General features: G+C 57.2%; 102 protein-coding genes (1 of these 102 running past the window's edge). 82 read left to right on the top strand and 20 right to left on the bottom strand.

All coding sequences use genetic code 11. The annotated features are described in order from the left end of the window. Positions 1-1,050: the 5' portion of an MFS transporter gene (locus tag C4S63_RS01350; protein WP_103916476.1), read on the bottom strand. 495 nt of this gene lie to the left of the window's left edge; the window shows 1,050 of its 1,545 coding nt (coding positions 1-1,050); its start codon is at positions 1,048-1,050; the stop codon falls past the left edge of the window. 466 nt (positions 1,051-1,516) lie between these two features. Then, the gene (locus tag C4S63_RS01345) at positions 1,517-2,485 is read right to left on the bottom strand and encodes a triacylglycerol lipase (protein WP_348719406.1); all 969 of its coding nucleotides are present in this window, start codon (positions 2,483-2,485) and stop codon (positions 1,517-1,519) included. Between the two features lie 274 nt (positions 2,486-2,759). Between C4S63_RS01345 and C4S63_RS01340 the strand changes: the two genes are divergently transcribed. Then, positions 2,760-3,452, top strand: a complete 693-nt coding sequence (locus C4S63_RS01340) for a TetR/AcrR family transcriptional regulator (protein WP_063509991.1) — start codon at positions 2,760-2,762, stop codon at positions 3,450-3,452. A 23-nt stretch (positions 3,453-3,475) separates the two neighbouring features. Continuing rightward, a complete protein-coding gene (locus C4S63_RS01335; RefSeq protein ID WP_103916475.1) occupies positions 3,476-4,501 on the top strand; it encodes a lipase secretion chaperone in 1,026 nt (341 codons plus the stop codon). A 62-nt stretch (positions 4,502-4,563) separates the two neighbouring features. Here the strand turns inward: C4S63_RS01335 and C4S63_RS01330 are convergent, their stop codons facing one another. Then, a complete protein-coding gene (locus tag C4S63_RS01330; RefSeq protein WP_062816347.1) occupies positions 4,564-5,079 on the bottom strand; it encodes an outer membrane beta-barrel protein in 516 nt (171 codons plus the stop codon). A 106-nt stretch (positions 5,080-5,185) separates the two neighbouring features. Between C4S63_RS01330 and C4S63_RS01325 the strand changes: the two genes are divergently transcribed. Then, complete coding sequence (locus tag C4S63_RS01325) at positions 5,186-5,815, top strand: HAD family hydrolase (RefSeq protein WP_103916474.1); 630 nt, start codon at positions 5,186-5,188, stop codon at positions 5,813-5,815. Here C4S63_RS01325 and C4S63_RS01320 read toward each other — a convergent pair. Then, positions 5,766-7,142, bottom strand: coding sequence for a sodium:alanine symporter family protein (locus C4S63_RS01320; RefSeq protein ID WP_103916473.1), 1,377 nt, complete (start codon positions 7,140-7,142; stop codon positions 5,766-5,768). The two genes, C4S63_RS01325 and C4S63_RS01320, sit on opposite strands and share 50 nt — an antisense overlap. Before the next feature lie 107 nt (positions 7,143-7,249). Here C4S63_RS01320 and C4S63_RS01315 point away from each other — a divergent pair, with 107 nt between their 5' ends. The 10 genes from C4S63_RS01315 to C4S63_RS01265 all read left to right on the top strand — a co-directional run bounded on the left by C4S63_RS01315 (position 7,250) and on the right by C4S63_RS01265 (position 16,452). Continuing rightward, on the top strand, positions 7,250-8,152 hold the full coding sequence (locus C4S63_RS01315; RefSeq protein WP_103916472.1) for a TraB/GumN family protein: 903 nt from the start codon (positions 7,250-7,252) through the stop codon (positions 8,150-8,152). Positions 8,153-8,569: 417 nt separating this feature from the next. Next, complete coding sequence (zigA, locus tag C4S63_RS01305; protein ID WP_103916471.1) at positions 8,570-9,793, top strand: zinc metallochaperone GTPase ZigA; 1,224 nt, start codon at positions 8,570-8,572, stop codon at positions 9,791-9,793. Then, the gene (locus C4S63_RS01300; protein ID WP_234999904.1) at positions 9,790-10,419 is read left to right on the top strand and encodes a DUF1826 domain-containing protein; all 630 of its coding nucleotides are present in this window, start codon (positions 9,790-9,792) and stop codon (positions 10,417-10,419) included. The genes zigA and C4S63_RS01300 overlap by 4 nt, the downstream gene beginning before the upstream one ends. A 7-nt stretch (positions 10,420-10,426) precedes the next feature. After that, a complete protein-coding gene (locus C4S63_RS01295) occupies positions 10,427-10,885 on the top strand; it encodes a transcriptional repressor (protein ID WP_103916470.1) in 459 nt (152 codons plus the stop codon). 361 nt (positions 10,886-11,246) lie between these two features. Beyond that, on the top strand, positions 11,247-11,657 hold the full coding sequence (locus C4S63_RS01290) for a MerC domain-containing protein (RefSeq protein ID WP_160052662.1): 411 nt from the start codon (positions 11,247-11,249) through the stop codon (positions 11,655-11,657). Continuing rightward, positions 11,635-12,210: a DUF2796 domain-containing protein gene (locus tag C4S63_RS01285; RefSeq protein WP_103916468.1), complete on the top strand. Its 576-nt coding sequence runs from the start codon at positions 11,635-11,637 to the stop codon at positions 12,208-12,210. The genes C4S63_RS01290 and C4S63_RS01285 overlap by 23 nt, the downstream gene beginning before the upstream one ends. Before the next feature lie 2 nt (positions 12,211-12,212). Continuing rightward, positions 12,213-12,914, top strand: coding sequence for an ABC transporter ATP-binding protein (locus tag C4S63_RS01280; protein ID WP_231874191.1), 702 nt, complete (start codon positions 12,213-12,215; stop codon positions 12,912-12,914). Beyond that, positions 12,904-14,142, top strand: coding sequence for an ABC transporter permease (locus C4S63_RS01275; protein WP_200819491.1), 1,239 nt, complete (start codon positions 12,904-12,906; stop codon positions 14,140-14,142). The genes C4S63_RS01280 and C4S63_RS01275 overlap by 11 nt, the downstream gene beginning before the upstream one ends. A 1-nt stretch (position 14,143) precedes the next feature. Next, positions 14,144-14,677 carry a DUF3299 domain-containing protein gene (locus C4S63_RS01270; protein ID WP_062816356.1) on the top strand — a complete coding sequence of 178 codons (534 nt, stop codon included), beginning with the start codon at positions 14,144-14,146 and terminating at the stop codon, positions 14,675-14,677. A 185-nt stretch (positions 14,678-14,862) separates the two neighbouring features. Continuing rightward, entirely contained in the window at positions 14,863-16,452 is a 1,590-nt protein-coding gene (locus tag C4S63_RS01265) for an ABC-F family ATPase (RefSeq protein ID WP_103916467.1), read from the top strand. A 97-nt stretch (positions 16,453-16,549) separates the two neighbouring features. Here the strand turns inward: C4S63_RS01265 and C4S63_RS01260 are convergent, their stop codons facing one another. Continuing rightward, a complete protein-coding gene (locus tag C4S63_RS01260; protein WP_103916466.1) occupies positions 16,550-17,146 on the bottom strand; it encodes an N-acetyltransferase in 597 nt (198 codons plus the stop codon). A 194-nt stretch (positions 17,147-17,340) separates the two neighbouring features. Here C4S63_RS01260 and C4S63_RS01255 point away from each other — a divergent pair, with 194 nt between their 5' ends. The 7 genes from C4S63_RS01255 to C4S63_RS01225 all read left to right on the top strand — a co-directional run bounded on the left by C4S63_RS01255 (position 17,341) and on the right by C4S63_RS01225 (position 24,907). Continuing rightward, positions 17,341-18,219 carry a branched-chain amino acid ABC transporter permease gene (locus C4S63_RS01255; protein WP_062816359.1) on the top strand — a complete coding sequence of 293 codons (879 nt, stop codon included), beginning with the start codon at positions 17,341-17,343 and terminating at the stop codon, positions 18,217-18,219. Between the two features lie 3 nt (positions 18,220-18,222). Further along, positions 18,223-19,320 (top strand): branched-chain amino acid ABC transporter permease, encoded by a 1,098-nt coding sequence (locus C4S63_RS01250; RefSeq protein WP_062816360.1) that lies wholly within the window; start codon positions 18,223-18,225, stop codon positions 19,318-19,320. Continuing rightward, complete coding sequence (locus C4S63_RS01245; RefSeq protein ID WP_062816361.1) at positions 19,317-20,087, top strand: ABC transporter ATP-binding protein; 771 nt, start codon at positions 19,317-19,319, stop codon at positions 20,085-20,087. Before C4S63_RS01250 ends, C4S63_RS01245 begins: the two co-directional genes overlap by 4 nt. After that, positions 20,084-20,887 carry an ABC transporter ATP-binding protein gene (locus C4S63_RS01240; RefSeq protein ID WP_234999903.1) on the top strand — a complete coding sequence of 268 codons (804 nt, stop codon included), beginning with the start codon at positions 20,084-20,086 and terminating at the stop codon, positions 20,885-20,887. The genes C4S63_RS01245 and C4S63_RS01240 overlap by 4 nt, the downstream gene beginning before the upstream one ends. Further along, positions 20,887-22,701: a long-chain fatty acid--CoA ligase gene (locus tag C4S63_RS01235; RefSeq protein WP_103916465.1), complete on the top strand. Its 1,815-nt coding sequence runs from the start codon at positions 20,887-20,889 to the stop codon at positions 22,699-22,701. Before C4S63_RS01240 ends, C4S63_RS01235 begins: the two co-directional genes overlap by 1 nt. A 54-nt stretch (positions 22,702-22,755) precedes the next feature. Then, positions 22,756-23,949: an ABC transporter substrate-binding protein gene (locus C4S63_RS01230; protein WP_103916464.1), complete on the top strand. Its 1,194-nt coding sequence runs from the start codon at positions 22,756-22,758 to the stop codon at positions 23,947-23,949. Between the two features lie 109 nt (positions 23,950-24,058). Beyond that, entirely contained in the window at positions 24,059-24,907 is an 849-nt protein-coding gene (locus tag C4S63_RS01225) for an ion transporter (RefSeq protein WP_103916463.1), read from the top strand. Between the two features lie 126 nt (positions 24,908-25,033). Here the strand turns inward: C4S63_RS01225 and C4S63_RS01220 are convergent, their stop codons facing one another. Next, positions 25,034-25,732 carry a pirin family protein gene (locus C4S63_RS01220; protein ID WP_103916462.1) on the bottom strand — a complete coding sequence of 233 codons (699 nt, stop codon included), beginning with the start codon at positions 25,730-25,732 and terminating at the stop codon, positions 25,034-25,036. Positions 25,733-25,979: 247 nt separating this feature from the next. Between C4S63_RS01220 and C4S63_RS01215 the strand changes: the two genes are divergently transcribed. After that, on the top strand, positions 25,980-26,432 hold the full coding sequence (locus C4S63_RS01215) for an SRPBCC family protein (RefSeq protein WP_103916461.1): 453 nt from the start codon (positions 25,980-25,982) through the stop codon (positions 26,430-26,432). A gap of 106 nt (positions 26,433-26,538) precedes the next feature. After that, positions 26,539-26,961, top strand: coding sequence for a hypothetical protein (locus C4S63_RS01210; protein WP_062816370.1), 423 nt, complete (start codon positions 26,539-26,541; stop codon positions 26,959-26,961). Between the two features lie 80 nt (positions 26,962-27,041). Here the strand turns inward: C4S63_RS01210 and C4S63_RS01205 are convergent, their stop codons facing one another. Both C4S63_RS01205 and C4S63_RS01200 read right to left on the bottom strand, forming a co-directional pair. Continuing rightward, positions 27,042-28,088: a lipase secretion chaperone gene (locus tag C4S63_RS01205; protein WP_103916460.1), complete on the bottom strand. Its 1,047-nt coding sequence runs from the start codon at positions 28,086-28,088 to the stop codon at positions 27,042-27,044. Between the two features lie 3 nt (positions 28,089-28,091). Continuing rightward, the gene (locus tag C4S63_RS01200; protein WP_103916459.1) at positions 28,092-29,054 is read right to left on the bottom strand and encodes a triacylglycerol lipase; all 963 of its coding nucleotides are present in this window, start codon (positions 29,052-29,054) and stop codon (positions 28,092-28,094) included. 213 nt (positions 29,055-29,267) lie between these two features. On the opposite strand from C4S63_RS01200, the gene C4S63_RS01195 reads away from it, so the two are divergent. Further along, positions 29,268-30,302 carry an AraC family transcriptional regulator gene (locus C4S63_RS01195; protein ID WP_103916458.1) on the top strand — a complete coding sequence of 345 codons (1,035 nt, stop codon included), beginning with the start codon at positions 29,268-29,270 and terminating at the stop codon, positions 30,300-30,302. A gap of 105 nt (positions 30,303-30,407) precedes the next feature. Further along, positions 30,408-31,457, top strand: coding sequence for an NAD-dependent epimerase/dehydratase family protein (locus C4S63_RS01190; RefSeq protein ID WP_234999902.1), 1,050 nt, complete (start codon positions 30,408-30,410; stop codon positions 31,455-31,457). Between the two features lie 194 nt (positions 31,458-31,651). Here C4S63_RS01190 and C4S63_RS01185 read toward each other — a convergent pair whose 3' ends face one another. Together C4S63_RS01185 and C4S63_RS01180 are read right to left on the bottom strand one after the other, a co-directional pair. Further along, on the bottom strand, positions 31,652-32,851 hold the full coding sequence (locus tag C4S63_RS01185; RefSeq protein ID WP_062816375.1) for an acyl-CoA desaturase: 1,200 nt from the start codon (positions 32,849-32,851) through the stop codon (positions 31,652-31,654). A gap of 10 nt (positions 32,852-32,861) precedes the next feature. After that, the gene (locus C4S63_RS01180; RefSeq protein ID WP_103916457.1) at positions 32,862-33,980 is read right to left on the bottom strand and encodes a ferredoxin reductase; all 1,119 of its coding nucleotides are present in this window, start codon (positions 33,978-33,980) and stop codon (positions 32,862-32,864) included. Between the two features lie 459 nt (positions 33,981-34,439). On the opposite strand from C4S63_RS01180, the gene dbpA reads away from it, so the two are divergent. Then, on the top strand, positions 34,440-35,819 hold the full coding sequence (dbpA, locus tag C4S63_RS01175) for an ATP-dependent RNA helicase DbpA (protein ID WP_103916456.1): 1,380 nt from the start codon (positions 34,440-34,442) through the stop codon (positions 35,817-35,819). Between the two features lie 180 nt (positions 35,820-35,999). Here the strand turns inward: dbpA and C4S63_RS01170 are convergent, their stop codons facing one another. Then, positions 36,000-36,419: a CBS domain-containing protein gene (locus C4S63_RS01170; RefSeq protein ID WP_103916455.1), complete on the bottom strand. Its 420-nt coding sequence runs from the start codon at positions 36,417-36,419 to the stop codon at positions 36,000-36,002. A gap of 373 nt (positions 36,420-36,792) precedes the next feature. On the opposite strand from C4S63_RS01170, the gene C4S63_RS01165 reads away from it, so the two are divergent. Beyond that, positions 36,793-37,446 carry a glutathione S-transferase gene (locus C4S63_RS01165; protein ID WP_103916454.1) on the top strand — a complete coding sequence of 218 codons (654 nt, stop codon included), beginning with the start codon at positions 36,793-36,795 and terminating at the stop codon, positions 37,444-37,446. Positions 37,447-37,535: 89 nt separating this feature from the next. Here C4S63_RS01165 and C4S63_RS01160 read toward each other — a convergent pair whose 3' ends face one another. The 5 genes from C4S63_RS01160 to fadB all read right to left on the bottom strand — a co-directional run bounded on the left by C4S63_RS01160 (position 37,536) and on the right by fadB (position 44,376). Next, positions 37,536-38,219: a gamma-glutamyl-gamma-aminobutyrate hydrolase family protein gene (locus tag C4S63_RS01160; protein WP_103916453.1), complete on the bottom strand. Its 684-nt coding sequence runs from the start codon at positions 38,217-38,219 to the stop codon at positions 37,536-37,538. Further along, positions 38,198-39,172 carry an amidoligase family protein gene (locus C4S63_RS01155; protein ID WP_103916452.1) on the bottom strand — a complete coding sequence of 325 codons (975 nt, stop codon included), beginning with the start codon at positions 39,170-39,172 and terminating at the stop codon, positions 38,198-38,200. The genes C4S63_RS01160 and C4S63_RS01155 overlap by 22 nt, the downstream gene beginning before the upstream one ends. 760 nt (positions 39,173-39,932) lie before the next feature. Continuing rightward, entirely contained in the window at positions 39,933-40,667 is a 735-nt protein-coding gene (locus C4S63_RS01150; protein ID WP_103916451.1) for a hypothetical protein, read from the bottom strand. Positions 40,668-41,026: 359 nt separating this feature from the next. Beyond that, positions 41,027-42,202, bottom strand: coding sequence for an acetyl-CoA C-acyltransferase FadA (gene fadA, locus C4S63_RS01145; protein ID WP_063509695.1), 1,176 nt, complete (start codon positions 42,200-42,202; stop codon positions 41,027-41,029). A 26-nt stretch (positions 42,203-42,228) separates the two neighbouring features. Beyond that, positions 42,229-44,376 carry a fatty acid oxidation complex subunit alpha FadB gene (fadB, locus tag C4S63_RS01140; protein ID WP_062816386.1) on the bottom strand — a complete coding sequence of 716 codons (2,148 nt, stop codon included), beginning with the start codon at positions 44,374-44,376 and terminating at the stop codon, positions 42,229-42,231. A 439-nt stretch (positions 44,377-44,815) separates the two neighbouring features. Between fadB and recJ the strand changes: the two genes are divergently transcribed. The 7 genes from recJ (at position 44,816) to C4S63_RS01105 (ending at position 52,970) form a co-directional block, all read left to right on the top strand. Continuing rightward, positions 44,816-46,540: a single-stranded-DNA-specific exonuclease RecJ gene (gene recJ / locus C4S63_RS01135; RefSeq protein ID WP_103916450.1), complete on the top strand. Its 1,725-nt coding sequence runs from the start codon at positions 44,816-44,818 to the stop codon at positions 46,538-46,540. A 337-nt stretch (positions 46,541-46,877) separates the two neighbouring features. Further along, positions 46,878-47,162 (top strand): hypothetical protein, encoded by a 285-nt coding sequence (locus C4S63_RS01130; RefSeq protein WP_062816388.1) that lies wholly within the window; start codon positions 46,878-46,880, stop codon positions 47,160-47,162. A gap of 349 nt (positions 47,163-47,511) precedes the next feature. After that, positions 47,512-48,628 (top strand): peptide chain release factor 2 gene (gene prfB / locus C4S63_RS01125; RefSeq protein WP_103916449.1). Its coding sequence is split into 2 segments (ribosomal slippage): positions 47,512-47,583 and positions 47,585-48,628, totalling 1,116 coding nucleotides; the frame shifts between segments, so codons are not numbered across the junction. A 96-nt stretch (positions 48,629-48,724) separates the two neighbouring features. Next, entirely contained in the window at positions 48,725-50,227 is a 1,503-nt protein-coding gene (gene lysS, locus C4S63_RS01120) for a lysine--tRNA ligase (protein WP_062816389.1), read from the top strand. A 112-nt stretch (positions 50,228-50,339) separates the two neighbouring features. Further along, entirely contained in the window at positions 50,340-51,008 is a 669-nt protein-coding gene (locus C4S63_RS01115; RefSeq protein WP_062816390.1) for a TetR/AcrR family transcriptional regulator, read from the top strand. Beyond that, on the top strand, positions 51,001-51,693 hold the full coding sequence (ung, locus tag C4S63_RS01110; RefSeq protein WP_103916448.1) for a uracil-DNA glycosylase: 693 nt from the start codon (positions 51,001-51,003) through the stop codon (positions 51,691-51,693). The genes C4S63_RS01115 and ung overlap by 8 nt, the downstream gene beginning before the upstream one ends. A 167-nt stretch (positions 51,694-51,860) precedes the next feature. Further along, complete coding sequence (locus C4S63_RS01105) at positions 51,861-52,970, top strand: enoyl-CoA hydratase/isomerase family protein (RefSeq protein ID WP_234999901.1); 1,110 nt, start codon at positions 51,861-51,863, stop codon at positions 52,968-52,970. 636 nt (positions 52,971-53,606) lie between these two features. On the opposite strand, the gene C4S63_RS01100 is transcribed toward C4S63_RS01105, so the two are convergent. Further along, entirely contained in the window at positions 53,607-54,545 is a 939-nt protein-coding gene (locus tag C4S63_RS01100) for a folate-binding protein YgfZ (RefSeq protein ID WP_103916447.1), read from the bottom strand. Positions 54,546-54,759: 214 nt separating this feature from the next. Between C4S63_RS01100 and C4S63_RS01095 the strand changes: the two genes are divergently transcribed. Continuing rightward, the gene (locus tag C4S63_RS01095) at positions 54,760-55,017 is read left to right on the top strand and encodes a succinate dehydrogenase assembly factor 2 (RefSeq protein WP_063508145.1); all 258 of its coding nucleotides are present in this window, start codon (positions 54,760-54,762) and stop codon (positions 55,015-55,017) included. Beyond that, positions 54,983-55,378 (top strand): hypothetical protein, encoded by a 396-nt coding sequence (locus C4S63_RS01090; RefSeq protein WP_234999900.1) that lies wholly within the window; start codon positions 54,983-54,985, stop codon positions 55,376-55,378. Before C4S63_RS01095 ends, C4S63_RS01090 begins: the two co-directional genes overlap by 35 nt. A gap of 154 nt (positions 55,379-55,532) precedes the next feature. On the opposite strand, the gene nadB is transcribed toward C4S63_RS01090, so the two are convergent. Then, positions 55,533-57,149: an L-aspartate oxidase gene (nadB, locus tag C4S63_RS01085; RefSeq protein WP_103916446.1), complete on the bottom strand. Its 1,617-nt coding sequence runs from the start codon at positions 57,147-57,149 to the stop codon at positions 55,533-55,535. A 208-nt stretch (positions 57,150-57,357) separates the two neighbouring features. On the opposite strand from nadB, the gene rpoE reads away from it, so the two are divergent. From rpoE to pdxJ, 12 genes are all read left to right on the top strand, one after another. After that, a complete protein-coding gene (gene rpoE, locus C4S63_RS01080) occupies positions 57,358-57,942 on the top strand; it encodes an RNA polymerase sigma factor RpoE (protein WP_062816396.1) in 585 nt (194 codons plus the stop codon). Between the two features lie 4 nt (positions 57,943-57,946). Next, positions 57,947-58,513, top strand: a complete 567-nt coding sequence (locus C4S63_RS01075; RefSeq protein ID WP_063508147.1) for a sigma-E factor negative regulatory protein — start codon at positions 57,947-57,949, stop codon at positions 58,511-58,513. Between the two features lie 3 nt (positions 58,514-58,516). Beyond that, positions 58,517-59,482 carry a MucB/RseB C-terminal domain-containing protein gene (locus C4S63_RS01070; protein ID WP_103916445.1) on the top strand — a complete coding sequence of 322 codons (966 nt, stop codon included), beginning with the start codon at positions 58,517-58,519 and terminating at the stop codon, positions 59,480-59,482. Then, positions 59,482-59,958 (top strand): SoxR reducing system RseC family protein, encoded by a 477-nt coding sequence (locus C4S63_RS01065; RefSeq protein WP_103916444.1) that lies wholly within the window; start codon positions 59,482-59,484, stop codon positions 59,956-59,958. Before C4S63_RS01070 ends, C4S63_RS01065 begins: the two co-directional genes overlap by 1 nt. A gap of 12 nt (positions 59,959-59,970) precedes the next feature. Next, positions 59,971-61,419: a DegQ family serine endoprotease gene (locus tag C4S63_RS01060; RefSeq protein ID WP_103916443.1), complete on the top strand. Its 1,449-nt coding sequence runs from the start codon at positions 59,971-59,973 to the stop codon at positions 61,417-61,419. A 271-nt stretch (positions 61,420-61,690) separates the two neighbouring features. Further along, complete coding sequence (gene lepA / locus C4S63_RS01055; RefSeq protein ID WP_062816400.1) at positions 61,691-63,490, top strand: translation elongation factor 4; 1,800 nt, start codon at positions 61,691-61,693, stop codon at positions 63,488-63,490. Beyond that, complete coding sequence (gene lepB / locus C4S63_RS01050) at positions 63,490-64,281, top strand: signal peptidase I (protein WP_103916442.1); 792 nt, start codon at positions 63,490-63,492, stop codon at positions 64,279-64,281. The genes lepA and lepB overlap by 1 nt, the downstream gene beginning before the upstream one ends. Before the next feature lie 2 nt (positions 64,282-64,283). Then, positions 64,284-64,664, top strand: a complete 381-nt coding sequence (locus tag C4S63_RS01045) for a DUF4845 domain-containing protein (protein ID WP_231874197.1) — start codon at positions 64,284-64,286, stop codon at positions 64,662-64,664. Next, complete coding sequence (gene rnc, locus C4S63_RS01040; protein ID WP_063508150.1) at positions 64,661-65,347, top strand: ribonuclease III; 687 nt, start codon at positions 64,661-64,663, stop codon at positions 65,345-65,347. The genes C4S63_RS01045 and rnc overlap by 4 nt, the downstream gene beginning before the upstream one ends. After that, entirely contained in the window at positions 65,340-66,248 is a 909-nt protein-coding gene (gene era / locus C4S63_RS01035) for a GTPase Era (RefSeq protein ID WP_103916441.1), read from the top strand. The genes rnc and era overlap by 8 nt, the downstream gene beginning before the upstream one ends. Positions 66,249-66,410: 162 nt before the next feature. Next, positions 66,411-67,082: a DNA repair protein RecO gene (gene recO, locus C4S63_RS01030; RefSeq protein ID WP_103916440.1), complete on the top strand. Its 672-nt coding sequence runs from the start codon at positions 66,411-66,413 to the stop codon at positions 67,080-67,082. Between the two features lie 178 nt (positions 67,083-67,260). Further along, entirely contained in the window at positions 67,261-68,001 is a 741-nt protein-coding gene (gene pdxJ / locus C4S63_RS01025; RefSeq protein WP_103916439.1) for a pyridoxine 5'-phosphate synthase, read from the top strand. 324 nt (positions 68,002-68,325) lie between these two features. Here the strand turns inward: pdxJ and C4S63_RS01020 are convergent, their stop codons facing one another. Beyond that, positions 68,326-71,034, bottom strand: a complete 2,709-nt coding sequence (locus C4S63_RS01020; protein WP_103916438.1) for an ATP-binding protein — start codon at positions 71,032-71,034, stop codon at positions 68,326-68,328. A 334-nt stretch (positions 71,035-71,368) separates the two neighbouring features. Between C4S63_RS01020 and cysM the strand changes: the two genes are divergently transcribed. The 33 genes from cysM to C4S63_RS00855 all read left to right on the top strand — a co-directional run bounded on the left by cysM (position 71,369) and on the right by C4S63_RS00855 (position 110,498). Beyond that, positions 71,369-72,265 (top strand): cysteine synthase CysM, encoded by an 897-nt coding sequence (gene cysM, locus C4S63_RS01015; protein WP_103916714.1) that lies wholly within the window; start codon positions 71,369-71,371, stop codon positions 72,263-72,265. Positions 72,266-72,315: 50 nt separating this feature from the next. Beyond that, entirely contained in the window at positions 72,316-73,095 is a 780-nt protein-coding gene (locus C4S63_RS01010) for a 3'-5' exonuclease (RefSeq protein WP_103916437.1), read from the top strand. Positions 73,096-73,255: 160 nt separating this feature from the next. Further along, on the top strand, positions 73,256-74,596 hold the full coding sequence (gene rlmD / locus C4S63_RS01005) for a 23S rRNA (uracil(1939)-C(5))-methyltransferase RlmD (protein WP_062816409.1): 1,341 nt from the start codon (positions 73,256-73,258) through the stop codon (positions 74,594-74,596). Between the two features lie 84 nt (positions 74,597-74,680). Continuing rightward, complete coding sequence (relA, locus tag C4S63_RS01000) at positions 74,681-76,918, top strand: GTP diphosphokinase (protein WP_103916436.1); 2,238 nt, start codon at positions 74,681-74,683, stop codon at positions 76,916-76,918. A 152-nt stretch (positions 76,919-77,070) separates the two neighbouring features. Then, positions 77,071-77,862, top strand: a complete 792-nt coding sequence (gene mazG, locus C4S63_RS00995) for a nucleoside triphosphate pyrophosphohydrolase (protein ID WP_103916435.1) — start codon at positions 77,071-77,073, stop codon at positions 77,860-77,862. A 359-nt stretch (positions 77,863-78,221) separates the two neighbouring features. Beyond that, positions 78,222-79,364 (top strand): OprO/OprP family phosphate-selective porin, encoded by a 1,143-nt coding sequence (locus C4S63_RS00990; RefSeq protein ID WP_103916434.1) that lies wholly within the window; start codon positions 78,222-78,224, stop codon positions 79,362-79,364. A gap of 270 nt (positions 79,365-79,634) precedes the next feature. Beyond that, the gene (locus C4S63_RS00985) at positions 79,635-81,191 is read left to right on the top strand and encodes a cell wall metabolism sensor histidine kinase WalK (protein ID WP_103916433.1); all 1,557 of its coding nucleotides are present in this window, start codon (positions 79,635-79,637) and stop codon (positions 81,189-81,191) included. Further along, positions 81,188-81,862 (top strand): response regulator transcription factor, encoded by a 675-nt coding sequence (locus C4S63_RS00980; RefSeq protein ID WP_062816414.1) that lies wholly within the window; start codon positions 81,188-81,190, stop codon positions 81,860-81,862. Before C4S63_RS00985 ends, C4S63_RS00980 begins: the two co-directional genes overlap by 4 nt. An 80-nt stretch (positions 81,863-81,942) precedes the next feature. Continuing rightward, positions 81,943-82,461 (top strand): hypothetical protein, encoded by a 519-nt coding sequence (locus C4S63_RS00975; protein ID WP_103916432.1) that lies wholly within the window; start codon positions 81,943-81,945, stop codon positions 82,459-82,461. Between the two features lie 40 nt (positions 82,462-82,501). Continuing rightward, on the top strand, positions 82,502-83,158 hold the full coding sequence (locus C4S63_RS00970; RefSeq protein ID WP_353935706.1) for a transposase: 657 nt from the start codon (positions 82,502-82,504) through the stop codon (positions 83,156-83,158). Positions 83,159-83,807: 649 nt separating this feature from the next. Then, on the top strand, positions 83,808-86,057 hold the full coding sequence (locus C4S63_RS00965; protein WP_103916431.1) for a molybdopterin-dependent oxidoreductase: 2,250 nt from the start codon (positions 83,808-83,810) through the stop codon (positions 86,055-86,057). Between the two features lie 302 nt (positions 86,058-86,359). Continuing rightward, positions 86,360-86,803 (top strand): transposase, encoded by a 444-nt coding sequence (locus tag C4S63_RS17570; RefSeq protein WP_103916430.1) that lies wholly within the window; start codon positions 86,360-86,362, stop codon positions 86,801-86,803. Positions 86,804-87,094: 291 nt separating this feature from the next. Beyond that, entirely contained in the window at positions 87,095-87,619 is a 525-nt protein-coding gene (locus C4S63_RS00955) for a lipocalin family protein (protein ID WP_103916429.1), read from the top strand. 187 nt (positions 87,620-87,806) lie between these two features. Continuing rightward, a complete protein-coding gene (locus C4S63_RS00950) occupies positions 87,807-88,442 on the top strand; it encodes an SDR family oxidoreductase (protein ID WP_103916428.1) in 636 nt (211 codons plus the stop codon). A gap of 380 nt (positions 88,443-88,822) precedes the next feature. Continuing rightward, the gene (locus tag C4S63_RS00945; RefSeq protein WP_234999898.1) at positions 88,823-90,343 is read left to right on the top strand and encodes a capsule assembly Wzi family protein; all 1,521 of its coding nucleotides are present in this window, start codon (positions 88,823-88,825) and stop codon (positions 90,341-90,343) included. An 8-nt stretch (positions 90,344-90,351) separates the two neighbouring features. Then, entirely contained in the window at positions 90,352-91,491 is a 1,140-nt protein-coding gene (locus C4S63_RS00940) for a polysaccharide export protein (protein WP_103916427.1), read from the top strand. A 2-nt stretch (positions 91,492-91,493) separates the two neighbouring features. Beyond that, the gene (locus C4S63_RS00935) at positions 91,494-91,922 is read left to right on the top strand and encodes a protein tyrosine phosphatase (RefSeq protein ID WP_103916426.1); all 429 of its coding nucleotides are present in this window, start codon (positions 91,494-91,496) and stop codon (positions 91,920-91,922) included. Between the two features lie 17 nt (positions 91,923-91,939). After that, positions 91,940-94,150 (top strand): polysaccharide biosynthesis tyrosine autokinase, encoded by a 2,211-nt coding sequence (locus C4S63_RS00930; RefSeq protein WP_103916425.1) that lies wholly within the window; start codon positions 91,940-91,942, stop codon positions 94,148-94,150. Between the two features lie 67 nt (positions 94,151-94,217). Then, positions 94,218-95,492, top strand: coding sequence for a Vi polysaccharide biosynthesis UDP-N-acetylglucosamine C-6 dehydrogenase TviB (gene tviB / locus C4S63_RS00925; protein WP_103916424.1), 1,275 nt, complete (start codon positions 94,218-94,220; stop codon positions 95,490-95,492). 86 nt (positions 95,493-95,578) lie between these two features. Further along, positions 95,579-96,604, top strand: coding sequence for an NAD-dependent epimerase/dehydratase family protein (locus C4S63_RS00920; RefSeq protein ID WP_103916423.1), 1,026 nt, complete (start codon positions 95,579-95,581; stop codon positions 96,602-96,604). A gap of 69 nt (positions 96,605-96,673) precedes the next feature. Continuing rightward, entirely contained in the window at positions 96,674-97,999 is a 1,326-nt protein-coding gene (locus tag C4S63_RS00915) for a flippase (protein WP_103916422.1), read from the top strand. Between the two features lie 54 nt (positions 98,000-98,053). Further along, positions 98,054-98,953: a sulfotransferase domain-containing protein gene (locus C4S63_RS00910; RefSeq protein WP_103916421.1), complete on the top strand. Its 900-nt coding sequence runs from the start codon at positions 98,054-98,056 to the stop codon at positions 98,951-98,953. Positions 98,954-98,962: 9 nt separating this feature from the next. Next, a complete protein-coding gene (locus C4S63_RS00905) occupies positions 98,963-99,880 on the top strand; it encodes a glycosyltransferase family A protein (protein ID WP_103916420.1) in 918 nt (305 codons plus the stop codon). A gap of 8 nt (positions 99,881-99,888) precedes the next feature. After that, the gene (locus C4S63_RS00900; protein WP_103916419.1) at positions 99,889-100,524 is read left to right on the top strand and encodes a sulfotransferase family 2 domain-containing protein; all 636 of its coding nucleotides are present in this window, start codon (positions 99,889-99,891) and stop codon (positions 100,522-100,524) included. 15 nt (positions 100,525-100,539) lie between these two features. After that, a complete protein-coding gene (locus tag C4S63_RS00895; protein WP_103916418.1) occupies positions 100,540-101,604 on the top strand; it encodes a glycosyltransferase family 4 protein in 1,065 nt (354 codons plus the stop codon). Beyond that, the gene (locus C4S63_RS17250) at positions 101,601-102,749 is read left to right on the top strand and encodes a hypothetical protein (protein WP_146063338.1); all 1,149 of its coding nucleotides are present in this window, start codon (positions 101,601-101,603) and stop codon (positions 102,747-102,749) included. The genes C4S63_RS00895 and C4S63_RS17250 overlap by 4 nt, the downstream gene beginning before the upstream one ends. Before the next feature lie 2 nt (positions 102,750-102,751). Continuing rightward, positions 102,752-104,098 (top strand): phenylacetate--CoA ligase family protein, encoded by a 1,347-nt coding sequence (locus C4S63_RS00885; protein ID WP_103916416.1) that lies wholly within the window; start codon positions 102,752-102,754, stop codon positions 104,096-104,098. Continuing rightward, complete coding sequence (locus C4S63_RS00880) at positions 104,098-105,225, top strand: glycosyltransferase family 4 protein (RefSeq protein ID WP_103916415.1); 1,128 nt, start codon at positions 104,098-104,100, stop codon at positions 105,223-105,225. Before C4S63_RS00885 ends, C4S63_RS00880 begins: the two co-directional genes overlap by 1 nt. Next, positions 105,222-105,851, top strand: a complete 630-nt coding sequence (locus C4S63_RS00875; RefSeq protein WP_103916414.1) for a sugar transferase — start codon at positions 105,222-105,224, stop codon at positions 105,849-105,851. Before C4S63_RS00880 ends, C4S63_RS00875 begins: the two co-directional genes overlap by 4 nt. Next, entirely contained in the window at positions 105,848-106,480 is a 633-nt protein-coding gene (locus tag C4S63_RS00870) for an acetyltransferase (protein WP_103916413.1), read from the top strand. The genes C4S63_RS00875 and C4S63_RS00870 overlap by 4 nt, the downstream gene beginning before the upstream one ends. Positions 106,481-106,483: 3 nt before the next feature. Beyond that, entirely contained in the window at positions 106,484-107,656 is a 1,173-nt protein-coding gene (locus C4S63_RS00865) for a DegT/DnrJ/EryC1/StrS aminotransferase family protein (protein ID WP_103916412.1), read from the top strand. A 183-nt stretch (positions 107,657-107,839) separates the two neighbouring features. Continuing rightward, complete coding sequence (locus C4S63_RS00860) at positions 107,840-109,147, top strand: MATE family efflux transporter (RefSeq protein ID WP_160052659.1); 1,308 nt, start codon at positions 107,840-107,842, stop codon at positions 109,145-109,147. Positions 109,148-109,226: 79 nt separating this feature from the next. After that, positions 109,227-110,498: an O-antigen ligase gene (locus C4S63_RS00855; RefSeq protein WP_103916410.1), complete on the top strand. Its 1,272-nt coding sequence runs from the start codon at positions 109,227-109,229 to the stop codon at positions 110,496-110,498. A gap of 78 nt (positions 110,499-110,576) precedes the next feature. On the opposite strand, the gene C4S63_RS00850 is transcribed toward C4S63_RS00855, so the two are convergent. Then, a complete protein-coding gene (locus C4S63_RS00850) occupies positions 110,577-110,783 on the bottom strand; it encodes a hypothetical protein (protein WP_103916409.1) in 207 nt (68 codons plus the stop codon). Positions 110,784-111,227: 444 nt separating this feature from the next. Here C4S63_RS00850 and C4S63_RS00845 point away from each other — a divergent pair, with 444 nt between their 5' ends. After that, positions 111,228-113,186: a nucleoside-diphosphate sugar epimerase/dehydratase gene (locus C4S63_RS00845; RefSeq protein WP_234999897.1), complete on the top strand. Its 1,959-nt coding sequence runs from the start codon at positions 111,228-111,230 to the stop codon at positions 113,184-113,186. A gap of 294 nt (positions 113,187-113,480) precedes the next feature. Next, the gene (locus tag C4S63_RS00840) at positions 113,481-115,253 is read left to right on the top strand and encodes an SLC13 family permease (RefSeq protein ID WP_103916408.1); all 1,773 of its coding nucleotides are present in this window, start codon (positions 113,481-113,483) and stop codon (positions 115,251-115,253) included. Positions 115,254-115,343 lie beyond the last annotated feature (90 nt).

The following is a 115,343-nucleotide window of genomic DNA, read 5'->3' as shown; positions in this document are numbered from 1 at the left end:
CAGCAGCAGAATCAGCAAGCCGGCGGTTGCCGTCACCAGCCCGGCGCTGACCAGCTGCCAGTGGGGCAGATAACGGGTCAGTCGGGGGATCAGTAAGGACGCTGCGGTCTGCACCAGGGCCGGCGGCAGCATCACCAGTCCGGCCTCCAGTGGCGACAGGTCAAGGACTCCCTGCAGGTACTGGAATACCATCAGCCAGGCGCCGGACAAGGCCAGGATGGTGAGCATCATGGCCGCCACCGAGGTGCTGAAGGTGCGGATGGCAAACAGCGACAGATCAAACATGGGCTCGGCCAGCCGCCGCTGACGACGGACAAAAAGCACGCCGATCGCGAGGCCCAGCGCAATGGACAGCAGCGGTATCAGTGATACTCCGTTGCGGGCCATGTCTTTCAGACCGTAGATCACCGCCAGTACCATGGCCACCGACAGCAGGGCGCTGGTCCAGTCCTGGGCGCCGGCTTCCTCATCACGAAACTCCGGCAATAGCAGCGGTCCGCACACCAGCAGCAACAGCATCACCGGTACCCCCAGCAGGAACACCGAGCCCCACCAGAAGAACTCCAGCAGCGCACCACCCACCAGCGGGCCAATGGCGCTACCGACGATGAAACCGGTCATCCACACGGTAATTGCCACGGTGCGTTCCTGCTCCAGCTGAAACATGTTTCGCAGCAGCGACAGAGTCGAAGGCATCAGGGTGGCCCCGGCAATGCCGAGTAGCGCGCGGGTGGCAATCAGCATTTCCGCACTGGTGGCAAAGGCCGCCAGGGCTGACGCAACGCCAAAAGCGGTGGCGCCGGTCAGCAGCAGCCGACGACGACCAATGCGATCACCCAGTGTGCCCATGGTTACCAGAAAGCCGGCGATCATGAAGCCATAGATATCCAGGATCCACAGCAGCTCGGCGCTGGTGGGTTTCAGGTCGGCACTGAGGTGGGGGGCCGCCAGATGCAGCACGGTCATATCCAGTGCCAGTAATACGGTGGGTAGCATCAGCACCGTCAGTCCCAGCCACTCGCGACGGGTGGCGGCTTGGGGGGTGGGCATGGTGTCTTCCTCGCAACAGGGCGTATCAGGTTGTCGTTTCCGGTGCCTGCTTTTCGACAGGGGAGCGGTTAAAGAACCCTAAAGTCTCAACCTGACTTGAGGTCAAGCTGGCTGCGCAAAAAAACAGCCGACCAGTATCCTTCCTGGTTTTCGCAAAAGCCAGTGGCGGTTCCATGACAGTGTGATGCCTGCCCGGGAATAGCGGTGAGGATGACAGAACCTTGAATCTGAATGACCACCGATGCAGATCGCGTAGGGTGCACTGAGCCTAAGGCGAACTGCACCATCAAACGCCGGATCGGTGCAGTTCGCCCTAGGCTCAGTGCATCCTGTGTACTTGATATCGCATATGTCTGCAGACCCATCGCAGTATTTCTTCACTCTATCCGCGAAAAACCCAAGAAAAAGGGCGCCATAAAGGCGCCCCCAGAGAACAGCTCTCCCGCTGTGTTCTCGTATGCCGGATTCAGAGACCGCGGTTTTTCAGGCGGTTGGCATGTTGACGGAATACCGCGGTGGGATTGGTTTCGAAAGGGCTGACCAGACCGGCAATCTGATTCACCTCATCCAGATGGTTCATGCGATAGTCATCCCGGATCACCAGCCCCAGATGGCTGGAGCAGCTGGAAACCAGACCGTCGTTCTTCTCGCCAAGGTAAAGCAGAGCAAGCAGACCCATACCGGCATCGCTGATGTCCAGCACATTGGTCAGCGGCTTGGCGCCAGACCAGGAGTAGTAGCGTACGCCATTGTCAGCCACTTCCGGTGCATGGCCGCAGGCATCTTCCGGTAATCCCTCCGGGTAATGGCTGTTGAATTCCGTGCTGCCGGGTGTGGACAGGGAATAGAGAGCGGCCAGGGAATCCTGGTCGTAGCCCCCGCCGGAAATCAGATCCAGAAAACCGGTTGCTGCATTGACGATATTGCCAATCACATTCCCGGTCAGTGGCAGCGCTTCCTGCAAGCCGAGTAATACATCGGCCATGCGGGCCCCGGTGTGGGGGCCGGCAACGGCGGTGGCGGATGCCACATAGTCCGGATATACCGATGCCACATAACGCACCGTCGGGCCGCCATGGCTGTGACCGATCAGATTCACCTTGTCTGCGCCCGTGGCAGCCAGAATGGCTTCCACCTGACGGGCCAGCTGTTCGCCGCGCACTTCCGTACTGTTGGCGGCAGCGACCTGGGTGACATAGACCTTGGCGCCACTGCGGCGCAGTTCTTCGGGAATCCGGTACCAGTAGTTGTAGCCGGCGATGTCATCAAAGCCGAACAGCCCGTGGCTGAGCACGATGGGGTAACGGGTTTCGGTATAGGTGTCCTTGAACAGCCAATCGAACCAGCCGGCATGGGCAGGCAGACTGAGGGAGGACAACAGCAGACATAGAGGTAGGGTAAGTGCGCCCAGGGGCGCTCTTGAGGATCTCATCATTGGCATCACCTTGTTGTTTATTATTATCGGCGGTACTGCCAAGTCTTCGCCGAGCGCTCCCTGATCAGGAGTGAGACCACCATAAAGGAATCTCAATCATTAATTAACACCAATGTTAATACCTATTTGTTATAAAGGTGCAAAAATAATGGTTTAATTGTGCATAGGTCAGCAACAAGGTCCTGATTCCAGGCGTTTTAGCCACGGTCATGGCCGATGTCTGGCTAACCGGGCAAGCTGTAGTAAAGTAACACCGATATTAAGGGTGAGTTGTATGGAGCCTGCTTCAGGGCAGAAGAAACGGCGGGGAAGGCCTGCCGGAAAAACCGCGGATACCCGTGAGCGCATCGTTGATGCGGCCCGCGAAGTCTACGGTGAGCACGGCACCTACGGGACAACGGTGGCATTGATACTCAAGCAGGCGCAGGTGTCACGGCCCACCTTTTATAAATACTTTTCTTCCGCCGTGGATGTGATTGATGAGGTTGTTCGCCAATGCAACCAGGAAGTGGAGCAGTTATTTGTCAGGATTTTCGAGCAACCCCAGAAAGAGTTTTATGACTACCTGCCCATGGCCCTGAGCGGGTATCTGAACTGGGGCCGCTCACAGGGATTGCTCATGGAAGCGCGATTTCGGGAATTGCATGATCGTTCCTCCCCGGTTTCGCGATATCGTGACGAGCACAATCGACGCATTGCTTCCACCCTGCACAGCAGCATGGTCAGGCACGGCCGAACCCCGCCGGATGATCTGGCGTTAACCTCCCTGGTGCAGGGCATCGAACACCTCGGGTATCAATTTTGTATGCAGGCTGAGCATACCGAGATGCCCCGTTACATTGAGGTCATGGGGCGATTATGTATTGCCATGCTGGGTAACAGACACGACTGGCAAGAGATGATGGCATCACCTTTCTTCAGTCGCCTGCTGGGTCTGGTAGAGAATGAATCAGAGACAGGCTCCTAAAAACAACAATAAAGGAAGTGACCATGGAAAAACGCTACCTCTTTGGCGCACTGCTGCTGTTCTTGATGGCCGTATTATTGATCTGGGGTTTGCCGGGAGACCCCGAGAGCCACCGCACAGCGAAGCCGGCACGGGATACCGCCAGTACCTCCCTTTCTGATCCTGAAATCGCCGGCCTGACTGACACGGAAGGCTATGATCATTTCCGTCAGCGGGCGCAGAGCGTGGGGCCGACACCGGCGTCGCTCCAGGGGACCCGTGTTGATGGCCAACTGTTGGTTAACGCCAATGGAGACCTGGTTATCAATCCTGCTGTCCGTCAGGTGTTTGACTATTTCCTGACGGCTGTGGGTGAAGAGCCCCTGGAAGATATTCAGGCACGTCTTGCCGGGTATTTGTCAGAACAACTTCCTCCCCAGGCCGCACGCCAGGCCTGGACGATTTACCAGCAGTACATGGCCTTGCGGGAAGCCATGGAGCAATTGCCGGAGCACGATGGCAGTGTCGCAGCCATGCGTCAGGCCATCACGCAGCGACACGATATGCAGCAGGCGTATCTGGGACCGGAAGTGGCCGACGCTTTTTACGGGCTGGATATGACCTATGATCGCTACATGATTGAACAGCAGGCTGTGCGTGAGAATGACAATTTGACGGCGGTGGAACGGGACCAGCAACTGGCTGCCCTTGAACAGAATCTGCCCGCGGGCCTGCAACAGATGCTGAATGAAACCCGCGCTCCGATAAGGCTGCAACAGCGCACCCGGGAAATGCGCGAGCAGGGCGCCAGCGAAGCGGAGATTCGTGCATTACGGGAGCAGACTTTCGGGCCCCAGGCGGCAGAACGTTTCGAAGCCCTGGAGCAACAGCGTCAGGATTGGGAGCAGCGTTACCAGGCATATCGACAGGAGCGCCTGCAGCTGATCAACAGTGGATTGTCACACATGGACCAACAGGTGGCGCTGGCCCGGTTGCAGCAACGACTTTTCCAAGAGAAAGAACTCGCCCGGGTACAGGCTCTGGACCGGATCAACAGCGAAGACCGCTAATCCGGGGACGGTTCGGGGCTGACCTAAAGACGAGCCCGGTGGGCTCGTCTTTAGAGGCCTGGTCAGAAATGGTAACGCAAACCCGCGCCGATCATATCGACGCCGATATCATTATCGAAATGCACGAACTCGCCATACAGGTACAGTTTGTCGAGCAGGTCAACGGTGGCGCCAACCCCGCCAAAAGCGTCTGTGGATGAGTCGTCATCGTCTCCGCCCGCATTGCGGATATCGAAATCAGTGTCTGCCACCCCGGCCTTGCCATACAGACCGACCGGGCCCAGCTCAAGACTCAACAACCCAGCCAAGGTAAAGGCGCCGCCTTCGATGCGGGTACCGTTGTCAGCCTCCTGTTCCCCGAAATCGTAGTAGCCGATTTCTGCACCAATCAACTCGATGGGGCGCCAACCAAGAAACAGGGCGCCGGTGGTGTCATCGTCATCGAACTTCACATCGTCGACGTTTTCATCCACTGAGGCGTTATAGAGGCCGCCCCCGATATAAATCCCGCCGGCATTGGCGAGAGGTACCAATGTCAGCAGGGCCAGGCCGGTGAGTGCTTGTCCAAAGCGTTTCATAAGCATCACTCCCTAATCAATGTGACTGACAGTATTACCCAGATCCGATGTGGGGGGTAGCGCCCCTTGTTGCCGGCTTCACAGCCTGGCGGGGTACACTGGTTGAATGAAAACACCTGACACTGACACCCTGACATCGATACAGGGACTGATCTTCGATCTGGATGGCACCCTGGTGGATTCCAGGCTGGACTTTACCGCCATCCGCCACGAACTGGCCTGCCCGGAAGGGGTGGGGGTGCTGGAGTATATTGCATCGCTCCCGGAAGAGGACCGGTCCCCGGCGGAAAAAATCGTTCTCCAGCATGAGCGCCGGGGCGCCGAACGGGCCCAATGGATGCCCGGTGCCCGGGAATGCCTTGAGTATTGCGAGCGGGCCAATCTGCCCACGGCGATCCTGACCCGTAACGCCCGGGAGGTGGCAGATCTGACCCTGACGCGTCTTGGCATCCGGGTGGATATGATGCTGGCCCGTGAGGACTGCGCCCCCAAGCCAGTGCCCGACGGCTTGTTGCAGATTGCGGATGCCTGGGGGCTACCGCCTGCCAACCTGGTCTACGTGGGGGATTTCATTTATGACCTGCAGGCCGCCCGGCGGGCGGAGATGATCAGCTGTTTTTACGACCCTCAGGAAACTGGCAACTACCAGGCCGAGACGGACTGGCATCTTGCCGGCTTTGAACAGCTTACGGCGATGCTTGAGACGATTTCAGGTATTGCCGCGCCGCCCGATTGACTTTGGGAGCCAGTAGCAGCGCAGAGGTCATGGTGGGGATGGCCATCAGGGCATACATGGAGTCCACCAGGCTCACCACCAGTTTCAGCGATGCCACTGAGCCCAGCACCACCAGTACCAGATACCACCAGATGTAATAGTGCTGGTATTTTGCACCGATCAGAAAGCCCAGACATTTGCTGCCGTAATACCAGAAAGTGAAAACGGTACTCAGACTGAGCAGGGAAACCAGTACCGCGAGAATCACGGCGCCACCATGGGGGAACAGGTCCCCGAACGCGTTGGCAGTGAGGGTGACACCGTTACTTTCACCGCTTTGCCAGACGCCGCTGATGAGAATGACCAGAGCGGTGCAGGTACAGACAATCAGCGTATCAATCACCGGCCCTAACATGGCCACCATGCCCTCGCGGACGGGCTCCCTGGTCTGGGCGGCGCCATGGGCCATGGCTTCGGTACCGATACCGGCTTCATTGGAAAAGGCCGCCCGGCGGATGCCGGTAATAATGACGCTGCCCACCACGCCACCGGCCACGGCATTGCCACTGAACGCATCCTGGAAAATCATGGCAAAAGCCGCCGGGATGTCACTGGCATGGCTGATCAGCACCACAGCGGTAAGCAGCAGATAACCGACCACCATGGTCGGCACCAGCAAGCCGGTGACCCGTCCCAGCCGTGGCAGTTTCCCCAGCGCGACCATCATTACCAGCAGTGCCAGCACCAGGCCCAGCGACAGGTCGAAAGTGAAATGGGCATTGTCACTGGCCAGGCCCGCTGGAATCGCCAGGGTGTCGCGCAGCACCTGGACCAGTTGATTGATCTGGAAAATCGGCATGGTACCCAGCAGCCCGGCCACGGCGAAGAAGTACGCCATCGGCAGCCATTTTTTTCCCAGCCCCTCGCGCACCACATACATGGGGCCGCCTTGCCACTGGCCTTCACTGTCCTGGCCACGGAACATCACGGCCAGGGTGCAGGTATAGAACTTGGTGGCAATCCCGACCAGCGCACTGACCCACATCCAGAAGATGGCCCCGGGGCCGCCCATGGCAATGGCAATGGCCACGCCGGAGACATTACCCATGCCCAGCGTGCCGGAGAGGGCGGTGCTGAGAGCCTGGAAATGGGACAGTTGCCCGGGATCATCGCGGTCCGGTTTGCGCCAAAGCAAACGTACGCTCTGTGGCAGGTAGCGGTAGGGCAGCAAGCGGGAATAGAGCAGAAAAAAGAGGCCGCCACCCACCAGCAGGATCACCAGCGGTGGCCCCCAGAGAAAGCCGACCAGCTGGCCCATGACCGTTTCGAGTTGTTTGATCGTATCCATGGTCCGTAACCCTAGCATGGCGTTTATGGCGCGGTCAGGTCTGCAAAGGAGGCCGTCATCTTTCTTTTTCTCCGCAAGCTGACACACTGAAAGAAAAACAACGGGGCATGATGATGGGGTTATGGATTATTCGGCGGGTTGCTGTACTGGCGGTGTTGCTGTTTCTGGCACCCGGCCTCCAGGCGGATCCGGTCTGGGAAGTCAGCAAAGAGGGCAAGCGTATCTGGCTGGGGGCCACTGTGCATTTTCTGCGCCCGGCGGACCTGCCGCCACCAACGGCCATGCAGCAGGCCTACAAGGACGCGGACCAGCTGTATCTGGAATCGAATCTGGCTGAGTCTGCCACCCCGGCCTTTTCTCGGCGACTGACGCAGATGATGATGCAGCCAGATGGCCGCACCCTGAAAAAGGATCTATCCGATCCTGTCTGGGGGCAATTGCAGGACTATGCCGCCCAGGCCAACTTTCCGCTGGCCACTTACCAGAGCTTCAAGCCGGCCATGGTCGCCATGGCCATGACGGTCCATGAGTTGGGGCGTCAGGGCTTTGGCCGGGGTGTTGATGAATACTATTTCACCCGGGCGAGCGAGCAGGGCAAGTCAATGGGTTTTCTGGAATCCAGCGATACCCTGCTGTCATTCATGGCGCAACTGAATGAGGAGAGTGGCGACGCCCTGATCGAGTCTTCCCTGGAAGGTATCGAGCACATGGATGGTATGATGGAACAGGCGGTTAATGCCTGGCGGGAAGGCGATCTGGACGGCCTTTATATTCTGCTGGGTGCGGATGAAATGGAGAGCGAATATCCCGGTATCTACCGGAATCTGATCATCGATCGTAATCGCCAGTGGTATCCGAAAATCCAGCAGGCCATGACGGAAGGCACGCCGAGCCTGGTGCTGGTAGGCGCACTGCATCTAGGCGGGCCGGACAGCCTGCTGGTGATGTTCGAGGATGCGGGCTACAAGGTGGAGCCTTTCAACGCCGGTCCAGAGCAGGGGAGCCAGTAAGCTCGTTCAGAGCCCGGGCGAACCAGGTCCGGGTCTGTCGCCTGTGGGGCTTCTCCGTACAGAGCGATAAATTTCCGGGTCATGTAGTCATCGGGATTTTCCAGCGCCGCCAGGCGCTGGTGTATGAAGGCTTCTGTCAGAGCCAGTCCGCAAACCTCAGTAATGCAACGTCGTCATTCGCCATAGCTGGCAGGAATCGGGAGTGCCATGGGCGTGATTTCCGTTGCTGTGATTGCACCTGTCAATTGTTATGTTATAACATAACTTAAAAGGGAGGCCATCATGTCGGACGTGCTCAGTGAAAAGGCCCTGCTGGCCATGCCCGAGGCGGATTACATGAATGCAACCCAGCAGCCTGCTTAACCCGGCTGGAAGCCAACGAAAGACACTACGCCCATTCACGAACCGGATAATTCCATGACTACCCAGCCAGCTGCCCCCGCGCGCCAGCTACCCGTCACTGTACTGTCGGGCTTTCTCGGCGCCGGGAAAACCACCGTTCTTAACCATATCCTCAATAACCGTGCCGGGCTCCGTGTGGCCGTGATTGTCAATGACATGAGCGAGATCAATATCGACGCGGCGCTGGTCAGTAATGAGGTGTCCCTGAATCGCGCCGAAGAAAAGCTGGTGGAAATGAGCAACGGCTGCATCTGTTGCACGCTTCGCGAAGACCTGTTGCTGGAAGTGACCCGGCTGTCCCGGGAGGGGCGTTTTGATTATCTGGTGATTGAATCCACCGGTATTTCCGAACCGCTACCGGTGGCGGAAACCTTTACCTTCGAAGACGAAAACGGCGACAGCCTGTCTACGGTGGCTCGGCTGGATACCATGGTCACCGTGGTAGATGCGGTGAATTTTCTGCGTGATTACCGCAGTGCCCGCACCCTTCAGGAAGAGGGCGAAAGCCTGGGCGAGGACGACCAGCGCAATGTGGTGGATCTGCTGGTGGAGCAGGTGGAATTCTGCGATGTGCTGCTTATCAGCAAAACCGACCTGGTCAGTGAGGCCGATCTGGAAACCCTCACCGCCACCCTGCGGTTGCTCAATCCGGAGGCTCGCATCATACCCATCAGGCACGGCATGGTGCCGCTGGATGCGGTGCTGGACACCGGCCTGTTCGATTTTGAAAAAGCCCAGCAGGCGCCGGGCTGGCTCAAGGAAATGCGCGGTGAGCACCTGCCGGAAACCGAGGAATACGGTATCAGCAGCTTCAGTTATGAGGCCCGCCGTCCTTTCCATCCGCAGCGGTTCTGGGACTTTCTGCAACAGCCCTGGCCCTACGGAACGCTGTTGCGCTCCAAGGGGTTTTTCTGGTTGGCCAGCCGCCCGCAATTTGCCGGCAACTGGAGCCAGGCCGGTGAGATCGCCCACCACGGCCCTGCCGGCCTGTTCTGGAAAACCGTGCCGGACAAGCACTGGCCCACAGACCCGGACTATCGCGCCATGATCATGGAGAAATGGCAGGAGCCCTTTGGCGACATGCGCCAGGAGCTGGTTTTCATCGGCCACAATCTGCAGCCGGAGGCCACCCGGCAGGCCCTGGATGCCTGCCTGCTCACGGAAGAAGAAATGCTCGCGGGCAAGGAACTCTGGCAGCAACTGGAGGACCCGTTCCCGCAGTGGGAGATGGCAGGATGATCGAGGCAAGGACATTGCCTGCGGCCTATGCGGCCCCGGGTTTGAGCATGCGTGATGATGCCGCCGTTCTGACCGATGTGATGATGGACCCGGTACAGGTGGCCGTCTGGGACCGGCGCAGCCCGATTGACCCGCAGCGGGTAACGCTGGCCTGCAGCAGGAAAATGGCCATAAAAAGCTGGCTGGATGCCAGCGACCTGACCGGTTCCATTGCCCGGTCGTTGCCCGGCGAGGATTTCGCCCCATTGCGTGAGGACCTGGCGTTGCTGGCGGAGATGATGGCCTGTTTGTTCGGTACCACCGGCGTGGGCCTGCGCGTCACGGCCCTTGAGAAACCCATGTGCCCTCGCTTCCATGTGGACCGTATCCCGGTGCGCATGTTGTGCACCTATGGCGGCCCGGGTAGCCAGTGGTTGCCGGCACCTTCTGTGCCGGCCGGGCTGCTGGTGCCGGGCGTGGACCAGGAAGGGCGCTACGCCGCGGACAGCGTGCAGCAATTACAGGCCGGGCAGGTCGCCCTGTTCAAAGGCGACACCTGGCGGGATAATCCGGGCTCGGGTGTGGTCCACCGGTCTCCGCCCGTGTCTCCCGGTCAGCAACGCCTGCTGGTCACACTGGATATATAGGACTGTCATGAACCGCACCGACCGCATTCTCGCCAGCGCCGAACAGCATTGCCGCGAGCAGGGCGTGCGCATGACCCCCCAGCGGCGTCAGGTGATGACGTTGCTGCTGGCCCAATCTGGCCCGCAGAGTGCCTACCAGTTGCTGGACCAGTTCAAGGCGCAATATCAGGAAAACGCCCAGCCGCCCACCATCTACCGGGCGCTGGAGTTTCTGGTGCAGCAGGGGCTGGCCCACCGGCTCAGCTCCACCAACCAGTACCTGGCCTGCGATCACATCACCTGCCACCACGGTCACCAGGGCACCGTGTTCCTGCTCTGTGATGATTGCGGTGCGGTGCAGGAAACCCCCATGGCGGGGGCGGCCATCAGCGAGTTGCAGCAGAGTATCAAGAGCCTGGGATTCGTGACCCAGCAGAACCCCTTGCTGGAAGTGCATGGCCGTTGTGCGAACTGCAACGTGGGTTAAATACAGGTAACACGCGTTTATAAAACCCCTATGGCGATAGCGAGCGCACGATGGTTTGCAATCTCTGCCGTAGGAGCGTCGCTGGCGGCGCGATCAAAACCAGTTTCAAGTTCAAAGTTGCAACGCGGGAAAGTCCGGGGACATACGAGACTTTTGATTGCCGCGCTTCAAGGTTGATTTCGCGATACGAGCATCGCTTCCCACAGGTAAATACCTGACTCTGGAAAGCTCTCGGGCGATGTGGGAAGCGATGCTTGCCATCGCGAATATCACAATCAAGCGCGGGCGCCGAGCTTATCGTTATCTGCTGAGCTTTCTTCGCGTTGTAGCTTGCAGCTATTCTCAAAACCGGGAGACAACCATGTCACGTTTACGTCTGGACCAGGCGGCCATCGCCCTGTCCGGTTTGTGTATGATCCATTGTGTGGCCAGCGTAGCCGGGCTGTTTGCAATCGGTTTACTGTCCCTGTTTAGCGGCATGGGTGAACTGTTTCACCAGGCACTGCTGGTCATTATTGTGCCGGTCAGTGTAGTGGCAATGGTGGTGGGCTATCGTCACCACCGTCGGCGTTGGGTGTTGCTGCCCGGTCTGATGGCTCTGATCGGGTTGTGTCTGATTGCGGTGTTCGAATCGGCGTTCCATGGCACCCTGTGGGAACCCCTGCTCACCACTCTGGTCGGAATCTGTCTGGTGACTGCGCATATTGGCAATATTCGCGCCTGCAAGAAATGTGACTGCGAGGGGCATCATGAAGAGATTCGCACTGCGTGAAACGGTGGTTGGGCTGTCACTGCTGGCCAGCCTTCCGGCGCTTGCCGCGGGAGTGCACCAGCATGGCCTGCCGGAAGCGGCCGTGGTGGTGGAAGGCGAGAGTCTGACGGTCAGTTTCCGCGCACCCTTGATGGATATTCTCGGCACTGAGCAGCCCCCCGCGGATGCCGCTGCCCGGGTCCGTTATGAGGACCGTCTGAAACAGGTGAGTGAACCGTTACCGTCCGAGGCGGCGGAGTGTCGGCTCAACCATGCCACCCGCAGCACTGTTGCGTCGCTGTTTCCGGACGTGGATGCTCACGACCACGACCACGACCACGACCACGACCACGACCATGACCATGACCATGACCATGACCATGACCACGGCCATCATGTGGATGTGGAAGCGGAGTGGACCTTCCAGTGTCGGTCCCCGGGTGAGTTGACCCGGATTACCTTGCCGTTTCTGGACACCTTTTCCGGGCTGACCACGGAAGTGGTCCTGTTGTTGCCGCAAGGGCAGGGGGCCCTCCGCCTGGCGCCCGGCGACACCCGCATTCCCCTGGAGTAATCGTGGTACTGGAACTGGATAACCTGCGTTATCAGCACCCGGGGCAAGCCCGGCCTTTTATTCATATCGACCACTTTGCCCTGCAGCCCGGTGAGCGGGTACTGCTTCATGGTCCCAGTGGTTGTGGCAAAAGTACCCTGTTGTCGCTGGTCACCGGGATTCGCCCGGCCCGGCAGGGCCATATCCGGGTGGCCGGCAAACCGTTTTCCTCACTGTCACAGCGACGGCGGGATGCTTTCCGGGCGGACCATATTGGTGTCATCTTCCAGGCCTTCAACCTGTTGCCGTATCTGAGCGGGGTGGAGAACGTCTGCCTCAGTGCCGGCTTTTCCCGACGCCGTTGTGAGCGTGCAGGGGCCAGCAATCACCGCCAGCGCAGGGACGCCGCCCAGGACCTGCTCAACCGGCTGGGGCTGGATGCCGCCACCTCGGTACTACCGGCCTGGCAATTGTCGTTCGGGCAGCAACAACGGGTGGCCGCGGCCCGGGCCCTGTTCGGCAAGCCGGGTCTGATCATCGCGGACGAGCCCACGTCCGCGTTGGATACCGATAGCCGCGATACCCTGTTGACCCTGCTTTGCGAGCAATGCGAAGACGCGGGCAGTGCCTTGCTGATGGTCAGCCATGACAGTCAGGTGGCAGACCGTTTCCATCGCAGCGTGGCGTTTTCCGCACTGAACGGGGGAGGGCACCATGCTGCCTAGGATCATTCTTGCCTCGTTGCGTACCCGGAAAACCTCGGCAACACTGATTGTTGTGGCCATCGCGTTGAGTCTGGTGATGATCGTGGGCATCGAGCGTCTGCGTCACCAGGTGCGCGCCAACTTTGCCAGCACCGTGTCCGGTATCGATCTGATCGTCAGTGCCCGCGGCGGTCCCATGAATATCCTGCTGTACAGCGTGTTCCGGCTCAGCGATCCCACCGCCGGGATTCGCTGGCAAACCGTGCAGCATCTGGCGGATCATCCGGATGTGAAATGGTGGATTCCCATCGCCCTGGGGGATTCCCATCGTGGCTTTCCGGTGGTGGCCACCAACGACAGTTATCTGGCCCACTACCGCTATGGGCGGGACCGGGCCCTGTCGCTGGCAAGCGGCGAGTGGTTTGCCGGGGCGGATCAGGTGGTACTGGGCAGTGCCGTGGCCCAGCGTCTCGGTTACCGGCTCGGTGACGATATCGTGCTGGCCCACGGCGCCAGCGGCCCGGCCATTATCGAACACGACAACCACCCCTTTACTGTAGTGGGGGTGCTGGCAGCCACCGGCACGCCGGTGGATCAGAGTGTGCATATTTCCCTGGCCGGCATGGCCGCCATTCACAGCGGTGGCCAGTTTCGTTCCGGGTTGCCGCCGCTGCCGGGTCAGCGGGCCGATACCCCGGATTCCGTGAATGCGGTCATGCTGGGTCTGCAACGACGTACCGCCGTGCTCAGCCTGCAGCGGGAACTGTCCCGTTATAAGGCCGAGCCGCTCAGCGCCATCATTCCCGGTGTCCAGCTGCAGCGCCTGTGGCGCATGACAGCGGTGGGGGAAAATGCCCTGCGTGCCACGTCCCTGGCGGTTCTGTTGGTGGCGCTACTGGTGCTGGTGTCCACTATTCTGGCCGCCCTGGAAGGCCGCCGACACGAACTGGCGGTACTGCGTGCCGCCGGTGCCGGCCGGCTTGCTGTCTATGGCGTGATCGTAGGGGAAAGCCTGTTCCTCACTCTGATCGGCAGCCTGCTGGGTCTGACGCTGTTGTTTGTGGCACAGTGGGCGCTGGCTCCGCTGGCCCTGGCCGAATGGTCCCTGCGTCTGCCGGACAGCTTCCTGTCCCTGCGCGAATTGCCGACCCTGGCGGCCATCCTGCTGGCCGGTTCCCTGGCCGGCATGATTCCGGCGGAAAAGGCCTTCCGCAACAGTCTGGCCGATGGCCTGACCCCGAGGAACTGACATGCGTAGTCTGATTATCTGTCTCTGCCTGCTGGTCAGTCTGCCCGGCTGGGCAGCCCGTGAACTGGAATGGGATGACCTGGTGCCCGCCGATTACGACGTCAATCAGGTCTACGAACAGCTCTTCAACAAGATCTATGGAGATAAGCCACCGGAAGACGTGGACGATGGCGATGCCCGTGGCGAGCAGATGATGGAAGCCATCGACAAGGCCTGGCGCGAAGCGCCCCTGAAGTCGGAATTGGACAATACGGTTGTGCGTCTGCCCGGCTATGGCGTGCCGCTGGATGGTGATGAGGAATACGTACGTGAATTTCTGCTGGTGCCGTACTTCGGCGCCTGTATCCACACCCCGCCCCCGCCCCGCAACCAGATCGTTCTGGTGAAGATGAAAGGGCAGGGCGTGCCCCTGGATCTGGTCTTTGAAGCCCTGTGGTTGGAAGGCACCCTCAAGGTGTCCAGCCAGGATACCGAATACGGCACCGCCGGCTATGTGCTGGAAGGCGAATCCGCCGAAATGTTCAGCGGCTACTAGCACTGTTCCTCCTTCTTGATCTCCCCGTAGGGTGCAGTTCGCCTTAGGCTCAGTGCACCCTACACTCGTTTCCAGCCCTGTCCTGATGCCAGTCGCTGTGCGACAATGCGCGCGCCTCGCGCGCACTCTCGCCGCTGATATCTCTCATCAGCCGCGCTTTTCGCTTTTCCAACCGGATCAAAACATTGCTCACAACCGCCAACCTAACCATGCAGTTCGGTGCCAAGCCGCTGTTTGAGAACGTGTCCGTGAAATTCGGCAACGGCAACCGCTACGGCCTGATCGGCGCCAACGGCTGCGGCAAATCCACCCTGATGAAGATTCTCGGGGGAGATCTGGAGCCGTCCTCTGGCAATGTGTCCAAGGACCCGGACGAGCGCATCGGCAAGCTGCGCCAGGATCAGTTCGCCTACGAGAAATACTCGGTGGTGGACACCGTGATCATGGGCAACGAAGAGTTGTGGAAGATCAAGGAAGAGCGCGACGGCATCTACGCCAAGGCGGAAATGAGCGAGGAAGATGGCATTCGCGCCGGCGAGCTGGAGGCGGAATTCGCCGAGCTGGACGGCTACACCGCCGAATCCCGCGCCGGTGAGCTGCTGTTGGGCCTGGATATTCCGGTGGAGCAGCACTTCGGGCCCATGAGTGAGATTGCCCCCGGCTGGAAACTGCGCGTGCTGCTGGCCCAGGCCCTGTTTGCCGATCCGGACATCATGTTGCTGGACGAGCCTACCAACAACCTGGACATCAATACCATTCGCTGGCTGGAAGACGTGCTCAACCAGCGTCAGTGCACCATGATCATCATTTCCCACGATCGCCACTTCCTGAACAGTGTCTGCACCCATATGGCAGACCTGGATTACGGCGAAGTGCGCCTGTACCCGGGCAACTATGATGAATACATGACCGCGGCTACCCAGGCCCGTGAGCGCCTGCATGCGGACAATGCGAAAAAGAAACAGCAAATCGCCGAGTTGAAAACCTTTGTCAGCCGCTTCAGCGCCAACGCTTCCAAGTCCAAGCAGGCCACCAGCCGCGCCAAGCAGATCGACAAGATCAAGCTGGATGAGGTGAAACCCTCCAGTCGCCAGAACCCCTACATTATTTTCGAGCAGGACAAGAAGCTGTTCCGCAACGCGCTGGAAGTGAAGGGGCTGGCCAAATCCTTTGATGAGGCGCTGTTCTCCGGCCTCGACCTGCGCGTGGAAGTGGGCGAGCGCATCGCCATCATCGGTCCCAACGGCATTGGCAAATCCACCTTGCTGCGCTGTCTGGTGGGGGATCTGGCACCCACCGCCGGGGAAGTGAAATGGTCCGAGAACAGTGAACTGGGTTACTACGCCCAGGACCATGCCCACGACTTCGCCGACGATATGGACCTGTTCGCCTGGATGAACCAGTGGGGGCAGGAGAAGGACGACGAGCAGGTGATCCGTGGCACCCTGGGCCGCTTGCTGTTTTCCCAGAAAGATATCGGCAAGTCCGTGAAGGTGATCTCCGGGGGGGAGCAGGGGCGCATGCTGTTCGGCAAGATCATGCTGCAACGGCCCAACATCCTGCTGCTGGATGAGCCCACCAACCACATGGATATGGAGTGCATCGAGTCTCTGAATCTGGCGCTGGAAAATTACCCGGGTACCTTGCTGTTCGTCAGTCATGACCGGGAATTCGTGTCCTCCCTGGCCTCCCGGATTATCGAAATCACCCCCACCGGCATCGTCGACTTCCACGGCAGCTACGACGACTATCTGAAAAGTCAGGGCGTGGGCTGAGCCTGTCTTCCTCGCCGTAGGAGCTATGCTTGCATGGCGAACCCGCGACCCCTGTTCGCCATGCAAGCATAGCTCCTACGGACAGGGGGCGTGTTGGCTAGCGGTTTCCCCGCACCATCGCCCAATGCCGCACCTGCGTTCCCGGCATCGGCGCTTCATGCACCACCTCGAACCCGAACCGCCGGTACAGCGATACATTGTCCGGGTTATGGGTGTCCAGATAAGCGGGCAACCCTTCCCGGTCCAACCGCTCCAGCGTTGGCTCCAGCAGCCGTGTGGCCAAACCCCGGCCCTGATGCTGCGGATCAATCCCCAGTAATAACAGGTAGGCATGGGGCTTGCTCATCAGACCGTCGTGGACTTTCTGCATGGCGTCTCCAGCATCCAGTTGCCGTTTCACTGCCGCCGGCCCTTGACGCAACATGGGCAGAGCCCCAAAGCGCAGCATATCCATCACACTCCGATGCAGTGCGTCGGAGGGCAGCCACAGCGCAGCGCCGTCTACGGAACCCGGTGGGGTACAGATTTCTCCCCGGTGCTGAGCATGGCGAGCCAGAAACAGGAAGGTATGGCGGGACTGGGCCAGCCGGCGCGAGTCATCCGGAAAGAAATAGCAAAACAGAGGGTCCCGGTAAAAAGCCAGACTGAGGACTCGGGCGATGGCATCAATGCGAAGGGGATCATTTACATTCATGAGCGGGTGGGGTTTGCTAAACGGCAGCCAAGCATACCGGAAGCGGCGAAAAATACAGGTATAACGGATAGCCCTCCGGCCTGTTCTGATCCTGTTACATTTTACATACTGGTGAGAATGTCGGACTTCCGCTAGGCTCGGGAACACTTGAATAAAAAAGCAACAGAATAATAACCCCCCGGGAGAGAGGGACCATGGATATACTCCAGCTGCTGGTCGGCGGGATTGCCAATGGCTGCATTTACGGGCTGTTGGCGCTGGGTTTTGTACTGATTTACAAGGCATCCGAAGCGGTCAACTTCGCCCAGGGCGACATGATGATGCTGGGAGCCTTTCTCGGCGTTACCTTCATCAATGCCAGCTACGCGGACCTGCCTTTTCTGGTGGGCATCACCTTGGCCGCCCTGATCCTCGGCCTGTTCGGCTACCTCCTTGATCGTTTCGTGCTGCGAGCCATCTTTGGCCAACCGCAATTTGCCATGGTGATCCTGACCATCGCCCTCGGGTTTCTGATCCGCTTCGTGGCCGGGGTGATCTGGGGGCATGATCCCACCTCCCTGGAAACGCCCTTTATTGGCCGGGTCTGGACACTGGGGGAACTGATGATCCCGGTGGTGGACGCGGTGATCATCATTACCACCGTGGCGCTTACCTCCATTCTCTACTTCTTCTTTGCCCGTACCCGTCTTGGCGTGGCCATGCAGGCCAGTAGCCAGAACCAGATGGCGGCTTACTACATGGGCATTCCGGTGAAACGCATCAATGCCATTGTCTGGGCCCTGTCCGGGGTGGTGGCGGCCATTGCCGGGGTCATGTTTGCCGCCAAGGGGGCGGTGGAGCCTTCCGTGGGGCTGCTGTTCGGTATCAAGGCGTTTGCGGCGGCGGTGATCGGCGGCCTGGGCTCTTTGCCCGGGGCGCTGCTGGGCGGCCTGCTGGTGGGCATCGTGGAACCCTTCGCCGGTCGCTATCTGCCGTCCGGCGTCGGCCAGATTGCCCCCTATGTGTTGATGTTGCTGGTGCTGATCCTGCGCCCCGGCGGCCTGTTCGCGCAGATCAGCCAGAAGAAGGTGTAGGCCATGAGCAACCGATTCAAAAGCCGTTACGACGACGATATCAATCTGTTTGAAGGGCGCTGGCACCTGGCCCAGTACGCCATCCTGATGGCGCTATTGTTGGCCGCGCCCTGGCTGCTGGGCACCTACTATCTAGGTGAGCTCACTGCCGTGCTGGTGTGGTCCCTGGCGGGGCTGGGCCTGATGCTGATCAGTGGCCATACCGGCCAGGTCAGCCTGGGGCATGCGGCCTTCATGGCCATTGGGGCCTTTACCAATCTGGCGTTGATGCTGCGTGGCTGGCACTTTCTGCCTGCCTTGCTGGCCAGTGCAGTCACCTCCGGAGTGATCGGTGCGATCATCTCCCGGCCGATCCTGCGTATGAGCGGCATCTATCTGGCCATCGCCACTCTCGCACTGAGCATCATTATCGAGGACGTGGCGATTATGGCCGAGCCGATTACCGGTGGGGTGGCCGGGGTGTTTGCCCCGCCGATTGCCATGTTCGGCATGGAGATCGACCGGTATGCCACCCCGGAAGCCTTCTACTATCTCTGCCTGGCGGTACTGGTGCTGGTCACCCTGGGGTATCTGAACCTGCTGCGCAGTGCCTCGGGCCGCTCTTTCCTGGCCGTGCGTGACAGTGAAGTGTCCGCCCGGGCCCTGGGGGTCAATGTGGCCCGCGCCAAGACCCTGTCTTTCAGCCTGTCCTGCGCTATCACCGGCCTGGCCGGGGCGCTCTATGCCCACCTGGCCCAGGCGGTGAACTATGAAAGCTTCCTGGTACTGATCTCCATCACCTTGCTGTTGCAGATCGTGATCGGCGGACTGGGCTCGGTGCACGGGGCCTTCTTCGGCGCCATTGTGGTGGTGTTGCTGCCACAATTGATCGCCATCGCCAGTGATTACCTGGATAACACCGCCGGCATCCAGATTGCGGCCTACCCGGGCCTGGATACGGCCCTGTTCGCCCTGCTGATTCTGCTTATGGTGATTTACGAACCGCGTGGCCTCTACGGCGTCTGGTTCAAGGTGCGTACCTGGTTGCAGCTGTTCCCGCTGTATCGCAAGGGCATGTTCCGCCGTACCCGTACCTACCTGAAAACGGAGCGCCAACGATGAGTCTGTTACAGGTAAAGGATCTCTCCATTTCTTTCGGCGGGGTGAAAGCGGTGGACGGTGTCAGTTTCACCGTGGAGCCCGGCGAAGTGTTCACCCTGGTTGGCCCCAACGGGGCAGGGAAATCCACCATCTTCAATCTGATTAGCCGTCTTTATGAACCGGGCGGCGGGCAGATCCTCTTTGACGGGCAGGACATTACTTCCCTGCCGGCGCATAAGGTGGCCGGGCTGGGTATCGCCCGCACTTTCCAGAATATTGAATTGTTCGATCACTCCTCGGTACTGCAGAACCTGTTGATCGGCCGTCATTGCCGGCGCAATACCCGCTGGTTCGAGGAGCTGTTGTTCCTGCCCAAGGTGCGGCGCAGTGAACGGGAGCATCGGCTGCTGGTGGAAGAGGTGATTGATTTCCTCGACCTGGCTCCCTACCGGGACAAGCTGATCGCCGGCCTGCCCTATGGGGTGCGCAAGGTGGTGGAAATTGCCCGGGCCCTGTCCAGCCAGCCGAAACTGATCCTGCTGGATGAACCGGCTTCCGGCCTCAGCGTGGAAGAAACCCAGAACATGGCCTGGTGGATCGAGGACATGCAGAAAGATCTGGGCCTGACCGTACTGATGGTAGAGCACGACATGAGCCTGGTATCGCGGGTATCCAACCGGGTGCTGGCGGTGTCGGAAGGCCGGCCGTTGGCCATGGGCTCGGCCGCCGACGTACAGGCAGACCCCAAGGTGATCGAAGCCTATCTGGGCACGGAGGCAACCTCATGAGTGCAGTACAGAAAGACACCATGAATGATGCCCAGCCGCTGCTGCAGGTCAAAAATCTGGAAGCCTTCTACGGCCCGGTGATGGCCCTGCGCGGGGTATCCATCGATGTGTTCGAAGGCAAGGTGGTTGCCATCCTTGGGGCCAACGGCGCCGGCAAGACCACCCTGATGAAAACCATTTCCGGCGCCCTGGCGCCGCGCAAGGGCAGCATCAGCCTGGCTGGCGAAGCCATCGAGGGGCGCGAACCGGATGCCCTGGTCCGTCAGGGTATCGCCCACGTGCCGGAAGGGCGGGAAGTGTTTCCGTTTCTCACCGTGGAAGAGAATCTGGCCATGGGGGCTTACATCCGCCGCGACAAGGCGGGTATCCGCCAGGACATGGAAATGGTGTATGACTATTTCCCGATCCTGCTGGAGCGCCGCAACCAGCCCGCCGGCACCCTGTCTGGCGGTCAGCAGCAGATGCTGGCCATCGGTCGCGGGCTGATGTCGCGGCCGTCGCTGATGTTGCTGGATGAACCGTCCCTGGGGCTGTCGCCGCTGCTGGTGCAGGAAATCTTCGCCATCGTCCGTCGGCTGAATAAAGAGCAGGGCGTGACCCTGTTGCTGGTGGAGCAGAATGCCCAGGTGGCACTGAACACGGCGGACCATGGCTATGTGCTGGAAACCGGCCGCATCGTCATGGACGGCAGCGCCGAGGCGTTGCTCGCCAGCGACGACATTCGCGAATTCTATCTGGGCCAGTCGGCGGGGGATGACCGACCGGAAAAACGCTGGAAACGAAAGAAGACCTGGCGCTGATGATGACAACAACCAACAACGCACCAACCCGTCTCCACGGTTGCGACACCGTGGTCAAACTGTGGCGCCAGCAATGCCTGGAGCGGGGAGCGCAAATTGCGCACCGGGAAAAGGACCTGGGCATCTGGCAGAGCTACAGCTGGCAGGACTATTACGAAAAGGCCCGTGCCATCGGCGTAGCGCTGCTGTCTCTCGGCCTGGAGCGGGGCCAGCCGGTCTCCATTCTCAGTGAAGACAACAAGGAATGGCTCTACTGCGATCTGGGTATCGCCGGCGCGGGCGGCATCAGCAATGGCGTCTATACCACCGACAGCGCCGAGCAGCTGGCCTACCTGGTCAATGACAGTGGCTCCGCCTTCCTGTTCGTGGAAAACGATGAACAGCTGGACAAATACCTGACCGTACGCGACCAGGTGCCCACCCTGAAAAAAGTGATCGTGTTTGATCGCAAGGGGCTGCGGGATTTCAGTGATCCCATGGTCATGTTCCTGGATGAACTCTACGCCCTGGGCGAGGGCATTGCCGATGCCGAAGCCCGGTTCAGCGCCAGCATCGCCGAGAGTCAGCCGGATGACATCCGCATGCTGATCTACACCTCCGGCACCACCGGTGCCCCCAAGGGCGCCATGATCAGCCACCGCAATGTGCTGTTCCAGCTGGCGGCTGGTGAGCAGGTGCTGGAAGCCCATGAAGACGATGACCAGCTCTGCTTCCTTCCCCTTTGCCATATTCTGGAGCGGCTGGTATCGGTGGAAGTACCGATCTACAAGGGGTGTACCGTGAACTTTGCGGAGAGCCCGGAGACCGTGTTCGAGAACCTGCGCGAAGTGTCGCCCCATACCTTTGCCGCCGTACCGCGTCTGTGGGAAAAGATCTACAGCTCCATGATGACCCTGCGGGACGAAGCCACCGGTTTTGGCCGCTGGTGTTTTGACCGGGCCCTGGCCGCCGGCGATAGCTGGCACTGTGAGCGTAAACGGTCACCACTTTCCTGGCTGCATTACCAGTTCTGGAACCTGTTGGTGTTGCGCAATGTCCGGGACCTGATCGGTATGGCGCGCCTGCGTCGGGGCACCACCGGCGCGGCACCCATCTCCCCGGACCTGATTCGCTGGTTCCAGTCCCTGGGCGTGCCGCTTTATGAAGGCTATGGCATGACCGAAACCACCGGCGTGGTATCGCTCAACAGCAAGGACCGGGCCCGGGTGGGTTCCGTGGGCGAGCCGCTGCCCGAGACCGAGGTGCGCATTGCCGACAACGGTGAAGTGCTGGTACGCGGTGACCATGTGTTCGCCGGTTACTGGCGCAAGCCGGAAAAAACCGCGGAAGATATCCGCGATGGCTGGCTGCACACCGGCGATGTGGGGCGTCTGCAAGACGGCATGCTCACCATTACCGGTCGCCTGAAAGACATCATCATCACCGCCGGCGGCAAGAATATTACCCCGGCGGAAATTGAAAGCCGCATAAAGTTTTCTCCGTATATTTCCGATGCCGTGGTCATTGGCGACCAGCGCAAGTACCTCACCTGCCTGATCATGATTGATCAGGAAAACGTGGAGAAATATGCCCAGGATCGTCAGGTCCCGTTTTCCAACTTCGCCTCCCTGTGTCGTGCCAAGGAGGTGATCGACCTGATCGACAGCATCATTACGGATGTGAATAAACAGTTCGCCCAGGTGGAACAGATCAAGTATTTCCGCCTGATCGACGTGCTGCTCACCGCCGAGGATGAGGAGCTGACTGCCACCATGAAGCTGAAGCGTTCCTTCGTGGAGAAAAAACACAAGCACCTGATTGATTCCATGTACTGATTGCAATTACCTGAAGTCACGGCTTCAGGTATGAATTCGAGAGGAGAATGCATCATGAAGAAGCTTTGTCTGGCGGCTCTCGCCGCAGCCACCCTGATCGGGTGCAGTGATAACAAGGAAGAAGAGAGCGCCGCCGCCGAGTCGGTGCGTGGTGTCAGTGATACCGAAATCAAACTGGGCGGCATGCACGATCTGTCCGGGGTGTTTGCCGCGTTTTCCTCCCCGGCGGTGCAGGTGGCCAACGACATGTTTGCCGACGTGAATGCCGAGGGCGGGATTCATGGCCGTGAGATCCGCTATATCGTCGAGGATCATGCCTACCAGGTACCCAAGGCCACCCAGGCCACCAACAAGCTGATCAGCCGGGATGAAGTATTTGCCATGGTGATGAGTCTGGGCACGCCCCATAACCTGGCCGCGTTCCCGGTGATGGATCGCAATAACGTGCCCAGCATTCTTCCTCTGGCACTTTCACGTCAGATGGAAGAGGAGGGGGACTTCTCCCACCGTTTCGTCTTTGGCCCCAGTTACTATGAAGGGGTACTGAAAGGCGTCAACTGGATGACGGACGAGTACGGCATCGAGAAAATCTGTGTGATGTACATTCCCTCGGATTTCGGCGAGGAGGTGAACCAGGCCATTAACGACGCCGCGGCGGGCAAGGATTCCCTGACCCTGGCGGAAAGCACCTCCCACCGACCGGACGAGAGTGATTTCACCGGCACCCTGGCGCGCCTGAAGGATGCCGGTTGCCAGCTGGTCGCCGTGGCCCTGCCGGTGCGGCCGATCATTTCCGTGGTGGCCACCGCCAAGGAAATGGGCTGGGATGAGGTGAAGTTTGTGGTCTCCCAGGCCGGCTTCCATTCCGCCGTTGCCGCGGCCCCCGGGGGTGTCACCGAAGGGCTTTACGGTGTGTCTCCCTGGCAGGATATTGTCAGCCGCATGAAGGATGTACCGGAAGCTAAACAATGGGCGGAAGAGTACCAGGCGCAATACGGCTCTGTGCCCAGCGGCGGTGCCGTGCTCGGGCGTGTGGGTGCCATGGTGACCATCGAGGCACTGCGCAAGGCGGGCCCGGATCTGACCACCGATTCCTTCCTGGCGGCCATGGAGTCTCTGGATTTCAATGATCCGGTCACCGGGGTGGATATCAAGATGAGCGCCACCAATCATCGTGCCGGCAACGACATGATTCTCTCCAAAGTCATCGACGGTGTCTGGGAGCCGGTGGTGACCCTGGAAGACTGACCACCCGCTTTGCCGCAGGCGCTTTGCTCGCAAAGCGCCTGCGGCCCCTATCAATCCCCCCTCCCGTATCAGGTATACTCGCGCCTCCTGGATTATTTGGTGACTCTCCATGCAGGCCACTTCAACGTCCGTATCCCCCGGCTGGCGGCAACGACTGGCTGCTCTGCTGAATACCCCGCTTTTCGGACACACCATTACAGCTTTGATCCTTCTCAATGCCATTATTCTGGGCGTGGAAACCTCCGCGGTAGCCCAGGAGCGGGCAGGGCAGTGGCTAAACCTGCTTAACCAGGTGGTGCTGGCCGCGTTCGTGTTGGAAATCGTGCTCAAGCTGGTTGCCTTCGGGCCACGCTTCTTCCGCTCCGGCTGGAATGTGTTCGATTTTCTGATCGTTGCCATTTCTCTGGCTCCAACGTCCGGGCCCCTGGCGATTCTGCGCAGCCTGCGGATTTTGCGGGTATTGCGCCTGCTGTCATCGGTGAGGCGGTTGCGCATGCTGGTGGAGTCATTGATGCAGGCCCTGCCGGGGATCGGCTGGACGGCGGCATTATTGTTGATGATGTTCTACATCTTTGCGGTGATGGGTACCGAGCTGTTCGGTGAGGCGTTCCCGCAGTGGTTCGGCACGCTCGGCGCCAGCATCTACAGCCTGTTCCAGATCATGACTCTGGAAAGCTGGTCCATGGGCATTGCCCGTCCGGTGATGGAGGTCTACCCCTTTGCCTGGATCTTCTTCGTGCCCTTTATCCTGATCTCCAGCTTTATGGTGCTGAATCTGTTTATTGCCATCATCGTCAGCGCCACCCAGGAAGTGCACGAAAGCGAACAGCGCGCCGAACGGGATGCCAACAACCAGATCGCCCATGACGAACGTCAGGAAATGCTCGACCTGATGCGTGCCATGCATGAAAAGATTGCCGCGCTGGAAACCGCCCTACAGAGAAAGGCGGATCAATAATGCCGGCATGAAATGGCTGTAGGCGCTTGCAGGCAAGTTCCTACAGGAAAAGTGAAAGGCCCGGAAACGCTCCGGGCCTTTTTTGTGGAGGTAGTGTGTTGGAAGGTAGGCTGGATTGTCTCCTGGCTAGACAGTTTCCACCAGCACGATCTCGCTGTCCGCTTCTGCCACCACGGTCAGATGTGTCTCGTCACTGATGGCCAGGCCATCGCCGGTATCGGCCAACACCTCATTCACCCTGACCCGTCCCTTGGCGGGCACTAGATAGACCTTGCGACCCGCCTCCACCGGGTAGGTCACCGTCTGGCCCTCGCTCAGGTTGGCGGCCACGACACGGGCATCCGCCTGAATCGGCAGGGCATCGCCGTCATCCGGGTAGCCACTGGCGAGTATCTCGAAATGTCCCTCGCGGGATGCCTTCGGGAAGGGCTTGCTGCCCCAGGTGGGTGGCAAACCGGTGGCATTCGGAATGATCCAGATCTGAAAGATCCGGGTCTCCGTATCCTCCAGGTTTTGCTCGCTATGAGTAATCCCGGTACCGGCGGACATCACCTGCACATCGCCGGCTTCCGTGCGCCCACTGTTACCCAGGCTGTCCTGGTGGGTAATGGCACCCTTGCGCACATAGGTGATGATCTCCATCTCCCGGTGAAAGTGCGCCGGGAAGCCCGTGTGTGGTGCGATGGTGTCATCGTTCCATACCCGCAGGTCACCCCAGTGGACCCGTTTGGGATCGTGATAATTGGCGAAGGAAAAGTGGTGCCGGGTATCCAGCCAGCCGTGTCGGGCATGGCCCAGTTCATTGCGTGTGCGCAGCTCGATCATGACGTCCTCCTGTAACAGGCTCCATTGCCTGTCTGTCGATGGCGTCACTATATGATTAGAATGCCTGATTAAAAACGGGTTATTTTTGGGGAATACAATCAGCTTGGTTGATGTTTCGGACGCTTACCGGACGGCATTCCCGGCAAACGATGAACCGGCATCTTCCTGTCGAATGATGGCCGCCACATCCGATAAGAGGATGCCCCCTCCAAGAACGGAGGCATCACACCCAACAAGGAGAGCCATCATGTCCGCTAATACCGTCCGCTTGCACCGCGTCCTGCGCGCCACCCCGGATCGCGTCTACCGCGCCTTTCTGGATGCCGATGCCATGGTCAAATGGCTGCCGCCCCATGGCTTTACCGGCAAGGTCCATGAAATGGACGCCCGTGAAGGGGGCGGCTATCGCATGTCGTTCACCAACTTCTCCACCGGCAAAAGCCACTGCTTCAGCGTCCGCTACCTGGAACTCAAGCCCAACGAACGGATACGCCACACCGACCAGTTCGACGACCCCAACTTGCCCGGTGAAATGCCGGTCACCATTTCGCTGAAAAACGTGCTGTGCGGCACCGAGCTGACCATTACCCAGGAGGGCGTGCCCAAGGTGATACCGGTGGAGTGCTGTTATCAGGGCTGGCAGGAATCTCTGGAAATGCTGGCGCAACGGGTGACCCCGGAAATCCCGGACGAAGGGTGATCGAATCTTGTCCCGGTAAGGCCATGCCTGTTCACGCGCGGGGTAGGGGGATGGTGTAGAGTTGCCAGGGAATCTTTTACCAAAACGTCTCAACGTCGGAGTGACCATGTCCAACTCGCCACAACAATGGTTGCAGGCTTTCACCGGGGGCTTTATCGCCACTCTGCTGTTTCACCAAGGGGTGCTGGCGCTGTTCTGGCTGGGCGGTCTGGTCCCGGCGGCGCCCTGGAACATGACACCGGTGCCGCCCTTCGGTATTCCCCAGGTATTGTCGCTGGCATTCTGGGGCGGTGTCTGGGGTGTGCCAGTCTGGTGGTTGATCCGTCGCTGGCAGGGCATCCGGCACTGGCTCGGCGCGCTGATCATCGGCGCCATCGGCCCGACGCTGGTTGCCATGCTGCTGGTGTTTCCCCTGAAAGGGCTGGACGTGAACGCCGCCAAGGTGGTTGGCGGCCTGATTGTTAACGGTGCCTGGGGAGTGGGGCTCGCCGCCTGGATGTGGTTTGATCGGTCACGCGGCAACGCCTGACAATCCGCCGGCAGCATGCAAGTGAGTCTGCTGCCGGTATTGGCCGAGCGCCAAGCGTTGCGGGCCTTGCCGGGAGCCTGTTATGACCGGTCGGCGATGCGCTCCCGGGCTTTTACCCGGACCTCCTCCCGGGAAGAGAAATGCGCTTCCCGCAGTTGTTCTACCTGCTGCTGCCGATCAGAACGCGACAGGTTGGTATTGCCCAGCAGCGATTCGCGCTCCCTTAGCCACTGCGACATCCGTCGATCGAACTCTTCTCGCCGGCTATCCAGTTGCTCCAGGCGAGCGGCTGCGTCTGCGCCCACCCATTGCTCGCGAATCTTTCTGAGGGTTGCCTCGTCGCCACCGTCTTGGCGAAGCTGCGCGCTCCTGCGCTGCAGTTCCTGGTAACGGCTTATCTGGGCTATGTTGTTCTGCATGTCATGCGGGAGTGATGCGGTGAGCGCCTCAAGCTGTTTTGCCTTCTGCTGGCTTGTCAGGGTATCGTCGCTGACCACGGTAAGTCGGGCCAGGGCATAGTCCTCACTGACTTGCTGGCGGGCAAAGAAAGCCGTGCATACCTGGCGATCCAGATAGAGATGACAACTGTCTCGTACCCACTGTTGTTGCTCCCGAAGGGCACCCAGGTCCAGCGTGTCGGTGCTGACGCCACCTGCCTCGGAGCGCGAGGCCAGGTTCCTTTTCCACGCCATATAGCCTTCCAGAATCTGGCCGGCCTCCCGTGCGGCGGTGCCGGGTAGTTGACTGGCAAAATACGCTCGCAATCGTTGCTCAATGGTATCCAGGCTCTCTTCGCCCAGGGTGGAGAGGAAATAGTCCAAGACGTCTCGAAGTTGCGGTGTCACCGCCAGGCTGCCGTCGGGCGTCACCGCCAGCCCATCAGGAACCGTCGTTCCTTCCAGTGAGGCGGGAAGCGCTTCCAGGCCATTGCGGACAGTGACCGAGCGGCTGGCGGCGGGGGTAAGCAAGGGCGCCGTCAGTGGCAAGGGGGTGGGAGGCGTCACTTCGGCCTGCCGATGCATTGGCGATTCTGATTGTCTGCCTGCCCCGGAAAAAATAATCACCAGGGTGAACAAGACAAAAGTAACATGCACCGTAACCACGGACAGTTTCTCTGAGCGTTCCATGACTTACAGACCTGCGTTTTTCAGCCGGTTGGCATGGTGACGAAATACCACCACGGGATCGGTCTCAAACAGGTCGGTCAGGCCGAACAGCTGATTGACCTCGTCCAGGTGGTTCATCCGGTAATTATCGCGAATGACCTTGCCTAGGTGACTGCTGCAGCGGCCCACCAGACCGTCACTTTGTGGATCGTTGGTGCCGATAAAGGCGGAAGAGGCAATTTTTAATGGCAGATCCAGTGGATCCAGGGGATTGGTGAGCAGTCGCGTGCCGCTCCAGGAGTAATAGCGTACCCCGTCTACACTATAGCTGCCCTCGCCGCAGAAGGCGGTGGGCACCCCGGCCGGGTAGCGGGTATTGAAGTCTGCGGCACCCTCGGTGGAAATAGATTGAAACCCGGCCAGCGAATCCTGCGGGAGTGATTCGCCGGCGGCCAGGCCAATAATAGTGCCAACAGCATTCACGATCTCACCGGCCCCATTGCTGATTAAGGGGCCGGTCCCTTCCAGAGAGGAAACAAGCAGGTCAAATACCGGGGACCCCATTGTGGCCCCACCGACCGAGGTGGCTGAAGCGATACGGTCCGGCATGGCGGCTGCCACATAACGGATCGACTGATTACCGTGACTGTGGCCGATCAGATTCACTTTGTCTGCACCGGAGATAGCCAGAATCTCCTCTACCTGCTGCAGCAACTGTTCGCCACGGACTTCGGAGGAGGCAAAGGACGAAACCTGTGTCAGGTAGACTTCCGCGCCCCGTTCAGTCAGGTCACTGGTAATACCGTTCCAGTAGTCCAGCGGCCCAATGCTATCGAAACCGGACATACCATGGGCCAGTACGATGGGGTATCGGGTTTGGGCATAGCTGGAATTCACCGAAAACCCGCTCAGCCAACCCGCCAGAGCCGGGGAGCCCAGTCCCACCAGCAAGCCAGTAAAAAGAACTATTTTAAATATGCTGTTCATGTTTCACCTAATGCAATTCTGTTTATATTGCCGGTTTTTTTATGGCCAATCTTGTGAAAGGCTTATGATGGTGGCATTGCCGAAGTGGAGACATAGCGGAAAGGGACGTTGTTATAATCTTATTAAGACAGCGATTGTCAGACTGGGGATTTTTTTGAAAATTTCGCTCCCAAGGCCCATAACACTTAAAAAATAAGCGAGCTTCAAAGCATCATGGCAGTATCGGCAGGTTTTAAGGTTTCCATTGAAATTGTAAAAAAGGTGCTCGATCTTGGGCGGCAATATGGCGTGGACGTTGATGGACTCCTGAAGGAATACGATTTTCGTATTCAGCCGATAAAGGGAGATCCGGCTTACATGCCTGCTGAGGATGTGGAGTTTATGTTGTCTGTGGGGTTACGACAGATGTCAGACCCCTTGCCCGGTTTGACACTGGGAGTGGTATCGCAACAGCAATTGTTTGGTCTGGTTGCCTTTCTGGCACAAACGTCCAGTACCGTTGGTGCTTGTCTGGAAAAAATCATGCAGTTGGAGCCGCTGATCAGCAATACGGGCAAGACCCGCCTGGAATATTCACCGGGTGAGGCCCAGCTGATATGGCATTGTCATCTCCAGGACCCATTTGTTCGCACCCATGTCGGCAGTTTTATCCTGTTTACCTATACGCAGTTGATTAACACGGGAACGCAAGCCGGGCATCTGGTGCATGAAGTGCATATGGCCCACCCTGCGCCCAAGGACAGGGCGACCCTGGATGTCTATCGCAACGCCTTTAATTGCCCGGTGATTTTCAATGCCCGGAATTATCGGGTCCTGTTTCCCGCGACAGCCGTCGATCTTTCAGTCAACACGGCCGACCCCTTGCTCAATACGGTGCTGACTGAGCATGCGCAAAAGCTGCTTGAAGAGAGGGCCAAGCCCGCTTCATTTACCGATGAGGTCCGCCTGCATATTCAGAAACTGCTTCAGGACGGCAATGTGTCACGTGAAAACGTGGCTGCCATGCTGAATATCACCAGCCGAACCCTGCACCGGAAATTGCGTCAAGAGGGGACCAGCTATGGCGATCTGCTTTCCCGGTTACGGCTGGAGCGGTCCTGCGATTTGTTGCGACAAGGCGCTCAGTCTGTGCAGGCAATAGCCCGGGATGCGGGGTTTGATGAGGCACACTCTTTCACGCGCTGGTTCAGACAGATGACCGGCCTCTCTCCCAGCGAATATCGTCAGAAGGGCCCCGACCCCGAATAAGGATGCAGGGAGGGGCCGCGCGGCGAAATGGCACGAACAGCCCTAGTTGTCCGGTTGCCACATCGTGCTAGCGTAGGCGCTTCCTTTTATCGGCGGGAGCCAAGCATGCCCAGTAACACCCATACCGTGATGGTCACCGGCGCTTCCGGCTATATTGCCGGCTGGATTGTGAAATACCTGCTGGAGGCAGGCCATACGGTCCACGCCACCGTGCGTGATCCCAACAAGGCGAAAAGCGTGGATCACCTCAAGCGCATTGCCGATGCGGCGCCCGGTACCCTGAAACTGTTCAAGGCCGACCTGCTTGATGCAGAAAGCTTCGATGCACCCATGCAGGGCTGCGACATCCTCATGCATACCGCCTCGCCGTTCGTGCTGGATGGCTTCACCGATGCCTACGAGGCCCTGGTTCGCCCGGCGGTGGAAGGGACCCGCAATGTGCTCAACGCCGCCAACCGCTGCGAAACCCTCAAGCGAGTGGTGCTGACCAGCAGCGTGGCCTCCGTGTACGGGGATGCCACGGACATGAAAGGCAAAAGCGCCTTCACCGAAGCCGACTGGAACACCACCAGCAGCGTTGACCATAACCCGTACCAGTATTCCAAGGTAGCCGCCGAACGGGAGGCCTGGAAAATCCACGACGGTCAGTCTCAGTGGGACCTGGTAACCATCAACCCGGGCATGGTCTACGGGCCTTCCCTGACCAACGCCAGTAACTCTGCCAGCATTGGCACCCTGCTGGATATGGGCCGTGGCAAGCTGAAAACCGGTGTGCCGGCTTTGGAATACGGCATGGTGGACGTGCGCGAAGTGGCCCAGGCGCATTTGCTGGGGGCGTTCAAACCGGAAGCGGAGGGGCGCTACATTCTGGTCAGCCAGTCCGTGTCCATGCTCGACATCGCCGGCATGCTGCGCAAACAATTCGGCAAGCAGTATCCCTTCCCGATGATGAAGGTGCCCAAGCCGGTGGTATGGGCTGTCGGCCCGTTCATGGGCCCGGTCACCCGCAAGTTCATCAGCCGTAACGTGGGCTACCCCCTGCGCTTCGACAACAGCCGCAGCAAGGCACTGGGCGTTAGCTACCGCCCGGCCGCTGACACCCTGAAAGACCACTTCGAGCAGGTGCTGGAAGACGGGCTGGTACGGCGTCGGTAAACGTGGTGGCTTGCTGAAAACCTTCGCCTTGCGAGCAAGGCTCCAACGACTCGCCTTGACCGTTGGAGCTTTGCTTGCAAAGCGAGGGGCAAAGTCGGGAAAGCCTTTCCAGATCTCCCCAACCTTGATCCTGCCTCATCACCAAAACGCAGGGTGGATTAGCCGGAAGGCGTCAATCCACCCTGCGGTCGACATCAGGACTGACTGGCCTGCTCGCGGCGCGGCTCGTAGGGCTCGCCGCCACCGGGGAAGGCCAGGCGCAGGTTGTTCAGCCAGGTGGTGCCGAACTGGCGGAACAGGGAGGCGCTGTTGTAGGGGATGCCATAGCGATCCGCCAGCGCGCGAACCCGTGGCGCCACTTCCTGATAGCGGTTGCTGCACATGTCCGGGAACAGGTGGTGTTCGATCTGGTGTGACAGGTTACCGGACAGTATATGGAACAGCTTGCCACCCTCGATGTTGCAGGAACCCAGCATCTGGCGCAGATACCAGCGCCCACGGGTTTCGCCTTCCACCTGTTCCAGGGTGAAGTTGTGCGCCCCGGCCGGGAAGTGCCCGCAGAAGATAATGGTGAAGGCCCAGATATTGCGGATCAGGTTAGCCACCGCATTGGCGCCAGCCACTATCCCGAACACCAGCAGCGGCGAGAAGGGCACGTAGAAGGAAATCGGGATCGCCACCAGCGCCGCTGCCAGCGGCCAGGCGATGTAATCCTTGGCCACCTGCCGCCATACCTTGTAGCCAATCCGTTTTAACAACGGCGTGAAATCCTTGAGCTTGTTCTTGCCTTTCAGGTGGTCATCGATGGCTTGCTCATGGACGGCCACGCCTTCTTCGAACAACAGCATCAGCAGAATGAAATAGATCGGCTGCAACAGAAACGCCGGTTTCCACTTCTGCATGGGCGTTACCCGCATGATGCCGTAGCCCACATCCAGGTCCTTCTCCAGCACATTGGTCCAGGTGTGATGCACCACATTGTGGGAATGCATCCAGCGGTCCGAGGGGCTCATGGTGTCCCACTCCCAGGTGTTGGATTGAATCTCCGGGTCCTTCATCCAGTCCCACTGGGCGTGCAGCACGTTGTGGGCGATTTCCATGTTTTCCAGAATCTTGGCGATACCGAGCATGAACACGCCCAGCCCCAGGATAGTGAGCATCACCGGCCAGGCGGCCAGCGCATGGCCCCAGGCGGGGATGAAAAACAGTGACAGGTAAATGATGAAGCGGGCGCTGACCGCCATGGTGCGCTGGGTCTTGATAACCTTGAGGATATAGGCGCGGTCCCGGTCGCCGCGGGAATCAAACACCTCGTTGCGAATGGCTTCCAGCTCGTTTCCGAATTCTTCGATCTGCTCGTCGGTCAGGTCGACCGGGTATTGATGGGTTTTCATTATTGTTCCCTCACAAATCCAGTTCGCAATCGCCGGCGGCGGCGCAGATGCAGGTCTGTACAATGCTGCCTGCCTCGTTCAGTACCTCGCCGGTACGCAGGTCACGCACACAGCCGGACACCAGGGTGGTGTTGCAGGTATGGCAGATGCCCATGCGGCAGCCGTGGGGCGGGTTCATGCCGGCTTCCTCGGCCGCTTTCAGCAGCGGCGTGTCGCTGTCGCCGTCAGTTTCCACATCGCTCTGGGCGAAGCGCACCCGGCCCCCCACCGCATCGGCGGGCACCTCGGTAAAGGGGGCGCGGAACCGCTCCACATGCAACCGGCGGATACAACCCGCGTCTTCCATGCATTGCTCGATGGCTTCCAGCAGGGAAGGGGGGCCGCAGGCGTACACATCCCGTTCTTTCCAGTCCGGGCAGAGTGCATCCAGTTGGGCGGCGGAAAACCGGTTGCGGCTCGGGTCGTCGCCCTCGCGGCTATAAATCAGGTGCAGGTGATAGCGATCGTTGTAGCGATCCATCGCCTTCAGTTCCTTGCCCAGCACCACATCAAATTCATGGGGCGCATAGTGGATATGGTGGGTATCCGGCAGGCGCCCCTGGGCAATCAGGCTGTTGACCATGCTGAAAGCTGGCGTGATACCGCTGCCGGCGGTGATAAACAGCGGCTGGATCGGCTGGGCGTCAGGCAGGTAAAAGTCCCCCTGGGGCAAGCCGATGGGCAGGTAATCGCCCACCTTGATATTGCGCACGATGTGATGGGAAATGGTGCCCTTGTCGATGGCCTTCACGGTGATGGTGAAGCAGTCGTCCTCCCGCTCCGGCGGGGAGGAGATGGTGTAGGTGCGGGTGTAATGCTTGCCGTTGGCGGGAATCCCTACCCGCACATGCTGACCGGCACGGTGGCCCCGCCAGTTCAGGCCGGGGCGCAGGGTCAGGGTGCGGGCATCCTTGGTTTCATCCCATACCTTGACCACCCTGGCCTGCAGCTTGTGGGTGGTCCACAGCGGATTCACCAGCTCCAGATAATGGGAGGTGCGCAGGGGCCAGGCAAAGTAATCGGTGATGGTACTCAGACGAGACCAGATAGAGGGTGACGCACCTGGCTCGGGCTGGGCGGGTTGACGCATAACGGTTCCTCGTTCGTTGTCATTTTATGAGGTGTTGCTCGCCTGGCGGACCAGGCTGGCGACGGGCAGCAAGGGCGGCCCGCCATCGTCCGTTTTGTCTGTTCAGTTGTGGTAGCGCGTATCAGGGTCAATGTCAGTATCCGCCTGTGCAGGGCGAGCTGACCAACCTGCTTTACGCAATCCCAACGGAATGCCCGTCAAGGCATACAATCGGGGCAGCATAAATGTGCACACTTGTGCGTGAACAAGTGTTTACAAGACTAAAATGACAACGCCCGGCTTGTCCACCCTGTTTTTTTGATACGGCGACTACCCCGCGCCAAACACGTTGGCGCCTGGCTCACAAAGCGAGATGCCGAGCCTTCTGCCGCTAAAAACCAAACCCGCCATGAAATCCATCGCCCCCCGCCCAACAGTTGGTACACTGCACCCCTGATTTTCTGCCACCCGGGCCCTGACGTGACTGATTCCCTGTTTTCCTCCCTGCCACTGAGCAGCGACATGCTCGCCAACCTGGACACACTGGGCTATACGGCCATGACACCGGTACAGGCGGCCAGCCTGCCGCCCCTGCTGAAAGGCCGGGATGTGATTGCCCAGGCCAGCACCGGCAGCGGCAAAACGGCTGCCTTCGGCATCGCTCTGCTGCACCCACTCAACCTGCGCTACTACGGCTGCCAGGCCTTGGTGCTTTGCCCCACGCGGGAGCTGGCAGACCAGGTGGCTGCCGAGATTCGTCGTCTGGCCCGGGGTGCCGGCAACATCAAGGTGCTGACCCTCTGCGGCGGCCAGCCCATCGGCCCGCAAATCGGCTCCCTGGAGCATGGTGCCCAGGTGGTGGTGGGCACACCCGGGCGCATCCTCAAGCACCTGAGCAAAGGCACGCTCAGCCTCGACGGGCTCAACACCCTGGTGCTGGACGAAGCGGACCGCATGCTCGACATGGGCTTCTTCGATGATATTGCGGAAGTGATTCGCCAGACTCCGGCCCGTCGCCAGACCCTGCTGTTCTCCGCCACTTACCCGGCGGGCATCAAGCAGCTGGCAGAAACCTTCATGCGTGACCCGGAGCATGTGGAAGTGGCGGCCATGCACGACAACACCCGCATCGAGCAGCGTTTCTACGAAGTGGAGCCCATGCAACGCTACGAAGCCGTTGCCGACGCCATTGCCTGCTTCCGGCCCACCAGCTGCGTGGTGTTCTGTGTCACCAAGCAGCAGTGCCAGGATGTGGTCAGCCAGCTCTGCCGGCAGGGCCTGGCCGCCCGAGCCCTGAACAGCGACCTGGAGCAGCGCGAGCGGGATGAAGTGCTCACCCTGTTCGCCAACCGAAGTCTGTCTGTACTGGTCGCCACGGACGTGGCCGCAAGAGGGCTGGATATCGACAGCCTGGACATTGTCATCAACGCGGAACTGTCCCACGACCCGCAGACCCACATTCACCGGGTCGGCCGCACTGGCCGGGCGGGGGAGAAGGGCCTGGCCATCAACCTGGTGGCGCCCCGTGAAAGCCGCCGGGCCATGGCCATTGAAGAACTGCAGGGCGAAACACTCAACTGGCACCCGGTGTCCAGCCTGAAACCTCGCGCCGGCGAGCCCATGCTGCCGCCCACGGTAACCCTGTGCATCGGCGCTGGCCGCAAGGACAAGCTGCGGCCCGGCGATATTCTCGGCGCTCTCACCGGCGACGCGGGCATCCCCGGCAACCAGGTGGGCAAGATCACCGTCACCGACTACCAGGCCTACGTAGCCATCGAGCGCGATAGCGCCGACCTGGCACTGCAGCGATTAATGCGTGGCAAGATCAAGGGCAAGAATCGGCGGGTGAAGAAGCTTTAGTCCGCTGGTTATCTCCCTTTTCGTTGGAGCTATGCTTGCATGACGAATACGGCGGTGACCAACGGGCAAATCCTGCCAATTACCGAAATCGCCAAAGGCGGTAGCCGCCCGAGGGCTATGCACTAATCTAGTGCGAAGAAGGGTTGTCACGGCGCCCTAGAAAAGAGGAAAAAAGCCAGATTACCCAACTTTCCTGCTCAACTCCGCCAACTTCTGATCCAGCATAGTCAGAATATGCCGGCGGCTGATCACGCCGACCACCTTGTTGGTGCTATCCACCACCGGGTAGATCTTGGGCTTGGCGGCCAGCATCTGCTGGGCCAGCCCCAGCACCTCATCGTCCAGCGATACGGTCAGAACTTCGGTCTGCATCAGGTCTCTCACCGTGGCCACGCGCTGGTTGTGGTAGACCACCTGTAGTGCGGCCTGCAGGCATTCACGCTCGCTGATCCAGCCCACCAGGGTACCGGCCTTGTCGGTGACCGGGCTGCCAAGCATATCCAGTTTGATCAGCTTGCTGGACGCCTCCACCACCGGCATCTCCGGGTGGATCGCCGCAAAACGGGTACACATCAGGTCTTTGATCGAGACAGAATTCATGGGTTACCTCTCTTTGCTTGCCGGGAAACGACAACATTTCTGCCAGCGTTTTTGCTGACTGCTGCATTGGATTACTGCGGGAACCATGCCAACAATGGGGAGTGGGTTTTCCGGCTTCAGGGAAAGGGAGCTGCCGCTTACCCCTCCTGTTTATCAACAATAAGGATTTCTCCCGGAACATTGCGGCCAAAGAAGAGAACACCCAAAACATCGTGATCGATCCAGACTATCGGGACGGGGCGCCCCTTAAATAGTATTCTGCCCCAGTGCGCACCTGATGAGTTGCGTCCATCGACAACCATTTCGCGATGTGCAGAAATACCGGTCGCCCCGTTGCGGAATTACACCCCCGGTTCAGTTGTGAAGTATTCCTATGACGATCTCATTGGATTGTCTGTATTCCTTTCGTCGCTGCCCCTATGCCATGCGGGCCCGCCTGGCGGTGTTGTTCGCGGGTCTGCACGTTGAGCTGCGGGAAGTAACCCTGAAAAACAAGCCTGCGCAAATGCTGGCAATCAGCCCGAAAGGCACCGTGCCTGTGTTGCGGCTGGCGGATGGGGCTGTGATAGATGAAAGCCGGGACATCATGGTGTGGGCGCTTGAGCAGCAGGATCCACAAGGGCTGTTAGACGCAACGATCCTGGATCAGGCGAATGCGCTGATTGAGCAAAACGATAACGAGTTCAAGCACTGGCTGGACCGTTATAAATACGCCGACCGCCATGTTGACGTGACGCAGACCGAGTATCGGCAACGAGGAGAGGCCTTTCTTCAGGTTCTGGAGGCGTTGTTGGAGAGAAATGCTTACCTGCTCGGGGATGACCCAACCATCGCGGATATTGGTGTTATGCCGTTTGTCCGCCAATTCGCCCATGTCGATCGCGATGTGTTTGGCCAGCTGCCTTACCCGAATCTGCAGCGGTGGTTACAGCGCTGGTTGGAGCACCCACTTTTTATGCAAACCATGATCAAGCTACCGGTATGGCAGGAGGGCGATGATGTGGTGGTGTTTCCTTCCCGCACCTGAGCGATGTCTCTCTTGGGGAGCTGCCCCATGCGTCAATCCACTACCAGCGCGAGTGAAACCTCGCCCATTATTCACTCTGTATTTCCCTATCAAGGCTGGGTTAATCGATTGCGTGCATTGTCCACCAACCAGTGGAAGATCCTGAATTGTGACCGCAGGTAGATCATGTATTCAGGGTGCCACTGGACGCCGATGATGGGGGCATTGTCGGTGGGCTCAATGGCCTGGGTGATCTTGTCCAGATCCCAGCCTGTGCGGTGCAGGGCGTCGGCGGGCCGTTCCACGGCCTGATGGTGCAGGCTGTTGACGCGGAGCTTGGTCTTGCCGGTGATGTGGGCGAGTCTGGAATCGGGTTCGAGCCAGACCTGTTTTGTCGGCAGCAGCCCGGGGCGGTTGTAGGTCAGACGGCGAATATGGCGGATATCATTGTGAAGGGTGCCGCCGAGGACGGTGTTGATCAGTTGCGCACCGCGGCATATGCCAATCATGGGGATGCCGTGTTTCAGCGCGTACCGAATCCATTCGATTTCCAGTGTGTCTCGTTCAGGATCGAGCTTGACCCTGGCATCGACTTCACCACCGTAATGCTCCGGACTGATGTCGTTGCCGCCACCGATCACCAGTGCATCCGGCGGCGCCCCCTGCCACGGATGATCAACCGAAATGCGTTGAGGAACAGCACCGCACAGGCGTAATGCCAGCGCCGTACACCACCAGGCCGGCGCCCAGCGACGGTGGTTGCCGGTCACTCCTATGCGTGGTTTTCCATCCATCGGGCTATCCTTTTCACCCAGGCGCCGCGATCTACACCAAGCAGCGGTCTGTCTGCGGCCAGGAATTCGTCGCCCAGCTGATGGAGCGAGGCGTCGTCGTTGGCGAGTTGTTCAACCCGACACCAGCGTATCCAGGAGGACGCGAGGCTCCATTGCGGGTCGTCAATCTGGCAATTGGGCAATCGGTAATGAAAGGTCGGCCGTGATTTGATCTTCGCGTCATCGACAGTGTCGCGAACACGGTCGGCATCGATTTCGGCAAACAGGGGCAGCATGTCCAGTGCACGGTTGCGGCTGGGGTTATGCTCAAGATAATCGTCGATCAGGGTATTGATATCCGGGGCCTCTCGCGTCAGCAGGACCTTGATATAGGACTCTTCGAACAAGTCGATGTAAGGGCTGATCCGTCTTGCCAGGTTGACATCGTTGGCCTCGACCTGCCACCACTGGAGCAACACGAACGCGCGCAGGTAACGGTGAATGGTGGGCGCATCCAGTGCCGGAATTTCCGTATTGATATGCACGCCGTAGGCCGCAATCAATGATTCTTCGGTACCGTTTGCGCCGGCCTTGCGCAGCGCCTCGACCAGATCGTCAAGTATATGCAGTGATGTGACGGGCAGTGGCGGGCACACCACTTCGACGGGTACCAGGAGCTCTGCGGCCTTTGACAACGGATGCAGCAGCTCATCCACGGCCTTGCCCGCGTTGGCCGCCATAGTCTTGAGAAAATCCCAGTCGAGCTCGACATTGAAATCACCGTAATCGGTTTTTACACATACTTCCGCGGCGGTTTCGTCTGTCACTTTTCCATTGAGCGTATCGCACACCACGCGGGCGGTATCGCGGAATGCAATGCCGGAGAACTCAAGCTCGAAGCCCACAGTGCGGACTTTTCCTGCGGTATTTTTCAGTGCATTCAGTGATTCCAACCGGGAACTGTAAGCATCCATTAATGAGCGACCTCTCTGCTTGTCCAGGGTGACCTACCCTGGAGTTGGACCCACTGACTTGATGAATTTTGACAACATTACGCTGCCTGCGTAGCGGACAGCAACCAAGAACAACAGAACACCCACAGCTTGGCAGACCTGCTACGGATCTGTTGGTTGTTGGCTGATGTGTGGCTGTCCGCAAGGTCCGCACGCCGGGGTCATGGATTAGCAAAGAGCCAACCGCGTCCCGGGCGCGTTATCAACCTGTCTCACTGGCCGACACGTCGTACTCCCTCTGCATTTATAGCTAGACGAGCGACGTTTTCCTCCTTGTCTGCGGATTTTATGCTACTAAATCGTATGGGCGTCTGCGTGAAGTGGTGCGTGAGCTTATCCGTGAGTGCCAGTTGCGAGAGAAGGAAGGCGCTCGGGAAATGGCATTGATCCGCGCTATATTGCGAGCAGCGAAACGGAGCGGCACGCCCTGCGGGGCTGCTGAAGGACATCCAGAACGGATTGGGAAGGGATGAGGTATAAGCTCAGCCATGAAGCCAAAAGGGGGCTGGCTCGGATTGACTGGTGACGGGTTGAGGCATTTGGCGATATAAAGTTATGGGTGTCCTAGCTTGAAATTTTAATGTTGCCCTGGCTTGGTGTATTGGTTTGGGGCAGGTCTTAAATGTCACGTTTTTATGCACGAATTAAGGTCCTGCCCCCAGTGCTCAAAGGCTGTTGAAAACACAGGTTTGCCCGCCTTCGGGCTCATGCCTCGATGATGTTACCCGTTATTGATTTCCATTTTTTCAATCGAACAGTCCTCCGAGCCGATTGTCTGGTCCACATCTTCTTGCTTGAGAAACGGAATCTTTGGCTCGACAATTGATTTTTTAATAGGGAGGCTCTGTGGAAATGCCAGATTCATATATCGATATTCAACGCTAGAAAGCTGTTTGACCATGGCAAGGTCATCATCATATTTGTCTGCTACTGAGACATATAGTTGCTTTACATTTTCAGCAGATGGGGCCTTTGTTCCTTCCTTGAAAGATAACGTCCCGGTAAAACGGCCGATATAAGTAATAGTGTTTTCTTCAACCTCAAACGTTGAAGAATAGGGGAGGCGGTTGTAGGGGCCCGCAGTATGGAAAATTCCTGTGGCTACCTTCATGTGATAGCTTGAGAAAAAGTATTCACCCACTGGAGCTTTTACTAGATAGGCGCGTGCATAGGTTTTCTCGTGACTGCTACCATCACCGCACTGCTTAATAAAGTGAGGTTTCCCCATCTTTCGTGTGATGATCAGGGGTTGAGTGTTGGTGAGTTCTTGAGCAAAGAAGACCTTTATGTCCTGGTCCCAGGGGTGTCCCCCGACAGATCCCATCACATAACCAAACTTTCCATCATAATTTTCATCAACCTTTGGTGCTGTGGCTGCGATTTGCACGCAGGCGTTGAGTGAAAATGTGAGCGACACTATCAGTAAAGCTGTAATTGTATTGTTAATAGTAGGCATTGCTGATGCTTCCCTTCCTTGAGTGTGGGGTTTAAGAGCACTGGAAATTTAATCGGCTTCATCGTCCGTTTTTTGTGTCCCTGAGCCGACCGCGTATCCTACATGACATTGCTATTTCTTTTGATTGTCCGGTTCTTACTTTTCACTAAATTCGAGGTCAAATGTTGCCCCGTGCGCTCTGATGGGGCATCTGGCTGTTACAGTCCTGATGAGAATCGACATGTGCCACACAAAGAAAAACCCCGGCGGATAAGCCGGGGTTTTTTGTTTCCAATCCCGCCCTTGTGAGGCGAGCCCGGAAATTGGCTCCGGGCCTGAACACCGGAGCGCGTCCGGCGTCAGGCTTCGGGTATCAAGCGTTATACCCGCTCGATCACAGTAGCGATACCCTGACCCAGGCCGATACACATGGTGGCCAGGCCAAGCTTGCCGCCTTTCCATTCCAGTACGTTCAGCAGGGTGCCGGTGATACGGGCACCGGAGCAGCCCAGCGGGTGACCCAGGGCGATGGCGCCGCCGTTCAGGTTCACTTTCTGGTCGGCCACGTCCAGCAGCTTCAGGTCTTTCATGACGGGCAGGGACTGGGCGGCGAACGCTTCGTTCAGCTCCACGTAGTCGATGTCGTCGATGGTCAGGCCTGCACGAGCCAGTGCCTTCTGGGTGGCCGGTACGGGACCGTAACCCATGATGGCGGCGTCGCAGCCGGCAACGGCCATGGAGACGATCTTGGCGCGGGGCTTGAGGCCCATTTCTTCGGCCTTGGCGGCGCTCATGACCAGCATGGCGGAGGCACCGTCGGACAGGGCAGAGGAGGTGCCAGCAGTGACAGTCCCGTTGGCCGGGTCAAATACCGGACGCAGTTTCTGCATGTCTTCGATGCTGGCGCCGGGGCGGATCACTTCGTCGATCTCGCACAGGACCTTGTTACCGTCCTGGTCGTGACCTTCGATGGGAACGATCTCGTTCTTCCAGCGACCTTCCTGGGTGGCTTCCCAGGCCAGGCGGTGGGAGCGCACACCGAACTCGTCCTGCTGCTCACGGCTGATGCCGTGCATCTTGCCCAGCATTTCCGCGGTCAGGCCCATCATGTTGGAGGCCTTGGCGGTGACCTTGGAGATCTCCGGGTTGATGTCCACACCGTGATCCATGGCCACGTGACCCATGTGCTCCACACCACCGATGACGAACACGTCACCGTTGCCGGTCTGGATGGCCTGGGCGGCGGAGTGCAGGGCCTGCATGGAAGAGCCACACAGACGGTTCACGGTTTGCGCGGCGCTGGTGCGCGGCAGGCCGGCCAGCATGGCGATGTTACGGGCGATGTTCATGCCCTGTTCTTTGGTCTGGTTCACACAGCCCCAGATCACGTCTTCGGTCTGCTGGATGTCCCAGTTGGGGTTACGCTCCATGAGCGCTTCCACCAGCAGGGAAGACAGTTTTTCGGCACGCACGTGACGGAACTGGCCATTACGGCTCTTGCCCATGGGAGTACGGACCGCATCGACGATAACTACGTCATTGGGATTCAAGCTCATTTCTATAACTCCTGTCAGTCCGTGGCTTAGGCGAAGAAAGACTCGCCCTTGGCGGCCATGTCTTTGAGCATCTGCGGGGCTTCGTAGATGCCACCCAGGTGCGCGTACTTGTCACACAGCGCGACGAATTCTTTCACGCCGAGGCTGTCGATGTAGCGCAGCGGACCACCACGGAAGGGAGGGAAGCCGATGCCGTAGATCATGGCCATATCGGCCTCGGCAGCGGAACCTACAATGTTGTCTTCCAGGCAGCGAACGGTTTCGGTGCACATGGGAATCATCATGCGGGCGATGATTTCGTCCGCATCGAATTCCTGGGTGTCGGCGACGTGGGGCTTGATCAGTTCGTAGGTCTTTTCGTCGACCACTTTCTGCGTCTTGCCTTTCTTGTCCTGCTCGTACTTGTAGAAACCCACACCGTTCTTCTGGCCATAACGCTCGTTTTCGAACATCACGGTGGAGACGTCTTTGAAGTCGTACTGCATACGCTCGGGGAAGCCGTCGGCCATAACCTGGGCGGCGTGAACACCGGTGTCGATGCCGACCACGTCCATCAGGTAGGCGGGGCCCATGGGCCAGCCGAACTTCTGCATCACTTTATCCACGGCCTGGAAATCGGCACCGTCGCGCATCAGCATGCCGAAGCCGCCGAAGTAGGGGAACAGTACGCGGTTAACCAGGAAGCCGGGGCAGTCGTTGACCACGATGGGGGTTTTGCCCATTTTCTGGGCGTAGGCCACCAGGGTGCCGACGGTTTCGTCGGAGGTCTTCTCGCCACGGATCACTTCCACCAGCGGCATCATGTGTACCGGGTTGAAGAAGTGCATGCCGGCAAAGTTTTCCGGCTTCTTCAGGGCTTCGGCCAGCTTGGTGATGGAGATGGTGGAGGTGTTGGACGCCAGGATGGTGCCGTCTTCCACTTTCTCTTCGGTCTCGGCCAGAACGGACTGCTTGATCTTCTGGTTCTCGACCACCGCTTCCACGATCACGCCAACGTTGCCGAAGTCGCCATAGTTCAGGGTGGGGCGGATGTTGGACAGCACTTTGCCCATGCCGGCCGCATCCAGTTTGCCTTTGCTGACGCGCTTGGCGAGCAGCTTGGAGGCTTCGTTCATGCCCAGGTCCAGCGCCTTGTCGGCGATGTCCTTCATGATGATGGGGGTGCCTTTGAGGGCGGACTGGAAGGCAATACCGCCACCCATGATGCCGGCGCCCAGTACGGCGGCCTGCTCAAAGCCCTTGGCGGACTTGGCGGTTTTGCCGTTGACCTTCTTCACCTGCTGGTCAGCCAGGAACAGGCCGACCATGGCGGTGGCTTGCGGGGTCTTGGCGACTTTGGCGAAGCCTTTGGCTTCCACTTCCAGCGCTTTGTCGCGGGTCATGCCTGCGTGGGCCTGCATGGCTTTGACGGCCGCCACGGGAGCGGGGTAGTTCTTGCCAGCCTGACCCTGGACCATGGCCATGCAGGTCTGGAAGGCCATCATGTTTTCCATGGGCGGCAGCTTCAGGGGCTCGAGCTTTTCCTGACGCTTGGCGCGGAAGTCGATCTTGCCGGCCAGGCACTGCTTGACCAGGTCGATGGCAGCGTCGTTAACCTTGTCGTGGGCAACCACGGCATCGGCAACACCCACTTTCAGGGCCTTGTCAGCCTTGTGCTGGCCGCCGGCGGCGATCCACTCAACGGCGTTGTCCACGCCGATCACACGGGGCAGACGCACGGTGCCGCCGAAGCCCGGGAACAGGCCCAGCTTCACTTCCGGCAGTCCCACCTGGGCTTTTTCGCTCAGTACGCGGAAGTCTGCGGCCAGGCACATTTCCAGGCCGCCACCCAGGGCGATGCCGTTAACGGCAACCACTTTGGGGATATCCAGATCTTCAAAGGCGTTGAAGACCTGGTTGGATTTCAGACACCAGCCGGCAATTTCGTCTTCCGGCAGTTTGAACATGTCAGTGAATTCGGTGATGTCGGCGCCAACGATGAAAACCGACTTGCCGGAGGTCACGACCAGGCCTTTGATGTCGTTGTTGCCTTTAATGGCATCGACAGCCTTGCCGAGGTCTTCCACGGTTTCCTTATTGAACTTGTTAACGGACTCGCCCTGAAGGTCAAACTTCAGTTCGGCGATGCCGTCGTCAAGCAGTTGTACGCTTACGGCGTTGCCTTGATAGATCATAGCTTCTGCTCTCCAGTCCCAAAGTACGCGGCGAATCAGGCCGCTTTGGTATTGCCCGGCCCCCGAAAATGGGGGAGGCGGCGTCCTTCATATAAGCATTCATGTGAGTGTTTGCTTACATAAACAACGAAACTTGTAGGCCCGCAAGTATAGGGAAGGTGAATGACTTTTTTAGCCCCAATTTGTGACTAATTGGTCGTGGGCCCTCCGGGGCTGCTGCGGTTGGTGAAAATTTCATCACTTGCTCCCTGTGATAGTGCTGATAGGCGTGGCGGTTAGTGCCGTATTGCGGCAACCATGGCAGACTGCCCCTCCCAACATTTCCGTTGGAGCCTTGCTTGCAAGGCGAAGAGATATCCTCTGGCATATGGCCAGCTTGAAACCCTTCGCCTTGCAAGCAAGGCTCCAACGGTGGCGTGATTCTTTACCGAGCCCATTAATGCCCGTAGACAAGCTCAGCCTGCCCAACATCACCCGCCGACCGCAGCACACGCCGGACTGGCCGGATGTGCCGCCCTTGCTGGCGCGGATTCTGGCGGGGCGGGGCGTGGACGACCCGGCGCAGCTGGAGTTGGCGCTCAAGCGTTTGCCCCATCCGTCTGCCTTCACAGGATTGCGTGGGGCCGTGGAGCTGCTGTTACAAGGGCGATCCGACCACTGGCGTATCTGTATTGTCGGCGACTACGACGCGGATGGTGCCACCGCCACCACCCTGATGGTGCGAGGCCTTGAGTTGCTGGGCTTCCCGCGCCCGGATTTCCTGGTGCCGGACCGCTTCGAATACGGCTACGGCCTGTCGCCGGCCATCGTTGAGCTGGCCCAGCAGCAGTACCAGCCGGACCTGATTATCACCGTGGATAACGGCATCGCCAGCGTGGACGGCGTGGCCGCCGCCCGGGCCCGGGGCATCAAGGTGCTGATCACCGATCATCACCTGCCCGGCGATACCCTGCCGGACGCGGATGCCCTGGTGAACCCGCGCCTGCCGGGCTGCGAGGATTTCCCCGCCGCCAACCTGGCCGGGGTGGGCGTGGCCTTCTATTTATTGATGGACCTGCAGCGGGCCCTGCGCGATCAGGGTTTCACCCCCACGCAGCCGATCACCGATTTGCTGGATCTGGTGGCCCTGGGGACCGTGGCGGATGTGGTGTCCCTGGACGACGCCAACCGGGTGCTGGTGGAGCAGGGCCTGCGTCGTATCCGCGCCGGCAAGGGCTGCCCGGGTATCCGGGCCCTGTTGCAGGTGGCCGGGCGCGATCCGAGCCGGGCGCTGGCGGCGGACATGGGGTTTGCGGTGGGCCCGAGGCTGAATGCGGCGGGACGCCTGTCGGATATGACCCATGGCATTGCCTGTCTGCTGGCAGAGACCGAGGCGGAGGCGCTGGATATGGCCCAGGAGCTGGACACCATCAACCGCGAGCGCCGCTCCATCGAGCACGGCATGCGTGACGCGGCCATGGTCGAGGTGTCGCGGCTGAACCCGGAGAACCTGCCGGCAGGGATGTGTCTGTACGGCAAGGAGTGGCACGAAGGGGTGGTGGGGATTCTTGCCTCACGGGTGAAGGAAATCATTCACCGCCCGGTGATCGCCTTTGCGCCGGCCCAGCAGCCCGGCACCCTGAAAGGCTCCGGCCGTTCCATTCCCGGCTTGCACCTGCGCGATGCCCTGGATGCGGTGGCCACTGCTAACCCGGGACTGCTGAGCAAGTTCGGTGGCCACGCCATGGCGGCGGGGCTGTCCCTGGAGCGGGACAAACTGGATCAGTTCAAGGTGGCCTTCGAGAAGGCGGTCAGTGAGCTGTTGTCCCCCAGGGCCCTGGAAAAAGTGGTGGAGACCGACGGCGAGCTGGATGACCACGAGCTGTCCCTCAGCAACGCGGAACTGCTCAGCCACCGCTTCCCCTGGGGACAGGGTTTTCCGGCGCCGTGCTTCGATGGAGAATTTGAGGTGCTCAAGCACCGTATTGTCGGCGAGCGCCACCTGAAGCTGACCCTGGGCCTGCCCGGCGTCAACGGCATCATCGATGCCATCCACTTCAATGTGCCGGTGGAGGCCTTGCCCAGCCGTATCGCCCGGGTGCGCGGCGTCTACCGTCTGGAAGTCAACGAATTCCGCGGCCAGCGCAACCCGCAGCTGCTGTTCGAGCATCTGATTCCGCTGTAACGCTGCCAACCTCCCCGGAGCTATCCGGGCTACCCAAACTACCCGATTCACCGTTGGAGCCTTGCTCGCAAGGCGAAAGGGTCGAAGGCTAGCCTGGGCTCGCATTTCGCCTTGCGAGCAAGGCTCCAACGGGTGGGGATTGATCTGGCACACCCTGTCGCCCCGCAAAATTGTCGACAATGCTGTCGGCGGTGCCGGTTTTTGCTAGCATTGCGCTTCGCGCTCACCATCGGGCGCCTTTTTTACTGGGGTACGGCCCAAAAGGCCGTGCCGGCATTGACTGCGCGGGGTGGCTATCGTCCACCGCTGTGTTGTGTCCTTAACGGAGGGGACGAAGATGAAGACCATACACAAGCACCGCCTGAAGGTGGTGAACGAGGTGCAGGAGTTGCGCCTGCCCGAAGAAGGCAAGGTTCTGCGGGTGGATTATATCCCCCAGGAAGCCATTATTTTCATGTGGGTGGAAGTGGACGCGGACACCGTGATCGACACCCCCAAAGAAGTGCGTACCTTCAAGGTGTTCAACACCGGGTCCGGCATTCCCAATAATGCCCGTTATATCGGCACCACCATCAATCAAATGAAGCCGGATGCCTACCACGTCTACGAACTGAGAGACTGACATAGCGCGCCCGGGACATCGACAAAGCCGCTGTAGGAGTTCCTCTTGAGGGACGAATCCGAGCCCTGGCGAGGAAACAGGCGATGCGGGTGTCACCTGATCATTCTGGAGACCCCGGTTGCTCTGCTGCTCCGAACCGAATCCGGGGCAGACTCTGCGGGCGATTTCCACGCTGACGCGTGGTTCGTCCCTCAAGAGGAACTCCTACAGCGGCTTCGTTATAAACGTGCGGGCCGCGCTCTTGCGGTGAAGCGGGCGGTGCCGCCCCTCGTCAGCCAACCCGCAAACCGTTAGACTGCGCTGTTTTCCACGTATCCATTCTGCCAAGCACTAATTCTAGAGAGACGTAATGGAAGTCAATCCGCTGCGAACCCATCTTTCCGACCTGTCTGAGCGTGTCGAAGCGCTTAGGGGGTATCTTTGACTATGATCAGAAGAGTGAACGTCTGACCGAAGTCGAGCGCGAGCTCGAAAGCCCGGATGTCTGGAGCGATCCGGACTATGCCCGGGGGCTGGGCAAGGAACGGGCCCAGCTGGAGCTGGTCGTCAACACCATCAATGAGGCCTCCCAGGGGGTGGAAGACACCTCCGGGCTGCTGGAGCTGGTGGTGGAAGAGGGCGACGAAGACAGCCTGCCGGAAGTGGAAAGCGAGCTGGACCGGCTGGAGAAGATGGTGGCGGATCTGGAGTTCCGTCGCATGTTCTCCGGCCAGATGGATGCCTGTAACGCCTACCTGGATATCCAGGCCGGGTCCGGAGGTACCGAAGCCCAGGACTGGGGAGAGATGCTGCTGCGCATGTACCTGCGCTGGGGCGAGGCCCACGGTTTCAAGACCGAGCTGGTGGAAGCGTCCGCCGGCGATGTGGCCGGTATCAAGTCGGCCACCATCCGTTTTGAAGGCGAGTACGCCTATGGCTGGCTGCGCACCGAAACCGGCGTGCACCGGCTGGTGCGCAAGAGCCCGTTCGATTCCGGCGGTCGTCGCCATACCTCATTCAGCTCGGTGTTCGTGTCCCCGGAAGTGGACGACGATATCGACGTGAATATCGATGTGGGCAGCATGCGGGTGGACACCTACCGGGCCTCCGGTGCCGGGGGGCAGCACGTTAACCGGACCGATTCCGCGGTGCGCTTGACCTATGAATACACCGACGAGGGTGGCGAGAAGCACACCCTGGTAACCCAGTGTCAGAGCGGGCGCAGCCAGCACCAGAACAAGGACCAGGCCCTGAAAATGATGCAGGCCAAGGTCTATGAAGTGGAAATGCAGCGCCGCAATGCGGAAAAGCAGGCCCAGGAAAGCAACAAGTCGGACATCGGCTGGGGCAGCCAGATCCGTTCCTACGTGCTGGATGACGGTCGCATCAAGGACCTGCGTACGGGCGTGGAAAGCCACAACACCCAGCAGGTACTGGACGGCGCGCTGGACCCGTTTATTGAAGCGTCGCTGAAGGCTGGATTGTAAAAACTGACTGGTGAGGGTAGGCAGTTACCTGACTCTCAGTGGTTTAATGAGCAAAAAATGCCACTGCAATGGCATTAAAGAAATCAAGGTACCCCAATGTCCAACGACGAGCAGCAGACACAGATCGATTCTCAGGAAGGGGCGCATGAAGAGAATCGCCTGATCGCCGAGCGCCGGGCCAAACTGGCCGAACTCCGTGAGGCGGGCAATGCGTTCCCCAATCACTTCCGTCGCGACTTCCTGGCTGCCGACCTGCAGGCGCAGTATGGCGAGTTCAGCAAGGAAGAGCTGGCAGAGAAGAATATTCAGGTCGCTGTTGCTGGCCGCATGATGCTTGATCGCAAGGCGTTCAAGGTGCTGCAGGACATGTCCGGGCGCATCCAGATTTATGCCTCCAAGGACGTGCAGAAAGACACCAAACATTGGGACCTGGGCGATATCGTTGGTGTGAAAGGCACCCTGTGCAAATCGGGCAAGGGTGACCTGTATGTGATGATGGATGAGTACCTGCTGCTGACCAAGGCGTTGCGTCCGCTGCCGGAAAAGCACAAGGGCCTCACTGATACGGAAGCCCGTTACCGCCAGCGTTACGTGGACCTGATCGTCAACGAAGAGACCCGCAAGGCCTTCCAGATCCGCTCGAAAATGGTGGCGGGAATCCGCAACTTCCTGGTGGAAAAAGGCTTCGTGGAAGCGGAAACCCCCATGCTGCAGGTGATCCCCGGTGGCGCCACTGCGCGGCCCTTCATTACTCACCACAACAGCCTGGATATGGACATGTACCTGCGCATCGCGCCGGAACTGTACCTGAAGCGCCTGGTGGTGGGTGGTTTCGAGAAGGTGTTCGAAATCAACCGCAACTTCCGTAACGAAGGGCTTTCCACCCGGCACAACCCGGAATTCACCATGCTGGAGTTCTACCAGGCCTTTGGTGATTACCACGACCTGATGAACCTGACCGAAGAGATGCTGCGCAAGCTGGCCCAGGATGTACTGGGCACCACGGAGGTGAGTTATCAGGGGGATGTGTACGATTTTGGTAAACCTTTTACCCGGATAACGGTTTTCGATTCGATTTTGCATTTTAATCCTGAAATAGACCCGGCGAAGCTGGCGGACCTGGATGGGGCCCGCGCCATTGCCGAGTCACTGGGGATTCCACTGAAAGACAGCTATGGCCTGGGCAAGGTGCAGATCGAGATCTTCGAGAAGACGGTGGAGCACCGCCTGAAGGACCCGACCTTTATCACCGAATACCCCACCGAGGTGTCGCCGCTGGCCCGTCGCATGGATGACAATCCGTTTGTGACCGAGCGTTTCGAATTCTTTGTGGGTGGCCGTGAAATCGCCAACGGTTTCTCGGAGCTCAATGACGCGGAAGATCAGGCCGAGCGTTTCCGCCAGCAGGTGGCGGAAAAGGATGCCGGTGATGACGAAGCCATGTTCTACGACGAGGATTACGTGACCGCTCTGGAACATGGCCTGCCGCCGACAGCCGGTGAGGGTATTGGTATCGACCGACTGGTAATGTTGTTTACGGATTCACCGTCCATTCGGGACGTGATCTTGTTCCCGCACATGCGTCCCCAGGGGCGCTGAGGCTTGATTGGGGCACATTTTGTGCCCCGGCTTGCGGGTAGCGAGTGGGAGAGCGACACAACACATCCCCCCGGGGGGTAACGGGCTGAAACAACAAAGGCTGACTGTGTCCATGAGTAGTGCAATTCAATACCAAGGAAGAAAAGCGCGCCGTGCCGGCAGTGAACAACGTCGTCAGGCGATTCTTGAGGCCGCGCTGAACATTATTGTCAAAGAGGGCATTCGCGCAGTGCGCCACCGGGCGGTCGCCCGTGAGGCGGATGTGCCCCTGTCGGCAACCACTTACTACTTCAAAGATATCTCCGACCTGATTGCCGATACCTTTACCCTGTTTGCCGAGCGGGCATTAAAGGAAGTGATTGAACCGTTCAAGCAGCAGGCCTTTGCGCTGTTATCCCAATTTTCCCGTGACAGTCTTGCCGATGCCGATGAGCGCCAGCGTCTGATCGACATGATGGGCAAGATGATGGCGGCCTTCATTGTGGACGAGCTGAACACGCGGCGTGGCCATCTGGTGGCCGAGCAGGCGTTCATGCAGGAAGCCATCATGGACAGCCGCCTGCGTGAGCTGGCGGACCTGTACCTGCAGCAGCAGCTGGAGAGCCTGATCATCGCCACGGAACTGTTCGGCAGTGAGCACCCCCGCCTGGATGCGGAGTTGATTCTCATGGCCATGATCTCCATCGAGCAGCGCCTGCTGGTGCACCCGGAGAAGATCGAACAGAGCTTCGTTGAGGTGCGCATGTGTAACTTGCTGGACAAGTTGTTGCCCCATGGCTGAGAGCAGTGCCCAGAACGTGCAGCTGGAGCCCGGCTGGAAGCAGCATCTGGCCGGAGAGTTCGAACAGGATTACATGGTCCGGCTGCGGGCTTTCCTGGCGAGCGAAAAGCGGGCCGGAAAAACCGTGTTCCCGCCCGGCCCGGATATCTTCAACGCCTTCAACCTGACCCCCTTCGACAAGGTGAAGGTGGTGATCCTGGGGCAGGATCCTTACCACGGCCCGAACCAGGCCCATGGCCTGTGTTTTTCCGTGCAGCGTGGGGTCAAAACCCCGCCGTCGCTGGTCAATATCTACAAGGAAATCCATCGGGATCTGGGAATCGAGATACCGTCCCATGGCAACCTGACCCATTGGGCAGAGCAGGGCGTGCTGCTGCTCAATGCGGTGCTTACCGTGGAAGCCGGCCAGGCTGCCTCCCACCAGAAGCAGGGCTGGGAGCAGTTTACCGACCAGGCCATCGAGCATCTGAATCGTGAGCGTGAGGGGCTGGTGTTTCTGCTCTGGGGCAGTCATGCCCAGAAGAAGGGCAAGCTGATCGACCGCAATAAACACTGCGTGCTCACGGCCCCGCACCCGTCGCCGCTATCCGCCCACCGGGGCTTCCTCGGCTGCGGCCATTTTTCCCGTGCCAATCAGTACTTGTTGCAGCAGGGCAAGACGGCCATCGACTGGACGATCAGTTAATAGTGAACAGTTAACAGTGAATAGCTCGCGAGAGATTCTGTTGTTTCTCAGCCCAAGAGGCCGCGCCCAGAATGTTGGCGCGGCCTCTTGGCTGTGAACATCAGCGACGCTAGCCCGCGCGCTGTTAACTGTTCACTATTAACTATTCACTGCTTTATGGAGTTTTCGTGTCTGACTGCGTGTTGTTTTCCGAAATCGAAACCCGCTGCGGTCGAGTGATCGCCCGCGCTACCCTGAATGCCCCCAAGGCGCTCAATGCCCTGAGCCTGGAAATGATCCAGGCCCTGAGCCAGCAGATGGATCAGTGGGAGCAGCGTGATGATGTGGTAGCGATCTGGCTGGATGGGGCCGGAGGCAAGGCCTTCTGTGCCGGCGGTGACATCGTGCAGATGCACAAGTCCATGGTGAAACATGCCGGGGAAGGCAGAAACCCCTTTACCGAGCAGTATTTCGCCGAGGAATACGCCCTGGATTACCGCATCCACACCAGCCGGATTCCGGTGGTGGTGTTCGGTGATGGCATCGTCATGGGGGGCGGCATGGGGCTGCTGCAGGGCGCGGATTTCCGCCTGGTGACATCGCGCTCACGCATGGCCATGCCGGAAATCACCATCGGTCTGTTCCCGGATGTGGGCGGCAGCTGGTTCCTGAACCGGCTGCCGGGCCGGGCCGGGTTGTTCCTGGGCTTGACCGGCGTGCACATCAACGGTCGTGAAGCGGTGGAAATCGGCATGGCCGACCGCATGGTGGATGGCGATGCAGAGTCCCTGCTGGCGGCGTTGGCAGAGCAGGCATTTGCCGATGATGTCACCGACAACCGGGCCGTGCTGTATCGTCTGTTCAAGCAGCAGGCCGCTGACATGAGTGAGCTGAATCATCCACTGATTGATCACCTGCCGCAGATCAATCGCCTGTGCGATGGCGAGACCTTGCCAGTGGTGGTGGAGCAGTTGCTCGCCGCGAAGGATCGCGACAGCTGGCTGGACAAGGCGCTGGGTAACCTGGAGCGGGGCTGCCCGCAAACCGCACACCTGGTCTGGGAGCAGCTGGCCCGGTCCACCTATCTGTCCCTGGCCGATATTTTCCGCATGGAATGGTGTCTGGCAGTGCAGTGTTCCCTGCACGGCGACTTCCGCGAAGGGGTGCGCGCCCTGTTGATCGACAAGGATGGCAAACCGGCCTTCCGCCACCGCAGCGTCAACGATGTACCCCGGTCGTATATTGAGGGCTTCTTCCGGTGCCCGGCGCCGAAGCACCCGCTGGCAGAGCTGGATTGATCAGTTAACAGTTAATAGTGAACAGTTAACAGCGCGCGAAACGGGGTTTCCGGTTTTGCCCCGCAAGAGGCCGCGTCCAATGTTTGGGCACGGCTTTTTGCGTAAGGGGGGGCTCTCCGTAGGAGCGTCGCTGGCGGCGCGATCACTAGAGTCATGCCCGCATGTTTATGACGAAGCCACTGTAGGAGTTCCGCTTGAGGGACGAACCACGCGTCAGCGTGGAAATCATCCGCCGATCTACCCCTGATTCGGTCCGGAGCAGCAGAGCAATCGGGCTCTCCAGAGTGGCCATGTGACATCCACATCGCCTTTTTCCTCGCCAAGGCTCGGATTCGTCCCTCAATCGGAACTCCTGCATCGGCCTTGTCGATACCTGGTGATTGCGCCGCCAGCGACGCTCCTACGGAGAGGGCGGCAACCGCCGATTCAGGTTTTCGTAGGGTGCACTGAGCCTAAGGCGAACTGCACCGAGCCGGCGTTTGATGGTGCAGTTCGTAGGCTCAGTACACCCTACCGCCATGCCCGATTTCCTGCTTAACAACGTAAAAGGCCGCGCCCAATGCCTGGGCGCGGCCTCTTACGTTTGAAAGCCGCAACGATGCGAGCCCGCGTCGCTGTTAACTTTTAACTGAATTCTCACTCTTTCCACGGCAATGAGTAGGGCAGTGCTCCCAACTGGCTGTCCAGGGCCTGTTCATCCCGGAACAGCACGCCATCCGTATCCCGACGCAGAACCACCAACGCAGCACGGCCCTGTGGGGTGCGGGCAGCGCTGACCACTTCGCCGGCGGCTTTGCCGTTGCTGTCGCGCAGGGTTTCGCCCGGCAACAGGTCCACGTCCGCGGTGTAGTCGATCCGCTGCATACGCTGCTTGAGCTTGCCCTTGAAGTGCATGCGGGCGACGACTTCCTGGCCGGTGTAGCAGCCCTTCTTGAAGTTCACTCCGGCGGTGACGTCGTAATTGAGCACCTGGGGCAGAAACAGATCTTCCGAGCCCGGGTAAACCATGCCCTCACCGGCGTCGATGTCGGCCAGCTGCCAGCCATTGGCGCGGGTAAGCGCCCGGTCGCTGGCCAGGGTCTGCCAGACCGGCTCGGCGTTGTCCTGCGGCACGATCAGCAGGGCGTGGTCGGTGAAGGGGTAACGCAGCCACAGGCCCTGATCGGTCTCGGCGCTGTTGCCGTGATCAGGGACCGAGGCGGGGAGATGACCGGCCAGACCCAACACCACGAGATTCGGGTCCACGGTGAATTCCACCTTGGCGCGAAGCCGGTATTTCATCAGTGCCTTGATCACCGCCTCGCTCAGGCCGGCAGGACAGAGCAGCAGATAGTCGTCGCCGTCACGGACAATGCGTACGCTGACCAGGCCGCGTCCTTTCAGAGTCAGGTGCATACCGGTGCGGTGGCACTGTTGGTCCACTTCACGCAGGTCGCAGGACACCTGGCCCTGCAAATAGTGGCCCGCTTCCTCGCCGTGGGCGCGGATGACGGCAAGGTGGTCGCAATGGCTCAGATAGGGGGCTTGGGCGCTGTCGGTCAGGTCTTGGGTGGCGATAAAATCGGACCAGCTCATGGGGCTCCTGTGAAACGGACTGTCGCGAAGGGGCGAATAATGGTGCATATAGTCGCAATGTTGAAGATCGTAGGAGCCTTGCCAGCAAGGCCCCAACAACCCGTTAACAGCACACCATTCGAAATGAGGCTCGCACTTCACCACATCGGGAATGAGAAATCATCGGACATGATAGATAATGCAGGCTCAGTCTGGAAGATACGGCAAGCAATGCATGAGTGAAGACCTGAAACGCAAGTATCGTTGGCAGTGCCGCCGCGGCGCCTCGGAAGTGGAGGTGGTGCTGTACGGTTACCTGGATGATCATTTCGATAACGACTCGGCGGAGCATCAGGCCTGGTTCGCCAAGCTGCTCGCCTGCGAAGATGCCGACATGTTCGAGTGGTTTACCTATCGCAGTGAGCCGCAAGACCCGGCGCTGCGCGAGTATGTACGCCATGTCCTTGCCCTGGTCTCCGCGAAAAAAGCTTGAGCTGACCCCGTCCCGCTATCCCGCCCGGCTGAAGTGGCTGGCGGTGATTGGGGTGGTGCCGGCAATCCTGCTGACGCAAATGCCCTGGTGGGCGCTGGTGCTGCTATTGCTGGCGTTACCGCTGCTTGTGCGGGGCTGGCAGCCGCCGCAGCTGTCCCAGATGGAACTCCACGAACAGGGTCTCACCCTCATCGGCCGTCACTGGCAGGAACTGGAACAACCTCGCCGGGTACTGCGCGTCGGCCCCTGGATGGCCATCCAGACCCCGAAAGGCTGGTTGCACCTGTTCGACGACCAGGCCCCCCGGGCGCAGCTGCAGCCCTTTTATCAGTGGCTGTGGACGAACAGGAAACATAGTTGACAGTTGATAGTGGACAGTTGACAGCGGCGCGATACGGAATGAGTGAAATTTGAAACGCAAGAGACCGCGCCAAAACGGTGGGCGCGGCCTCTTGCGTTCTGAAACAGGAAACCTCAATCGCGGGTTTTAGCTGTCAACTGTCCACTATCAACTGTCAACTGATTGGCGGTGTCAACACCGTATCCACCACCTCGTCATTCGTGCCGGGATAATCGCGCATGAAATGCAGCCCCCGACTTTCCTTGCGTTGCATGGCGGAGCGGATGATGAGTTCGGCGATCACCACCAGGTTGCGCAGCTCCAGCAGGTCGTTGCTGATGTGATAGTTGCTGTAATACTCGGCGATTTCGTTTCTCAGCAGCTCGGCCCGGTGCAGGGCCCGCTCCAGGCGTTTTTCCGTGCGCACGATACCCACGTAATCCCACATGAAGCGGCGCAGTTCATCCCAGTTATGGCTGATCACCACGTCCTCGTCGGAATCGGTGACCTGGGATTCATCCCATTCCTTGTGCTCGCGGGGTTCCGGCACGTCGGCCAGGGTGGCGCCGATATGTTCGGCTGAGGCCTTGCCATAGACCAGACACTCCAGCAGGGAGTTGCTGGCCATGCGGTTGGCGCCGTGCAGGCCGGTGAAGCTGGTTTCGCCGATGGCGTAAAGACCGGGCACATCGGTCTGGCCGTTTTCGTTGATCATAACGCCGCCGCAGGTGTAGTGGGCGGCGGGCACCACCGGCATGGGGTCACGGGTGATATCCAGGCCCAGTTGCAGACACTTGGCGTAGACGGTGGGGAAGTGCTCGATAATGAAATCCGCCGGCTTGTGGCTGATATCCAGATACAGACAGTCCGCCCCCAGGCGCTTCATTTCATGGTCGATGGCGCGGGCCACCACGTCCCGGGGGGCCAGTTCTCCGCGTTCATCAAAGCGATGCATGAAGCGCTCACCGCTGGGCAACAGCAGGTGCCCACCTTCGCCGCGAATGGCCTCGGTGACCAGAAAACTTTTGGCCTTGGGGTGGTACAGGCAGGTGGGGTGGAACTGCATGAATTCCATGTTGGCCACCCGGCAGCCGGCCCGCCAGGCCATGGCGATGCCGTCGCCGGTGGCCACATCCGGATTGGACGTATACAGGTAGACCTTGGAGGCGCCGCCGGTGGCCAGCACCACGGCTCTGGCCAGAATGACGTCGGTTTCGCCGGTCTCGATATTGTGCACATAGGCGCCGCAGCAGCGCTTTTCTTTGCCTTTTTGCCCGTTGGGGCCGTTGTGCTCCTGCAGGATCAGGTCCACGGCCACCCGATATTCGAAGCGGGTCACGTTGTCTTTTTTACGCACCTGGCCGATCAGGGTGCCGGAGATGGCCTTGCCGGTGGCGTCGGCGGCATGAATGATGCGGCGGTGGCTGTGCCCGCCCTCACGGGTCAGGTGGTAGGGCAGGGCGCTGTCGTTATCGCCGGTCAGTCGGGTGAAATCCACCCCCAGATCGATCAGCCAGCGGATCGCATCCGGGCCGTTTTCCACCGTGTAACGGACCGCGTCATCATGGCACAGGCCACCCCCGGCCACGTGCGTATCGGCCACGTGACTTTCCAGGGAATCTTCCTGGTCCAGCACCGCGGCGACGCCGCCCTGGGCGTAATAGGTGCTGGCGCTGGTCAGCTCGCCTTTGGACAACAGGGCGATCCGGCAATCATCGGGCAGGCGCAGGGCGGTGGTTAATCCTGCCGCTCCGGAACCAATGATGAGTACATCGTGTCGGAAGGTGGCCATGAACAATCCTTAGAACGCCCGAACAAATGTTCAAGCAATGTGAAATGGGTAGGCAAAACAGCCCCATAGTATAGCCGGGACCCTCACACCTGCTACAATGGCCCGCTTTAATTGGTCATAGACCCGATTTGCCCATTCACCTCGGCAACCCGGGTTCCGATGCGACCACAGCCATGTATCCGCGTTTCGCGAAAGATCCGGGGGATCGGTGTCAGACGAAGAGTTGGTCAAGAAAGCCAAAACCGGCGATCAGCGTGCCTTTGAAGTGCTGGTACGCAAATATCAGCAGCGTATTTTCGCCCTGATCAGCCGTTACGTGCGTGACTCGGATGAAGTGCAGGACGTGGCCCAGGAAGCCTTTCTCAAAGCCTGGCGTGCGTTGCCCCGTTTCCGGGGTGACAGTGCCTTTTACACCTGGCTTTATCGTATTGCCGTGAATACCGCCAAGAACCATTTGGTGGCCGCTGGTCGGCGTCCGCCGGGTTCCGACCTGGATGCGGCCGAGGCCGAGCAATATGCCGGAGCAGAAATGCTGCACGAGATTGGAACCCCGGAGTCCCTCGTGTTGTCACAGGAGTTAGAGGCAGTTATCCATGAAGCCATTGATGAGCTGCCCCATGAACTGAAAACTGCCGTTACCCTGCGGGAATTCGAGGGCCTCAGCTATGAGGACATTGCGGCGGTAATGGAGTGTCCGGTGGGTACGGTTCGTTCCCGTATCTTCCGGGCTCGGGAAGCAATTGATAATGCTGTGCGCCCACTGCTGGGCTCCCAGCGTGGCGACAAAGGGTGAGTGTATGAACAGGGACCTGGAAACACTGTCCGCTTTCCTTGACGGGGAAACCAGCGAGCTGGAAACCCGTCGGGTCATGCGTGATATCGACAATGCGGATCTGGATGCATTGTCCCGCTGGCAGCTGGCCCGGGATGTGATGCATAAGCAGTCCACCATGAGTGTGCCGGCGGGCTTCAATGCCAGCCTGTCTGCGGCGCTGGCGGCTGAGCAGGCGCCGTCCCGTCGTCCGGCCTGGTTGGGCAGTGTGAGCCGGCTGGCTGTTGCCGCCTCTGTGGCTGCTGCCACGGTGGTGGGCTGGCAGAGCTGGGATGCGACCCAGTCTTCCGGTGCTGCGCCGGTGATGGCGTCGGCCCAGGACAGCCGCATGAGCCGCCCGTTTGCCGAGGCGTCGCTGGTATCCCGGTCTTTCACCGCCAACAATGCGGTGGTCACGCCGGCGGCCCAGGTTCAGCCCCGCGGTAACGATATGCTCCTGCGGCACAGTGAGTTTGCTGCCCGCAACAGCGGTCAGGGGATGATGCCTTTTGCCCGTCTGGTGAGTATGGATGCCCGCAGTGGAGCCCGCTAACGGATGATGCTGCGCGCACTCGCCCTTTCCCTGTCTCTTTGTTCGCCTCTGGTTGCGCTGGCGGAAGCATCGCCGGCGCACGACCAGCTCCAGGCCATGGCCGAGGCCAATCGCTCCCTCAATTATACCGGCCGTTTCCTCTATCAGTTCGGTGCGGAAATCAGCACCATGGAAGTCAGCCACGCGCTGATCGATGGCCGCCAGTACCAGCGTCTGACCCATCTGGATGGTCGCCTGGTGGAGGTAATCCGACGTGGTTACGAGGTGCTCTGTCTGCACCCGGACCGCAGTCTTACCCGTCTGAGCAGCAAACAGATGGGCCCCCTGGCCCTGGGCGACCGCCTGGCCAGTGATTTGCCGGAACAATACAACATCCTCATTGATGGCGATGGCCGGGTAGCCGGACGCACGACAACGCGTATGCGTGTGGCTCCCCTGGATACCCACCGTTATGGTTATCGCCTGTGGCTGGATCAGGAATCCCGACTGCTGCTGAAATCCGAAGTGGTGGATGGCAGCGGTGTGGCTCTGGAGCGGGTGGAGTTTGTCACCCTCAACCTGTCGCCGCAGCTGGGCCTGGACCACTTCGCAGTCCCGGAAGCCCGCCATGAAAAAGCCCTGGCGCCGGTGCCGGATTCCCATCCCTCCCTCACATTGACGGTGACCCCGGAGTGGTTGCCCGCCGGTTTCCGTGCCATGGAGCAGGACTGGCGACAGGCGACCACAGACCGTGCGCCGGTGGCTGCCCGGGGCTTCAGCGATGGTCTGGCCGCCTTCACGGTGTTCGTGGAAGCCATTGGCGAGAACAGCGTGGAAGAAGGCGTCAGCCGGGTCGGGCCCACGGTGGCCGTCAGCCGCCGGCTGGCCGCCCCCAGCGGTGTCTATCTGGTGACTCTGGTGGGTGAAGTGCCGCAGAGTACGGCGCTGCGCGTCATCGAGGGCATCAGCGTCAGGGAAAATCAGCCGTAATGCTGCTTGAGCAAGGCACAGTAGTGGCGGTGGAAGCTGACGCTATCTGGGTGGAGACCGTGCGTGCCTCCACCTGCGGTGCTTGCAAGGCCAAGGCCGGATGCGGCCACCATCTTGTGAATCAACAGCAGAGTGGGCAGCGTGCCCATCTGCGCGTTCCTGTTTCTTCTCGTGAGAGTCACCAGGTTGGCGATACCGTGCAACTGGCACTGCCGGAAGGGGCCCTCATGCGTGGCGCCCTGTGGGTCTATGGCCTGCCTCTGGCACTGTTGGTGGCCGGAGCCGTGCTGGGGACCCTGCTGCCAGTGACGGCCTTTGACGCCTCGGCCCTGTTTGGCATGGGCGGTCTGGTGCTGGGGTTTGTGATCAACCGTGTACTGAGTCGACGGGCCAGTCATAATCGGGCCTATCAGCCGTATCTGGTGGCATCCGGGGACGACGGTTGCCAGGCGGTGGTCGTACAGCCTGCAAAATAAAAGGAGAGCCCAATGAGCGGATTTCAGCGAGTGGCAACACTGTGTCTGGTGATTTTCACCGGTCTGCTGGTGGCCTGCACCGAGCCGGAGAGCCAGGCGCCCCGGGAGCGGGCTGAACCCCTGGTGACCGGACTGCCGGATTTTACCCGCCTGGTGGAAAAAGAGGGCCCGGCGGTGGTGAACATCAGCACCATCACCCGCCAGGATGAAGACTCGGTCCGTGACCAGCTGGAGCAGCTGCCGGAATTCTTTCGTCGTTTTTTTGAGCAGTTTGGCGGTGAAGACGGCGTGCCCTCAATGCCGCAGGAACGGGAGGCCCGTTCGCTGGGTTCCGGGTTCATCATCTCCGCGGATGGCTATGTATTGACCAACAATCATGTGGTGGCCGAGGCGGACGAAATCATTGTGCGCCTGCAGGACCGTCGCGAACTGAAAGCGGAACTGATCGGTGCCGACGAGCAGAGTGACCTGGCTCTGCTGAAACTGGATGGCGAAGACCTGCCGGTGGCCAACATCGGCTCCTCCGAGGATCTCAAGGTGGGTGAATGGGTGCTGGCCATCGGGGCACCTTTCGGTTTCGACAGTAGCGTCACCGCCGGAATTGTCAGTGCCAAGGGCCGCAGCCTGCCCAACGACAGCTATGTGCCCTTTATCCAGACAGATGTGGCCATCAACCCGGGCAACAGCGGTGGCCCGCTGTTCAACCTGAGCGGGGAAGTGGTGGGCATCAATTCCCAGATCTTCAGCCGTTCCGGTGGCTACATGGGCGTGAGCTTTGCCATTCCCATCGATATGGCCATGGACGTGGTCAGCCAGATCAAGGAGCACGGCAAGGTCAGCCGCGGCTGGCTGGGTGTGCTGATTCAGGAAGTGGATCGGGACCTGGCCGAGTCCTTCGGGCTGGATCAGCCGAAAGGGGCGCTGGTCTCCCAGGTGCTGGAGGGCTCTCCCGCCGAGGCGGCCGGTGTACAGGCCGGCGATATCATCGTCTCTTTCAATGGCGAAGCGATCTATCGGTCCTCCGAATTGCCCCGCTGGGTGGGCCGAGTTACCCCGGAAACGGAAGCGTCCATGGTGGTGATTCGTGATGGCAAGGAAAAGGAACTGGAGGTGACCATCGGCCTGTTGCCAGACGACCCGGAGATGGCCCTGCGTGGTAGTGGCGGCCAGGCCGCACCAGACGGCGCCAATGCCCTGGGGCTGAAAGTCCGCGCTGCCAGTGCCACGGAACTGAGCCGCCTGGATCTGAAAGCCGGGGTGATCGTCACCGAAGTGGGTGATGGCCCGGCAGCGAAGGCCGGTATTGCCAGCGGCGACATTCTGGTCACCCTGAACAACAAGCCCGTGAATGACCCGGAGTCCTTCAGTGAGGTGGTGGCGGGGCTGCCCGATAGCGGCACAGTCGCCGCCCTGATCAACCGGGACGGCAACCCCCGCTTCCTGCCCATCAAGCTGCCCTGAGGGGCGGTTTGGGATGGAGCGGGGGGCTTGCTGGCGCTGAATCCGTCGCGAGTCACGAGGAGCGAGTAACGAACAGCAGAACCGGCCGTGTGCCTTTCGCTTCTCGTGACTCGCGCCTCGCAACTCAAGCCTGACAGCATCCCGGGGCGCCTGGAACTTGTCTCTGCCACCCGTCTGGACCAACGCCCGTGCAACCCCCTCCCGTTCAGGCTAGAATCGCGCCCCACTGCGTGCCGTTTTCCCGGCAACACCCTTTTGTGCAACAGGCCCTATGACTGACATCAAGAATATTCGTAACTTTTCCATCATCGCCCATATCGACCATGGCAAATCCACCCTGGCGGACCGTTTTATCCAGGTCTGCGGTGGCCTGACCCAGCGCGAGCTGAAGGAGCAGGTGCTGGACTCCATGGAGCTGGAACGGGAGCGGGGGATCACCATCAAGGCCCAGAGCGTGACGCTCTACTACAAGGCCCGGGATGGGGAAACCTACCAGCTGAATTTCATTGATACTCCGGGGCATGTGGATTTCTCCTACGAGGTCTCCCGCTCCCTGTCGGCCTGTGAAGGGGCCCTGCTGGTCGTGGATGCGGCGCAGGGCGTGGAAGCCCAGTCCGTGGCCAACTGCTATACCGCCATCGAACAGGATCTGGAAGTGCTGCCGGTCTTGAACAAGATCGATCTGCCCCAGGCCGAGCCGGAGATGGTGATCAACGAGATCGAAGAGATCATCGGTCTGGATGCCCATGATGCCTGCCGGGTGTCCGCCAAGACCGGCGTTGGTGTGGATGATCTGCTGGAACAGCTGGTGGAGCGTATTCCGGCCCCGGAAGGGGAGCGTGATGGCGATATGCAGGCACTGATCATCGACTCCTGGTTCGATAACTACCTGGGCGTGATTTCCCTGGTACGGATGAAGCATGGCCGCCTGAAGAAGGGCGACAAGATTCTGGTGAAATCCACCGGCCAGACCCACGTGGTGGACCAGCTGGGCATCTTCACCCCGAAACGCACCGAGACCAAGCACCTGGAAGCCGGGGAAGTGGGCTGGGTGAGTGGCAGCATCAAGGACATTCATGGGGCGCCGGTGGGCGATACCCTGACCCTGGCCAAGACCCCGGATGTGCCGGCACTGCCGGGCTTCAAGAAAGTGAAACCGCAGGTGTATGCGGGCATGTTCCCGGTGAGTGCGGATGATTACGAAGATTTCCGCGATGCCCTGGCCAAGCTGACCCTGAATGACGCCTCGTTGTTCTACGAGCCGGAAACCTCCGATGCCCTGGGCTTCGGCTTCCGGGTGGGCTTCCTGGGCATGCTGCACATGGAAATCATCCAGGAGCGCCTGGAGCGTGAGTATGATCTGGACCTGATCACTACCGCGCCCACCGTGGTCTATGAAATTGTCCTGTCCGATGAAAGCGTGCTGTACGTGGACAACCCCTCAAAGCTGCCGGAAGGCAACAAAATCGAGGAATTCCGCGAGCCCATCGCCCGGGTGAATATCCTGGTGCCCCAGGAGTTTGTGGGGAATGTGATCACCCTGTGTGTGGAGCGCCGGGGCTCGCAGATCAACATGCAGTACCTGGGTAAGCAGGTAGCGCTGACCTACGACATTCCCATGGCGGAAGTGGTGCTGGATTTCTTCGATCGCATCAAGTCCGTGAGCCGGGGCTTTGCCTCCATGGATTATGCCTTCGAGCGCTTCGAAGCCACCAAGCTGGTGCGGGTGGATGTCCTGATCAATGGTGACAAGGTGGACGCCCTGGCCATGATTTGTCATCTGGACCAGTCCGCCTACCGGGGCCGCGCCCTGTGCGAAAAGATGAAGGAACTGGTGCCGCGCCAGATGTTCGATGTGGCCATCCAGGCCGCCATCGGCAGCAAGATCATTGCCCGTCAGACCGTCAAGGCATTGCGCAAGAATGTGACCGCCAAGTGTTATGGCGGTGACGTATCACGCAAGAAAAAACTGTTGCAGAAACAGAAAGAAGGCAAGAAGCGCATGAAGCAGGTGGGCAATGTGGAAATTCCCCAGGAAGCGTTCCTTGCGGTACTCAAGGTGGATGATTGATGGATATTGATATCGGTTTTTGGCTGTCCCTTGCGCTGCTGGTCACCGTTGCGATCTGGGTTATCGACAAGGTCTTCAAGCTCAAGCAGAAGGGCGGGCGCGTGGAAGGCGCCGTGGAGACCTCCAATTCCCTTATCTCCGTTTTCTTTGTGGTACTGGTCATTCGCTCCTTCATTGTCGAGCCGTTTACCATCCCCTCCGGTTCCATGCTGCCCACCCTGCAGGTACACGACTTCATCCTGGTGAATAAATTCGCCTATGGCCTGCGGTTGCCGGTGACCAATACCAAAATTGTCGAGACCGGTGAGCCCCGGCGAGGCGATGTCCTGGTGTTCAAGTTTCCGGAAAACCGCAGCCAGAACTTTATCAAGCGGGTGGTCGGGTTGCCCGGCGATACCGTTCAGGTGAAAGACAATGTGGTCACAGTGAACGGCGAGCCGATTCAGCGCGAGTTGGTGCGCGAGTGGGAAGGCTCCGGGGCCTGGCGGCGTGAGTATGTGGAACAGCTGGGGGACAGCCGTCACCTCATCTGGCAAGAAGGCAAGATCAACCCCTTTACCGGCCGCAAACTGCCGCAAAGCCGCACCCAGGGCGAATGGCAGGTGCCGGAAGACGCCTACTTTGTGATGGGCGACAACCGGGATAACAGTAACGACAGCCGATTCTGGGGTATAGTCCCGGAAGAGCTGGTGGTCGGCGAAGCGTTCCTGATCTGGATGCATTGGGAACCGATCTTCTCCATACCCAGTTTTTCCCGTAATGGCGCCATAGACAAGGTGGAGGCGAATTAATAATGATGACAATGCCATCACAGCAACGCGGAATTTCGTTAATCGGTTGGGCGGTGATCCTGCTTGTGGCCGTGGTCTTCGGTACCGCAGCCCTGCGAATGGTGCCCGCGTACATGGAGCACAACACGATTTCATCGTCGATCAAGTCGTTGATGCAGGACAGCAAGACTGCGCTGATGTCCCCCCGTGAAGTGCAGGATGCCCTGAACAAGCGCTTTACCATCAACCAGGTCAACGTGATCACCGCCAACGACCTGGCGATCAGCAAGGAAGGCGGCATTCTCAAAATCAGTACTGATTATGAGGTTCGCGAGCCCATGTTCTACAACGTCAGCATCGTGATGACCTTTCAGGACGAGTTCAGCAAAGACGTTCGCCAGTGAATAATGATCTTGATCGTTTGATGGCCCGGTTGGGCTATCGGTTCAATGATATTGAACTCCTGGCGCTGGCACTGACTCACCGCAGTGTCAGTCGCCATCGCAACTACGAGCGCCTGGAATTCCTCGGCGATGCCCAGCTCGGGCAGATTATTTCCGTCGCGCTTTTCGAGCGCTTCCCGGACGCGGCGGAAGGGCAGCTCACCCGGATGCGAGCGTCGCTGGTGCGCGGCCAGACTCTGGCGCTTGTGGCCCGTGAGCTGGGGCTGGGGGACTACCTGGTGCTGGGCGGAGGGGAGCTGAAGAGCGGCGGATTTCGTCGCGATTCCATTCTGGCAGATGCCCTGGAAGCGATTATCGGCGCTATCCTGCTGGATGGTGGCGAATCGCCGTGCCGCAAGGTGGTGCTGGACTGGTTCGATGAGCGGCTACGCATCATTACTCCGCAGAGTGCCCAGAAAGACGCCAAAACCCGCTTGCAGGAATGGCTGCAGGCCCGCAAATTCGAATTGCCTACCTATCAGGTCACCCAGGTGGAAGGGCTTGCCCCCAAGCAGACCTTTGAAGTGACCTGTGAGCTGGAACAGATGCAACAAACTTTCAAGGCTCAGGGAGCCAGCCGTCGCAAGGCTGAGCAGCAGGTGGCGGCCAATGTCCTGAGCTGGCTGGAGCAGCAGTATGACTGACGTAAAACCGACCCGCTGTGGCATGGTGTCCATCGTTGGCCGGCCCAATGTGGGCAAGTCCACCCTGATGAATCACCTGATCGGGCAAAAGGTCAGCATTACTTCGCGTAAGCCGCAAACCACCCGGCACCGCATCCACGGTATTCATACCCGGGATCACTACCAGATCATTTTTGCCGACACCCCCGGTATCCATACCGGCCAGGACCGGGCTCTCAACCGGGCCATGAACGACGCTGCGGTTTCCACGCTCAGCGGGGTGGATGTGGTCTGCATGATGGTGGACGGCCTCAAGTGGACTCCGGCGGACGAGCATGTGCTGTCACTGTTGCCACAGCACCCGGAAATGCCGGTGCTGCTGATCATCAACAAGGTAGACAGCCTGGACGACAAGGCCCAGCTGCTGCCACATATCGAGACTCTCAGCGAGCGTTATCCCTTTGATGCGGTCGTGCCGGTATCTGCGCTGCGAGAGCAGAACTTGGAAGCGCTGGAAACAGCGCTGGTAGAGCGTTTGCCGGAAGGCGAATTCTGGTACGACGAAGATCAGCTCACCGACCGCAGTCTGCGTTTTATGGCGGCAGAAATCATTCGGGAGAAAGTGGTGCGCCAGCTGGGCCAGGAGCTTCCCCACCAGGTCAGCGTGGAAGTGGAAATGTGGGAAGACGGCCCCCGTATCACCGAAATCTCCGCTGCCATCCTGGTGGAGCGCCGTGGCCAGAAAAAGATTCTTATTGGCGACGGCGGTGATCGCATCAAGCAGATTGGCACCCAGGCCCGGGAAGATATCGAGCGTCTTATCGAGCGCAAGGTAATGCTGAACCTGTGGGTGAAGATCAAGGCCGGCTGGTCCGATGATGCCCGGGCCCTGCGTTCCCTTGGCTATGACGAGAGGAGTTGAAAGTTTAAAGTTCAAAGTTGAAGCGCGCGGACAAGCCTGTTGCGTATCATGAAGACGGTTCTCCGCGCTTCTATGCCGGGTGAGTCGCGGGCATGGCCTGGCTGTGACTGCCGGGCTATTCCGTGCTTTTAAACTTTAAACTTTGAACTTTCAACAGCCCCCATGATCCCCGACAACAACACCCTGCAACCCGCCTGGCTGTTGCACCGCCGGCCCTTCCGCAATACCAGCCTGATCGTGGAGTTGTTTGTGCCCGCATTGGGTCGCGTGGGAGCAGTGGTGCGGGGCGGGCGCAAGGATCCGTTGCTGGCACCCTTTACCCCCCTGTGGATTGAACTGAAAAGCGCAGGCGAGCTATACAATTTTCGCGGTTGTGAACCCCGAGGGCAGCGCCTGGCCTTGCAGGGAAAGCCCCTTTACTGCGGGTTTTACCTGAACGAACTGCTCATCCGGTTACTGCATCGAGACGACCCTCATCCGGAACTCTGGCCGCTTTACGAGCAGGCCCTCAATGCGCTCATGGAGGGACAGTGTCTGGATGTGGCCCTGCGTCAGTTCGAGCTGGGCCTGCTGGAGGAAATGGGCTACGGCATCGCCCTGGGGTACGATATTCACGGCGAGGCTGTGCGTCCTGACGGATACTATCTGCTGGACCCGCAGCAGGGGCTGTTGCCCGCTGGTGAGGGGTACCATGGCAATGATTTACTGGCCATCGTCAATGGCGACTGGCAGCCGGCAGCCCGCAAAACCGCTCTCCACCTGTGCCGGGCATTGCTGGCCCCGCACCTGGGAGACAAACCCCTGAAAAGCCGTGAGCTGTTTCGGGAGAAATGAATCCGTTGTAGGAGCCATGCTTGCAGGGTAAAGATCAGAAGCGAGTTACGAGGAGCGAGTTGCGAAGGGCAAAAGAGGGTTTATGCCTTTCGCTTCTCGTGACTCGTTCCTCGCGACTGTAATTTCCGCCATGCGAGCATGGCTCCTACGGTAACCGACGAAATGAAGGCAAAGCACCATGTCCAGAGTATTGCTCGGCGTTAACATCGACCACATCGCCACTCTCCGCCAGGCCCGGGGCACCCGTTACCCGGAACCGGTTCAGGCTGCCCTGGTGGCGGAGCAGGCCGGGGCGGATGGGATTACCGTGCATTTGCGCGAAGACCGTCGCCACATCAATGACCGGGATGTGGAGCTACTGGCACAGACGCTGCAAACCCGCATGAACCTGGAAATGGCGGCCACCGAGGAAATGGTTGGGATAGCCTGCCGCATCCGGCCGGCCCATTGCTGTCTGGTGCCGGAAAAACGGGAAGAGCTGACCACAGAAGGCGGGCTCGACGTGGCGGGTAACCAGGCATGGGTCGCCCAGTGCTGCCAGCGGTTGGCCGAAGCGGGTATCGATGTCTCCCTGTTTATCGACGCGGACCCGGCGCAGATCCGTGCCGCTCGCGAATGCGGGGCGCCCACCATCGAAATCCACACCGGCCACTATGCCGATGCCACGGACCCGGCCAGCGAACAGCAGGAACTGGCAAAAATCCGCGAGGGCGTGGCCTATGCCCTGGAGCAGGGCCTGGTGGTCAACGCCGGCCACGGCCTGCACTATCACAACACCTTGCCCATTGCGGCGATCCCCGGCATCAACGAACTGAACATCGGCCACAGCATCATTGCCCGCGCGGTGATCTCCGGCCTGGACGAAGCCGTTCGCAGTATGCGAGCGCTGATGGACCAGGTGACAGGGGCTGGCGTCTAGCTACAAGCCACACTGATAGGATTAAGAAGGGTCGAAAAGTTTCCCTGATACTGGAATGTCTACGAAGCCGCTGTAGGAGTTCCCTTCCAGGGGACGAACCGTGCGAAGCACGGAATTGACCGCAGGGCGATCAGGAATCTCAGGGCTCGACAGGTCATCCAGGTAACACCGGGTTCGTACCACCCCAACCCTATTCGCCATGCGAGCATGGCTCCAACGGGTGAGGGGGTACTGGTGGCCCCAATCGCGCTGCGAGCGCCGCTCCTACAAACGCGGGCAACGCACCTCGAGCCTGCACGGTCGAGCCCGCGTCGCGACGCGAAACTAGGAGCTAGCAGCCTCCTCGCCCTGATCCTGCCACAACTGTTCCAGCGCACAGATCTCATCGCACAGGGCGGACACCATCGACGCCAATGCCTCCCGTTCGGTACCGGTTTTCAGGGCTTCTTCCAGAGTCTTGGCAGCATGCTCCAGGCGGGGGGTACCGCAATAGCGGGTTGCCCCGTGGAGTTTGTGGACACGCTCCAGCAAGGCGTCCTGATCCGCACTGTCAAAAGCGGACGAAATGGCAGGCCGGTCTTCCGCCAGACTGTCCAGCAGCATCTTCAGCATTTCATCGGCCAGCGCTTGTCGGCCGCCGGCCCGTCGGCGGGCCAGGTCCGCATCGAACACCCTGTCGCTGACCGGCTCGCTTTCCTCTCCCGGCTCAGCAAGGGGGCCGCCAGGTTGGTCCATCACCCACTGTTCCAGGGTATGGCGAAGCTGCCCTTCGGTAATCGGTTTGCTCAGGTAATCATCCAGGCCGCTGTCGAGCAGATCCCGGCGTTCGCTTTCCAGGGCATGGGCGGTCAGGGCAACAATCGGCGTATGGCAGCCGGGGGCTTCCAGTTCGCGCATTCTGGCGGCCGTGGTCTTGCCATCCATGCCGGGCATCTGGATATCCATGAACACCATATCGAATGTCTGATCACGGAACGCATCCAGTGCCTGTTGGCCACTGTCGCAAGCGGTAACCGTAGCGCCCAGCTCTTCCAGAAATACCCGGGCCAGTTTCAGGTTACCCGGGTGGTCGTCCACCACCATCACTGATACCGGGTAGGCCAGCGGATCTTCCCTGACCGCATCCAGTTCTTTGCCCTCCAATTCACCGCTCAGGGCCATCAGGGCGTTGAATAAGCGCTGACGTGTGGCGGGCTTGCCTTGCACCTGACAGTGGGGGTAATGCTCAAGCCAGCGGCAGACGCTTTCCGGGTTGTTGCTCAGGGCGAGCAGGGGTTGACCCAGGGCCGCCAGATTATCCAGCACCGGCTGCATGGCCTGCTTTTCCGGGTGGGCGGGCAGGCCGACGATCAGGAAATCGCTGCTGATCAACTCCCCCCGGTCCAGCGCGGCCATCAAGGCGTCCAGACTATGGTATTCGTTGATACGCATTTGCCAGTGGCTGAGCATGTGATACAGGCCCAGGCGGCCATACTCGTCGGTTTCCACCAGGGTCACGGTGCGGCCCCGGAAGTGTTCCAGATGGGCAGAAGGGCGTTGTTTGGGATCCCGCTCGGCACGCAGCGTGAACCAGAAAGTCGAGCCCTGGCCTTCGCTGCTGTCGATACCGATTTCGCCGCCCATGCCTTCCACCAGACGTTTGCTGATGGCCAGTCCCAGGCCAGTGCCACCTTCCTGGCGGCGGGCGCTCTGGTCGGCCTGGGTAAAGGCTCTGAACAGATTCTTCTGGGCTTCCGGGCTCAGGCCGTTACCGGTGTCCGTCACCGTCAGCTTGATGATGGCCTCCGCGCCACGGTCTTCCTCCAGCATGGCGCGCACCACCACCGAGCCCTGTTCGGTGAACTTGATGGCATTGCTGAGCAGATTGGTCAGTACCTGGCGAATGCGCAGCGGATCCCCGAGCAGATTCACCGGCACATCCGAATAGATGATGGCCGCCTGCTCCAGGCCCCGTTCCTGGGCCATGGGTGCCAGCAGGGTCTGCACGTCCTCAATCAGGTCGTGCAGGTTCAACGGGGTGTGCTCCAGGGACAGCTTGCCCGCCTCGATCTTGGAGAAATCGAGAATGTCATTGATGATCGCCAGCAGTGAATCGGCACTCTTGTGGATTGTGCCGAGATAGTCCTGCTGCCGGGCGCTCAGGGCCGATTTCTCCAGTAACTTGGTGAAACCGATAATGCCATTGAGCGGCGTGCGGATTTCATGGCTCATGTTGGCCAGAAATTCCGATTTGATCTGGCTGGCTTTGAGTGCTTCCTTGCGGGCCATATCCAGCTCGATATTCTGGATCTCGATGGTTTCCAGGGTTTCGCGCAGATCCTGAGTGGCCTGGTCCACGTTCTGTTGCAGCTCGGTCTGGGCATCCGCCAGCGCCGACACCATCTGGCGCAGGGCCGTTTCCAGCTCTGCCAGCTCGCCTTTTGCCTGGGTATGAATGGCCATGCTCAGGTCGCCATCGCGAATCCGCTGCACCGCGTCCACCATTTCCCCGATCGGGCTGGTCAGCTGCCGGGAAAAACGCAGTGCCGGCACCAGGGTCAGCAACATCAGCGCCACCATCACCATAATCAGGGTAATCAGCCCCTCCAGCGTCGACACATATTGTCCCTGGCGGGTGAACTCTACGGTCAGTCTGGCTGGCTCTCCCGGGTTGATATCCCGGGTCAGTTGCCAACTGGTGTCGGTCACCCGTCGCTGGCCGGCATCGTCCTGATTGATAGCGGTCACCGGCCGCAGTCTTGGCCCGGCATGCAGGGCAGGGCGATCATCCTCGAATTCCAGCGTGGCGGCGCGCACGTCCGTGGCTTCCAGTAACTGGCGAAGCAGCTGTTGCTGGCGGGCGGTATCGGAGGCGGGGGTGCTCTCCAGGCGGGCGGCAAAGCTGTCGGTCACCAGCTGTTGGCGCTGGGCATTGGTATCGCGCACGTCCACCAGCCGGCTCACCAGGGAATAACCGCCCACCACCAGTGCCGCCATCAGAGCGGGCAGAATGGTCATGAACATCAGGCGTGAGCGAAGGCTTTGGTTGACCATGAATCCCCGTCGTTGCTGTTGTTTTCGCCCATTATGCCCGAGATGCCGGTCACTGCCACGAACCCGGCCATTTTGCCGAACCCTGTTTCACCGCTGAGGCCACAGAGGACACGGAGAAAACGCCTGTTGTTGTTGGACTCATCGGTATCAGAGCCGCTTTTTCGCTGGCATCAGTCGTGTATGGCTATGGAATAGAGTGTCGAGGTACGAGTTACGGGGAGCGAAAGGCATAAAACCGGTTTTGCTTTTCGTAACTCGCTCCTCGTACCTCGCTCCTGTAGTGATCACCTTTGGGGAGTCTCCCCCGTGCCAGCTTTTAGGTACAATGCGCGCCATGAACCATAAAACCATCGAACAGACCGTGGGCAATACGCCCCTGGTTCGCCTGCAGCGGATGCCGGGCGACACCACCAATACCATTCTGGTGAAGCTGGAAGGCAACAATCCGGCAGGCTCGGTGAAAGATCGCCCGGCCCTGAATATGATCATGAAGGCCGAGGCTCGCGGAGAGATCAAGCCCGGCGATACCCTGATCGAAGCCACCAGTGGTAACACCGGCATTGCCCTGGCCATGGCCGCTGCCATGCGCGGCTACCGCATGAAACTGATCATGCCCGCCAACCAGAGCCAGGAACGCCGCGACGCCATGGCTGCCTACGGCGCCGAGCTGATTTCCGTGAGCAAGGAAGAAGGCATGGAAGGCGCCCGAGATCTGGCCCAGGCCATGCAGGCCCGGGGTGAGGGCAGGGTGCTGGACCAGTTCGCCAACCCGGACAATCCCATGGCCCATTACGAAAGCACCGGCCCGGAAATCTGGCGCGATACCCAGGGTGGCGTTACCCATTTTGTCAGTTCCATGGGCACCACCGGCACCATCATGGGCTGCAGCATGTTCCTGAAGGAACAGAACCCGGCGATCCAGATCATCGGTCTGCAACCCACCGAAGGCTCTTCCATTCCCGGCATCCGTCGCTGGCCGAAGGAGTACCTGCCGTCCATCTACGATGATTCCCGGGTGGACCGGGTCATCGACATGGATCAGGCCCTGGCCGAGCACACCATGCGCCGGCTGGCCCGGGAAGAGGGTATCAGCTGTGGTGTCTCCTCCGGCGGTGCCGTGGCCGGGGCCTTGCGCCTGAGCGAAGAACTGGAGAACGCCGTCATCGTGGCCATCATCTGCGACCGTGGCGACCGTTACCTGTCCACCGGGGTGTTCCAGCAACAAGCCTGACGCTGGATGCCCGCCACCTAAAGCGGGCCCTTGCCATTTTGGAGAGCTGAATGAACGTACTGGTATTCGACATCGAAACCATCCCCGATCTGGACGGCGGACGCCGCATTTACGATCTGGATGGCCTCAGTGACAAGGACACCGCCAGTGCCCTGTTGAATCTGCGCCGCCAGGAAAACGGCACCGAATTCCTGCGCCTGCATTTGCATCGCATCGTTGCCATCTCTGTGGTGCTGCGCTCCACCCAGGGCATCAAGGTCTGGTCCCTGGGGGACGAGGACAGTAGTGAGAAAGAGCTGATCGAGCGCTTCTACGACGGTATCGACCGCTTTACCCCGAATCTGGTGAGCTGGAACGGTGGTGGCTTCGATCTGCCGGTGCTGCATTACCGTGCCCTCAAGCATGGTGTGCAGGCCCGCCGTTACTGGGAAACCGGTAACGAAGACTCCAGCTTCAAATGGAACAATTACCTGAGCCGTTACCACCAGCGCCACCTGGACCTGATGGACCAGCTGGCCCTGTTCAACGCCCGGGCCAACGCCCCGCTGGACCAGATCGCCACCTTGCTGGGCTTCCCCGGCAAGATGGGCATGAGCGGCGGCAAGGTGTTCGACGCCTTCCAGGAAGGCAACCTCAAGGGTATTCGTGATTACTGCGAGACCGATGTGCTCAACACCTGGCTGGTCTACCTGCGCTTCCAGCTGATGCGCGGCGAGCTGGACCCCACCGGCTACGAACAGGAATTGACCCTGTTGCAGGACTACCTGAAAGCCGAAGGCCATCCGCACTTTCTGGGCTTCCTGGAAGCCTGGACATCAGTTGACAGTTGATAGTTAACAGTTGACAGCGTCGCGGGCAACGCGGGTTGGATCTGGATGGCAAGAGGCCGCGTTCAGACTTTCCGCGCGGCCCCTGGCATTTCTGTCACTGAAACTTCTATCGCGTAGCTGTCAACTGTCCACTATCAACTGTCAACTATGATTTGGAATTATGGCCCGAAAACGCAAGCAGTTACCGGAAACCCCGGAGCCCGCCAGCATTGAATCGCTCAGCCACGACGGCCGCGGCATTGCCCGTCGTGATGGCAAGACCACCTTTATCGACAACGCCCTGCCCGGCGAAGAGGTGATGTTCAAGTTCACCTACATGCGCCGCAAGTTCGACGAGGGCAAGGCGGTGGAGATCGTGCGTGCCTCCCCGGATCGGGTGGAGCCCCCTTGCCAGCACAGCACCCTGTGCGGCGGCTGCAGCCTGCAACACATGAACCCGGACGTGCAGATCGCCCGCAAGGAAGCGGTACTGCGTGAGCAGCTCCAGCACTTTGGGGGTCTGGCGCCGAAGGAATGGCTGCCGCCACTCAGTGGCCCGGTCACCGGCTATCGCAGCAAGGCCCGCATGGGCGTGAAATATGTGGAAGCCAAGGACGAAACCCTGGTGGGCTTCCGGGAAAAGCGCAACAGTTTCATCGCCCAGCTGCAGCAGTGCGAAGTGCTGATTCCGTCCGTGGGCCATCGCCTCTCCGATCTGCGTACCCTGATGCACGGCCTCAAGAGTCGCAGCCGCATCCCGCAGATCGAACTGGCCGCCGGCGATGAGGATGTGGCGCTGATCATCCGCCATCTGGACCCGCTGCCCGATGAAGACCAGCAGGCCTTCCTGGATTTCTGTCAGCCGCTGGGCTGGCACCTGTACCTGCAACCGGGCAACGAAAGCACCGTGCACCGCATCTGGCCGGCCCTCACCGGGGCGGAGAACGAGGAGCGCCTGTACTACCGCCACCCCTCCGCCGATGTGGAGCTGGCCTTTCACCCCACGGACTTCACCCAGGTCAACGCGGAGATCAACCGCAAGATGGTGCCCTTGGCACTGGATTTGCTGGATATCTCCCCCGATGACACCGTGCTCGACCTGTTTTGTGGCCTGGGCAATTTCACCATTCCGGCCGCAAAGCGGGCCGGCAAGGTGGTCGGGGTGGAAGTCAGCAAGGCCATGGTGGAGCGCGGCTACGAGAATGCCCGCCGCAATGGCCTGGAAAACCTGGAATTCCACGCCTGGGATCTGAGTCAGGATGTGGCCGGGCAGAGCTGGGCCAATCGCAAATATGATCGTATCCTGATTGACCCACCGCGCACCGGCGCGCTGGAGATGGTGAAATTGATGCCCCGGTTTGGTGCAAAGCGGATCGTCTATGTGTCCTGCAACCCGGCCACCCTGGCCCGCGATGCCGGGGAACTCACCGCCCTGGGATACCGTCTTAAAGCGGCGGGGGTGATGGACATGTTCCCCCACACCACCCACGTGGAATCCATCGCGGTGTTCGAAAAGAAATGATGTGAGCCGTTGACGCCAGACTCTTCAGGCGCCAACGAGGGTGGCTTCAGCCTTGGCTCGCCACCTAAACCAGAAGGAAAGCACATGGTAACGGTACGCCGTCCCACAGAAGGCACCACCGGTCACTGGCGTGACTGGCTGGCGAACCTGGACACCCGGGCCCCGGTACGCAACGGCGAGGCACTGGAGCAGGCCTGTGAGCGGGCGGAACAGTGTCAGATGGCCGGGGAAGCGGCCGGTCGCCACTGGCCTTACGGTAAGGGCTGCCTGGATATCGGCCTGGAAATGGCCGAAGTGCTGGTGGATCTGGGCACCGACACCGATGTGCTGCCCGCAGCCATCCTTTACCGCTCCGTGCGCGAAGGGCAGATGTCCCTGCCGGAAGTGGAAAAGGAATTCGGCCCGGACGTGGCCCGCCTGATCGAAGGCGTGCTGCGCATGGCGGCCATCAGCACCAACCTGAACCCTACCCGCAAGGCCGTGCTCGGCCAGCAGGACGGCCAGCTCGACAACATGCGCAAAATGCTGGTGGCCATGGTCGACGACGTGCGCGTGGCCCTGGTGAAGCTGGCCGAGCGGACCGTGATCATCCGCGCCGTGAAGGAATCCGAGCCCGAGCGTCAGCGCAAGGTGGCCCAGGAAATCTTCGATATCTATGCGCCCCTGGCCCATCGACTCGGGGTCGGGCAGCTCAAGTGGGAGCTGGAGGACCTGTCCTTCCGCTATCTGCAACCCGGCGCCTACAAGAAGATCGCCAAGCTGCTGGATGAAAAACGCCTGGACCGGGAACAGTACATCGACAATGTGTTGGAGCAACTGCGTGGCTACCTGGAGAAAAACGGCATCCACGGCGCCGAAGTCCACGGCCGGGCCAAGCATATCTACAGCATCTGGCGGAAGATGCAGAAAAAGCATCTGGAATTCGGCGAAGTCTATGACGTGCGCGCCGTGCGGGTACTGGTGCCGGAGCTGCGCGACTGCTACGCCACCCTGGGCATCGTCCATTCCCTGTGGCAACACGTGCCCAAGGAATTCGACGACTATATCGCCAGCCCCAAGGCCAACGGCTACCAGAGCCTGCACACGGCGGTGGTGGGCCCGGAACGCAAGATGCTGGAAGTTCAGATCCGTACCTTCACCATGCACGAAGAGGCGGAGTTGGGCGTCTGTGCCCACTGGCGTTACAAGGAAGGCGCCAAGAAGGGCAAGAGCGGTGTCAGCGACTACGAACAGCGGATTGCCTGGCTACGCCAGGTACTCGAATGGCATGAGGAGCTGGGCGAGGACAGCCCGGACACCATGGTGGACGAGCTGCGCCATGGCCTGGTCAGCGACCGGGTCTATGTGTTCACCCCGGATGGCCACGTGGTGGACCTGGAGGCCGGCGCCACCCCGGTGGACTTTGCCTATCACATCCATACCGAAGTGGGGCACCGCTGCCGGGGAGCCAAGATCAACGGCCACATCGTGCCGCTCAACTACACCCTCAACACCGGCGAGCAGGTCACCATCCTCACTGCCAAGGAGGGCGGCCCCAGCCGCGACTGGTTGACGCCGTCACTGGGCTATGTGGCCACCTCTTCGGCGCGGGCGCGCATCCACCAGTGGTTCAAGCGCCAGGATCGTGACGTGCACATCACTCAGGGCAAGGCCATGCTCGAAAAGGAGATGTCCCGCCTGGCCCTGGAAAAGGTGGACCTGGATACCCTGGCACCGCACCTGAATCTGAAGACCGGCGACGATGTGCTGGCGGCCCTGGGGGCTGGTGACCTGCGCCCGGGGCATGTGGTCAACCAGGTCCAGTCCCTGCAGCCGGACGACAGCCAGCGGGAGCTGGACCTGGTGCTCTCCAAGCCCAAGGCCTCGAAATCCGGCGATGTGACCATTCAGGGCGTGGGCAACCTGCTGACCCACATGGCCGGTTGCTGCCAGCCGGTTCCCGGCGACCCGGTGATGGGGTTCATTACCCACGGCCGCGGTGTCACGGTGCACCGGGCCGACTGCGAAAAACTGCTGGCCATGCAGGGCGACGACCCCAACCGGGTGATCGAAGTCACCTGGGGGGAAGCCGACCGCATCACCTACCCGGTGGATATCTTCCTGCGCGCCTGGGACCGTCAGGGATTGCTCAAGGACGTGATCGCGGTACTGGCCAACGAAAAGGTCAACGTCACCGCCGTTCACACCCAGTCCCACCAGGACGACAACACCGCCACCATGCTCCTCACCCTGGAAATCGCCACCCTCGGCAACCTGGGCAAGGTGCTGGCCAAGATGGACCAGTTGAAGGGCGTGCTTGAGGTGCGGCGGTATAAGAAATGATAGTTGACAGTGGACAGTTAAAAGTTGACAGCTAAAAACCAGCGGCCACGTGATAGGGTTTCGGGGGTTTAGCTGTCAACTGTCCACTATCAACTGCCGACTTAATCCCTCACGTTGATCACAAGCATGGCCGCTACGAATCAGGGGAAAGCATGCCAAAGCACTCCATAGACCGATTGCTATCCATCATGTCCCGCCTGCGCGACCCGGAGTCCGGCTGCCCCTGGGATGTGAAGCAGGATTTCGATTCCATCGCCCCCTATACCATCGAGGAAGCCTTCGAGGTGGCGGAGGCCATTGCCCAGCGGGATTACCCGGAGTTGAAGGAAGAGCTGGGGGATTTGTTGTTGCAGGTGGTGTTTCATTCCCAGATAGCTCGGGAAAAGGGCCTGTTCGATTTCAATCAGGTGGTTCAGGTGCTGTGCGACAAGATGGTGCGCCGTCACCCCCATGTGTTCGGCGAGTCGGACGCCGCCGACGAAACCGCCGTGAAGGTCAACTGGGAGGCCATCAAGCAACAGGAGAGGGCGGCCAAGGGCCGGGCCCATGACAGCGCCCTGGATGGCGTCCCCGCCGGCCTGCCGGCCCTGCAGCGGGCAGCCAAAGTCCAGAAGAAAGCTGCCAAGGTGGGCTTCGACTGGCCGGAGACACCCCCGGTACGCCGCCAGGTGGACCATGAACTGGCGGAACTGGATGAGGCCATGGCCAGCGGCGAGCGGACCGCCATCGAGGATGAATTCGGCGATGTGCTGTTCACCCTCGTCAACCTGTCCCGCCACCTGAAGCTGGACCCGGAACAGGCCCTGCGCAAGGCCACCGCCAAATTCGAACGCCGCTTCCGGCAAATGGAGCAGGACCAGCCAGAACCGCTCGACACCCTCGACGACGACGCCCTGGAAGCTGCCTGGCAGCAGGCAAAAAGGATGTCTACGGAGCCGCTGTAGGAGCACCGCTTGGGGTGCGAATCCGAGCCTTGGCGAGGAAAAGAAGTAGCAGCGTTTGCCTATCGCCTGCTGATAAACCTGTCGAGTCGTGGTACTCCTCGTCGTCCTGCGACGATTTCCGCGCAACGCGCGGTTCGTCCCCTGGAAGGGAACTCCTACTGTTACAACGGCTTGATAGAAAGCGCGTTGCTGTGTTCTCTGCCCAAAAGTTCCCGCTGAAATAAAAACTTCACATTTGAGCAACTTTTCCGTCACTCTAACTCCCCATACTGCGTCACCAAGCAGTAACAAAGCCTGTTTGCGCAGGGATAAGCAGTACTGTTTAAAACGTCTGAATTGCCTGATTGAGGGAGAACCAAATGAAGAAGCAAATGTTAGCAGTTTTGGTCGGGGCGGCTGTTGCCAGCCCGGCAATGGTTATTGCAGACGAAGCGTCTACGCGCGGCAATCTGAAAATTGTATCCTCTGACGGCTCCTTCGAGGGTTCTGTTGGTGGTCGTATTCATTTCGATGCTTATGCTTTTGATAACGACCTGACTGATTCAACAAGTACTTCTGAGTTTCGTCGTGCCCGTATCACCCTGAAGGGCAAGCTGTATAACTGGGGCTATGTCTTTGAAAACGACTTTGCCGGTCAAAGTGGCACCACGGGTACCGGTTTCCGTGACATGAACATCTACACCAAAGTCGGTCCCGGTAAACTGACTATTGGTCAGTTCAAGCCTTACAGAAGCATGGAAGAAATCACCAGCTCCAACGATATTCTGATGATGGAGCGTCCTTACGCTTCCGCCACGGGTATCTACAACGGCCGTCAGTTCCAGCAAGGTGTTGGCTATTTGATCTCTGATGACCAGTACACCCTGGGTGTAGCGGGTTTCAATACCAAGTCAGCTGGGGATAACCGTAACGAGGGTCTGGGCGGTTCTGCCCGGGCGACATTTGCACCGATCATGCAAGACAACATGGTAGTGCACATGGGTGCTTCCTACTCTGTGGAAAATGCCAACAGCATGACCACCGCTTTCGAAGCCGAGGCTGACTATGTGGGCCGCCGTGGTCCCAGCGAGACGATCGCTCTGACCACAGAAGGCGAAAGTGTCAACACTGTTGGTCTTGAAGCCGCCATTTCAGCGGGCCCTGTGTTTGCGCAGGCTGAATATGCCATTGCAGATTTTGGCAATGCCACCGGTGATGATGAAGAGGTTCAAACCTACTACATCCAGGGTGCGTATACGCTGACTGGTCAAATGAAGCCGTACAAGTCCAGCAAAGGTGTCTTTACCACTGCTAAAGGCAACAACATTGTCCAGCTGACCGCACGTTATGACTACATTGAAAACAAGGATGTAACAGACCTGGAAGCAGAAACGACCAGTGTTGGCGTGAATTACTACCTCAACCCTGCCATGCGCTTCATGCTTAACTACGTGATGGGTGAGAATACCCTCACTGGTGATGAGTCCAATCAGGTGGCCCTGCGTGCCCAGATGGCATTCTAAAGCATGTCTTAACAAGTCTATTGACGCAGTCTTGCCCTGATTCAGGGTATTTTCTAGAATCGAGCCTCCTCTGGGGCTCGATTTTTTTGTTTGGAAGCGGATGGGTTCCCTGTACAGGCAGCTGTTCGGATTATTCTTGCCTGCCGGTAAGGATTATCGGTTTCTGTCAGAAGGCGTCTCTCCTTGATGCCTGAGAGTCGTGCCTGCGGGTTTACTGGCCTCCACCCTGAGCCCAAACTGGGGTCGTGAGAGTGATATTGGGGAAAAAATGTGTACAAAAGAAAAATTGTTGCCTTTTCCTTCCTGAGTATTGTTCTCGTTGTGCTGGCGGTGATTACTATCGTTTGGTCATCCTTTGTGACCGCGAAGCAGATCCAGCAGATCAATATGGCAAACTCTCTGCTTTCTGAACACCTCAAGCTATCCAGTACCTCTTATCGTCTTTTCAAACAGCTTACCGACGAGATTCTCTTCGGGGACCAGGCAAATCAGGCAAAAGTGAGAAACAAAAGGGCGCTGGTTTCTGAATCCCTGGGGAAAATCAAGGTTCTGGAGCGCCAGCAAAGAGAAACAGCAGGAGAGGAATATACTCAGGGCACTATAGAGGATACAGATGACCTTGAGAAAATCATCGATTCAATTATCTATTCACTTGAAGGTATCTCCAAGCTACCACTGAGTGAAATTGAAAATGAGATGAAGTTTATTCTCGAAGAAAAGATCGATGTTGAATTCAGAGACTCCATTAATTCCGCGGTTGTTCGACAAACTAATGTAGTCAAAGCATTCAATGCGCGCATTGATGCCATGAATGTAACCATATTCTGGGTTTCGATTGGGCTGGGTTTTCTCGCGGTTGTTTTGATGGGTGTGGGAGTATGGGTTCTGGTCAATTCCGTAACCCGGCCGCTTTCAGCAATCAGTGATGCGGCAGATGCAATTGGTAAAGGGGACTTTTCATACAGGGTTCCTCGCGGATTCGACAGAGAATTTGACCAGATAGCGGTTCTATTTAACGTCATGACCGAGAAATTACAGATCCAGCACTTGTCTGAAGATCAGGCGCGTCTGGAACTGGAGTATAAAGTTTCACAAAGAACAACAGAATTGATGGCGGTGAATGCAGAGCTGGCCAAGAGTGACTCAGTCAGACGGAGCTTTCTTGCGGACATCAGCCATGAGCTCAGGACACCGCTCACTATTATCCGGGGTGAAGCGCAGGTGGCATTACGTCATTCAGACAGGGATGTGAGGGATTATCAGGATGCACTTACCTGTATCCATGAACAGGCAATATCATTGTCGCACCTGGTTGATGATCTATTGTTTGTGGCGCGCACAGACTCTGGCACCATGCGTATTGACAAGCGTAATGTTGAAATCACGGCTTTGGCAGATGAAGTTATCCGTGATATGCGATCCCTGGCAGACAAGAATGATGTCTCTCTTGAGGCAAGTTATCCGGTGCCGGTTTTCGCGGTCATTGACCCAGACAGGATAAAGCAGCTTTTTATCATACTGGTAGAGAATGCCCTTTCTTACGCTGGTGAAGGGTCATCAGTGAAGGTTTCTGTTATGAAGCAACAGGACAAGGCGGTTGTTCGTGTTACTGATGATGGCGTTGGTATCGATCCCCGGGACATTCCTTTTGTCTTTGAGCGTTTCTACCGAGGAGGAAGATCCTCATCCCGAAGTAAGGGGGTTGGGCTGGGCCTGGCTGTTGCCAAATCGATCATTGATGCCCATGAAGGGAAAATTAATCTTGAGAGCGATTTGGGCAAAGGGACCTCCATTGAGATTGAGCTGCCTTGTGAAGAGAGTGTATGAAGATTCTTATCGTAGAAGATGAAGAAAGGCTTGCTTCTTTTTTATTCCGGGGGCTCAAGGCTGAGGGGTATTTTTGCGATGTGGCTTCGGATGGAGAGAAAGCCCTGCAGGCTTGCCTTTCTGGCGATTATGAGTTGGTTATCCTGGACCGTATGCTACCCAAAAAAGATGGCATGTATGTTCTGACTAAAATCAAGGAAAAAAAGCCGGAAACCAAAGTCTTGATGCTCACAGCCCTGGATGATACTGAAGACAGAATTCTGGGGTTAAGGTCCGGAGCGGATGATTACCTGGGCAAACCCTTTGATTTTGAGGAGCTTCTTGCGCGGATAGAGGCGCTCTCCCGACGGTTTTCCCAGCATGCTGAAGACTTGCTGAAGTCGGGTGATGTTGTCATGGATGTCGACCAGCGTCTGGTGTGGAAAAACAACATTGTGGTCAAGATGACACAAATGGAGTTTGATCTTCTAAGATACTTTTTGACTAACCAGGGCAAGGTTCTTTCGAGAGAGAAGATATTGTCGCGAGTTTGGTCAAACAGCGAAGACCCCATGACAAATATTGTCGATGTGTATATTCGCCGAATACGCGTCAAATTGAATGACGATGGCTCTTTTATCGAAACCGTCCGTGGCGTTGGGTACCGAGTCTCGAATTCTGATCAACGTTAATCTTCTGTTAATGTTGCCTAAAGTACCTGTTCATGGCTGTGTCGATAGAGTAACTCCTGAAACTTAACAGGAGTCAATTCATGAAAATTCAGTCTCTATTCACTTTCTCGGCTTTGTCTCTTTTTTCCGCTTCTGTCTACGCTTCCGGCATTTCGGAGGCAGACATCATCGAGGCCCAGAAAAAATGGGGCGATGGCATTGTTGAAATCGGTAAAGTCAAAACTGATGGTGGTGATTACACCGAAGCGGCAAAAGAACTGATTGATGACCTGTACGCGTATGACCATGGCTCGGTAGCCTTCAAGCCTACCTTGGCAGCCGACGACCAGTTCCGTGGTGACGTTGATGAAGCACTGAGCTACTTCGTCGGTGGCATGATCGAAGAAGACAAGGGCTTCGCCATCAAGCCCTGGACCAATGTCCGCTTTGAAAATGAAGAAGTGATCATTAATGGCAATCAGGCCATTGCCATGGGAAATTACTTCTTCACCACCGTCGAGGGTGAAGAAGTCAAAGTAGAATACAGCTTCGGTTATACGCATGTGGATGATGAGCTGTTGATCAACCTGCATCACTCATCCCTGCCGTACGCGAAGTAATTTCTCCCCCCTCAATCTTGAAGCATTGCCGCCCACGCAAATGGGCGGCTTTTTTTGTTTTGACCTGTTACCCCTCGCAACTCCAGCACTACCTACCCGCCGCGTGAACTACTCTGGCAGGCCAGCGAAGCCGTTGGAGCCTTGCTCGCAAGGCGAACCTCAGCCGTGGATTACGTCGATTATCTCAACTGACCTACAGCGTTTGGTCCATTCTGCTGTCGTTTACGCTTTCATCTACGGCGATGATTTCGGTATGACATATCGATATCAAACACAGCGCTTGAGAGGAGGGCGCGTATCTATTACCGGCCAGGTCTATCTGGTGACATGTACGACCCGCCATAGATATCCCCACTTTGCCAATCATCTCCCGGCCCGAGAGGCTTGCCGGACAATCCAGAGTCTTGACCGTATGGGAGCCAGCCACACTTGGTGTTTTGTGGTGATGCCGGATCACTGCCACTGGCTGTTTTGCCTCAATGGCAAATATTCACTTGAGCAGACGGTCAGGATGTTCAAGGGTAAATGTTCTCGTCTGGTGGAAGTTAATCTCTGGCAAAAGGGGTTTCATGACCGCGCCTTACGTTCGGATGAGGATCTCTTGCCTATCGCTCGCTATGTCATCGCCAACCCGCTCCGGGCGGGATTGGTTGAGCGTGTAGGGGAGTACCCTTATTGGGATGCGGCCTGGCTATAAATTGTCGCGGTGAGTGAAGACACTGGCTATGTCAGTTAATGGAGCCCTTCGCCTTGCGAGCAAGGCTCCAACGATCCGGACCTCCTCATCCCGAGCGAATCACGAATCCGCCGTTGGAGCTTTGCTTGCAAAGCGAATTCACGCCCGTGGCGGGCAGCGGAGCCTTTCGCCTTGCGAGCAAGGCTCCAACGATCCGGACCTCCCCATCCTGAGCGAATCACGAATCTGCCGTTGGAGCTTTGCTTGCAAAGCGAATTCACGCCCGTGGCGGGTAACGGGGCCCTTCGCCTTGCGAGCAAGGCTCCAACGATCCGGACCTCCTCATCCCGAGCGAATCACGAATCCGCCGTTGGAGCTTTGCTTGCAAAGCGAATTCACGCCCGGGGTGGGTAACGGGGCCCTTCGCCTTGCGAGCAAGGCACCAACGATCCGGCCCCCCCATTCCGAGCGAATCACGAATCCACCGTTGGAGCTTTGCTCGCAAAGCGAATTCACGGCTGGGGCGGTCAGCGGAGCATTTCGCCTTGCGAGCAAGGCTCCAACGGTTTCACGGTGGGGTGGGGCATCGTTTCCGATTAAATCATGGCATCCTCTTTGCACGTCTGTTATCAAGAACACTCCAAGCCAAAGCGCCAGGACGAGGTCACGGATGAAACAGACGCATTACCACACCTGCAACCTCTGCGAAGCCATGTGCGGCATCGAGATCGAGCATCGCGGTGACGAGATTCTGGCCATCCGTGGCGACAAGGACGACCCGTTCAGCAAAGGCCACATCTGCCCCAAGGCCGTGGCCCTGCAGGACCTGCACCACGACCCGGACCGCCTGCGCCACCCTGTGAAACGCACCGCCGATGGCTGGGTGCCGATCAGCTGGGACGAGGCCCTGGACGAAACCGCCCGGCGCCTGCACAACATCCAGGAGACTCACGGCAAGGATTCGGTGGCGCTCTATTTCGGCAACCCCACCGCCCATAACCACGGGGCGCTCTTTACCCTGTTGCCGTTCGTGAAAGCCCTGCGCAGCCGCCAGCGCTACAGCGCCACCTCCGCCGACCAGCTCCCGCACCAGCTTGCCACTTGGCAACTGTTCGGCCACCAGGCCCTGTTTCCCATCCCCGATGTGGACCGCACCGACTACTTCCTCATCATCGGTGGCAACCCGCTGGCCTCCAACGGCTCCATCATGACCGTGCCGGACGTGAAAGGGCGCCTGAAGGCACTTCAGAAACGCGGGGGCAGGGTAGTGGTCATCGACCCGCGCCGCACCGAAACCGCCAAGGTCGCCGACGAACACCACTTCGTGCGCCCCGGCACCGACGTCTACCTGCTGCTGGCCATCGTCCAGGTGTTGTTCGAAGAGCTGCTGGTGGCCCCAGGCCAGCTGGACAACATTCTCGATGGCAAAAAGGACCTGGCCCGCCTGGTGGCCAACTGGAAACCGGAAAAAGTGGCAGACACCGTGGGCCTGCCCGCTGATGCCATCCGCAAACTGGCCCGCGATATCGCCGCCGCCCCACGCGCTGCCATCTACTCCCGCGTCGGCGTCACCACCAGTGCCCACAGCACCCTCAGTGCCTGGCTGGTCTATGTGATCAACATCCTCACCGGCAATCTGGACCGGGAAGGCGGCGTCATGTTCACCAAACCCGCCTTCGACATCGTTGCCATTGGTGCCCTCAGCGGCGACACCGGCAGCTTCGACCGGTACCGCAGCCGGGTGCACGGCTACCCGGAATTCGGCGGCGAATTCCCGGTGACCACCCTGGCCGACGAAATGCTCACGCCCGGCAAGGGGCAGGTGAAAGCCTTTGTCTCCCACGCCGGCAACCCGGTGCTGTCCTGTCCCGATGGCCAGAAGCTCGATCAGGCCCTGAGCAACCTGGATTTCATGGTCAGCATCGACTTCTACATCAACGAAACCACCCGCCACGCGGACATCATTCTGCCGCCCACCGGGCAGCTGGAACACGCCCAGTTCGACCCCATCTTCCAGGCCGTGGCGGTGCGCAACGTGGTCAAATTCACCCCGCCGCTGGTGCCCAAACCCGAAGGCTCCCTGCACGACTGGGAGATCCTCAATGGCCTGACCACAAGGCTCAATCGCCTGCGCGCCCGGGACCGCAAAACCCGCCTGCAAATCGCCGCCACCGACCGCTTTGTCCGCAAACTGGGCGATCGCGGTCTGGTGGATCTGGGCCTGCGGCTGGGGCCCTACGGCACCGGCGGCAAGGTGCTGGACGACCTGCGCCGCAACGGCCTGCATTCCCTGCCCAAAGTGGCCTGGAAAGTCCTGAGAGGCGAGCGCAAGGGCCTGACCCTGAAAAAGCTGCTGGCCGAGCCCCACGGCATCGATCTCGGCCCCCTGGAGCCCATGCTCCCGGAGCGGCTGTTCACCCGGGACCAGCGCATCAACCTGGTGCCGGCCCTCTACTTCCGTGCCCTGCAGGGCCTGCCCGCGCCCAAACCGGTGGAGCCTGACCAGATGCTGATGATTGGCCGCCGCCACATCCGCAGCAACAACTCCTGGATGCACAACAGCCAGCGTCTGGTGAAAGGGAAGGGTCGCTGTAACGCCATGATCCACCCGGACGATGCCAAACGCCTGGCCGTGGCCGACGGTGACGACGTGGTCGTTAGCACTCCCGCCGGCACCATCACCCTGCCAGCCTGGCTCTGCGATGACATCATGCCCGGCGTCATCAGCGTGCCCCACGGCTGGGGCCATGATCGGGAAGGCGTACAACTGGGTGTTGCCCGCCGGGTGGCTGGCCAGAGCGTCAACGACATCATCGGCAGCAACCGCGTCGAAGCCGTCACCGCCATGGCCCAGCTCAACGGCATCCCGGTAAAAGTGGAACCCGCCACCGCCGCCAAAAGCCAGAAGAAGGCGGGGTAGTTCTGTAATAGCTCCGTGCCAACTTCTTCGCGATGCAAGCATCGCTTCCCACAAACTCCGTTGCCGCCTGGGATGGTTTTTGTGGGAACAGAGCGCAGCGAAGTAACGCCAGGATGGCGGCCCGAAGGGTGAGCGCAGCGAATAACTCATGCTTGCATAACGAAGAAGTTGGCACCCACCTACCCAAGCCCCCCAACCATCTGTAACTCCCCCAAACTCAGACAACTGTCCCACCTGGATGACACCCATCACCCCCAATCACTGACAGCCAGCTCAGGCTCTACCCGATAGCCTCTCCATTCATGACTCACCGATACCACAGCCATTCCCTGAGAAAAGGGCGGTTCTCAGAGGTAGGCCGACCCTATCTGGTCACATTCACCACAGCAGGCAGGTACCCATGGTTTTCCCATTTCACTACGGCCTGCCAGGCCTGCAGAGCCATCACCCGGTCTGACACCCAGGGCGCCAGCCATACCTGGTGCTATGTGGTCATGCCTGACCATATCCACTGGTTGCTATCTACTACGGAAAAGCACGAGCTGTCTCAAATAATCAGAATGGTAAAGGCAAGGGTTTCCCGGTATCAGGATCAGCCCATCTGGCAACCGGGCTTCCATGATCATGCCCTGAGAAGTGAACAAGCCCTCAAGCCGACAGCCCGCTACATCATCGCCAACCCGGTCAGGGCGGGACTAGTAAAGTCAGTACGAGATTACCCATTCTGGAATGCCGCCTGGCTTTGAAGGCTTTCCCCCCCGCGCCTTTTGTGGGAAGCGATGCTTGCATCGCGAAGACGTTGGCACAGCCTTCCCGGCACCCCTTCGCGATGTGAACATCGGTTATTCGCTTCGCTCACCCTTCGGGCCGCCCTTCGGGCCGCCCTGCGGGCGTTACTTCGCAACGCTCCGTTCCCGCAGCTCATTGTTCCCCATGGTTTTGGGCCTGATTACGGAGTTATCCAGCCCGATTGCCTTGGCAACATTCACCCCGCCTTGTCCCACCATGCGGCATTCTCCCCATAAAGGAGATCCCCAATGCGCCGCATCCTAATCATTGTGAGTCTGATCATGCTGCAAGCCTGCCAAACCCACCCGCAAGACCCGATCCAGATTGCTGACAACCTGAATCTGGACCGTTTCATGGGCGACTGGTACGTGATCGCCAATATTCCCACCTTGCCGGAAAAGGGTGCCTACAATGCGGTGGAGAACTACAAACGCATTGGCCCCAACAAGATTGCCACCACCTTCACCTTCCGCAAAGGCGGGTTCGACGGGGAGTTCAAACGCATGACCCCCACCGGCTTCGTCAGCGATGTGGACCCGGCCATCTGGGGTATGCGCTTTATCTGGCCCTTCAAGGCGGATTTCCGGGTGCTGTACGTGGACGAGGATTACCAGACCACCATCATCGGCCGCGAAAAACGCGACTACCTCTGGATCATGGCCCGCCAGCCGCATATCAGCGACGCCACCTACAGCAAGCTGAAAAGCATCGCCCAGGACCGGGGCTACAACCTGGACGAACTGCAAGAAGTGCCACAGCAGTGGGATGAATGATTCGCTGAGCAGAAGCCGAGAAGCCCCCACTATTCGTTGGAGCTTTGCTTGCAAAGCGAATTGGTAGGTACGCAGCCCTTCGCCTTGCGAGCAAGGCTCCAACGGCGGCTCCTGCCCCTCCCCCCCTTGAAATCCATCCCCAACCCTCCATCACTAAACTACCAGCCATGACAAGCAAGGAGCCCCCATGAATGTTCTGATCGCCGGCGCCAACGGCAAAATCGGTCGTCGCCTGATCCCCCATCTGGTGGCAGACAATATTCAGGTGCGCGCCATGGTCCGTGATCTGAGCCAGAAAGCCGACCTGGAGACCCTGGGCGCCCATGAAGTCGTGGAAGCGGATCTGGAAGGGGATTGCAGCAAAGCCCTGGAAGGCCAGGATACGGTCATCTTCACTGCCGGCTCCGGCCCTCACACTGGCCCGGAGAAAACCATCGACGTGGACCAGAACGGTGCCATTAGCCTGATCGACCAGGCAAAAGAACAGGGAGTAGGGCGCTTCATCATGGTCAGCTCCATGCGCGCCGACGACCCGGCATCCGGCCCGGAAAAGCTACGCCATTACTTCACTGCCAAGGGCAAGGCCGACGACCACCTGCGCGCCAGCGGGCTCAACTACACCATCGTTCGCCCGGGCCGGCTCACCGAGGAACCGCCCCTGGAGAAAGTGGAAATTGCAGAGAAGTTGAAGAACTTCGGTGACATATCACGCGAAGATGTGGCAAAAGTGCTTTCTGATACTGCTCGAGCCGAGCTGGACAACCGGGAATTCGACGTCATCGCCGGCGCAACCCCGATCCGGGAAGCCCTCGATGCGCTCTGAGTCAAAATAACCGCGACCGCCCAACCCCAAAATCCGTTGGAGCTTTGCTCGCAAAGCGAAAGCCTTGGGCCAGGCACGGCGCCGGCTTCCAGCCCTTCGCCTTGGCAAGCAAGGCTCCAACGGTTTGGTAAACCTGCCGAGTCGCTCAGGCGCAAGTTCTCCGCTTTGTCAGACAAGCCACTTACCCCGCGAAACCCCCCTAAGCTACTATTAACAGGCTCGGCTCAGGCGTCCGCCTGAATTCATTTCGATCAGCGTCGTAAACCGTTCGCATTCCCGTAAACAAACTGTAAAATGCGGCCCCTTGTCATATAGCTGACAAGATTAAGCACGCATAATGCGCCTCTTGTTATGCACCACAAGAAGGATAGGACGTCCTAGTGCGGTTATCTCCCTCCCTAATTCGTTGGCTCGGAGCCCTGTGCATCGGCCTTAGCGCATCTTCCCAGGCGGCTACCCCCTGGGTGCAAGCCGGCGATCTGACGGCGCGCCATCATATTGAAGCCCTGCAAAGCCAGGGGTGCCTGAAAGGCATTACCCTCACCTGGCCCATCAGCTGGGCGGCTCTCATGAAAGGCTACCGCCTGGCCTTGGCGCAACAATCATCGGATCAGGCCAATGCCTGCAAAAATCAGCATTCCGCCTATCTGCAGAACGCCCTTGAAACTACCCGCCAGGCCACCACCGGCGCCCAGCTGACACTGGGTGGTGCCACGCAAGAACCGCTCTACACCAGTTTCTCCTCCCAGGTCGAAGATGAAGCCACCAGCCAGATCGCCCTCTACAGCATGGGTGAGCGCTGGGCCGCCAACCTGGCAGTGAGCTACGTGGATGGCGAGCGTGACGACACCCATCTGCGCTTCGACGATACCTACCTGGCCGGTATCGTCGGCAACTGGCAGCTCGGCGTTGGCGCCGTTGACCGTTGGTGGGGCCCGGGCTGGCAGAGCTCCCTGACGCTCTCCAACAACGCCCGCCCGGTACCCGGGTTGTGGATGTCCCGGCACATGCCCCTGGCACCGGAAAGCCCCTGGTTAAGCTGGATCGGCCCCTGGGACCTGCAGGTCATCGCCGGCCAGCTGGAAAGTGACCGTGCGGTACCAGAAGCGCGCCTGCTCGGCGCTCGCTTCGTGTTCAACCCGCTGGATTCCCTGCAAATCGGCCTGACCCGCCTGGCCCAGTGGGGCGGAGAAGGGCGGCCGCAGGGCCTGGATGACTTTTGGAATGCCGTCATCGGCCGCGATAATGGTGAAACGTCGGGTCTTTCCGCTGATGAAGACCCAAGTAATCAGATTGGTGGTTTCGATTTCCGCCTTTCCCTGACCCCGGGCGATGTACCGTTGGGCGTTTACGGTCAGTTCATGGGCGAGGATGAAGCAGGGGGCTTGCCCTCCAAATATTCTTCACTCGCCGGCTTTGATGTGGTCACTGATCTAGGACAAGGCTCTCAGCGGTTTTTCGTAGAGGCGACGGAGACTGTGTCAGGCAGCTGGCTCAGTGAGCGTCGTCTGAATTCAGCTCTGGAGCACAGCACCTACGAGTCCGGGTTTCGCCACTACGGACGTACAATGACTTCCACTTGGGAAGGTGATGCCAGCGCGATCACATTAGGCATACAGCAATACTTCCGTAACGATGTCACCGTTGGGCTGAATTTGTCCCAGGCCACCCTGAACCAGGACGGCATGATACGTGCGGTCATCACTGAGGACGGTGCTGCTACCTTGCAGTCCGTTGAAGAGCAGGACATTTTCCTCGCCGAGCTGCGAATTCAGCACCCTATGCTGGGAGGGCGATTGGACTGGCTGTTATCAGCCACCGATGAACCCGTTGAAACAGTATTCGAAGAAAGAGAAAGATTGACTGCAGGTCTAAAGTGGACCCGGCACATAAACTGGTAACAGAGCATATGCATTTGTCTATTTTAAATCTCTCCAAAACCCTCCTCGCTATTTTTCTGCTCGCGATTGCGGGTTGTACTGTTGTGCCCGGTTCATATCACACCGCGACACCCGGCTGGTTTATTGATCAGGACGAAGATGTAAATGCAAAACCATTGCCGGATGTAATCAAGGTTCATTCAATAAATACGGCAATTCTTGATCAAAATTCGGGCTTTAAGGCACCCAAAGAAGTGGCAGAGGGGCTTGTAATAGATGCAAAGAAATATGATTACACAGTAGGTCCGGGCGATGTACTTCAAATTACGGTCTGGGATCACCCGGAATTAACAATACCTGCCGGGTCACAGCGAAGCTCATCGGAATCAGGCAATCTGATTCATAGTGATGGGACTATTTTTTACCCATATGTAGGTATTGTTCACGTTGATGGACTGCAAGTAACTCAGATAAGAGATCTTATTACCGAGCGCCTGGGGAAATATATTGAAGCCCCCCAGGTCGATGTCAGTGTTGCTGCCTTTAGAAACAAACGCATTTATGTCACTGGCGAAGTCGATGAGCCAGGGGTGTATCCAATCACTAACGTTCCGATGCGGCTTGTGGATGCTATTGGGGAGGCTGGTGGAATATTGAAAACTGCTGACTGGAGCAGGGTGATCCTCACCCGCGAAGGGAAAGACTATGAACTTTCACTTCGTGAAGTTTATCAGCGTGGTAATAAAGCGCATAACGTTCTTCTGCGGCCAGGTGATGTAGTAAATGTTTCTCCTGTCACTGACGCAAAAGTATTTGTGCTTGGTGAGGTAGGAAAGCCGTCCAGCCTCGAAATGAAACGCAATGGTCTGACTCTTGCTGAAGCGCTTGCTGAGAATGGAGGGTTCGACCAACGCCAATCTGATGCTTCCGGTGTGTTTGTATTCAGGAAAGCTTCCCCGGGAGAGGAGCATGGCATTGACGTGTACCAGCTCAATGCCAAGGATGCGGCAGCTTTGGTATTGGCAGATAGCTTCCATCTTCAGCAAAGAGATATCGTTTATGTCACTGCCGCGCCATTGGCAAAATGGAATCGTGTATTAAGCCTTATTCTGCCTTCAGTTAGCGCACTTTTCCTGGGTAGTAAAACTGAAGAGGCATTGAGGGAGTAACAATGTTCAACCGGATATTAGTTGTTTGTGATGGCAACATTTGCCGCAGCCCAACAGTAGCGGCCATGTTGAAACTACAGAAGCCGGGGAAGAGCATTGAATCGGCAGGCCTGGTCGGCCTGAAAGGGCATGACATGGAGCCAACCGCAAGAGAAGTAGCCTTGGTCAACGGGCTGGATTGTGGTGAGCATGTGGCACGTAAATTGACTAGCGAATTATGCCGCGCGAATGACCTGATTCTGGTTATGGAGACAAGACAAAAAGAGCGTCTAAGCCTCTCTTTTCCTGAAGCAAGTGGGAAAACCTTTCTTTTGACCCACTGGAATGGGGGGCATGATATTCCCGATCCATTCAAGCGAGGCAGAGAAGCGTTCGAGCGTATCTATCCCATGATGCAGCAAGCAACGCTGGCTTGGGCAGCTAAATTGTGAGTGAGTCGAATAATTCAATGAGCGAATCTTTAACACACAATAAGCCGAATAAGCGTTCCCTGGAAAGTCCAGACGATATTGATTTTGGTTATTTATTTGGACTGCTGAAAGACAATCGCTGGCTGATTATTGGAACGTCAATTCTGACGCTTTTTCTGGGTGTGCTATACGGCGTTTCCGCAACGCCAATATATAAAGGTGATGCGTTACTGCAAATAGAAAAGAAAAGCAGTGGAGTGCCTGGGCTTTCAGAGCTAAACCAGATTTTTGATCAGGAGGCATCTGCTGCTGCTGAAGTGGAAATACTTCGGTCCAGAATGGTCCTGAAGGATGTTATTGATCAGCTTAAAATGAATATCGTGGTTACGCCCCACAGGATGCCGGTTTTGGGTGATATTTCAAGTCCTGCCCCTGCTCCTGCCTTCGTGCCAAAGCCACTTTTTGCCGGCTACAGAGACAGTGAAACGTTCGTTAATATAAAAAGTTTCAATATCCCTGAGCAGCTATTAGGTCGAACCTTCACCCTGCGTGAAGAAGCGGGCTCTCCAGTACTCTATTTGGGTGAAGATAAGGTCGGCGCCGCGGTAAAAGACAAAACCATTGTCAGTGAGGATGGGGAAATCCGCCTGGTGCTTACGGACTGGCAGCACGGTAATGAGCAACTGAACTTGGTAAAACTGCCCGACAGCAAAGCGATTAGTCAGCTCAGGTCTCGATTGACAATTAGTGAGCTGGGCAAGACAGGCATGCTGGCAATGGAAATGACCGGGCCTGATAAAAAGCGAATAAAGGCAGCGTTGGATGCCATAAGCCAGACCTATTTGCTACAAAATATTGAGCGTCGTTCTGCTGAGGCTGAAAACAGCCTGCAATTTCTGGATGAACAACTGCCTGAAATTAAGGAAAAGCTCACCGCTGCAGAAGAGAAATTAAATGCTTACCGCCTCAAGAGCGAGTCAGTTGATTTGACGCTGGAAACACAGTCTGTTCTTGAACGTGTAGTTGGTATTGAAGCAAAGATTAACGAGCTGAAGATCCGTGAAAGTGAAGTCGCTACCCGGTTTACCCAGGAGCATCCTGCCTATCAGACCCTTCTGCAACAGCGAAACTCGTTAATGCAGGAAAAGAAAGAGCTCAATGATCAGATTAAACAGCTGCCTGAAACGCAACAGGATATTCTCAGGCTTATGCGGGATGTGGAAGTCACCCAGCAGATTTACGTGGGCCTACTCAATAAAGTGCAAGAATTACGGATTCTCAAAGCCGGAACAGTAGGCAGCGTCAGGATTATTGATGAGGCACTGGTGCAGCCCGCACCAATAAAGCCACAGAAAGCAATCATTGCAATGATTGCGGTCGTACTGGGTTTCATGGGGGCAGTGGCCTTCGTGCTTGTCAGGGCGGCATTCAACAAGGGCATTGAGTCGCCAGAAAAGCTGGAAGAGCAGGGTATATCTGTTTATGCCACTGTTCCTCTTTCCAGTCAGCAACTGAAGGTTGATCGGCTTGCTGCACTGAAGAAAAGCCGGAAAAAATCATCTCACAGCCAGTCTATATCCTTGTTGGCAAACGTTGATCCCAATGATCTTGCCATTGAATCACTACGGAGCCTGCGTACCAGTCTTCATTTCGCAATGATGGATGCGGCCAACAACATCCTCATGGTAACCGGCCCTAGCCCGGGAGTGGGGAAATCCTTCCTGTCAGCAAATCTGGGTGCTGTTTTAGCCCAGACAGGTCAACGTATTGTTGTTGTAGATGGAGATATGCGCAAAGGGCATCTTCATCGTTATTTTAGCAAGAATAATGAGCCTGGCCTCTCTTCCTACTTGTCAGGGCAGAGTGACAAATCCGATATCGTTCAGGAGTCAGGTACCGAAAACCTCGACTTTATTTCAAGAGGCAAGGCTCCACCGAATCCCTCTGAGCTTCTGATGCATGAGCGTTTCCAGATACTCATGAATGCCCTGAGTGAAGAATATGACCTGGTGCTTATTGATACGCCGCCGATACTTGCAGTCACCGATGCGGCCATCGTGGGGCAGACGGCAGGCAGCAGCCTTCTGGTCACAAGGTTTGCAGTGAATTCAGTCAAAGAGATTGATGCAGCCTTGACACGTTTCTCTCAGAACAACGTGGAAATCAAAGGTGCAATCCTTAACTGTATGGAGCGTCGTGCCACTAACGAATATGGCTATTATACCTATGCATACAGTAGCGAGAACTAATCCTCAAGGATTGATATAGCACTCGAAGAGAGTATTTCACTGCAACAGAAATGGACCGGTTGAAAAAATGGACCTGAAAGATATCAGTATCGCAGTCATTGGCTTGGGTTATGTGGGGCTTCCCCTTGCTGTTGAATTCGGTAAGCAGCGACGTGTTGTTGGTTTTGATATCAGCAAAGAACGAATTAAAGGCCTGAAGAGAGGGCACGACATTACCCTGGAAGTCAGTGATCAGGAGTTGGCGCAGGCTCAAAACCTGGCTTTCAGCTCAGATCCAGGTGATCTGGAAGGATGTAATGTATATATCGTAACGGTGCCGACACCTATCGATGAGCACAAACGCCCGGATCTCACTCCACTGATCAAAGCATCAGAAACCATTGGGAAGACACTCAAGAAAGGCGACGTGGTCATTTATGAGTCCACCGTTTACCCAGGTGCGACGGAAGAGGATTGTGTGCCAGTCCTGGAAGCTTCATCAGGTCTTGTTTTCAATAAAGATTTTTTTGCCGGCTACAGCCCAGAACGAATCAACCCGGGTGATAAAGAGCACAGGGTAACAACCATTACCAAGGTAACAGCAGGCTCAACACCTGAAATCGCTGAGCTAGTAGATCAGCTATACGGCTCCATTATTGTAGCGGGCACCCACAAAGCGTCGAGTATCAAGGTCGCCGAAGCAGCAAAAGTGATTGAAAACACACAGCGCGACTTGAATATTGCTTTGGTCAACGAACTGTCAATGATCTTCAGGAAAATGGGCATCGATACCGAGGAAGTGCTGCAGGCTGCAGGTACCAAGTGGAATTTTTTGCCCTTCAGACCTGGGCTAGTGGGCGGGCATTGCATTGGTGTAGACCCTTACTACCTTACCCACAAAGCTCAGGCCATTGGTTATAACCCTGAAGTGATTCTTGCGGGCCGCCGAATCAACGATGGCATGGGACGCTTTGTTGCCAGTGAGCTTATCAAAGCCATGTTGAAGCGTTCTATCCAGGTCAATGGCGCGCGCGTACTCGTTATGGGGCTTACCTTTAAGGAAAATTGCCCGGACCTGAGAAATACTCGAGTTGTTGACGTCATCAAGGAACTGCAAGACTACAACATAACTGTGGATGTTTATGATCCATGGATCGATGCCAAAGAAGCCCAGCATGAATATGGCATCACTCCTGTTGCCCAGCCGGAACAGGCAACCTACGACGGCATAATCCTGGCAGTTGCGCATCATCAATTCAAAGCTATGGGGGCGGAAGACATTCGCGGCTTTGGCAAAGCGGAACATATACTTTACGACCTGAAATACACCCTCCCTAAAAGCACGGTAGATCTGCGCCTGTAATCTTATAAATTCCAGGGCCCCATGGCAGAGGCTGTGATCAACAACCTTGCAAAGCGAAAACCAGACAATACGAGAGCGGAATCACCATGACCACGCGTTACGAAACGGTAAAAGCCGATCTGGAAGCCAACCCGAAAACCTGGCTAGTCACCGGCGTGGCCGGCTTTATCGGTTCTAACTTGCTTGAAACCCTCCTCAATCTGGGGCAAAGGGTGATTGGCCTGGATAACTTTGCAACCGGTCACCAGCATAATCTGGATGAGGTCCAATCCTCCGTTTCATCAGATAACTGGCTGGGGTTCACCTTTATTAATGGTGACATCCGAAACATGGAAGACTGCAGGCAAGCTGTCAAAGGAGTGGATTATGTATTGCACCAGGCTGCACTCGGCTCCGTTCCTCGCTCCCTCGAAGACCCCATCACCACCAACCAGGCAAATATTGATGGCTTTCTTAACATGCTTGTCGCTGCAAAAGATGAGGCCGTAAGCAGCTTTACCTATGCCGCATCCAGCTCGACCTATGGCGATCACCCGGGCTTGCCAAAGGTAGAGGATGTAATTGGTAAACCACTTTCACCGTATGCAGTTACCAAGTATGTCAACGAGCTGTACGCGGACGTTTTTGCCCGTGCCTATGATTTCCAGACTATTGGCCTGCGGTATTTCAATGTATTCGGCAAGCGCCAGGATCCCGACGGAGCCTATGCGGCAGTGATTCCCAAATGGACAGCTGCCATGATCAAAGGAGAAGACGTTCATATCAATGGTGATGGTGAGACCAGTCGAGACTTCTGCTATATCGAGAATGTAGTGCAGATGAACCTGCTGGCAGCAACAACAGAAGGTGAAGCCAGAAACCAGGTCTATAACGTTGCAGTAGGTGACAGGACAACCCTTAACATGCTTTTCGATGCATTACAGTCCGCGTTAGCCTCGAACCAAGTGACTTACAGCAAAAAACCGCGCTATCGCGATTTTCGTGCGGGTGATGTTCGGCACTCGCAAGCGGACATTACCAAGGCCAATACTCTGCTTGGTTATAATCCGAATTTTGAAATATATGAAGGTATTTCTGAGGCCATGACTTGGTATGTCAAAAATATTTTATGACATGATCTGCCTTTTTTCTTTCCTGCATTGTTGCGCAAATAGTTTTTCTGTGAAAGTGACAAAGCCATTATGAAAGGAATCGTGATTAATGTCGGGTTAAGGCAATCTTTTATAGGAAGCTTTCTATTAAGGCTTGTCAGCTTGGCAGCTGGGTTTGCTGGCTCGGTGGTTTTGGCAAGAACTCTTGGCGCAGATGACTATGGCATTTACGCTTATATTTTTTCAATCGTTACTATTTTGGCAATACCTGCACAAGTAGGCATGCCGACACTAATTGTAAGGGAGACCGCAAAGGCTCGAGCTCTTGAGCAATGGCCAATAATGAAGGGGGTTTGGTACTGGGCGGCTCGCATGATTTTAGCCATATCCTTCATTCTTGCTATAGGGGGGCTTGCGGTTGGACTCCTGTGGCGAGACCAGATGGGGGACGAGTATTTTTATACCTTAATTGGCGGGCTAATCCTCGTGCCAATCATGGCAATAGGCCAGTGTCGGGATGCAGCTTTAAGAGGCCTTAGACAAATTATAAAAGGGCAGTTAGCAGATTCTGTTATACGGCCTCTGTTGCTTTCGATATTAGTAGGCGGATTGCCGTTAATTTTCGCCGTTTCCATAAGCCCATCATCGGCGATGATGCTTCATGTGCTAGCTGCAATGATTGCATTTTTCGTAGGGTTTACGTTGTTTTATCTGTTTAAGCCAAAAGAATTAAGCTCTGCTCAAATTGATTATTCCCAGTCGAGACACTGGTTAAAGTCTTTACTGCCGCTCGGGCTGATAGGAGCGCTCCAGATAGTTAGCGCTCAAACTGATATCATTATGCTCGGGATACTTAGAGAAGAAAAAGAAGTTGGGATATACAAGGTGGTAGTGTCTGGTGCAGCACTAACTCTATTTGGTATTCAATTAGTAAATACTGTCATTGGCCCGCGGCTGGCTGAGTATTATGCGAAGTCAGATTTAGTTAAGCTGCAAAAAATAGTGACTTTAGGGAGCGCTCTGACAGTCGTTATTACAGTTCCTGCTGTGTTTGTTTTGGTGTTCTGGGGTGATGTGGTTTTGTACCATGTTTTTGGTAGCGAATACTCAGAAGGGTATATACCTTTAACTATTCTTGTTGTGGCCCAATTGGTAAATGCTTTTTTTGGCCCGGTTGGCATGTTGCTTAATATGTCTGGCCATGAAAGATATAGCGTTTACTGGTTGATTGCTGCTGCATCGGCTAATGTTATTCTTAATTTTATTTTAATTCCCTCGAGCGGCATGACAGGCGCTGCATTCGCTTCGTTAGTGTCAATTTGTATATGGAATATCGGATTCTGGATAACGGCTAAAGTAAAAACAGGGATAGATGGTAGTGTGCTGTCTATTCTGAATGGTTTTTTAGTCAGATAGATATGGTTTTCAGTTTTTATTGTTGTTTCATGAATCTGATTGTTTGGATGCGTAATGTTTAATGAATCAAACCTTTTTATAGTTGGTGCACCAAAATGCGGAACTACAACTCTCGCATACTGGCTAAGTCAGCATGAAGAAATATTTATGCCTGCTATAAAAGAACCGCATTTTTATAATACAGATAGTAATCATCGCGTCATTACTGTTAGAAGTGACTATCTCAAGCTGTATTCATCGCTAGAGTCTGAGAGTGCAAATTACAGGCTAGATGCTTCAGTGTGGTACCTTTATTCAGAAGCAGCGATACGTAATATTGAAGAAGAAAATAGATTAAAAAAAGCAAGGTATATAGTTTGCTTAAGAAATCCTGTGGAAATGGCTCCTTCGCTGCACCAAGAGCTTTTTATGGGAGGATCGGAGACAGTGAAAAATTTTCGTGAGGCCTGGTCCCTTCAAGATAATCGAGCGCAGGGTAAAGACATACCGCCAAGCTCGCACGAACCTAAACATCTTATTTACAGAGATATATGCAGTTTGGGGAAATACACACAAAGATTGATGTCGATGGTGGCTGATAGCGAACGAGTTTTTTTTGTTACTCTTGATGAAATGAGAGAGTCACCTCGAGCTACGCTTGAAGAAATATTTTCTTTTCTGAATTTAGAAGCGCCTAGATTTCCAGTTAATTTAGATGTTAAAAATGAAGCAAGAAAGCCAAAATACTATCTCCTGGATAATCTTTATAAGAAACTTTTAGCCCTAAGGTACAAATATTTTAGTTGGCTTCCGTCACTTGGTTTTTTGCGGTTTTTGAAAAAAGGTAATGTTTCCTTCGAGAAAGGCAAGATTAATGCATTGAGCGATCAAGAGAAACAAGCGCTGACTGTTTTTTTTCAAGAGGATATGGCGCTGCTGTCAAAAATAACTGGAAAAAAAGTTACTGAAAGGTAATGGTTTTTTATGTCAAAAAAACATTCTTCTAGCCTTGATGGTGTGTCAGTAATAATTACCACGTATAACGATGCATGTTATTTGCCTAAAGCACTTGATTCCATTGGAAGGCAAAAGCTTATTCCGACAGAAGTGATTGTTGTAGATGATGGCTCTGAAGATGATTTCGCTTCAGAGTTTGTTTCTGGAAAATCTTACCCATTCGCTGTTTCTTCATATAAGAAAGAAAATGGGGGGGCTTCTGAAGCCAGGAACTATGGTCTCGCGAAGGCATCTGGCGAGTTTGTAGCATTTCTTGACGTTGATGATTTCTGGCTTGAAGATAATCTGTTATATAAATACCGAAAGCTGAAGAAGAAAACCCAAGAGTATTTTGGTTGTTATGGCGGTTATGTCTCAGAGCCAGGGGGCTTTAGATCGAATTTTAAAGATTGCAAAGCACAAGTCGTACCAGATGATATCGGCAAAGTTAACGGTTTTCCTGGTGGCGCACCGATGTATTTGTTTAGGCGAAATTTGCTAGTTGAAATAGGTGGCTTTGATATTACCTTAAAGCAAAATGAAGATTTTGATCTTGTCTTGAGGCTGATTCACGCTGGATATAATGTAGCGGGTGATAATTTTATCGGCTATGTCAGAAACCTGCGAAGCGGATCGCTGACTAGAGGTGGTAACTATAAGTCAGCTTATCAGAACGTTTCGAATTTTCTTGACAAAGCAGAGGCTGGAAAATATTTCTCGAGTGAAGAAGTGTCGAATAGAAGGGCGCTAAATGCTCTTTCTTGCTGGAAAAAATGTTTTTTAAAATTCGAGGAGTTTTCTTTTCAGAAACTCCTTCTTGATGAGGCTTTGCGCAATCCTGAGATAATTGGGATGAAATACCTTCCATTAAAGATGTATAGAATACTGTTGGCGGCGTTCCTGTGAATAGAATCATGTCAAAATTTAAATGGAGATTAAACCTGTATCGCCGGAAAAAGTTTTGGGCTGATGCTGGTTGTATCTTCATTCATGTGCCAAAGGCAGCCGGCACCAGTGTTAATCATGCATTATATGGCCGGACGCTTGGCCACTATTCCGCGCTGGAGATAGAAAAAACTTTTCCTCGACTTTTTGAACGTGCTTTTACATTTACTCTCGTCAGAAATCCATGGGATCGAGCCTTGTCGGCTTACCGGTTCGCCAGACAAGGACAGACAGACTCAATGGGTGTGCTAAACCCCGGGCAGTACCAGATCCCGGGTTTTGATTCGTTTGAGCGCTTTGTTAACGACTGGCTCCCTGCCCAGGATTTATTGAAAACAGATTTTATCTTTCAGCCTCAGTCCCATTTTGCTTGTGATGCTAATGGCGAGATAATGGTCGATTTTGTAGGTAAGGTTGAGTCTCTGAATAAAGATATGCAGATTGTCTCAGCACGGCTTGGCCGTAATATTTCAGTGGGCAAATCAAACTCAACCCGATTGGCGGGAACTGACTACAGATCCGCGTTCACTTCAAATGAAATGATTGATGCAATATCGACCCTGTATAGGAATGACGTAAATAAATTTGGTTATTGTTTTGAATAATGGTGTTTCCATTCTATGAAAATTATGCACGTCATTAGCAGTCCTAGCGCAGGCGGCGCCGAAGTCTTTGTGCGTGATATGTCTACCAAGATGGCGAAGGCCGGTCATAAACTCCACATTGTTTTTTATCAGTCAGCAAAAGAAACAGGCAGAGATGAAAATTACGAAAAAGATTTTCTGTCTACGATTTCAAAGTGTGGGGTGGAGTATAGCTTTGTTGGCATAAAAGCAAGAAAAAACCCATTTTTCGGGGTTTCAAGGCTTAACAGGATAATTAGCAATTTTTCCCCGGATGTGGTTCATGCTCATCTTTATCCTGCACTCTTACTTTTGCTATTCATTCCTGGGGTTCCTGTCGTTTTTACGAAGCATAGTATTCGTTTGGGCTTGCCCCGCTGGCTGCTACCCTTGTTTTTGTTTAGAGTGAAAAAATTTATTGCAATCTGCGAGGCTTGTGTTTCTGCATTTAGAGAATCTGTTGGCGGGAAGCTTGTGCAAATTGACAATGGTGTTTCCCGGGATAGGGTCTGCACTATCAAGTCGGTTCCTAAACGAACCGTGATTTTTTTATTTCTGGGCCGCCTATCGCCAGAAAAGAATGTAGCCATGATTATTGAGGCATTTAACTTTTTACGGGATTACGATTTTCACCTTAATATTGCTGGAGAGGGGCCTGATCGGGTGTATCTTGCCGATTTGGTAGAAGGGTTCGGATTAAATGGAAAGGTATCTTTTTTGGGTAACGTCAGCAATCCAGCCTCGCTCCTTTCTCAGTCTGATGTATTTTTACTCTCTTCAAACAGCGAGGGCTTACCAATTTCACTATTAGAAGCCGCGTTAACCGGGTTGCCGAGTATTGTTACGGATGTTGGTGGATGTGCTGAGGTTATTGAAAAGTGTAAAAATGGCTATACTGTAAAGCCTGGTGACACAAAAGCTTATGCTGAAAACATCAGAAAGCTTATTGAAAACCCCGGTTTGCGTGGGGAATTTTCTCGCAATGCGCTCAACAGCTCCCGCCACTACAGTATTGATAGATGTGTTGCCGACCACTTGGCGCTTTATAGGAATATTCTGTGACCGAGCCAGTAGCGTATAGTACTGTTTGGCATGTTGTGTCAATTGCTATTGTTTTCCTTTTGGGCCTTTTTTTCTGTGTTTTAATTGGTAGAAAAATCGGCATTGGTTTTCGCTTTTCTGTTTTTCTTTATTTGTATCACTCCTTTTGGTGTTTAGTGTATTTCTGGTATGCAGGAATGCATGGCTCTGATGCCTTTGCTTATTACAATCAGGGTTTGCTAGGTATTGATAGGATATGGTTTGGCAGTCATGCTATCGTTATTGTTGTCTCTTTTCTGACGTCTGTTTTTTCGCTGTCGTATTTGGGGGTTTTTTTATTTTTTAATTTTCTAGGGGCTGTTGGTTATTTGTTTTTTTATTCAAGCCTTCGTTGTGCGTCTATAGGTTCAAAAAAATGGGTTAACTATTTGATTTTTTCTGTGCTTCTTCTTCCTTCTGTTAGTTTTTGGTCTTCTGCTCTCGGAAAAGATGCCATATCATTTTTGGCCGTTAACCTGGCCTTGTGGTCAGCTCTGGACTTCTCTCGACGAATGTCGCTTATGTACCTTGCCATTCTTCTGATGTTGGTTGTCCGACCTCATATGGCGGGCCTTCTTGTGATGTCACTTTCAGTTGCTTTGTTTTTCGATTCTCGTGCAGGAACCCTGAGAAAAGTTTTTCTCGGAGCGGTTTTTACCTTGGGGGCCGTTTTTCTTGTGCCTTTTGCCCTTGATTATGCAGGTGTTAAGGGTGGCGCTAATATCGACTCTGTAATGGATTTTATCGATAAGAGGCAGTCGATCACTAAAGGTGAGAGCTCAGTAGACATCTCTTCGATGTCATTTCCCGTTAAGCTATTAAGTTATGCATTTCGACCAATGATATTTGAGGCAACGTCAGTTTTTGGTTTGGCTGCCTCTTTTGACAACTTGATATTGATGTTTTTGTTCATCTATGGAATCTGTCTCGGTTTTTGGCGAAAACTTAACCCGGAATATGGAAATATAATTTTTATCGTGTTTTATCTTTTTGGTGCCTGGGCTGTTCTCGCGTTAACTACCACTAACCTGGGAATCGCCTTGCGACAGAAATGGATGTTCTCACCATTTCTTATTTACCTTTGTCTTAGTTATATCAATCAGCGACAGTTGGGTCGGTTGAAATGAACATGGATCTTTGGTCTCTTTATAGAAAACTCCCCTTTTGGTTCCAGGATTTTCTAATTACTGCTGTAAATGTAAATCAGTATAGAATTCGAAGAAAAGGAAGGTACTCTTTTTATAGGAAGTATTATTCTCGCGACTGGTCTTCTGATAAACGCTTGTGGAAGGCTGAGTCAGAAGTACGATTGGCAGATTTTCTTCAATTTTCTTGTTCCCAATCAATGTGGTTTTCCTCTGTGGGTTCATCGTCTCTTTCCTTTTTTCCTTTGCTGGAAAAAAGTGATTTGGTCAAGAATTTGAAAAGAATAAAAACGATTGATGAAAAAGATGCTGTCGTTAGCCTCACTGGTGGCACTACTGGCGCTTCTATGAAGGTGCTATATACCGTTGAGGATACTCAGGAGCGTTTCGCATTATTGGATACTTTCAGAGCTGGTCACGGCTATGAGCTTGGAAAAAAAGTTGCATGGTTCAGTGGCAAAAACCTTGCAACAGATAGAGATGTCAAAAAAGGTCGTTGTTATCGTGATGATCTGATTAACAAGATTCGTTTTTTTTCGACTTTTCACATTAACGAGAGAAATTTTAACTCATACTGGAATGCACTTGAAAGGTTTTCGCCCGAATTTATTGTTGGCTTCCCCTCCAGTGTTTTTGATATTTGTGAAATTGCAGACAGGAAAGGTCTAAAACTCCATAACCGGGTCAGGGTTTTTTTTCCTACGGCGGAAGTGGTTCTTCCGCAACATCGTGAAGTTATTGGTCGTGTTTTGGGCTGCCAACTTGTTGATCAGTATGCATCATCAGAGGGGGCGCCGTTCATTTTAGAATGTACCTCTGGGCGGCTTCATATTCATCCATTGAGTGGTGTTTTTGAAGTTGTCGACGAAAATTTTAAACCCGCTCTTGAGGGGGAATTGCTGGTTACCTCTTTCACCACTCACGGAACTCCTCTGATCCGCTACAGAGTGGGCGATCGTATTAAATTGGCACCCCCAGAGGAGTGTTGCGAATGTGGTTCTACTTTTCCGCTTGTGGAACGCATTGATGGCCGAACCAGTGACTACGTCCTCTCACCAGAAAATGGGCGTGTCAATCTTGGTAATCTTAGTAATTCCACTAAAAGTGTGTCCGGCATCATTGCCTTCCAGGTCATCCAGGATTTTCAGGATGAGATTGATGTTCATGTAATGGCTTCAGACTTGTTTACTGACTCCGAACGGGCAAAGTTTATCGATGCTCTTCGTGAGCGAGTAGGCCCTACGATGTCGATTAACCTTAAAGTGGTTAATGATATCCCCCGGGAAAAGAGTGGCAAGTTTCGAATCGTTAAGAATAGGCTGAGCACCTGATGAACCGTACTTTCCTTCTGATTGCCAGTTTTCCGGATTCGTTGATCAAGTTTCGTGGTCCTCTGATCGAGTCATTACTTGCTGTGGGTTGTAAAGTACATGTGGCCGTTCCAGGCCTTGACCCCTACTCAGATGTTGCTATTTGGCTCAAAGCGCGTGATGTTCAGGTCCATGATATTGCTCTCCAGCGGACAGGCATGAATCCGGCAAAGGATCTGTCTGTTTTGTTTGCTCTTCGAAAGCTGATGCGACAGCTTCGTGCGGACTATGTGCTTGGTTATACCATTAAGCCTGTGATCTATGGTTCGCTGGCCGCCTGGATTGCGGGGGTAACGAACCGCTTTGCCCTGATTACCGGACTAGGCTATGCCTTTACCGGGGAGGCAACAGGCTTGCGCAATGTGCTGCGTAGGTTGATTCAGCAGCTGTATCGGTTTTCGCTTTCACGTAATCAACTTGTGTTCTTCCAGAACCCCGACGATGAAGCGCTATTCCGGGAACTCTCATTGTTGGACCCCGCCATCCCTTCTTGTGTAGTCAATGGTTCGGGTGTAGATGTGGCTGAATATACAACCACACCGCTGCCTGAGAAGCCCTCTTTTTTGCTGATTGCGCGTTTGCTCGGTGACAAGGGAGTGCGTGAATATGCTCAGGCGGCGGCCCTGGTCAAGCGACGTTTTCCAGAAGTAACTTTCCGGATGGTTGGCTGGATCGATGATAACCCGGATGCGATTTCCCAAGCTGAGCTGGATGGCTGGATAGGGGCGGGTACGATTGAGTTCCTGGGTAAGCTTTCTGATGTGCGCCCAGCGATCAGAGATAGCAGCGTCTATGTATTGCCATCTTACCGTGAAGGAACGCCGCGCACTGTGCTGGAAGCCATGGCCATGGGGCGAGCAGTGATTACTACCGATGCACCTGGCTGTCGTGAGACGGTTGTGGATGGGTGCAATGGCTTTCTTGTGCCTGTTCAGGATGCGGCAACGCTGGCCGCGTCGATGGTGAAGTTTATCGATAGCCCGGATCTAGTGGCCGCCATGGGGGCTCGCTCGCGACAGATTGCCGAAGAGAAGTATGATGTACACATGGTGAATGCGGTGATGCTCAGGGAAATGAGGCTTAAATGAAGCGTTTGATGGATATCCTTGGGGCGATGGCGGGTTTGCTGCTGCTGGCGCCGGTCATTGTTCTGTTGGCGTTTCTTGTCAGGTTCAAGCTTGGCCGCCCTGTGCTGTTTCGGCAGATCCGCCCGGGTAGGGCCGGGAAGGCGTTTCAGATGGCCAAATTCCGCACCATGACGGATGATCGCGATGCCAATGGTGATCTGCTGCCCGACGCAGCTCGTCTGACCGGATTTGGCCAGTTTCTGCGGTCCAGCAGTCTGGATGAGCTGCCAGAGCTGTGGAATGTATTGATGGGTGATATGAGTCTGGTTGGCCCACGCCCCTTGTTAATGGAATATCTGCCCCTCTATTCCAATCGCCAAGCCCGTCGCCATGAGGTGCGACCGGGTGTTACTGGCTGGGCGCAAATCAATGGCCGCAATGCGTTGAGTTGGGATGAGAAGTTCGAACTTGATGTCTGGTATGTAGAAAACCGGACAATTTGGTTAGATATAAAAATTCTGTTTCTTACGGTATGGAAGGTTATCCGCCGTGATGGCATCAGCCATGGTGAAGAGGCAACCATGCCTCGGTTTGAAGGCCCTAGCGGATATCAGGATACAAAAGAAGTCATCAGGGAGGATGCATGAAATCTATCGTCATTGTTGGGTTCGGTGGTTTTGGTCGTGAAGTTGCTTGGTTGGCGAAAGAGTGTGAGCGAGAAGTCTTAGGGTTTCTTGATGATAATGCGAAACTAGGGAAACAAGGCCCTTATACGATTCTAGGTGGCCTGGACTCTTGGGCCGATTACTCTGATTCAGAGTTTGTCGTTGCAATTGGTAATCCCAGAGTCAGGAAGCAGGTCGTTGAAAAGCTGATGGCCCGGGGGTTAGATGCTTTTGCGACACTTGTCCACCCCTCAGTAAGAATGGGCGAGAACGTGAATGTTGGCAAAGGAACAATGATTTGTGCGGGCTGTATCGTCACAGTTGATATTACTATTGGCAATCACGTAATTCTCAACCTAAACGTTACTATTGGCCATGATGATGTGATTCGCGATTATGTGACGGTCGCCCCGATGGTTGCCTTGTCTGGGAATGTGATTCTGGATCAGGGTGTCGAAGTCGGAACCGGTGCGGCGATTCGCCAAGGAATTAAGATGGCTGAAGGCTCAATGTTGGGTATGGGCGGAATCCTCACAAAAGAGACTGAGGCAAATACTATCTATGTTGGTTCTCCTGCAAAACCACTTAAACAACTTCCCGAGTTTATCTGATCTATGCTAAACGGACCTTTCTCTTGCTGGCCTTCCTTTACCCAGGAAGAGGCCGACGCGGTCTCCCGTGTATTGCTTTCCAACAAGGTGAATTACTGGACTGGTCAGGAAGGCCGTGAATTCGAGCGAGAGTTCGCGGCTTTTGCTGGTACTGAGTATGCCATTGCGGTGGCGAATGGCACCCTGGCTCTGGACTTGGCCTTGAAAGGGCTGGATATTGGTGAAGGAGATGAGGTGGTAGTCACACCCAGGACGTTTCTTGCCTCTGCGACATCGGTGATTAACGCCGGTGCGACCCCGGTGTTTGCTGATGTGGACCCGGATACCCAGAACATTAGCCCGGAGACGGTGGCCGCCGTGCTCACACCGAAGACCCGGGCGGTCTTGTGCGTGCACCTGGCGGGTTGGCCCTGCGATATGGACGGTATGATGGCGCTGGCTAATGAGCATGGGCTGTTTGTGATCGAGGATTGTGCCCAGGCGCACGGTGCTACCTATAAAGGCAAGCCAGTGGGTGGCTTGGGACATGTGGGGTGCTGGTCGTTCTGTCAGGACAAGATCATGTCCACCGGTGGAGAAGGGGGTATGGTCACCTGTAATGACCGTGATCTCTGGTCTCGCATGTGGAGCTTCAAGGATCATGGCAAAAGCTGGGACGCCGTGTATGAGCGCGATCACCCGCCCGGGTTTCGCTGGTTGCATGAGTCCGTGGGGACTAACTGGCGCCTGACGGAAATGCAGTCGGCTATTGGGCGTATTCAGTTACAACGTATGCCGGAATGGACTGTTGCTCGCCAGGAAAATTGCAAGGCGATTTGGGAGACTGCGGCGGCACTGCCGGGGTTTCGTGTGCCCGTTGTGCCGGCTGAGATTGGCCATGCTGGGTACAAATGTTATGTGTTTGTTGATGAGGCTAGGCTGGCTGAAGGCTGGGATCGGGACCGCATCATGAATGCTATTGTAGCTGATGGAGTGCCTTGTTTTTCCGGATCCTGCTCTGAGGTGTATCTGGAAAAGGCGTTTACGGATCTTGGGCTTGGGCCGAAAGAGCGGTTGCCTGTTGCGAAGGCGCTAGGTGAGTCTTCGTTGATGTTTTTGGTTCATCCGACATTGGATCAGAATGAGATTGCCAAAACCTGTGATGTACTGAAGGGGGTAATGGCGATGGCGACTTAATAGTGTCCCTTCCTGTGCAGGTCTGAGAAGAGATCGCTACCTATACCTTTGATGCCCTTGTGATTAATTTCAACTCGTGGGGCCTTTGACGATTCCAGTCACCCATTTTATTTGTGAGGACTTTTTATCCGCCGCTTATTGTCTCCCGTGCTGTATCGTTTGCGTAGCGATACAGGTAGGGCGTTGATTCGTACTTTCTTAGCCAAGGCGGTTGCTGCGCTGGGAGCGTTAGCTCTGGTTATTGTGATTGGACGGTTATATGGCCCAGAGGGTGTTGGTGTATTTGCCCTGGCCCAAAGCATTTTGCTGAGCGCGGGCATTATCGCTAGGCGCGGCATGGATAATGCGCTCATGCGTTTTGTTGGCCGAGATGCTGGTTCGTCAAGGGTGAGTGGTTACCTCTACTGGGCGGTTGCACATAGCCTCTGTATTAGTGTCCCATTGTCTTTGCTGTTGGTTTTGCTGCGTGACCCAGTGATGCACTTTTTTGCCATGCCAAGTTTGGCAGAAGTTCTCCTTGGTATTGGTTTCGCGATCCCGTTTTATACGTTGGCGTTCTTGCTGGCTGGTTTCTTCAAGGGGATTAACAAGCCTGCAACCGGCGCATTACTTGAGAATGGGTCGATTCCACTCGTAACTGGGTTTTTGCTTGTTTCTGTTGGATATGTATTCCCGGATCAAGGGCAAAAGCTCGTCTACTTGGGATGGGCCTATTCTGTAGCGGCTGTCATCGTGGCGCTACAGGGTGCTCTTCAGGCGGGCTTATGGCTGAGAGAGCATCGAGCTGTATCAGGCGTCACGCAGCTTGATGTTTCCCAAAAGGGGGAGTTTCGAGTTGCATCGCAGGCTTTTTTTATTATGGGGCTGGCTGCATTTATGCAGTCGGCGTTAAGTGTCATGATCGCAGGCAAGTTTCTTGGTAGTGAAGAGCTTGGCTTGTTCAAGTCAGCTCAACAGATCGCTATTTCAGTTGGGTTTGTGTTGATGGTTATTAACGCTATTTTCCCGCCTCGTTTTGCTGCGCTATATCACCAAGGGAAAATGGATAGTCTTGGAAGGTTGGCACGTAACGGGGCGCTATTAGGGATTGTGTTGGCCGCACCGTTTTTGTTGATATGCCTGCTATTGCCGGAATGGGTTTTAAGTCTGTTAGGAGAGGGGTTTGAGCCAGCAGCACTCTTGTTGCAAATTATTGCTCTGGCTCAGTTGGTTAACGTGGCAACCGGTTCTGTCGGCTTTCTCCTTACTATGACCGGGAATGAGCGCTACATGCGCAATATTGCTCTTTTTTGTAGCAGCGTGGGCTTGCTTGGGTTCTTCATGCTTACTCCTTGGCTTGGGGCTTTGGGTGCCGCGTTGGCGCTGGCTTTTGTGTTGGTTGCTCAAAACCTGGCGGCTATGTGTTTTGTATGGCTGAAGCTTGGAATTTGGACTTTGCCAGGCCCAAACTGGTTAGCCTTGCTGGGTGTTCGTGGTCCAGAGAATCGTTGAATCGAGTGGCGCTAAATCAAGTGCAGCATGTGCGGTGCTTTGATTTGGAAGATCGGCTTCCTCCAGTCGAGGTGATGGTGTGATTCGGTGGTGCCGGTTCTCGGCAAGTCTCCTTCTTTTTTCGTTTCTTTCCCTGTTGCTGGTGTTTCACGGCGCCTATGCCATCTTGCCGTTGGTGGCTTTGGGGCTGGCTTTGCTTTGTGTGTTTTTCTGGATAGTTAACCGCGATAGCCGGTGGCGGCTGGATCGGGAGGATGGTGCCTTTCTGTTGGCGTTGCTTGTGTTTGCAGCGGTGTGGCTAGGGGATGTGTGGCGCACTGGTGTATGGCCGGTGGGCGAGGGCAACCAGGGGGTGTGGTTACCGTTGTGGCCTGTGCTGGCTGCGTTGGTGTTGGTGGCCTGGCGGAAGGCGCCTCCACGGGCTGGTTTCTGGTGGTGGGGCGTGGTCTGCGGGGCTTTTCTGGTGGCTGGCCTTGCGGCGTACGAGCATTGGTGGCTGGGGCGCTGGCGTGTGGGTAACGGGATAAATGCGATCCCCTTCGGGAATCTTGCCTTGTTGTTCGGTTCGTTGTCGTTGGCGGGGTTGGTGTCCCTTTCTTCTGCTCGAAGCGGGCTACGTCTGGCGCTTGCCTTGGCGGTAGTGGGCGGGCTGCTGGCTTCGGTGCTTTCCGGTACGCGGGGTGGCTGGGTGGTCTTCCCGGTGTTGGTGCTGATACTGCTGTTGGCGCTGCACGCAACCCGCCCCCGGTGGGGGAGGTTTCGGGGAAGCATGGTGGGGCTGGTGGCTGTTCTTGTGGCGGTGCTGTTGGCAATGTCGCTGATGCCTGGCGCGCCGGTTAAAGGGCGGCTTAGCCAGGGGGTGGCGAATTTGCAGGAATATGCCGGTGGCGATGCCGGGTCATCTCTGGGTGTGCGTTTGGAAATGTGGCGTGCAGGGTGGCAGTTGATCCAGGAAAAGCCTGGGCTGGGTTGGGGGGAAGGGCGGCTGGAGGCGCAGCGCGATCTGTGGGTAAAGGAAGGGCGCTTTCATCCAGGCATTAGCCGTTATGACCAGCTGCATAGTGATCTGGTGGATACCTTTGCCCGGCGGGGTGTGCCGGGGCTGTTGTCGCTGATGGCCTTGTATGGGGTGCCGTTGTGGTTGTTCTGGCGACATTGGCGCAGGGGGGGCGATGAGCAAGCCAGGGCCTTGGCGTTGTGTGGTGTGTTGATTGTGGTGGGGTTTGTCGGGTTTGGGCTGAGTCAGTCCATGTTGCGGGATGTGCGAGGGTTATCCGGGTATCTGGGCCTGATCGTGGGCTGCTGGTGTCTGGTTAAGGGGCGCTGTCGTTCTGTACCGGATGGGGGGTGAATCACGGTGGCGGTTTTTTGTGGAAGGTTGTCGGGTTCGCTTGCAAGCAAGCTCCTACAGTTTTGGGGGTGGAGGGGATCATTCCACGACGGTTAGCAGGGGGTATTCCTTGCGTACTCCATGTTGGGGGTAATCCGCCACGGCGATGCGGACCTCTTCGTAGCCAAAGGCGTCTGCCAGTTGGCGGGCATGGTCCCAGCTGTTGGCGGGGTAGGGTTTGGAGGTGAGCTCTACGGTGTCCCCGTTGCTGAAGGTGTGGCGGAAGCTGGCGCGGTACAGGGGCATGGTGGGGCCTTGATGAATGTGGTGGGTGTTGGTGTGTTGGCCATTTGGAAAGCGTGGTGCTTTCGCGGCCCAAGTTCCGCTCCTACAGGGAGGGGCCTGATGTTTTTGTTTAGGGTAGTGGGTTTGGCGTGTGCTGGATGTCGGTGGACGGTGAGGAATTCTGTGGGTTTTGGCTTACATGGCGGCCGGTGCCCGAATGGTTGCATTGTAATCAATCGCAAAATCCCGGGCTGTTGCTGATGTCTTCGCAGACTTGGCCGGACCGGGATGGTTATAGTGGTGATGAATCTTTCTCATGAATTGTATTCATGCTGCGAATGATCATTGGATAATGCCAAAAAACGCTTATAATGCTGGCCCGATTCTGGAGTGTGCGTTCTGTCACATTCGATCGCTTAGAATTATGTGCTGACGCTTGCCAGCTTGGTCACATGGATGGACCCGATGACTTCTAGATTGTTGTACCCTTCGGTTTTCCGACTGATTTCGCTTACCCGCCGTTCCAAGCGTGCGGTGATGCTGGCTGCCGACGTGGCGGCGGCCCCCCTGCTGGTCTGGCTGGCCTTTTCCCTGCGCTTCAACTCCTTTGCTCCGCCGATTCATGACCTGTGGATTTTCCTGGCTGCACCGCTGGTGCTGGTTCCGGCTCTCTACCTGGCGGGGTTCTACAAGTCGATTGTTCGCTACCTGGGCGCGGAAGTGGCCTGGTCCATGCTGACGGGGGTGCTGTCCTCGGTGGTGGTGCTGGCTGCGGCGTCTTATATGATTCCGGATGCTGCTGTACCCCGTTCGGTGTTCCTGATCTGGGGCATGCTCAGCATGTTGTACCTGGGTGGTAGCCGCTTTGTGATGCGGCGCTTCCTGGTGCATGTGCTGGGTGGGGCGTTGAATCGTCAGCCGGTGGCCGTGTTTGGTGCCGGTGGTGCCGGTGCCCAGCTGGTGGCTGGCCTGCAGTCCAGTGCCGAGATGTTTGCTGCCATGGTGGTGGATGATGCCTATAACAAGCAGGGCACCTTGCTGGCCGGCGTGCCGGTGGTGGATCGCAAGGCGCTGGAGAAAGCCTGCCGGCGCGGAAAGGTGACCTCGGTATTGTTGGCTGTGCCGTCGCTGAGCCGCTCCCGGCGAATGGCTATTGTGCGCTGGCTGGAAACCCTGAATGTGAAAGTGCAGACGGTGCCTGCTTTTTCCGATATTGCCAGCGGCAAGGCGCGCATCGAAGAAATCAAGGATGTGTCCATTGAGGACTTGCTGGGCCGGGATTCGGTGCCGCCCAAACAGGAGTTGCTGCATCGCTGTATCAGCGGCAAGCATGTGTTGGTTACCGGTGCCGGCGGTTCTATCGGCAGCGAGTTGTGTCGCCAGATTCTGAAGTTGAAGCCCTCTTGTCTGATTCTGTTTGAACAGAGCGAGCTGAGCCTGTACGCCATTGAAAAAGAGATGGCGGCATTTATCGACTCGAAGGGGCTTCAGGTGGAGCTGTTTGCCATGCTGGGCTCGGTGGTGAACCGGGGGCACATCGAGCGGGTGTGCCGGGAGTACCGGGTGGATACGGTTTACCATGCCGCCGCCTATAAGCATGTGCCGATTGTGGAAGCCAACCCATCCGCCGGGGTGCGCAATAATATTCTGGGTACGCTGGAAGCGGCTCAGGGGGCTGAGTCCGCAGGCGTGAAGCACTTTATTCTGGTGTCCACCGACAAGGCGGTGCGCCCCACCAATGTGATGGGCGCTACCAAGCGTTTTGCCGAGATGGTGCTGCAGGCCATGGCGGACCGGGGCTCCGATACGGTTTTTTCCATGGTGCGCTTTGGCAATGTGCTGGGCTCTTCCGGCTCGGTGGTGCCACTGTTTCGGGATCAGATTCAGCGCGGTGGGCCATTGACGGTGACACACCCGGATGTGATCCGTTATTTCATGACCATTCCTGAAGCGTCCCAATTGGTGATTCAGGCCGGTGCCATGGCCAAAGGCGGCGAGGTGTTCGTGCTGGATATGGGCGAGCCGGTTCGAATCGTGGATCTGGCACGCACCATGGTTCACCTGATGGGCCTGTCCGTGAAAGACGACGAGACACCCAACGGGGATATCGAGCTTGCCTTTACCGGCCTGCGCCCGGGCGAAAAGCTTTATGAAGAGCTGCTGATCGGTGAGTGCAGCGTGGGCACCGAGCATGAAATGATCATGCAGGCCACCGAAGAGCGGCTGAGCTGGGATGAAATCCAGTTTGCCCTGGAATCGTTCCGCAAGGCCCTGGAGAAGGGTGACAAAGTGGCGCTGAAGGCCTTGCTGCGCAGCTATGTGGCAGGGTATGAGCCGGGCACCAATGGTAGCCGCCCGCTGGAAAGCATGCGGACCCGGGAGTTGCCCAGGTTGGTGTCGGATAACCGGGCTTTGGCGGACTAGTCGGCTTTATCGAATCCTGGAGCCTTCGCGATGCAAGCATCGCTTCCCACAGAAAATCCAAATCGGTCGCAGGGCTTCTGATTTTTGTGGGAAGTGATGCTTGCATCACGAAGGTCGCGGCAACCAGGCTTGGTCACTCACACCGGCGACTCTGGCCCCGCCTTCCCAATTCCTCCGCTCTTTCCTTATAAGATTTTGAACTAGCTTGCCCCTTTTTATATGTCCTTTTCCCTGTAAAATGCCCCTTTTCTGCGCAACCTGTGGCCCCATTGGCCTTTTGAGGGAATTCGCCCCGTGAATATGGATATCCTGATAACCCTGTTGATTGTGGCTTCGGTGCTGGGCGCGCTGGTCAGCAATCGGGTGCCGGCGGATATCACCATGATGGCCGCGCTGGTGATGGTGTTGGTCACCGGGGTAGTGTCTCCCGGTGAGGCGCTGTCCGGCTTTGCCAACCCGGGGCTGATGACCATTGCCGCCCTTTATGTGGTGGCGGCGGCCTTGCGGGATACCGGGGCCATTTACTGGGTGGCGCACCGTCTACTCGGCCAGCCGAAATCCGTGTTTGCCAGCCAGTTGCGGCTGGTGGCGCCGGCCTCTCTGCTGAGTGCCTTTCTGAATAACACCACTGTGGTAGCGATGATGATTCCGGCGGTGCAGGAGTGGGCCCAGCGCCTGCGTCTATCTGCGTCGAAGCTGCTGTTGCCGCTGAGTTATGCGGCCATTCTCGGTGGTACCTGTACCCTGATCGGCACCAGTACCAACCTGGTGGTGGATGGTCTGGTGCAGGAAAGAGGCATGGAGGCCTTCGGAATCTTTGATGTGGCCTGGGTGGGCATTCCGGTGTTGCTGGGGGGGGCTGCGTTTCTGTTGCTGGCTGGCCGTTTTCTGCTGCCTGAGCGTGAGGGCATGGTGGAGCAGTGGGAGCACGCCCGCGAATACCATGTGGAAATGCTGGTAGGCAAGGGCAGCCCGCTGGCGGGGCGTTCCATTCAGGATGCCGGGTTGCGTAACCTGACCTATGGGTATCTCACCGAGATCCAGCGAGGCGAGCGCCTGTTCCCGGCGGTGGGGCCGGAGATGACCCTGCAGGAAGGAGATCTGCTGGCCTTTGTCGGGGTGCCGGAATGTGCCCGGGAATTGCAGCGAATCAATGGTCTGCAGGCGGCCCATGGCGGTGCGCACAAGCTGGCATTGAACAATCACCAGCGGCATTTGGTGGAAGTGGTGTTGAGCCCGGAGTTCCCGGGTATCGGTAAGACGGTAAAGGAAACGGGCTTTCGTACCCGGTACCAGGCCGCCATTCTCAGTATCAGCCGCAGTGGCCAGCGCTTGCCCGGCAAGGTAGGCGAGCTGGTGTTGAAGGTGGGTGACACCCTGTTGCTGGAAACCAGCGAGCAGTTTGTGGAGCAGTATCGCTACCGCCGGGATTTCATGCTGGTCAGCCCGCTGAAAGATTCCACGCCGCCGGATTTCCGCCGCGCACCGGTTGCCGTCGGGGTGCTGGTGGCCATGGTGATGGCCAATGTGCTGGGGCTGGCATCGACCCTGGAAGCAGCCCTGTTGGCCGCGGGCCTGCTGCTGGTAACGCGCTGTGTCACGGTAAACCGCTCGCGCATGAATGTGAGTGTGAATCTGCCGGTATTGGTAGTGATCGGCGCCTCCTTTGCGCTGGGCCGAGCCATGGAAAGCAGCGGCGCTGCCGCCTGGATCGTGGATCAGGTGATCCCGGACAGCGGGCTGTCCCCCTGGCTGGCACTGGTAATTGTCTACCTGCTGACCGCCATGTTCACCGAGATGATCACCAACAACGCCGCCGCCGTGCTGGTATTCCCCATCGCTCTGGGTGTAGCGGAACAACTGGGCGTCAGCCCCATGCCCTTCATCGTCGCCGTCATGTTCGCCGCCTCAGCAAGCTTCATGACCCCACTGGGCTACCAGACCAATCTGATGGTAATGGGCCCGGGGGGCTATACCTTCCGCGATTACCTGAAAATCGGGTTTCCGATGAGTGTGGTGGTGGCGGTGATTACGTTGACGGTGATTCCCCTTGTCTGGGGGTTCTAGCGGCTAGCTACAAGCTACAAGCTACAAGCTACAAGCTACAAGCTACAAGCTACAAGCTACAAGCTACAAGCTACAAGCTACAAGCTACAA

This window comes from Alcanivorax sp. DSM 26293 (assembly GCF_900107995.1).
Taxonomy (GTDB): domain Bacteria; phylum Pseudomonadota; class Gammaproteobacteria; order Pseudomonadales; family Alcanivoracaceae; genus Alcanivorax.
Note: the sequence above shows the minus strand (reverse complement) of the source record. Positions and strands in the feature narration are given on the sequence as shown.

Bases quoted from the DNA above. Each gene is read 5' to 3' on its own strand.
- C4S63_RS01345 (WP_348719406.1), bottom strand. From the start codon at position 2,485: ATGATGAGATCCTCAAGAGCGCCCCTGGGCGCACTTACCCTACCTCTA.
- C4S63_RS01340 (WP_063509991.1), top strand. From the start codon at position 2,760: ATGGAGCCTGCTTCAGGGCAGAAGAAACGGCGGGGAAGGCCTGCCGGA.
- C4S63_RS01335 (WP_103916475.1), top strand. From the start codon at position 3,476: ATGGAAAAACGCTACCTCTTTGGCGCACTGCTGCTGTTCTTGATGGCC.
- C4S63_RS01330 (WP_062816347.1), bottom strand. From the start codon at position 5,079: ATGAAACGCTTTGGACAAGCACTCACCGGCCTGGCCCTGCTGACATTG.
- C4S63_RS01325 (WP_103916474.1), top strand. From the start codon at position 5,186: ATGAAAACACCTGACACTGACACCCTGACATCGATACAGGGACTGATC.
- C4S63_RS01320 (WP_103916473.1), bottom strand. From the start codon at position 7,142: ATGGATACGATCAAACAACTCGAAACGGTCATGGGCCAGCTGGTCGGC.
- C4S63_RS01315 (WP_103916472.1), top strand. From the start codon at position 7,250: ATGATGATGGGGTTATGGATTATTCGGCGGGTTGCTGTACTGGCGGTG.
- zigA (WP_103916471.1), top strand. From the start codon at position 8,570: ATGACTACCCAGCCAGCTGCCCCCGCGCGCCAGCTACCCGTCACTGTA.
- C4S63_RS01300 (WP_234999904.1), top strand. From the start codon at position 9,790: ATGATCGAGGCAAGGACATTGCCTGCGGCCTATGCGGCCCCGGGTTTG.
- C4S63_RS01295 (WP_103916470.1), top strand. From the start codon at position 10,427: ATGAACCGCACCGACCGCATTCTCGCCAGCGCCGAACAGCATTGCCGC.
- C4S63_RS01290 (WP_160052662.1), top strand. From the start codon at position 11,247: ATGTCACGTTTACGTCTGGACCAGGCGGCCATCGCCCTGTCCGGTTTG.
- C4S63_RS01285 (WP_103916468.1), top strand. From the start codon at position 11,635: ATGAAGAGATTCGCACTGCGTGAAACGGTGGTTGGGCTGTCACTGCTG.
- C4S63_RS01275 (WP_200819491.1), top strand. From the start codon at position 12,904: ATGCTGCCTAGGATCATTCTTGCCTCGTTGCGTACCCGGAAAACCTCG.
- C4S63_RS01270 (WP_062816356.1), top strand. From the start codon at position 14,144: ATGCGTAGTCTGATTATCTGTCTCTGCCTGCTGGTCAGTCTGCCCGGC.
- C4S63_RS01260 (WP_103916466.1), bottom strand. From the start codon at position 17,146: ATGAATGTAAATGATCCCCTTCGCATTGATGCCATCGCCCGAGTCCTC.
- C4S63_RS01255 (WP_062816359.1), top strand. From the start codon at position 17,341: ATGGATATACTCCAGCTGCTGGTCGGCGGGATTGCCAATGGCTGCATT.
- C4S63_RS01250 (WP_062816360.1), top strand. From the start codon at position 18,223: ATGAGCAACCGATTCAAAAGCCGTTACGACGACGATATCAATCTGTTT.
- C4S63_RS01245 (WP_062816361.1), top strand. From the start codon at position 19,317: ATGAGTCTGTTACAGGTAAAGGATCTCTCCATTTCTTTCGGCGGGGTG.
- C4S63_RS01240 (WP_234999903.1), top strand. From the start codon at position 20,084: ATGAGTGCAGTACAGAAAGACACCATGAATGATGCCCAGCCGCTGCTG.
- C4S63_RS01235 (WP_103916465.1), top strand. From the start codon at position 20,887: ATGATGACAACAACCAACAACGCACCAACCCGTCTCCACGGTTGCGAC.
- C4S63_RS01230 (WP_103916464.1), top strand. From the start codon at position 22,756: ATGAAGAAGCTTTGTCTGGCGGCTCTCGCCGCAGCCACCCTGATCGGG.
- C4S63_RS01225 (WP_103916463.1), top strand. From the start codon at position 24,059: ATGCAGGCCACTTCAACGTCCGTATCCCCCGGCTGGCGGCAACGACTG.
- C4S63_RS01220 (WP_103916462.1), bottom strand. From the start codon at position 25,732: ATGATCGAGCTGCGCACACGCAATGAACTGGGCCATGCCCGACACGGC.
- C4S63_RS01215 (WP_103916461.1), top strand. From the start codon at position 25,980: ATGTCCGCTAATACCGTCCGCTTGCACCGCGTCCTGCGCGCCACCCCG.
- C4S63_RS01210 (WP_062816370.1), top strand. From the start codon at position 26,539: ATGTCCAACTCGCCACAACAATGGTTGCAGGCTTTCACCGGGGGCTTT.
- C4S63_RS01205 (WP_103916460.1), bottom strand. From the start codon at position 28,088: ATGGAACGCTCAGAGAAACTGTCCGTGGTTACGGTGCATGTTACTTTT.
- C4S63_RS01200 (WP_103916459.1), bottom strand. From the start codon at position 29,054: ATGAACAGCATATTTAAAATAGTTCTTTTTACTGGCTTGCTGGTGGGA.
- C4S63_RS01195 (WP_103916458.1), top strand. From the start codon at position 29,268: ATGGCAGTATCGGCAGGTTTTAAGGTTTCCATTGAAATTGTAAAAAAG.
- C4S63_RS01190 (WP_234999902.1), top strand. From the start codon at position 30,408: ATGCCCAGTAACACCCATACCGTGATGGTCACCGGCGCTTCCGGCTAT.
- C4S63_RS01185 (WP_062816375.1), bottom strand. From the start codon at position 32,851: ATGAAAACCCATCAATACCCGGTCGACCTGACCGACGAGCAGATCGAA.
- C4S63_RS01180 (WP_103916457.1), bottom strand. From the start codon at position 33,980: ATGCGTCAACCCGCCCAGCCCGAGCCAGGTGCGTCACCCTCTATCTGG.
- C4S63_RS01170 (WP_103916455.1), bottom strand. From the start codon at position 36,419: ATGAATTCTGTCTCGATCAAAGACCTGATGTGTACCCGTTTTGCGGCG.
- C4S63_RS01165 (WP_103916454.1), top strand. From the start codon at position 36,793: ATGACGATCTCATTGGATTGTCTGTATTCCTTTCGTCGCTGCCCCTAT.
- C4S63_RS01160 (WP_103916453.1), bottom strand. From the start codon at position 38,219: ATGGATGGAAAACCACGCATAGGAGTGACCGGCAACCACCGTCGCTGG.
- C4S63_RS01155 (WP_103916452.1), bottom strand. From the start codon at position 39,172: ATGGATGCTTACAGTTCCCGGTTGGAATCACTGAATGCACTGAAAAAT.
- C4S63_RS01150 (WP_103916451.1), bottom strand. From the start codon at position 40,667: ATGCCTACTATTAACAATACAATTACAGCTTTACTGATAGTGTCGCTC.
- fadA (WP_063509695.1), bottom strand. From the start codon at position 42,202: ATGAGCTTGAATCCCAATGACGTAGTTATCGTCGATGCGGTCCGTACT.
- fadB (WP_062816386.1), bottom strand. From the start codon at position 44,376: ATGATCTATCAAGGCAACGCCGTAAGCGTACAACTGCTTGACGACGGC.
- recJ (WP_103916450.1), top strand. From the start codon at position 44,816: ATGCCCGTAGACAAGCTCAGCCTGCCCAACATCACCCGCCGACCGCAG.
- C4S63_RS01130 (WP_062816388.1), top strand. From the start codon at position 46,878: ATGAAGACCATACACAAGCACCGCCTGAAGGTGGTGAACGAGGTGCAG.
- lysS (WP_062816389.1), top strand. From the start codon at position 48,725: ATGTCCAACGACGAGCAGCAGACACAGATCGATTCTCAGGAAGGGGCG.
- C4S63_RS01115 (WP_062816390.1), top strand. From the start codon at position 50,340: ATGAGTAGTGCAATTCAATACCAAGGAAGAAAAGCGCGCCGTGCCGGC.
- ung (WP_103916448.1), top strand. From the start codon at position 51,001: ATGGCTGAGAGCAGTGCCCAGAACGTGCAGCTGGAGCCCGGCTGGAAG.
- C4S63_RS01100 (WP_103916447.1), bottom strand. From the start codon at position 54,545: ATGAGCTGGTCCGATTTTATCGCCACCCAAGACCTGACCGACAGCGCC.
- C4S63_RS01095 (WP_063508145.1), top strand. From the start codon at position 54,760: ATGAGTGAAGACCTGAAACGCAAGTATCGTTGGCAGTGCCGCCGCGGC.
- C4S63_RS01090 (WP_234999900.1), top strand. From the start codon at position 54,983: ATGTCCTTGCCCTGGTCTCCGCGAAAAAAGCTTGAGCTGACCCCGTCC.
- nadB (WP_103916446.1), bottom strand. From the start codon at position 57,149: ATGGCCACCTTCCGACACGATGTACTCATCATTGGTTCCGGAGCGGCA.
- C4S63_RS01075 (WP_063508147.1), top strand. From the start codon at position 57,947: ATGAACAGGGACCTGGAAACACTGTCCGCTTTCCTTGACGGGGAAACC.
- C4S63_RS01070 (WP_103916445.1), top strand. From the start codon at position 58,517: ATGATGCTGCGCGCACTCGCCCTTTCCCTGTCTCTTTGTTCGCCTCTG.
- C4S63_RS01065 (WP_103916444.1), top strand. From the start codon at position 59,482: ATGCTGCTTGAGCAAGGCACAGTAGTGGCGGTGGAAGCTGACGCTATC.
- C4S63_RS01060 (WP_103916443.1), top strand. From the start codon at position 59,971: ATGAGCGGATTTCAGCGAGTGGCAACACTGTGTCTGGTGATTTTCACC.
- lepA (WP_062816400.1), top strand. From the start codon at position 61,691: ATGACTGACATCAAGAATATTCGTAACTTTTCCATCATCGCCCATATC.
- lepB (WP_103916442.1), top strand. From the start codon at position 63,490: ATGGATATTGATATCGGTTTTTGGCTGTCCCTTGCGCTGCTGGTCACC.
- C4S63_RS01045 (WP_231874197.1), top strand. From the start codon at position 64,284: ATGATGACAATGCCATCACAGCAACGCGGAATTTCGTTAATCGGTTGG.
- era (WP_103916441.1), top strand. From the start codon at position 65,340: ATGACTGACGTAAAACCGACCCGCTGTGGCATGGTGTCCATCGTTGGC.
- recO (WP_103916440.1), top strand. From the start codon at position 66,411: ATGATCCCCGACAACAACACCCTGCAACCCGCCTGGCTGTTGCACCGC.
- pdxJ (WP_103916439.1), top strand. From the start codon at position 67,261: ATGTCCAGAGTATTGCTCGGCGTTAACATCGACCACATCGCCACTCTC.
- C4S63_RS01020 (WP_103916438.1), bottom strand. From the start codon at position 71,034: ATGGTCAACCAAAGCCTTCGCTCACGCCTGATGTTCATGACCATTCTG.
- cysM (WP_103916714.1), top strand. From the start codon at position 71,369: ATGAACCATAAAACCATCGAACAGACCGTGGGCAATACGCCCCTGGTT.
- C4S63_RS01010 (WP_103916437.1), top strand. From the start codon at position 72,316: ATGAACGTACTGGTATTCGACATCGAAACCATCCCCGATCTGGACGGC.
- rlmD (WP_062816409.1), top strand. From the start codon at position 73,256: ATGGCCCGAAAACGCAAGCAGTTACCGGAAACCCCGGAGCCCGCCAGC.
- relA (WP_103916436.1), top strand. From the start codon at position 74,681: ATGGTAACGGTACGCCGTCCCACAGAAGGCACCACCGGTCACTGGCGT.
- mazG (WP_103916435.1), top strand. From the start codon at position 77,071: ATGCCAAAGCACTCCATAGACCGATTGCTATCCATCATGTCCCGCCTG.
- C4S63_RS00990 (WP_103916434.1), top strand. From the start codon at position 78,222: ATGAAGAAGCAAATGTTAGCAGTTTTGGTCGGGGCGGCTGTTGCCAGC.
- C4S63_RS00980 (WP_062816414.1), top strand. From the start codon at position 81,188: ATGAAGATTCTTATCGTAGAAGATGAAGAAAGGCTTGCTTCTTTTTTA.
- C4S63_RS00975 (WP_103916432.1), top strand. From the start codon at position 81,943: ATGAAAATTCAGTCTCTATTCACTTTCTCGGCTTTGTCTCTTTTTTCC.
- C4S63_RS00970 (WP_353935706.1), top strand. From the start codon at position 82,502: ATGGGCGGCTTTTTTTGTTTTGACCTGTTACCCCTCGCAACTCCAGCA.
- C4S63_RS00965 (WP_103916431.1), top strand. From the start codon at position 83,808: ATGAAACAGACGCATTACCACACCTGCAACCTCTGCGAAGCCATGTGC.
- C4S63_RS17570 (WP_103916430.1), top strand. From the start codon at position 86,360: ATGACTCACCGATACCACAGCCATTCCCTGAGAAAAGGGCGGTTCTCA.
- C4S63_RS00955 (WP_103916429.1), top strand. From the start codon at position 87,095: ATGCGCCGCATCCTAATCATTGTGAGTCTGATCATGCTGCAAGCCTGC.
- C4S63_RS00950 (WP_103916428.1), top strand. From the start codon at position 87,807: ATGAATGTTCTGATCGCCGGCGCCAACGGCAAAATCGGTCGTCGCCTG.
- C4S63_RS00940 (WP_103916427.1), top strand. From the start codon at position 90,352: ATGCATTTGTCTATTTTAAATCTCTCCAAAACCCTCCTCGCTATTTTT.
- C4S63_RS00935 (WP_103916426.1), top strand. From the start codon at position 91,494: ATGTTCAACCGGATATTAGTTGTTTGTGATGGCAACATTTGCCGCAGC.
- C4S63_RS00930 (WP_103916425.1), top strand. From the start codon at position 91,940: ATGAGCGAATCTTTAACACACAATAAGCCGAATAAGCGTTCCCTGGAA.
- tviB (WP_103916424.1), top strand. From the start codon at position 94,218: ATGGACCTGAAAGATATCAGTATCGCAGTCATTGGCTTGGGTTATGTG.
- C4S63_RS00920 (WP_103916423.1), top strand. From the start codon at position 95,579: ATGACCACGCGTTACGAAACGGTAAAAGCCGATCTGGAAGCCAACCCG.
- C4S63_RS00915 (WP_103916422.1), top strand. From the start codon at position 96,674: ATGAAAGGAATCGTGATTAATGTCGGGTTAAGGCAATCTTTTATAGGA.
- C4S63_RS00910 (WP_103916421.1), top strand. From the start codon at position 98,054: ATGTTTAATGAATCAAACCTTTTTATAGTTGGTGCACCAAAATGCGGA.
- C4S63_RS00905 (WP_103916420.1), top strand. From the start codon at position 98,963: ATGTCAAAAAAACATTCTTCTAGCCTTGATGGTGTGTCAGTAATAATT.
- C4S63_RS00900 (WP_103916419.1), top strand. From the start codon at position 99,889: ATGTCAAAATTTAAATGGAGATTAAACCTGTATCGCCGGAAAAAGTTT.
- C4S63_RS00895 (WP_103916418.1), top strand. From the start codon at position 100,540: ATGAAAATTATGCACGTCATTAGCAGTCCTAGCGCAGGCGGCGCCGAA.
- C4S63_RS00885 (WP_103916416.1), top strand. From the start codon at position 102,752: ATGGATCTTTGGTCTCTTTATAGAAAACTCCCCTTTTGGTTCCAGGAT.
- C4S63_RS00880 (WP_103916415.1), top strand. From the start codon at position 104,098: ATGAACCGTACTTTCCTTCTGATTGCCAGTTTTCCGGATTCGTTGATC.
- C4S63_RS00875 (WP_103916414.1), top strand. From the start codon at position 105,222: ATGAAGCGTTTGATGGATATCCTTGGGGCGATGGCGGGTTTGCTGCTG.
- C4S63_RS00870 (WP_103916413.1), top strand. From the start codon at position 105,848: ATGAAATCTATCGTCATTGTTGGGTTCGGTGGTTTTGGTCGTGAAGTT.
- C4S63_RS00865 (WP_103916412.1), top strand. From the start codon at position 106,484: ATGCTAAACGGACCTTTCTCTTGCTGGCCTTCCTTTACCCAGGAAGAG.
- C4S63_RS00850 (WP_103916409.1), bottom strand. From the start codon at position 110,783: ATGCCCCTGTACCGCGCCAGCTTCCGCCACACCTTCAGCAACGGGGAC.
- C4S63_RS00845 (WP_234999897.1), top strand. From the start codon at position 111,228: ATGACTTCTAGATTGTTGTACCCTTCGGTTTTCCGACTGATTTCGCTT.